The sequence below is a fragment of the Clostridium sp. 16K-1-R1 genome (assembly GCF_023921145.1).
GTDB classification, from domain to species: domain Bacteria; phylum Bacillota; class Clostridia; order Clostridiales; family Clostridiaceae; genus Sarcina; species Sarcina perfringens.
Genome location: NZ_CP046515.1, coordinates 3,075,856 through 3,191,198, shown reverse-complemented (window position 1 = coordinate 3,191,198; position 115,343 = coordinate 3,075,856). Strand labels below are relative to the sequence as shown.

At 29.1% G+C, this 115,343-nt stretch carries 101 protein-coding genes, 3 riboswitches and 2 other annotated features (2 of these 106 only partly in view); of the genes, 80 read left to right on the top strand and 21 right to left on the bottom strand.

The window, feature by feature from the left end; genetic code table 11:
• From GOM42_RS14395 to GOM42_RS14380, 4 genes are all read left to right on the top strand, one after another.
• On the top strand, positions 1 to 1,203 hold the 3' portion of the coding sequence (locus GOM42_RS14395) for a recombinase family protein (RefSeq protein ID WP_198614184.1). 495 nt of this gene lie to the left of the window's left edge; 1,203 of the gene's 1,698 nt are visible here — the last part of the coding sequence; its start codon lies beyond the left edge, outside the window; its stop codon occupies positions 1,201 to 1,203.
• A 79-nt stretch (positions 1,204 to 1,282) separates the two neighbouring features.
• Positions 1,283 to 2,197: a Kiwa anti-phage protein KwaB-like domain-containing protein gene (locus GOM42_RS14390; protein ID WP_198614183.1), complete on the top strand. Its 915-nt coding sequence runs from the start codon at positions 1,283 to 1,285 to the stop codon at positions 2,195 to 2,197.
• Positions 2,198 to 2,216: 19 nt separating this feature from the next.
• The gene (locus tag GOM42_RS14385; RefSeq protein ID WP_208337869.1) at positions 2,217 to 2,795 is read left to right on the top strand and encodes a hypothetical protein; all 579 of its coding nucleotides are present in this window, start codon (positions 2,217 to 2,219) and stop codon (positions 2,793 to 2,795) included.
• Positions 2,796 to 3,253: 458 nt separating this feature from the next.
• On the top strand, positions 3,254 to 3,406 hold the full coding sequence (locus GOM42_RS14380; RefSeq protein WP_003479385.1) for a zinc-ribbon domain-containing protein: 153 nt from the start codon (positions 3,254 to 3,256) through the stop codon (positions 3,404 to 3,406).
• Positions 3,407 to 3,562: 156 nt separating this feature from the next.
• Here the strand turns inward: GOM42_RS14380 and GOM42_RS14375 are convergent, their stop codons facing one another.
• Positions 3,563 to 4,453, bottom strand: a complete 891-nt coding sequence (locus tag GOM42_RS14375; RefSeq protein WP_003456901.1) for an SDR family oxidoreductase — start codon at positions 4,451 to 4,453, stop codon at positions 3,563 to 3,565.
• Positions 4,454 to 4,676: 223 nt separating this feature from the next.
• On the opposite strand from GOM42_RS14375, the gene GOM42_RS14370 reads away from it, so the two are divergent.
• Positions 4,677 to 4,823 carry a hypothetical protein gene (locus GOM42_RS14370; protein ID WP_164789186.1) on the top strand — a complete coding sequence of 49 codons (147 nt, stop codon included), beginning with the start codon at positions 4,677 to 4,679 and terminating at the stop codon, positions 4,821 to 4,823.
• A 243-nt stretch (positions 4,824 to 5,066) separates the two neighbouring features.
• Positions 5,067 to 6,551, top strand: a complete 1,485-nt coding sequence (locus tag GOM42_RS14365) for an LPXTG cell wall anchor domain-containing protein (RefSeq protein ID WP_110077477.1) — start codon at positions 5,067 to 5,069, stop codon at positions 6,549 to 6,551.
• An 83-nt stretch (positions 6,552 to 6,634) separates the two neighbouring features.
• On the opposite strand, the gene GOM42_RS14360 is transcribed toward GOM42_RS14365, so the two are convergent.
• Positions 6,635 to 7,033 carry a DUF2871 domain-containing protein gene (locus GOM42_RS14360; RefSeq protein WP_003456879.1) on the bottom strand — a complete coding sequence of 133 codons (399 nt, stop codon included), beginning with the start codon at positions 7,031 to 7,033 and terminating at the stop codon, positions 6,635 to 6,637.
• 533 nt (positions 7,034 to 7,566) lie between these two features.
• On the opposite strand from GOM42_RS14360, the gene GOM42_RS14355 reads away from it, so the two are divergent.
• The 8 genes from GOM42_RS14355 to GOM42_RS14320 all read left to right on the top strand — a co-directional run bounded on the left by GOM42_RS14355 (position 7,567) and on the right by GOM42_RS14320 (position 18,580).
• Complete coding sequence (locus GOM42_RS14355; protein ID WP_003456828.1) at positions 7,567 to 7,935, top strand: phage holin family protein; 369 nt, start codon at positions 7,567 to 7,569, stop codon at positions 7,933 to 7,935.
• A 252-nt stretch (positions 7,936 to 8,187) separates the two neighbouring features.
• The gene (locus GOM42_RS14350) at positions 8,188 to 9,621 is read left to right on the top strand and encodes a potassium/proton antiporter (protein ID WP_003475839.1); all 1,434 of its coding nucleotides are present in this window, start codon (positions 8,188 to 8,190) and stop codon (positions 9,619 to 9,621) included.
• 123 nt (positions 9,622 to 9,744) lie between these two features.
• Entirely contained in the window at positions 9,745 to 10,776 is a 1,032-nt protein-coding gene (locus tag GOM42_RS14345; protein WP_003472101.1) for a DNA methylase, read from the top strand.
• 136 nt (positions 10,777 to 10,912) lie between these two features.
• A complete protein-coding gene (locus GOM42_RS14340; protein WP_110077478.1) occupies positions 10,913 to 11,719 on the top strand; it encodes a hypothetical protein in 807 nt (268 codons plus the stop codon).
• 213 nt (positions 11,720 to 11,932) lie between these two features.
• Positions 11,933 to 12,271, top strand: coding sequence for a zinc ribbon domain-containing protein YjdM (locus GOM42_RS14335; RefSeq protein ID WP_003456718.1), 339 nt, complete (start codon positions 11,933 to 11,935; stop codon positions 12,269 to 12,271).
• Between the two features lie 351 nt (positions 12,272 to 12,622).
• A complete protein-coding gene (locus GOM42_RS14330; RefSeq protein ID WP_110077479.1) occupies positions 12,623 to 14,788 on the top strand; it encodes a YhgE/Pip domain-containing protein in 2,166 nt (721 codons plus the stop codon).
• 22 nt (positions 14,789 to 14,810) lie between these two features.
• Positions 14,811 to 16,967 (top strand): YhgE/Pip domain-containing protein, encoded by a 2,157-nt coding sequence (locus tag GOM42_RS14325; RefSeq protein ID WP_110029664.1) that lies wholly within the window; start codon positions 14,811 to 14,813, stop codon positions 16,965 to 16,967.
• A gap of 128 nt (positions 16,968 to 17,095) precedes the next feature.
• Positions 17,096 to 18,580, top strand: a complete 1,485-nt coding sequence (locus GOM42_RS14320) for an N-6 DNA methylase (protein WP_110077480.1) — start codon at positions 17,096 to 17,098, stop codon at positions 18,578 to 18,580.
• Between the two features lies 1 nt (position 18,581).
• Here GOM42_RS14320 and msrA read toward each other — a convergent pair whose 3' ends face one another.
• Together msrA and GOM42_RS14310 are read right to left on the bottom strand one after the other, a co-directional pair.
• Positions 18,582 to 19,055 (bottom strand): peptide-methionine (S)-S-oxide reductase MsrA, encoded by a 474-nt coding sequence (gene msrA / locus GOM42_RS14315; RefSeq protein ID WP_110077481.1) that lies wholly within the window; start codon positions 19,053 to 19,055, stop codon positions 18,582 to 18,584.
• A gap of 51 nt (positions 19,056 to 19,106) precedes the next feature.
• Complete coding sequence (locus GOM42_RS14310) at positions 19,107 to 19,694, bottom strand: sugar O-acetyltransferase (RefSeq protein ID WP_110077482.1); 588 nt, start codon at positions 19,692 to 19,694, stop codon at positions 19,107 to 19,109.
• A 132-nt stretch (positions 19,695 to 19,826) separates the two neighbouring features.
• Here GOM42_RS14310 and GOM42_RS14305 point away from each other — a divergent pair, with 132 nt between their 5' ends.
• Complete coding sequence (locus tag GOM42_RS14305) at positions 19,827 to 20,615, top strand: staygreen family protein (protein ID WP_110077483.1); 789 nt, start codon at positions 19,827 to 19,829, stop codon at positions 20,613 to 20,615.
• A 41-nt stretch (positions 20,616 to 20,656) separates the two neighbouring features.
• Here GOM42_RS14305 and GOM42_RS14300 read toward each other — a convergent pair whose 3' ends face one another.
• On the bottom strand, positions 20,657 to 22,006 hold the full coding sequence (locus tag GOM42_RS14300; RefSeq protein ID WP_003479363.1) for a YjiH family protein: 1,350 nt from the start codon (positions 22,004 to 22,006) through the stop codon (positions 20,657 to 20,659).
• A gap of 303 nt (positions 22,007 to 22,309) precedes the next feature.
• Between GOM42_RS14300 and hcp the strand changes: the two genes are divergently transcribed.
• Positions 22,310 to 23,959 (top strand): hydroxylamine reductase, encoded by a 1,650-nt coding sequence (gene hcp / locus GOM42_RS14295; protein WP_060671233.1) that lies wholly within the window; start codon positions 22,310 to 22,312, stop codon positions 23,957 to 23,959.
• 65 nt (positions 23,960 to 24,024) lie between these two features.
• On the opposite strand, the gene GOM42_RS14290 is transcribed toward hcp, so the two are convergent.
• Positions 24,025 to 24,252 (bottom strand): hypothetical protein, encoded by a 228-nt coding sequence (locus tag GOM42_RS14290; RefSeq protein ID WP_003450671.1) that lies wholly within the window; start codon positions 24,250 to 24,252, stop codon positions 24,025 to 24,027.
• 90 nt (positions 24,253 to 24,342) lie between these two features.
• Positions 24,343 to 25,635, bottom strand: a complete 1,293-nt coding sequence (locus GOM42_RS14285) for an NCS2 family permease (RefSeq protein WP_003450694.1) — start codon at positions 25,633 to 25,635, stop codon at positions 24,343 to 24,345.
• Positions 25,636 to 25,819: 184 nt separating this feature from the next.
• On the opposite strand from GOM42_RS14285, the gene GOM42_RS14280 reads away from it, so the two are divergent.
• The 7 genes from GOM42_RS14280 (at position 25,820) to GOM42_RS14250 (ending at position 32,553) form a co-directional block, all read left to right on the top strand.
• Positions 25,820 to 26,593 carry an SDR family oxidoreductase gene (locus tag GOM42_RS14280; protein WP_003456690.1) on the top strand — a complete coding sequence of 258 codons (774 nt, stop codon included), beginning with the start codon at positions 25,820 to 25,822 and terminating at the stop codon, positions 26,591 to 26,593.
• Positions 26,594 to 26,656: 63 nt separating this feature from the next.
• Positions 26,657 to 27,535: an SDR family oxidoreductase gene (locus tag GOM42_RS14275; RefSeq protein WP_003456759.1), complete on the top strand. Its 879-nt coding sequence runs from the start codon at positions 26,657 to 26,659 to the stop codon at positions 27,533 to 27,535.
• An 86-nt stretch (positions 27,536 to 27,621) separates the two neighbouring features.
• Positions 27,622 to 28,431 carry a glutamate 5-kinase gene (gene proB, locus GOM42_RS14270; RefSeq protein WP_003450599.1) on the top strand — a complete coding sequence of 270 codons (810 nt, stop codon included), beginning with the start codon at positions 27,622 to 27,624 and terminating at the stop codon, positions 28,429 to 28,431.
• 2 nt (positions 28,432 to 28,433) lie between these two features.
• Positions 28,434 to 29,681 carry a glutamate-5-semialdehyde dehydrogenase gene (locus tag GOM42_RS14265; protein ID WP_110077484.1) on the top strand — a complete coding sequence of 416 codons (1,248 nt, stop codon included), beginning with the start codon at positions 28,434 to 28,436 and terminating at the stop codon, positions 29,679 to 29,681.
• Between the two features lie 101 nt (positions 29,682 to 29,782).
• Positions 29,783 to 30,094 (top strand): PTS lactose/cellobiose transporter subunit IIA, encoded by a 312-nt coding sequence (locus GOM42_RS14260; protein ID WP_003456776.1) that lies wholly within the window; start codon positions 29,783 to 29,785, stop codon positions 30,092 to 30,094.
• Between the two features lie 300 nt (positions 30,095 to 30,394).
• Entirely contained in the window at positions 30,395 to 31,012 is a 618-nt protein-coding gene (locus tag GOM42_RS14255) for a DNA-3-methyladenine glycosylase (RefSeq protein ID WP_003456892.1), read from the top strand.
• Positions 31,013 to 31,080: 68 nt separating this feature from the next.
• Positions 31,081 to 32,553: a 4Fe-4S dicluster domain-containing protein gene (locus GOM42_RS14250; protein WP_003467917.1), complete on the top strand. Its 1,473-nt coding sequence runs from the start codon at positions 31,081 to 31,083 to the stop codon at positions 32,551 to 32,553.
• 254 nt (positions 32,554 to 32,807) lie between these two features.
• Here the strand turns inward: GOM42_RS14250 and GOM42_RS14245 are convergent, their stop codons facing one another.
• Positions 32,808 to 33,464 carry a hypothetical protein gene (locus tag GOM42_RS14245; RefSeq protein WP_003456724.1) on the bottom strand — a complete coding sequence of 219 codons (657 nt, stop codon included), beginning with the start codon at positions 33,462 to 33,464 and terminating at the stop codon, positions 32,808 to 32,810.
• A gap of 657 nt (positions 33,465 to 34,121) precedes the next feature.
• On the opposite strand from GOM42_RS14245, the gene GOM42_RS14240 reads away from it, so the two are divergent.
• The 4 genes from GOM42_RS14240 to GOM42_RS14225 all read left to right on the top strand — a co-directional run bounded on the left by GOM42_RS14240 (position 34,122) and on the right by GOM42_RS14225 (position 40,163).
• A complete protein-coding gene (locus GOM42_RS14240; protein WP_003450627.1) occupies positions 34,122 to 35,171 on the top strand; it encodes a carbamoyl phosphate synthase small subunit in 1,050 nt (349 codons plus the stop codon).
• A 12-nt stretch (positions 35,172 to 35,183) separates the two neighbouring features.
• On the top strand, positions 35,184 to 38,387 hold the full coding sequence (carB, locus tag GOM42_RS14235; protein WP_003456883.1) for a carbamoyl-phosphate synthase large subunit: 3,204 nt from the start codon (positions 35,184 to 35,186) through the stop codon (positions 38,385 to 38,387).
• Positions 38,388 to 38,997: 610 nt separating this feature from the next.
• Positions 38,998 to 39,639: a VanZ family protein gene (locus tag GOM42_RS14230; protein ID WP_003450676.1), complete on the top strand. Its 642-nt coding sequence runs from the start codon at positions 38,998 to 39,000 to the stop codon at positions 39,637 to 39,639.
• A gap of 239 nt (positions 39,640 to 39,878) precedes the next feature.
• Positions 39,879 to 40,163, top strand: a complete 285-nt coding sequence (locus GOM42_RS14225) for a hypothetical protein (RefSeq protein ID WP_003456707.1) — start codon at positions 39,879 to 39,881, stop codon at positions 40,161 to 40,163.
• Positions 40,164 to 40,252: 89 nt separating this feature from the next.
• On the opposite strand, the gene GOM42_RS14220 is transcribed toward GOM42_RS14225, so the two are convergent.
• Positions 40,253 to 42,154 (bottom strand): glutamine synthetase, encoded by a 1,902-nt coding sequence (locus tag GOM42_RS14220; protein WP_003456676.1) that lies wholly within the window; start codon positions 42,152 to 42,154, stop codon positions 40,253 to 40,255.
• A 305-nt stretch (positions 42,155 to 42,459) separates the two neighbouring features.
• Between GOM42_RS14220 and murI the strand changes: the two genes are divergently transcribed.
• From murI to GOM42_RS14175, 9 genes are all read left to right on the top strand, one after another.
• Positions 42,460 to 43,242 (top strand): glutamate racemase, encoded by a 783-nt coding sequence (gene murI, locus GOM42_RS14215; RefSeq protein ID WP_003456846.1) that lies wholly within the window; start codon positions 42,460 to 42,462, stop codon positions 43,240 to 43,242.
• Between the two features lie 234 nt (positions 43,243 to 43,476).
• A complete protein-coding gene (locus GOM42_RS14210; RefSeq protein ID WP_003450538.1) occupies positions 43,477 to 43,746 on the top strand; it encodes an STAS-like domain-containing protein in 270 nt (89 codons plus the stop codon).
• 240 nt (positions 43,747 to 43,986) lie between these two features.
• Positions 43,987 to 44,499, top strand: coding sequence for a peptidylprolyl isomerase (locus GOM42_RS14205; RefSeq protein WP_003467873.1), 513 nt, complete (start codon positions 43,987 to 43,989; stop codon positions 44,497 to 44,499).
• A 28-nt stretch (positions 44,500 to 44,527) separates the two neighbouring features.
• Positions 44,528 to 44,902, top strand: a complete 375-nt coding sequence (locus GOM42_RS14200) for a DUF3783 domain-containing protein (RefSeq protein ID WP_003450690.1) — start codon at positions 44,528 to 44,530, stop codon at positions 44,900 to 44,902.
• Between the two features lies 1 nt (position 44,903).
• On the top strand, positions 44,904 to 45,575 hold the full coding sequence (locus GOM42_RS14195) for an XRE family transcriptional regulator (protein ID WP_003450680.1): 672 nt from the start codon (positions 44,904 to 44,906) through the stop codon (positions 45,573 to 45,575).
• Between the two features lie 140 nt (positions 45,576 to 45,715).
• Positions 45,716 to 47,452, top strand: coding sequence for a S8 family peptidase (locus GOM42_RS14190; protein ID WP_252597673.1), 1,737 nt, complete (start codon positions 45,716 to 45,718; stop codon positions 47,450 to 47,452).
• Between the two features lie 15 nt (positions 47,453 to 47,467).
• Positions 47,468 to 49,165 (top strand): S8 family peptidase, encoded by a 1,698-nt coding sequence (locus GOM42_RS14185; RefSeq protein ID WP_025648437.1) that lies wholly within the window; start codon positions 47,468 to 47,470, stop codon positions 49,163 to 49,165.
• A gap of 2 nt (positions 49,166 to 49,167) precedes the next feature.
• On the top strand, positions 49,168 to 50,916 hold the full coding sequence (locus GOM42_RS14180; RefSeq protein WP_003456790.1) for a S8 family peptidase: 1,749 nt from the start codon (positions 49,168 to 49,170) through the stop codon (positions 50,914 to 50,916).
• Positions 50,917 to 51,038: 122 nt separating this feature from the next.
• Positions 51,039 to 52,355, top strand: coding sequence for a peptidoglycan-binding domain-containing protein (locus GOM42_RS14175; RefSeq protein WP_252597672.1), 1,317 nt, complete (start codon positions 51,039 to 51,041; stop codon positions 52,353 to 52,355).
• Positions 52,356 to 52,400: 45 nt separating this feature from the next.
• Here GOM42_RS14175 and GOM42_RS14170 read toward each other — a convergent pair whose 3' ends face one another.
• Positions 52,401 to 53,459: a GerAB/ArcD/ProY family transporter gene (locus tag GOM42_RS14170; RefSeq protein WP_003456735.1), complete on the bottom strand. Its 1,059-nt coding sequence runs from the start codon at positions 53,457 to 53,459 to the stop codon at positions 52,401 to 52,403.
• A gap of 159 nt (positions 53,460 to 53,618) precedes the next feature.
• Between GOM42_RS14170 and GOM42_RS14165 the strand changes: the two genes are divergently transcribed.
• From GOM42_RS14165 to GOM42_RS14120, 10 genes are all read left to right on the top strand, one after another.
• A complete protein-coding gene (locus GOM42_RS14165) occupies positions 53,619 to 54,704 on the top strand; it encodes a hypothetical protein (RefSeq protein WP_252597671.1) in 1,086 nt (361 codons plus the stop codon).
• A gap of 92 nt (positions 54,705 to 54,796) precedes the next feature.
• On the top strand, positions 54,797 to 55,732 hold the full coding sequence (locus tag GOM42_RS14160; RefSeq protein WP_003450751.1) for a TIGR01212 family radical SAM protein: 936 nt from the start codon (positions 54,797 to 54,799) through the stop codon (positions 55,730 to 55,732).
• Positions 55,733 to 55,758: 26 nt separating this feature from the next.
• Positions 55,759 to 56,502, top strand: coding sequence for a 2-phosphosulfolactate phosphatase family protein (locus tag GOM42_RS14155; RefSeq protein WP_110077486.1), 744 nt, complete (start codon positions 55,759 to 55,761; stop codon positions 56,500 to 56,502).
• Between the two features lie 260 nt (positions 56,503 to 56,762).
• A complete protein-coding gene (locus GOM42_RS14150) occupies positions 56,763 to 57,206 on the top strand; it encodes a hypothetical protein (RefSeq protein WP_003456875.1) in 444 nt (147 codons plus the stop codon).
• 266 nt (positions 57,207 to 57,472) lie between these two features.
• Positions 57,473 to 58,180, top strand: coding sequence for an MIP/aquaporin family protein (locus GOM42_RS14145; RefSeq protein ID WP_003456873.1), 708 nt, complete (start codon positions 57,473 to 57,475; stop codon positions 58,178 to 58,180).
• A 41-nt stretch (positions 58,181 to 58,221) separates the two neighbouring features.
• Positions 58,222 to 58,782, top strand: coding sequence for a glycerol-3-phosphate responsive antiterminator (locus GOM42_RS14140; RefSeq protein WP_003456768.1), 561 nt, complete (start codon positions 58,222 to 58,224; stop codon positions 58,780 to 58,782).
• Between the two features lie 19 nt (positions 58,783 to 58,801).
• A complete protein-coding gene (gene glpK, locus GOM42_RS14135) occupies positions 58,802 to 60,304 on the top strand; it encodes a glycerol kinase GlpK (protein WP_110077487.1) in 1,503 nt (500 codons plus the stop codon).
• A gap of 165 nt (positions 60,305 to 60,469) precedes the next feature.
• Positions 60,470 to 61,900 carry an NAD(P)/FAD-dependent oxidoreductase gene (locus GOM42_RS14130; RefSeq protein ID WP_003456867.1) on the top strand — a complete coding sequence of 477 codons (1,431 nt, stop codon included), beginning with the start codon at positions 60,470 to 60,472 and terminating at the stop codon, positions 61,898 to 61,900.
• Positions 61,901 to 61,912: 12 nt separating this feature from the next.
• Positions 61,913 to 63,166 carry an FAD-dependent oxidoreductase gene (locus GOM42_RS14125; protein ID WP_003450714.1) on the top strand — a complete coding sequence of 418 codons (1,254 nt, stop codon included), beginning with the start codon at positions 61,913 to 61,915 and terminating at the stop codon, positions 63,164 to 63,166.
• A 2-nt stretch (positions 63,167 to 63,168) separates the two neighbouring features.
• Positions 63,169 to 63,516 carry a DUF1667 domain-containing protein gene (locus GOM42_RS14120; RefSeq protein ID WP_003450634.1) on the top strand — a complete coding sequence of 116 codons (348 nt, stop codon included), beginning with the start codon at positions 63,169 to 63,171 and terminating at the stop codon, positions 63,514 to 63,516.
• A gap of 365 nt (positions 63,517 to 63,881) precedes the next feature.
• On the opposite strand, the gene GOM42_RS14115 is transcribed toward GOM42_RS14120, so the two are convergent.
• The gene (locus GOM42_RS14115; protein WP_110077488.1) at positions 63,882 to 65,057 is read right to left on the bottom strand and encodes a class I SAM-dependent rRNA methyltransferase; all 1,176 of its coding nucleotides are present in this window, start codon (positions 65,055 to 65,057) and stop codon (positions 63,882 to 63,884) included.
• A gap of 161 nt (positions 65,058 to 65,218) precedes the next feature.
• Here GOM42_RS14115 and GOM42_RS14110 point away from each other — a divergent pair, with 161 nt between their 5' ends.
• From GOM42_RS14110 to GOM42_RS14090, 5 genes are all read left to right on the top strand, one after another.
• Positions 65,219 to 65,533, top strand: a complete 315-nt coding sequence (locus GOM42_RS14110) for a hypothetical protein (protein ID WP_003456890.1) — start codon at positions 65,219 to 65,221, stop codon at positions 65,531 to 65,533.
• Positions 65,534 to 65,637: 104 nt separating this feature from the next.
• A riboswitch (TPP riboswitch) is annotated at positions 65,638 to 65,739 on the top strand.
• Between the two features lie 218 nt (positions 65,740 to 65,957).
• Positions 65,958 to 66,623 carry a thiaminase II gene (tenA, locus tag GOM42_RS14105; RefSeq protein ID WP_252597670.1) on the top strand — a complete coding sequence of 222 codons (666 nt, stop codon included), beginning with the start codon at positions 65,958 to 65,960 and terminating at the stop codon, positions 66,621 to 66,623.
• Entirely contained in the window at positions 66,623 to 67,228 is a 606-nt protein-coding gene (gene thiT / locus GOM42_RS14100) for an energy-coupled thiamine transporter ThiT (protein WP_003456871.1), read from the top strand. The genes tenA and thiT overlap by 1 nt, the downstream gene beginning before the upstream one ends.
• Positions 67,229 to 67,358: 130 nt before the next feature.
• Complete coding sequence (locus tag GOM42_RS14095; protein ID WP_003456784.1) at positions 67,359 to 69,287, top strand: ABC-F family ATP-binding cassette domain-containing protein; 1,929 nt, start codon at positions 67,359 to 67,361, stop codon at positions 69,285 to 69,287.
• 178 nt (positions 69,288 to 69,465) lie between these two features.
• On the top strand, positions 69,466 to 70,074 hold the full coding sequence (locus tag GOM42_RS14090) for a DUF1643 domain-containing protein (RefSeq protein ID WP_003450594.1): 609 nt from the start codon (positions 69,466 to 69,468) through the stop codon (positions 70,072 to 70,074).
• A 164-nt stretch (positions 70,075 to 70,238) separates the two neighbouring features.
• On the opposite strand, the gene GOM42_RS14085 is transcribed toward GOM42_RS14090, so the two are convergent.
• Entirely contained in the window at positions 70,239 to 70,454 is a 216-nt protein-coding gene (locus GOM42_RS14085) for a (2Fe-2S)-binding protein (RefSeq protein WP_003456903.1), read from the bottom strand.
• Between the two features lie 284 nt (positions 70,455 to 70,738).
• Positions 70,739 to 71,020, top strand: a binding site (T-box leader).
• Positions 71,021 to 71,120: 100 nt separating this feature from the next.
• Between GOM42_RS14085 and ileS the strand changes: the two genes are divergently transcribed.
• Positions 71,121 to 74,240 carry an isoleucine--tRNA ligase gene (gene ileS, locus GOM42_RS14080; RefSeq protein ID WP_003456766.1) on the top strand — a complete coding sequence of 1,040 codons (3,120 nt, stop codon included), beginning with the start codon at positions 71,121 to 71,123 and terminating at the stop codon, positions 74,238 to 74,240.
• A gap of 45 nt (positions 74,241 to 74,285) precedes the next feature.
• Here the strand turns inward: ileS and GOM42_RS14075 are convergent, their stop codons facing one another.
• On the bottom strand, positions 74,286 to 74,615 hold the full coding sequence (locus GOM42_RS14075) for a rhodanese-like domain-containing protein (protein WP_003462958.1): 330 nt from the start codon (positions 74,613 to 74,615) through the stop codon (positions 74,286 to 74,288).
• Positions 74,616 to 74,946: 331 nt separating this feature from the next.
• Here GOM42_RS14075 and GOM42_RS14070 point away from each other — a divergent pair, with 331 nt between their 5' ends.
• The 5 genes from GOM42_RS14070 (at position 74,947) to GOM42_RS14050 (ending at position 79,474) form a co-directional block, all read left to right on the top strand.
• The gene (locus GOM42_RS14070; protein WP_003450596.1) at positions 74,947 to 75,945 is read left to right on the top strand and encodes a LacI family DNA-binding transcriptional regulator; all 999 of its coding nucleotides are present in this window, start codon (positions 74,947 to 74,949) and stop codon (positions 75,943 to 75,945) included.
• A gap of 104 nt (positions 75,946 to 76,049) precedes the next feature.
• Positions 76,050 to 76,478: a thioredoxin family protein gene (locus GOM42_RS14065; protein WP_003456683.1), complete on the top strand. Its 429-nt coding sequence runs from the start codon at positions 76,050 to 76,052 to the stop codon at positions 76,476 to 76,478.
• A gap of 3 nt (positions 76,479 to 76,481) precedes the next feature.
• Positions 76,482 to 77,174, top strand: a complete 693-nt coding sequence (locus GOM42_RS14060) for a cytochrome c biogenesis CcdA family protein (RefSeq protein WP_003456899.1) — start codon at positions 76,482 to 76,484, stop codon at positions 77,172 to 77,174.
• Between the two features lie 112 nt (positions 77,175 to 77,286).
• On the top strand, positions 77,287 to 77,919 hold the full coding sequence (locus GOM42_RS14055) for a hypothetical protein (protein WP_003463058.1): 633 nt from the start codon (positions 77,287 to 77,289) through the stop codon (positions 77,917 to 77,919).
• Between the two features lie 187 nt (positions 77,920 to 78,106).
• Complete coding sequence (locus GOM42_RS14050) at positions 78,107 to 79,474, top strand: MATE family efflux transporter (RefSeq protein ID WP_003450630.1); 1,368 nt, start codon at positions 78,107 to 78,109, stop codon at positions 79,472 to 79,474.
• Between the two features lie 39 nt (positions 79,475 to 79,513).
• Here the strand turns inward: GOM42_RS14050 and GOM42_RS14045 are convergent, their stop codons facing one another.
• Positions 79,514 to 79,693, bottom strand: coding sequence for a hypothetical protein (locus GOM42_RS14045; protein WP_003450573.1), 180 nt, complete (start codon positions 79,691 to 79,693; stop codon positions 79,514 to 79,516).
• Positions 79,694 to 79,807: 114 nt separating this feature from the next.
• Here GOM42_RS14045 and GOM42_RS14040 point away from each other — a divergent pair, with 114 nt between their 5' ends.
• The 7 genes from GOM42_RS14040 (at position 79,808) to GOM42_RS14010 (ending at position 89,674) form a co-directional block, all read left to right on the top strand.
• The gene (locus GOM42_RS14040; protein WP_003456692.1) at positions 79,808 to 80,386 is read left to right on the top strand and encodes a nucleoside recognition domain-containing protein; all 579 of its coding nucleotides are present in this window, start codon (positions 79,808 to 79,810) and stop codon (positions 80,384 to 80,386) included.
• 11 nt (positions 80,387 to 80,397) lie between these two features.
• Positions 80,398 to 80,916 carry a nucleoside recognition domain-containing protein gene (locus tag GOM42_RS14035; protein WP_003479331.1) on the top strand — a complete coding sequence of 173 codons (519 nt, stop codon included), beginning with the start codon at positions 80,398 to 80,400 and terminating at the stop codon, positions 80,914 to 80,916.
• A gap of 428 nt (positions 80,917 to 81,344) precedes the next feature.
• Positions 81,345 to 83,942 (top strand): bifunctional acetaldehyde-CoA/alcohol dehydrogenase, encoded by a 2,598-nt coding sequence (gene adhE / locus GOM42_RS14030; protein ID WP_110077489.1) that lies wholly within the window; start codon positions 81,345 to 81,347, stop codon positions 83,940 to 83,942.
• Positions 83,943 to 84,089: 147 nt separating this feature from the next.
• Positions 84,090 to 85,334, top strand: coding sequence for an aminopeptidase P family protein (locus tag GOM42_RS14025; RefSeq protein WP_003456838.1), 1,245 nt, complete (start codon positions 84,090 to 84,092; stop codon positions 85,332 to 85,334).
• A 107-nt stretch (positions 85,335 to 85,441) separates the two neighbouring features.
• On the top strand, positions 85,442 to 85,780 hold the full coding sequence (locus GOM42_RS14020; protein ID WP_003456770.1) for a hypothetical protein: 339 nt from the start codon (positions 85,442 to 85,444) through the stop codon (positions 85,778 to 85,780).
• Positions 85,781 to 85,919: 139 nt separating this feature from the next.
• Positions 85,920 to 87,533 carry an AarF/ABC1/UbiB kinase family protein gene (locus GOM42_RS14015; RefSeq protein ID WP_003463008.1) on the top strand — a complete coding sequence of 538 codons (1,614 nt, stop codon included), beginning with the start codon at positions 85,920 to 85,922 and terminating at the stop codon, positions 87,531 to 87,533.
• Positions 87,534 to 87,624: 91 nt separating this feature from the next.
• A riboswitch (Lysine riboswitch) is annotated at positions 87,625 to 87,794 on the top strand.
• Between the two features lie 164 nt (positions 87,795 to 87,958).
• On the top strand, positions 87,959 to 89,674 hold the full coding sequence (locus tag GOM42_RS14010) for a Na+/H+ antiporter NhaC family protein (protein WP_003456822.1): 1,716 nt from the start codon (positions 87,959 to 87,961) through the stop codon (positions 89,672 to 89,674).
• A gap of 129 nt (positions 89,675 to 89,803) precedes the next feature.
• Here GOM42_RS14010 and GOM42_RS14005 read toward each other — a convergent pair whose 3' ends face one another.
• Together GOM42_RS14005 and GOM42_RS14000 are read right to left on the bottom strand one after the other, a co-directional pair.
• Positions 89,804 to 90,313 (bottom strand): aromatic acid exporter family protein, encoded by a 510-nt coding sequence (locus tag GOM42_RS14005; protein WP_003456858.1) that lies wholly within the window; start codon positions 90,311 to 90,313, stop codon positions 89,804 to 89,806.
• 34 nt (positions 90,314 to 90,347) lie between these two features.
• Positions 90,348 to 90,929 carry an aromatic acid exporter family protein gene (locus GOM42_RS14000; RefSeq protein WP_003450545.1) on the bottom strand — a complete coding sequence of 194 codons (582 nt, stop codon included), beginning with the start codon at positions 90,927 to 90,929 and terminating at the stop codon, positions 90,348 to 90,350.
• 157 nt (positions 90,930 to 91,086) lie between these two features.
• Positions 91,087 to 91,341: a binding site (T-box leader), on the top strand.
• Positions 91,342 to 91,418: 77 nt separating this feature from the next.
• Here GOM42_RS14000 and metG point away from each other — a divergent pair.
• Both metG and GOM42_RS13990 read left to right on the top strand, forming a co-directional pair.
• The gene (gene metG / locus GOM42_RS13995; RefSeq protein WP_003456810.1) at positions 91,419 to 93,356 is read left to right on the top strand and encodes a methionine--tRNA ligase; all 1,938 of its coding nucleotides are present in this window, start codon (positions 91,419 to 91,421) and stop codon (positions 93,354 to 93,356) included.
• A gap of 100 nt (positions 93,357 to 93,456) precedes the next feature.
• Positions 93,457 to 95,001, top strand: a complete 1,545-nt coding sequence (locus tag GOM42_RS13990; protein ID WP_003456732.1) for a class I tRNA ligase family protein — start codon at positions 93,457 to 93,459, stop codon at positions 94,999 to 95,001.
• Between the two features lie 263 nt (positions 95,002 to 95,264).
• Here GOM42_RS13990 and GOM42_RS13985 read toward each other — a convergent pair whose 3' ends face one another.
• Complete coding sequence (locus GOM42_RS13985) at positions 95,265 to 95,945, bottom strand: Crp/Fnr family transcriptional regulator (RefSeq protein ID WP_003456830.1); 681 nt, start codon at positions 95,943 to 95,945, stop codon at positions 95,265 to 95,267.
• A gap of 101 nt (positions 95,946 to 96,046) precedes the next feature.
• On the opposite strand from GOM42_RS13985, the gene GOM42_RS13980 reads away from it, so the two are divergent.
• From GOM42_RS13980 to GOM42_RS13930, 11 genes are all read left to right on the top strand, one after another.
• Positions 96,047 to 97,546 carry a DUF445 family protein gene (locus GOM42_RS13980; RefSeq protein ID WP_110077490.1) on the top strand — a complete coding sequence of 500 codons (1,500 nt, stop codon included), beginning with the start codon at positions 96,047 to 96,049 and terminating at the stop codon, positions 97,544 to 97,546.
• An 18-nt stretch (positions 97,547 to 97,564) separates the two neighbouring features.
• On the top strand, positions 97,565 to 98,335 hold the full coding sequence (locus GOM42_RS13975) for a TatD family hydrolase (protein WP_003456881.1): 771 nt from the start codon (positions 97,565 to 97,567) through the stop codon (positions 98,333 to 98,335).
• 243 nt (positions 98,336 to 98,578) lie between these two features.
• Entirely contained in the window at positions 98,579 to 99,601 is a 1,023-nt protein-coding gene (locus tag GOM42_RS13970) for a ubiquitin-like domain-containing protein (protein ID WP_110077491.1), read from the top strand.
• Between the two features lie 140 nt (positions 99,602 to 99,741).
• Complete coding sequence (gene rnmV, locus GOM42_RS13965) at positions 99,742 to 100,290, top strand: ribonuclease M5 (RefSeq protein WP_003467869.1); 549 nt, start codon at positions 99,742 to 99,744, stop codon at positions 100,288 to 100,290.
• A gap of 11 nt (positions 100,291 to 100,301) precedes the next feature.
• A complete protein-coding gene (rsmA, locus tag GOM42_RS13960; RefSeq protein ID WP_110077492.1) occupies positions 100,302 to 101,159 on the top strand; it encodes a 16S rRNA (adenine(1518)-N(6)/adenine(1519)-N(6))-dimethyltransferase RsmA in 858 nt (285 codons plus the stop codon).
• A 99-nt stretch (positions 101,160 to 101,258) separates the two neighbouring features.
• Positions 101,259 to 102,890, top strand: a complete 1,632-nt coding sequence (locus GOM42_RS13955; protein WP_110077493.1) for a hypothetical protein — start codon at positions 101,259 to 101,261, stop codon at positions 102,888 to 102,890.
• Positions 102,891 to 103,038: 148 nt separating this feature from the next.
• Positions 103,039 to 103,611 (top strand): hypothetical protein, encoded by a 573-nt coding sequence (locus tag GOM42_RS13950; RefSeq protein ID WP_003450740.1) that lies wholly within the window; start codon positions 103,039 to 103,041, stop codon positions 103,609 to 103,611.
• Positions 103,612 to 103,713: 102 nt separating this feature from the next.
• The gene (locus GOM42_RS13945) at positions 103,714 to 104,484 is read left to right on the top strand and encodes a prolipoprotein diacylglyceryl transferase (RefSeq protein WP_110077494.1); all 771 of its coding nucleotides are present in this window, start codon (positions 103,714 to 103,716) and stop codon (positions 104,482 to 104,484) included.
• Positions 104,474 to 105,313: a hypothetical protein gene (locus GOM42_RS13940; RefSeq protein WP_003472429.1), complete on the top strand. Its 840-nt coding sequence runs from the start codon at positions 104,474 to 104,476 to the stop codon at positions 105,311 to 105,313. Before GOM42_RS13945 ends, GOM42_RS13940 begins: the two co-directional genes overlap by 11 nt.
• Positions 105,314 to 105,333: 20 nt before the next feature.
• Complete coding sequence (locus tag GOM42_RS13935; protein WP_003450706.1) at positions 105,334 to 106,188, top strand: Mrp/NBP35 family ATP-binding protein; 855 nt, start codon at positions 105,334 to 105,336, stop codon at positions 106,186 to 106,188.
• A gap of 147 nt (positions 106,189 to 106,335) precedes the next feature.
• Entirely contained in the window at positions 106,336 to 106,524 is a 189-nt protein-coding gene (locus GOM42_RS13930) for a ferredoxin (protein WP_003450562.1), read from the top strand.
• Between the two features lie 51 nt (positions 106,525 to 106,575).
• Here the strand turns inward: GOM42_RS13930 and GOM42_RS13925 are convergent, their stop codons facing one another.
• The 3 genes from GOM42_RS13925 to GOM42_RS13915 form a co-directional block, all read right to left on the bottom strand.
• Positions 106,576 to 107,016, bottom strand: coding sequence for a PadR family transcriptional regulator (locus tag GOM42_RS13925; protein ID WP_003450702.1), 441 nt, complete (start codon positions 107,014 to 107,016; stop codon positions 106,576 to 106,578).
• A 2-nt stretch (positions 107,017 to 107,018) separates the two neighbouring features.
• Positions 107,019 to 107,864 carry a DegV family protein gene (locus tag GOM42_RS13920; protein WP_003467849.1) on the bottom strand — a complete coding sequence of 282 codons (846 nt, stop codon included), beginning with the start codon at positions 107,862 to 107,864 and terminating at the stop codon, positions 107,019 to 107,021.
• A 259-nt stretch (positions 107,865 to 108,123) separates the two neighbouring features.
• Positions 108,124 to 109,191 (bottom strand): DUF3048 domain-containing protein, encoded by a 1,068-nt coding sequence (locus tag GOM42_RS13915; protein WP_003450687.1) that lies wholly within the window; start codon positions 109,189 to 109,191, stop codon positions 108,124 to 108,126.
• Between the two features lie 259 nt (positions 109,192 to 109,450).
• Here GOM42_RS13915 and GOM42_RS13910 point away from each other — a divergent pair, with 259 nt between their 5' ends.
• The 3 genes from GOM42_RS13910 to GOM42_RS13900 all read left to right on the top strand — a co-directional run bounded on the left by GOM42_RS13910 (position 109,451) and on the right by GOM42_RS13900 (position 114,731).
• Positions 109,451 to 111,568: an anaerobic ribonucleoside triphosphate reductase gene (locus GOM42_RS13910; protein WP_110077495.1), complete on the top strand. Its 2,118-nt coding sequence runs from the start codon at positions 109,451 to 109,453 to the stop codon at positions 111,566 to 111,568.
• A 178-nt stretch (positions 111,569 to 111,746) separates the two neighbouring features.
• A riboswitch (purine riboswitch) is annotated at positions 111,747 to 111,846 on the top strand.
• Positions 111,847 to 111,958: 112 nt separating this feature from the next.
• A complete protein-coding gene (add, locus tag GOM42_RS13905) occupies positions 111,959 to 112,957 on the top strand; it encodes an adenosine deaminase (RefSeq protein ID WP_003456698.1) in 999 nt (332 codons plus the stop codon).
• A gap of 382 nt (positions 112,958 to 113,339) precedes the next feature.
• On the top strand, positions 113,340 to 114,731 hold the full coding sequence (locus GOM42_RS13900) for an MATE family efflux transporter (protein ID WP_003456778.1): 1,392 nt from the start codon (positions 113,340 to 113,342) through the stop codon (positions 114,729 to 114,731).
• 57 nt (positions 114,732 to 114,788) lie between these two features.
• On the opposite strand, the gene GOM42_RS13895 is transcribed toward GOM42_RS13900, so the two are convergent.
• A protein-coding gene (locus tag GOM42_RS13895; RefSeq protein ID WP_003456742.1) for an HD domain-containing protein crosses the window boundary here: on the bottom strand, positions 114,789 to 115,343 show its 3' portion. It continues 54 nt past the right edge of the window; only the last 555 of its 609 coding nucleotides appear in the window; its start codon lies beyond the right edge, outside the window; it ends in the stop codon at positions 114,789 to 114,791.

The window sequence follows — 115,343 nt, the reverse complement described above, 5'->3', positions numbered from 1 at the left end:
GGAAATTGGTGCGGTGGACGAGTCTTAGGATATGACTTAGTACCAAATAACTCACCAGAAGAAGAAAAAAAGGGGAAAAACAAACTAGAAATCAATGAAAAAGAAGCCGAAATAGTAAGGTTTATATTTAATGAATATAGTAAAGGAAAGGGATATAAAGCAATAACTAATAAAATGAATAAATTGGGATATAAAACTAAAAAGGGAAATAACTTTTCAGTAGGAAGTATAAGAGATATACTAACTAATCCAGTATACATAGGAGAAATAAGATATAATGTAAGACAAAATTGGAGTGAGAAAAGAAGAAGGAATATAAATCCTAATCCAATAAGAGTTAAAGGAAAGCATGAAGCTATTATAGATAGAGAGCTATGGGATAAAGTTCAATTAATTTTAGAAAGTAAGAAAGGAAAGCCTTCAAGAATATATGATGGAGAATATCCATTAACGGGAATACTAAGATGTCCTAAGTGTGGAGCTGGTATGGTGATTTCTAGGACAACCAATACATTAGCAGATGGTACTAAAAGGAGAATAGCTTATTACTGTTGTGGTAATTGGAAGAATAAAGGAACTTCAGTATGTAATAGTAATACAATAAGAGTAGATAAAGCTAATGAATATGTGTTTAAAAAGATTGAAGAATTAGTATCTAATGAAGCAATGATTAAAGCAGTTGTTAAAAACATTAATAAGGAAAGAAAAGATAAAGTTAAACCAGCTAAAAGATTGTTAGGTGACATAGATAAAGAGCTTGAAAAACTAGATAAAAGAAAACGAAAAATCTTTGAAGCATATGAGGATGACATCTTAACTAAAGAGGAGTTTCAAACTAGAAAGGATGAACTAAATGAGAAAATCAGAATTTTAGAAGAAGAAAAGAAGCCGTTACTAAACACAATTTCTGAGGAGGTAAGTGAAGAGATACCATATGAGTTCATTAAAGATATACTTATGAATTTCAGTAAAATATTAAATAGTAGTGTTAGTAGAGAGCAACAGAAAAAGTTACTACATATGATAATATCTGAAATAACAATGAATGAATCAAGAGAAATAGACTCAATAAAACTTAATATAAATGATAAGTTAGTTGAATATCTAGTAAAAGAAGGAGGAGTACCTATTAAGGGTATTCCTTCTTCTTTTATGTTAAGAAATATTGGAGTAAGAATATTGAATTTGAATATTACAATTTAAATGAAAAATAAGGAATTAAACATGATTATTTGGTATAATATAGGGAAAAGTTAAGTAAAATGGATTTAGGGAGGATATTATGCCATATAGAAGAAGTTTAGAAGAGCTACAAGAGGAATTGATAAACGAGGAAAATGGATTAACTATGTTTTTACAGACTAATAATAATGTATATTCTTTTAGAAGCGGATTAAATCAACAACAGCAACTAGAAATAATAAATCCTACGAGAGAAGCTATGATAGGAAAAGAGTATTCTAGATATGATGCGTTAGAAAGAAGACCAAATACAATTTATTATATTTCACAAGAGATGATGGAATATCAATCTGTAGATAGTATAATAGAAATTAATGCACAATTAGAAACTGGAGAAGTTGATAGGGCTAGAATTGCGACTATTGAAACTGATAAAATAAAGCTAATTATTTTTAAGAAAGGACGATTTATATTTTTATTTAAATATAATTCTGGAAAATTATTTAAACAAGGATGGAAAGCTAGATTTGATGTAGAGGAAGCTGTTGTTGAACAAGAAAATGACAATTTGTTATTACTTTCTAAATTAGTACCAGATATTATAATTGATGCTCAATGCAATATAGCATTTATAATAAATGTAGTACAAGCTGAATATATTTTAGATATAAATAGTCTATTTACAGGAACTTTAACAGAATTCTCAAATAATTTAAGAGAGTTTAATTTAATGAGAGAAGAAACTATTGAGACGTTTATTAATCAAATTAATGGTAAGAATAATTATATGAGAAAACTTCATAAGATTCAAACAACACAGTCATATCAATATTTTCATCAAAATATAGAAAAAATACCAGAAGTGTTAGCCCAATATGGATTAACAATTAATTTTGATATAGAAAATGGTCAAATAATATTTGATGATGAAACTGATGTGGGAGATGTATTACATTTATTTGCTGATGATTATATAAGAAGGCATATTAGTGAAAGAGATGATGTTATGAATTAGTAAAGAAGGAGGTGTAGATATGCTACCTAAATTGGCATTATCTATAACCAGTTTTATTCCTTTGTACTCACTGATGATATTTATGTATATATATCAATTTTTATATGGAACAATGGATAGCAATACAAAAAGATATGTAATAATAGCAGTTGCTATAATTGTAATTGTACAAGTATTTTTTAGTATGATAGCCAGTAGATATATAAAAGAAAAAGAGAGTAGTCAAAACACAGAGAATGAAATAGTATTCAAGAATATAAATGAAGATAAAAAGGCAGAAATAAATTATATGATGACTTATTTACTACCTTTATTAACTTTTGATTTAGATAAGATAAGTGGATTCTATATATTTTATACTAATATACTTATATTAGTATTTATCTTTATGAATGCAAGAGCTGAAAATTTTAGTTTTAATATTTTTCTGTGGATTAAAGGATATTATATATATAAAGGTAATAATATTAATGGTGATGAGAAAGTGCTTTTAATAAAGAAGAGAAAGTTTTCAAATATTAGAAGTAATAATGAAAAGTATAAGTTCGTATCATTTGGTGGAAGTAATGATATTTACTTATGTAAAAAATACAATTAATAAGTAATAGGAGCAATAAAATGCTCTTATTTTTTGTTATATAAAAAACCTCACTTAATACTGATACGGAGAACCTTATCACAAATAATGGATATTTTTACTTTAAATAGATTAAAATGAATTAAGAGAAATAGACTAAATAAAACTTAATATAAATGATAAACTAGTTGAATATCTAGTAAAATAAGGATGAGTACCTATTAAGGGTATTCCTTTTTCTTTTATGTTAATAAATATTCGATTAAAGGTGTTGAATTTAGATATAGTTATATAGAAAAAAATGTATTAATTTTAAATAATTAAAAAAAATAAATATAAAAGGTTGTAAATAGTTAAGTACTATGTTATACTAAAATGGTAGCAGAGTAGCTAACAAAAAAAGTTTCATTTAGATAAATAGTTCTCAAAATTAGAGATTATATATCCATTTAGAATCTTTAATTTTAGGAGGAATGTTTATGTCAGATAAAACATTAAAATGCAGAGATTGCGGAAGTGAATTCATATTTTCAGTAGGAGAGCAAGAATTCTACAAAGAAAAAGGATTTGAAAATGAGCCAACAAGATGTATATCTTGTAGAAGAGCTAAAAAAGAGCAAAATAGAAGATAATTTTAGATTATTATAGGTTGTGGTTTAAACTACAACCTTTTTTTATGTAAAAATATTATAAAAACCTCACTTAATACTGATACGGAGAAACGTACCATAAATAGAATTAAAAAAGCCTGTTTTAAATAAAAACAGGCTTTTTTTAATATAAAGTTTTTAACTATCTACCATAGTTCCACCATTTACATGAAGAACTTGTCCTGTTACGTAGGAGGAATCATCAGATGCTAAGTAGACATATGCTGGTGCGAGTTCAAAAGGTTGACCAGCACGTTTCATTGGGACATCAGATCCAAAACGAGCTACTTCTTCCTCTGAAAAACTTGATACTATAAGAGGAGTCCAAATAGGACCTGGAGCTACTGCATTAACTCTTATTCCATGTTTAGCAAGTGATTGTGAAAGTGATCTTGTAAATGTAACTACAGCACCTTTTGTTGAGGAGTAATCTATAAGATTTTCCTTACCTTGGTAAGCAGTAACAGATGTAGTATTTACTATTGTACTTCCTCTTTTCATGTATTTTAAAGCTTCTTGTGTAAGATAGAACATAGAAAAAATATTTATTTTAAATGTTAATTCAAGTTGCTCTTGCGAAATACAGTTTATATTATTTTGAGGGAATTGAACTCCAGCATTATTTATTAAAACATCTATCCCACCTAAAGTTTCCACTGTAAATCTAACTAATTTTTCACAGAAGTTTTTATTAGAAATATCACCAGGAACTAAGTAGCATTTTCCACCATATTTTTCTACATATTTCTTTGTGGTTTCAGCATCATCATTTTCGTAAAGATAAGAGATTACAATATTTGCTCCTTCTTTTGCAAATGCTATAGAAACTGCTCTACCAATTCCACTATCACCACCAGTAATAAGAACTGATTTTCCTTTTAATTTTTCACTGCCCTTATAATCAGGATTATCAAATATAGGACTAGGAACCATTATTGATTCTATTCCAGGTTGAACTGATTGATGTTGAGGTGGGAATTTCTTTGGTAACTTTTCAAAGTTTATACTATTATCACAATATGGATTCATTAGACACTCCTTAGGTATTTATAATACTAGTTATTTTATGAAGAGATAATTATATTTGTGATTTTAAAGAGAGAATTTCAACTTTTTCATAATTAAAATCAAGAAATTTATTATAAATATTATTATAATTTAAGTTCTTACAATTTAATTTAAGTTTTATTAGGAATATTATTTCATATAGTAGTCAACATATAAGTGCAAAGAAAGATATTAAGAGACTACTGTGATAAACATGATTTATATGAAGAATATAGATATTGATATATATGTAGAAAATTTAATAGTAGAGTCAATTGGAGTATATAATGCTTCAAGATGTGAATATGTATATTTAGGTATAAAAGGTACTTCAATAGAAGTAATTCAGTAGATTTGATTAGATATGCTCAAAATTAGGATTAATTATAGAAGGCGGTCTTTTTTAAAATACACTATATTTATTAAAATAATATTTTTATTATTTTGTAAATTTTTATAATTTTATATTTATATATTAATTAAAATTTTATAAATATTAAAAATAATTTAGGAATAATTAACATTAAAGTAATTGAATAGTAAACAATGGTGGTGATAAAATTAATAAAAAATAAGTAAATGGAGGGGTTTTTTTATGAAAAAAAAGCTTATAATGGCGCTGATAGTTGCATTATCAGCTCAGGGGATGGAAACTGTATATGCACAAGATATAGTTGATACAGTTGAAAATAGAATAGAAGTTCAAGAGGCAAACTATGCTTCATTAAAGGTTATAACTGAAGGAAAAGGAACAGTAGCAATAAATGGCCAAACTTTAACTGGTGGAGATGTATCAGTAAAAGCTGGTGAATCAGTAAGAGTAAATGTAAATCCATCAGAAGGATATGAATTAGATAAGGTAGAAGTTAATGGTGTAGTATTAACAAAAGACAATGCACCATCAGCAATGGAAAGCTTAGCTAATGGATATTTTGATTATACATTCTGGGGAGACCAAGCAAATTCAGTAAAAGTAACATTTGCTAAAGTTGAAACTAATCAAACAACATTAAAAGTAACAACAGAAGGAAAAGGGTCAGTAGAAATAAATGGTCAAACTTTAACTGGCGGAGATGTATCAGTAAAAACTGGTGAATCAGTAAGAGTAAAAGTAAATCCATCAGAAGGATATGAATTAGATAAGGTAGAAGTTAATGGTGTAGTATTAACAAAAGACAATGCACCATCAGCAATGGAAAGTTTAGCTAATGGATATTTTGACTATACATTCTGGGGAGACCAAGCAAACTCAGTAAAAGTAACATTTGCTAAGGTTGAAACTAATCAAACAATACTAAATGTAACAACAGAAGGAAATGGATCAGTAGAAATAAATGGACAAACTTTAACTGGCGGAGATGTATCAGTAAAAACTGGTGAATCAGTTAGAGTAAAAGTAAATCCAGCAGAAGGATATAAATTAGATAAAGTAGAAGTTAATGGAATTGTCTTAACAAAAGACAATGCAGCATCAGCAGTAGAAAGTTTAGCTAAGAATGGATACTTTGACTATACATTCTGGGGAGATCAAGCAAACTCAATAAAAGTAACATTTGCTAAGGTTGAAACTAATCAAACAATACTAAATGTAACAACAGAAGGAAATGGATCAGTAGAAATAAATGGTCAAACTCTAACTGGAGGAGACGTATTAGTAAAGACTGGAGAAGAAGTAAGAGTAACAGTTAACCCAGCAGAAGGATACAAAGTAGACAAAGTAGAAGTTAATGGAATTATCTTAACAAAAGACAATGCAGCATCAGCAGTAGAAAGCTTAGCTAAGAATGGATACTTTGACTATACATTCTGGGGAGACCAAGCAAACTCAATAAAAATAACATTTTCTAAGGTGGAAAACTCTGATAATCCTACAGAAGAGCAAAAGCCAGGTGAAGAACAAAAGCCAGGAGATGAGCAAAAACCAAGTGAAGAGCAAAAGCCAGGTGAAGAACAAAAACCAGGAGATGAGGGAATAAAAGAAGAACTACCTCAAACAGGTGCACCTGTTAATGCAGCTTCTATGGGCATGCTAGGACTAACATCTTTACTTGGAGGATTATTCCTAAAGAAAAAGAGATAATATAATTATTATTAAATTAATGTAAGGAAGAAGTTAATTTAGCTTCTTCCTTATTTTTATTTAAATATATTAGTAAGTGATTATCAATTTTTTATAGCTTTATTACATATAATTGTAAACCATATCAAAGCTATACTTAAAAGAACATGTGAAAGACCAGATATATGATTTAAACCTACAAAATCATGACCTAATACTTGAAATGTTCCCCTAATAGTAAATGTAACTACTAAGTATATTAATGAAATATTATAAAAAATACACCATTTTTTAAAATTTTTATTTTGGGATAACTTAAAGTTTTTCTCTAAAAGTAAAACTAAAATAAAAAATATAAATCCAAAAGTTAAGATATGAGTATGAATAATTGATAGTGATGTTTTTCCTTCAAATCCATTAATCTTTGTAAATTCCCTATAAAATACTCCCATAGCTAGTCCTAAAATTAAATAAAAAGTTGCTAAGTTAAAATATTTTTTCATTTATACACCTCCCATATTGATAAAAATTATTTGTTAATATTAATTACAAATAATGATATAACTTTTAAAAAGTTTTTTCAACAGAAATAAAAGGGGATTTATATTATTTAAAGTAATTTTAATAATAAGATTACAATTAATAAATTAAAAATAAAGAGTAGTATATAGTCTAATAAATCATAAAAAATATAATAGACAAAAGATAAATACTTTATTATAAAATTTTATATATTTAATGTGAATTTTCAAAAAAGTTGTGATAACACTAAGATAAATATAAAATTTATCTTTATAATATGTATCTTAATAAAATATATTAAATTCATACAGTTTATATGAATTTAAGTAGATCTTAAATTTGTTTAATCAACAATTAGTAAATATTAATATTATAATTTTAAAACTCTTAAATTAAAATCTTTAATAGGAATATTATTTCATATAGTGGTCAACATATAAGTGTAAAGAAAGTTATTAAGATTAAAAATGAGTAGCACTTTACAAAGGATCAATTTATAGAAGGAGGTAATCTTATGGGAAATGAAAGTTATAGAAAACAAAATAGTGATGGTAGCATATTAAAGTGGATAGGAAGATTTGTTTTAGTTGCCATAGTATTAGTAATAACATCATTTGTAACTCCAGGATTTTCAATACATGGACTATGGTCATTTTTATTAGCTGCTGTCGTAATATCAGTGCTAGATTATTTAGTAGAATTATTTATGGGTGTTGATGCATCACCATTTGGGAAAGGAATAAAAGGTTTTATAATAGCTGCAATAATAATATATTTAACTCAATTCTTAGTTCCAAACATGGGAGTTTCAATTATAGGAGCATTACTAGCTGCTGTAGTTATAGGAATAATAGATGCTGTAATTCCAAATAAAATTATGTAAAATTAAATTTAAATATTTTAATTAATAAAAACTGCTATTAATTTAATTAATAGCAGTTTTTATTATGATTTTTTGAATTACACCAATAAATTTTTGTAACTATAAAAAGTTTTAAAATATTTAATTGTTATATTTTAATAAAACACATAAAATCTTAAGATTTCTATATTAAGATAAACAGAGATTTAGAAATTAAGTTTATAATATAAATATGATTAGCTTGTGATTAAGAGCTTAAGGGGGTGATTTATTATGGTTAATCTAATGATACTAAGTGGTATAGTACTACTTACATGTATAATATCTAGTAAAATTTTCTATAAATGGGGTGTGCCTGTACTTTTAGTATTTATTATAATAGGAATGTTATTTGGATCTGATGGAATTGGTGGTATATATTTTGATAACTATAATATTACTTATTCTTTATCATCTATAGCGTTAGTATTTATAATGTTTTATGGTGGTTTTTGTACTGAATGGAAAAAAGCAAGGTCTGTAGCTATACCTTCAATTATGTTATCTACACTAGGTGTTATAATAACAGCAGGGCTTACAGGATTGTTTTGTCATTTTGTATTAAAAACAAGTATATTTGAGGGTTTATTATTAGGATGTATTGTTGCTTCTACAGATGCTGCTTCAGTTATATCTATTCTTCGTTCAAGGAATTTAAAATTAAAAAATAATATTGATACATTAGTAGAGTTTGAAAGTGGTAGTAATGATCCAACGGCATACATGCTGACAAGTGTTATGTTAATTTTTATTACTAGTAATGAATCAGTAGGTATTGGTCTTTTAGGAATGATTTTTAAACAAATAGTTTTTGGAGTGACAGTAGGATTATTTCTATCAAAACTTGCAGTTTTTATATTAAGAAAAGTGGAATTTGAAATTGAGGGTTTATATCCTATTTTTACTATAACTGTAGCTATTTTAGCTTATTCAATAAGTGAATTCTTAGGTGGAAATGGTTATTTAAGTGTATTTATTGCTGGTATAGTAATGGGAAATTCAAAAATACCTCATAAGAAGAGTTTGAATCATTTTTTTGATGGATTATCATGGATAATGCAAATAATTTTATTTTTCATGTTAGGACTTTTAGCCTTTCCATCACAATTACCAAGCATAGCATTTGAGGGAATAGCTATTTCAATATTTTTAATATTAGTAGGCAGACCTATAGCAGTCTTTACTATATTAAGTTGGTTTAAAGTTCCAATTAAAGAGCAGATGTTTATATCTTGGGTTGGACTTAGAGGGGCAGGTTCATTAGTTTTTGCAATATATGCAATTACTAAGACCTCAGCTATTGAAAATGATATTTTTCATATTATATTTTTTATAGCATTATTCTCAGTAGCAATTCAGGGAACGTTAATACCTTGGTTTGCAAAGAAGCTAGATTTAATATGTTATGAAGATGATAACCATGAAGATAATATGAAAAATAATATAAAAGATTACATTTTTGAAGTTAAAGTTGGAGAAAATAATAAGATTGTAAATAAAGCTATTATGGATTCAGAAATTCCAGATGAGATTTTAATTGTTATGATAAAAAGAGATAATAAAGTTGTTATTCCAAAAGGTTTTACAATAATTAAGCCTAATGATACTCTTGTTTTAACAAGTGAGAATAACGAAATTATGAATAGCTTTTTAGATGAAATAAGATAATAAAAAATAGGATACTTTTATTTAAAAGTATCCTATTTTTTTATTAATATTTAAAGTATGTGATGTTATAATATTATGGATAAAAAATAGAATTAAAAGATAAGAATAAGTGAGGATTTTTTTATGAGCAAATATGCGATACTTGCAAATCCAGGTCATAATCGTATTTATTTTGATACAGCGCTTAAGATTGCAGTTTCAGAATTACAAGCAATTGCAGATGCTTATGATATGGAGATAAAGGAGATTGGAGAAGGAAATTTAGGTCTTCCAGCATCAATATGCTTTAGTACTAATAGAGAGCTTAAGGAAGAAGACTTTAAAGCACTAAGTTTTTCATCAATTTATTATGCCTTATTTGAAATAGTAGAAGGAAATCTTTTAAGACCTATTAGTGTCCCAGATTTTCATACATTCCCTGAAAGTATGGTTCAAATATTAAAATATAATGGAAAGACAAATGAGCAATTTACTAGACTTATGGTAAATTTAGCTTTAAGTGCTTGTAAAACAGGAAGTAAAAAGATAACTTTATTAGATCCTATGTGTGGTAAAGGTACAACTTTATATGAAGGATTCATAAGAGGGTTTGATGTTAAAGGAATAGAGATAAATGAGCAATGGACTCAAGAAATTCAAACTTATGTTGTTAGATTTTTAAAAGAAGGAAAGTTTAAGCATAAAGTTGAAAAATCTAAGGTGTCAGATTCTAAAAAGAAGAAAATAGCTAATGTGTTTAATTTAACTGCCGCAGCAGAAAAGAATGCTTTTAATTCAGGAGATGTTCAATCATTCCAGTTATTTAATTCAGATACTAGAAAAGCAGATCTTCTTATTAAGAAAAAATCTTGTGATATTATAATATCTGATTTACCTTATGGGGTTCAGCATGGAAGTAAGAATGATAGAAATTCTCTTATGGAAAGAAGTCCACTAGGGCTTTTAAAAGAAGCAATTCCAGCATGGCATAATGCATTAAAAACTAAAGGAAGTTTAGTACTTTCATACAATGAATTTACTATGAAATATGATGAGGTAGCTATTGTTTTAGAGGAAAATGGATTTAAAGTTCTTGATGAAACACCTTATCATAATTATTTACATAGAGTAGATCAATCAATAAATAGAAATTTAATAGTAGCTGTAAAGGCTTAAAAATAGAGGATTACTAATTAAGTAATCCTTTATTTTTTACAAATTTAACTTAAATTTTTTATAGTTTTTTTATATTGCTAATAGTATAATTTAAGGTAATAATTTGTAATATAAATAAGTTGGTTTAGGGGGAAAAATGAGGAAAAAGCTAATAATTACAGCTATAATAGGTTTAATATTAATTGGAGGAACAACTACAGGAATAGTTTTAAATAATAACTATTTTAAGGAAAAACAAGAGAGTGTTGCTGAAAATGAAAAGCATATTAGTAGTGAAAAAGATCAAAATAATAAAGATGAAAAAGCAGAAAATAATACAGGCGATTTAGAAGGAAGCAAAGAAAATAATGAAAAAGATAGTTCTAATAAAGAAGATAGTAATAAAAAGCAAGAAGAACAAGAAGTAAATGATAAATATACAATATTCTATAAAGCTCGTGATGCTTATAATAGAGAAGATTTTGATGAAGCTATAAGATTATATGAAACCATAACAGATAAAGATGTTTTAGCCAAGGTTGAATATGAGAAAGATAGATTTTACTTTGCAAAAAAAATAAATGATGAGATAAATGAAGGACAAAAACTTTATGATTCAGGTAAATACTTTGAAGCAAAAGTATTTATGAGCAAGTTAATTAGAGGAAATTATATGTTACCTAATCAAGAAGCTAGAGCTAATAAAATATATGAAGAAGCTAGTTCAAAAGTTACAAAGGAAGAAGTGGAAAAGGTAAATGGAAAATTTACTTTTGAGAAGGCTGTTGAACTTGTAAAAAAAGAAATAGGAGATAATCCTAATAATACATATGAAAATTTTCAAGAATACACAGATATAAATGGGGCAAAGGTTTATCAAGTAATTGTTAAAAAGAATGGGGATAGTAATAACTCAGAACTTTTTGTAGTTAGCTCAGATGGAAGTGTTTTATCAGGATCTTAAAATAAGAATAAAAACTTTAAAATTTAGCAAATTATAATATATTCTATTATTAGTCAATATTTTAGAAGATTATAGCAATTTATCTTTAAAAAGCTTAAAATTTGTCATTATTATTAGACTATGATATTATATAGGCCTATAAGTAAATCCCTATATGTATAAATCAATATTTATACTAAGGAGAATTTAGTTAATGAACGGAGGATATGTATAATGGATAAATTACCAAATTGCCCTAAATGTAATTCAGAATACACTTATGAAGATGGAAGTCTTTTAGTTTGCCCAGAATGTGCTTATGAGTGGACTCCAGGAAGTGAAAATGCAGATGAGGATGTATTAGTAGTTAAAGACTCAAACGGAAATATACTTCAAGATGGAGATACTGTAACTATAATAAAAGACCTTAAAGTAAAAGGTGCTTCATCAGCTTTAAAAAAGGGTACAAAAGTTAAGAACATACGTCTAGTTGAAGGAGATCACAACATAGATTGTAAAATAGATGGATTTGGAGCTATGAGCTTAAAATCAGAATTCGTTAAAAAAATTTAATTAAACACCAATAAGGAACATATTAGTATGTTCCTTTTTATTTTGGAATTTAACTAATATAATTAGGTTTAATTCTATTTAAGATTAAATAATTAATATTTAAGAAAAGGAATCAATTAATTATATTGATATATAATAAGAACATAATGATTTAATAAATTAATTAATACAATGTAATTTGAAAACGATAAATTAAGAAAAATCTATAAAATACTATCAAAAAGGTTTATTTGTAAACTAATTTTTGATACTATAGTAATTAAGAGTTTTTAAGTCTTTTTAAATTTATAATTTTAAGATAGGACATAGGGGGATGTGTTTATTTTAGCTTTATTAAATGGAGGTGTTTAAATGAAGTGGAGTAACATTTTAAAAGTGTTTAAGAGAGATGTGAAAGCAATAATAAAAAATCCGATAGCACTTTTAATAATAGGTGGAATATGCTTTATACCATCACTTTACGCATGGGTAAATATAGCGGCATGTTGGGATCCTTATGAAAATACTAGCAGCGTTCCCATTGCTGTAGTAAATAATGATAAAGGGGCTTCATTCAATGGGAAAGAAATGAACATAGGTAATGAAGTGATTGATGAATTAAAGAATAATCATGCCATTGGGTGGAAATTTGTTGATACGAAACAAGCAGATAGGGGATTAATAGATGGTACCTATTATGCAATGATAGAAATTCCAGAAGATTTTTCTGAAGACTTAACTAGTGTTTTATCTGAAAATCCTACAAAGCCTGAAATAATATACAAGGTTAACACAAAAGCTAACCCTGTTGCAGGTAAAATAACAGGAGTTGCACAAAGTACTCTTGTAAATCAAATAACATCAAATTTTATAACTACTGTCAATGAGACAGCATTTTCTTCATTAAATGATTTAGGATATGATGTAGATAAAAATAAAGATAATATTATTAAGTTAAAAAATTCTATAATAGCTATAGATAAAAATATGAGTGCTATTAAAAATATGCTTAACAATATAAATAGTAACTCATCAAATTTAAGCACATATTTAGAAGAAGTTCAAAGTACTATGCCATCAATAACAAGTGGTTTAAATAATATATCTCAGAATGCTGAGAATACTGGTACTTTAATAAATACTTCTAAAGAATCTTTAAATAGTACCTTTGATAATATAAGGTTAAACTTAAGTGAATCACAAACATCATTAGATAAGGTACAAAGTAATTTAGATGATTTATCTTCAATGGCTAATGATGCAAGCTCTGCTAAGATTAATGCACTAATAAGTAAATCTATTAACGAAATAGATAAAGTTGATAATAGTGTTACAGCTGTAATTAACTTTTTAGATGCTATTAATAAAAAAATTGCTAATGAAAAGATCGCTAATATGATAACTTCATTAAAAAATGTTCAAAATTCCTTAGCAGAAGAGAAAACTAAGCTTAACGATTTACAAAGCAAAGTTAATAGTGGTCAAAATGTAGATAAAGGACTTCTTAGTTCAATAAGTGATTTAACTAAAAAAATAGAAGGGCAATTAGATAATTCTTTAAATAGATTTGATAATGATACAAGACCGGCTTTAAATACAATTGCTGATGGACTTGTTACTGCTACTAAAGGGGCATCAGATTTATTAGGAAAAGCAAATGGTTTAGTTGATCAAATAAATAATTTATTAAGTACAGCTAATCAAGGATCTCAGCTTGCAAATTCAACATCAGAAAAATTAAAAAATAGTTTAGAAGAATTTTCAGGTGTTATAAGTGAATTAAGTTCAAAACTTCAAGATGTTAGTGATGATGATCTTGGAAAAATAGTTGGAATACTACAAAGTAATCCAGAATTTATGGGAGATTTTATTGCAAATCCATTTAATATAGAGGTAGATGCAATATACAAAGTAGCTAACTATGGATCAGGAATGGCGCCAATATATTCAGTATTAGCCCTATGGGTTGGTTCATTAATATTAATATCATTATTAAAAACAGAGTCAGCTGAATTTGAAGGTAGTGAGAATATAAATTTAAGAGAAAGACATTTTGGAAAGATGTTAACTTTCGTAAGCTTAGGAATACTACAAGGGTTCATAGTAGCCTTTGGGGATAAGTTCCTTTTAGGAGTTCAAACAGTAAATACAGCATTATTAATTTTTGTATCAATGTTTGCTTCAGCTGTGTTCACTATAATTGTATTTACGCTTATGTCTGTCTTTGGAAACCTAGGTAAAGCCTTAGCTATTATACTTATGGTTTTACAATTAGCAGGTAGTGGTGGATCATATCCTATACAAGTAGATCCATTATTCTTTAGAATAATTCAACCAACTTTCCCATTTACTTATGCCATATCAGGATATAGGGAAGCTATAGCAGGACCTTTAGTAAGTACTGTGATTTTAGATTTTGCTATTTTAACCATAATGGGATTGGTATTTATACTTCTAGGATATTTATTAAAAGGACCTTTAAATCCTAGGGTTAGAAAATTTGAAGACATGTTTGAAGAATCTGGAATAGCAGAATAAGCTGTATTTTAAGAGGTGAATTATGAAGAAAATTTTTAAAGTCTTTCGAAGAGATTTAAGAAATATAAGGAAAAATCCAGCGGCTTTAGCAATAGTCATTGGTTTATGTATAATACCATCTCTTTATGCTTGGATTAACATTAAGGCATGTTGGGACCCTTATGTTAATACAGGGAATTTACCGGTTGCCGTTGTCAATAATGACAAGGGCGCTGAGGTAAATGGTAAAGAGATAAATGTAGGTAAGGAAGTAATTGATGAACTTAAAAAGAATGATGCTATAGGATGGCAATTTGTAGATGCATGGCAAGGAAATTATGGATTAAATGAAGGTAAGTATTATGCAATGATTGAAATACCTTCAGATTTCTCAGAGGGATTAACAAGTTTAATTACAGGAAGTCCTCAAAAGCCGGATATAATTTATAAAGTAAATGAAAAATCTAATGCTATAGCAAACAAAATAACAAATGTTGCAAAAAATAAAGTTACAGATGAAATAAAATCTAATTTTGTTGATACTGTAAATAAAGAAGCTTTTGATATTTTAAATCAATTAGGTGGAAAGTTAGAAACTAATAAGCCGGAAATATTAAAAGTGAGAGATACATTACAAAGTGCTAATAGTAGTTTAAAGGAAATTCAAGATTTTGTTCAAAAAGCTAATGGAGATTCAAAAAGTTTAAGTAGTTATCTTTCTAGTGTAAGAAATGATCTACCAAAGGTAACAGATCAAATAAATAATTTACAAACTACTGTTGAGGCAAGTAAAAGTTTAATAAATTCAACACAACAAACAGTTAATGCTGTATCAAATAGTTTTAGCAGTGATGTTGTAACAATGCAATCAACAAACCAGGAATTACAAAGTTTACTTTCAAAGCTTAAAGAATTAAATAATGCTATGGATACAACTAAGATGGTTGAAACTGTAGATAAGTTAGTAAAATTAACAGATTCATTAAATAAAAGTATAGATAATAATCTTAAAGCTTTAGAAAAAATAAATTCCGTAATACCAAATAATAAAATAGGCAATTTAATAAATAAGTTAAATACTGCAAAAGATTTAGTATCTAAAGAAAGAGAACAATTAGTTGCTTTAAAAACAGCATTATCAAACAATGAAAGTAAGGAAAATATAGCTAAGGCTATAGAGTCTGTTTCTACAATAAGTACTGAAACAAGCTCAGCTTTAATAAATGTTTCAAATACTTTTTATAATGATGGAGCACCAGCTTTAAATACTATTGGAAATTCATTAAAAGGTGGATTAGATACAGCAAACTCAGTATTAGAAACAACAAAGGTAGTTGTTCCACAGCTAAATGCTTTAACTACTTTTGGTATAGCTAGTAGTGATGTAGCTAGTCAACAAGCTGATCAAGTAACAAGTAAGCTTAGTGAGTTCCAAGACGCAATTAGTCAATTAATAGAAAAAACTTCAGGATTAACTGAGGAGAATTTAAATAACCTAATAGATTTAATGAGTAAGAATCCAGAAGAAATAGCATCATTTATATCCTCTCCTATAACAGTAAAAGAGGAACAGGTTTATGATGCAGGAATATTTGGAGTAGGACTTACACCATTTTATACAACTTTAGCAATTTGGGTTGGTTCATTATTACTTACATCATTATTAACAGCAGAGTGTGAGGATTTTGAAGATGGAACAAAATTAAATCTTATCCAAAAGCATTTTGGTAAAATGTTATTATTCTTGACTATATCATTAATTCAAACAGTAATAGTAGTTTTAGGGGATATATATATATTAGGAGTAAATCCTGCAAATATGCCATTGATGTTTGGATTCGCAATAGTTAGTTCTATTGTATTTACGGTAATGATATTTACCTTAGTATCATTATTTGGAAACATAGGTAAAGCAATAGCCATTGTTATAATGGTATTCCAAGTAGCAGGTGCTGGAGGAATTTATCCAATACAGACAAATCCAAAAATATTTGAGGTTCTACAACCTTTATGGCCATTTACTTATTCTATAGATGGATTTAGAGAAGCTATAGCTGGTCCAATATGGAATTCTGTATCTAAGGATATGAAAGCTTTAGGAATATTCTTATTAATATTCTTATTACTATGTATTCTTAAAAAGCCATTCCATAGACTTACTGAGTTTGTAGAGCATAAATTTAGAGAATCAGGATTATAAAATAAAGAAAAGAGTAAAGATTAATTCTTTACTCTTTTTGTTTTATAAGAGATTCTTAAAATTATAATTAATAGAAATATGTGGTAAAATATAATGTGAAAATATTTCTTGTTAATGTGAGGTGTTTTATGGGAAGAAAAGAGAAAAACTTATATAAAGCAGTTGATATAAAGCATAAGGAAATTATTGATGTTAGAGAGATAGGGTATTATTCTACACCTCCGTTTGTTGCAAGATATATAGGAAAAAGAATTATAGATATAAATGGTAAAGGGAAAACTTTATTTGATCCATGTTGTGGAAAAGAGGAGCTAACTGATTATTTTAGTGATTTAGGAATTAAAACCATAGGTATGGATTTAATAAAATATAAAAACAATTATAGATGTGAGTTTAAGAAAGGCAATTTTATAAATTATTATTGCTCTCAAAAAAATACAAAAACATGGGACTATGATTATTACATTGCTAATCCACCATATAATTGTCATGAGGTTAATTTTATAAAGGAGAATAAGGAGAGGCTTAAGAATTATTTCAATGAGGTTGGGTTGCATAATATGTACAGCATGTTCATGTCTGCCATAATAGATAAGGCAAAGAATGGGGCTGTTATTGGATTAATTACTAATGATTCATTTTTTACAGCGAAAAATCATAAGAGGCTTAGGAATAAAATTCTTAGGGAATGTTCTATACATGAAATAACCATGTGTCCTAGAGGGCTTTTTCATAATCAAGGAGCAGATGTTAGGACAAGCATACTTATTTTAAGAAAGGGAAAAGAGTATCAAGAAAAGATAGTTGTAAATAACAGGCCTAAATCCATAGAAGAATTTAAAGAGTTATTAAATGGGGTAAAAGATAATAGTAATGAAAGGCTTTATAGCTTACAAGAAATTGTATTGCAAAATAAAAAGGATAATTTAGAGTTTTTAATAGAATGTCCTGAAGATATACGGAGTTTATTTAATAATATTAGATTGGGAGAAAAATTTAAATGCGTAACAGGGATCTCAACAGGTAATGATAAAGAGTTTTTATCTAAGGAAAAAAGCAATGAATTTACTATTCCTTTTTACAAAAATCCAGGAAAAGATAAGTTTTATACAGATAGAGTAATTTATCTACATAAAGATTTTTTAGAAATAGAAAAGATTAATAGAAATTTTAATGTTAGAAATAAAGAAGTTCTTTATAAAAGTGGTATAACCTGTTCATCTATGGGGGTTTCCTTTAATGCATGTATATTGCCTAAAAACTCCACCTTTGGAGTAAATCCTAATATAATATGTGAATCAGAAGAGGTTTGGTGGTTACTAGCTTATTTAAATTCATCCCTAGTAACTTATCTTGTTAGGGGAGCGTTAATAAGAAGCAACATGATAACTTCAGGCTATGTATCTAGAATACCACTTTTAAGCTTTACTAAAGAGGAAAAAGCTAGACTTTCTCATTTAGCTAAAAGGTCTTATAAGTTAAGCAAACAAAATTCTAGTATAGAAAATGAGTTATGCCATATAGACAATATTGTTAATCATGTTGCTAAAATTTCAAATGATTCTAAAGATTTAATTTCTAATTTCAAAAAGTACTTAGTTGAAGTTACTTAGTTTAATCTAATTTTATGTGACAGTACCCATTAGGATTCTTTTTAAGATATTTTTGATGATATTCTTCAGCTTTATAATAGTTTTCTAAGGGCTTAACCTCTGTCACTATTTTTTTTGAATAAGATTTTTGAAGTTCTTCTTTACTATTTAAAATCTCTTGTAAATCTGAAGGATCTACATAGTAAATGCCAGTTCTATATTGGCTACCAACATCATTACCTTGTTTATTTAATGAGGTTGGATCTATTATTGTCCAAAACTTAGCTAATAATTCTTTAAGTGATATTATGTTTTCATCATAATTTACAAGACAAACTTCAGCAAAATAAGTATTTTTAGTGCATATATCTTCATAAGTAGGATTTTCAGTACGTCCATTAGCATATCCAACTTCAGTGCTTACTACACCATTGATTCTAGAAAGAAATTCTTCTACACCCCAAAAACAACCACCTGCTAATATAATTTTTTTCATAACGAACCCTCCTTATAAGTTTTAGCTTTCCTATTTATAAAATAATTATGATTATTTAGCACAAACTTTTTTTATTATTTTTGCTGGATTTCCACCTACCACTACATTGTCAGGAACATCCTTAGTTACAACGGCTCCAGAGGCTACCACTACATTATTTCCTATAGTTACACCTGGGTTTATCGTAGCATGTCCTCCAATCCAAACATTATTACCTATGGTTACAGGCTTACCAAATTCATAGTTTAGCCTTTCAATAGGATTAATTGGATGAGTAGCTGTATAAATGTGAACTCCAGGGGCAAAGAAACAATTTTCTCCTATGGTAATTTTACAAACATCAAGCATTACACAATCAAAATTTGCGTAAAAGTTATTACCTACTGATATATTATAACCATAATCACATTTGAAGTTAGGTTCCATATATATGCTTTTACCTGTTGAACCTAAAAGTTCTTTTAATATACTACTTCTTTCTTTAAAAGTTTTATCAGTTTCCTCTTCATTATCAGGTAAGTCTAATTTATTAAATTTCTGAAATAAAATTCTAGCTCTAATTCTACCTTTAGTTAATTCTGGGTCAGCAGGGTTATAAGGCAGACCTGCTATCATTTTTTCTTTTTCTGTCATAGCCATAAAAAATCCTCCAATATTTATTCTCACAATTATTTTATCAGTAACATATATATATTTCATCAGATTAGTTATAGAAATAGTTAAAATTTCATATAATGAATAGCTAATATTATATTTTTGAGGTGTTAAGTTATGTTTGATCCTAAAATGTTAAGCGTTGAATTTAGAAATGGAATTACAGATGAAAAACCAATAGAGGGAAGAAAGTACACATTAACTCATAATGATGATACTGGAGAGTTATTTCTTACAGTAGCTTTAGCATATGCTTATGACAAAATAAACTCATCAGCGAGAGATGAAGTTTTTGGAGTTTGGAAAAGAGGAAACAATAGATTTATCTTAAAAATATACTTATATGTTGATGGAAATCAAGGAAGAGAAGAGGCCATAAAGAGAGATAGAATATTTAGAAAAGAGTTACCTTTAGCACTAGCTGCTATAGCATATGGAGATAGAAAGTTTTTAGATGATAATGATGATTTATTAAATAGCAATATAATAGTGAGATTTATATCTGCTTATGAAGAGCTTAATAAGATTGAAAACTATGGAACACTTAAGGATTATATTAATAATCGCATGGAAAATACACCAAACAATAATAACAATATTTATATGGAAGAGAGTATTTTAAATGATAATGATCCTTTAGTAAATAATTTTATAATAACTTTATTAAATCCATATATTAAAGCTGAAATAACAAAGTTATATAACAATGATATGTATTATTGTTTAAAAGATGTGGAAGTATTAGAAGTATTTAAGGCTAAGGCAGATAATGAGTGTGAATTTAACTATAAGATTTATGTTGGAGTTAAGGTAGGAACTATGCAACCTGCATATAATAACCTTATAATTGAGTTTTTAGTAACTCCAAATGCAGTAAGCACTTTAAGTGTAAAAAATCCAAGGTAAATAAAAAAGAGATTGTTTTTAAGACAATCTCTTTTACTTATTTAGAACAATAAGTGTGCTACAAGTGCAATAACTGGTAGAGTAACTAGTGTTCTCATTAAGAAAATCATAAATAATTCTTTTAAGTTTAGTGGTATTTTTGATCCTAAAATAACACTTCCAACTTCTGATAAGTATATAAGTTGAGTTACTGATACACAAGCAACTACAAATTTAGTCATATCACTTAAAATAGTTTTTGATGCTATAACTGATGGTAAGAACATATCTGCAAATCCAACTATGACAGTTTGAGAAGCAGCAGAAGCTTCAGGAATTCCTAAAATCTTAAATAAAGGAATGAAAGGAACACCAAGCCATTGAAATACAGGAGTATATTCAGCTATCATAAGAGCTAATGTACCCATTGCCATAACTACAGGTAAAACTCCTATCCACATTTCAAGTACGTTTTTAATTCCATCAGCAAAGAATTTTTTTAAGCTACTTTCATTTTGGGCTTTTTCAACTGCTTTAAAAACTCCAAAAGTGAAAGGAGTAAATCCTTCAGGAACATCTTCTACATTTTTAGGTTCTGCATTGTTAAAATAAGCATCAGGTTTTTTGCTAAGAGGCCAAACTCTTGGAAGAATTATAGCGGCAACTATTCCAGCAAAAGTAACAGTTAAATAGAATGGAATAAACATATTCTCTAATCCAACCTGTGATAAAACAACAAAGCTAAAAGTTATTGAAACAACTGAGAACATTGTACTAACTATACAAGCTTCTCTCTCAGTATAAAATCCTTCTTCATATTGTTTTGAGGTAAGTAATACCCCAATAGTTCCATCACCTAACCAAGAAGTCATACAGTCTATTGATGAACGTCCAGGTAGTTTAAATAATGGTCTCATTATCTTAGTCAGTAAGGCACCACAGAATTCTAATAAACCAAAGTTTAAAAGAAGTGGTAAGAATAATCCTGCAAAGAAGAATACTACTATAAGTGTTGGTAGTAGATCATTTAATATAAACGCCCCAGTTAAATCAGACTTTATTATTTCAGGTCCAAATCCAGTAAATGCTGATATTATAAATAATCCACCTAAGATTCTTCCAATTGTCCAAATCCAATTAACATTTAATAATGAATTTAAAAAATTATTTTCTATTATAAATTTTGGCTTAAATGCTTTAGTTATTATTGTTAATGAAGCAGCTATTACAACAACTATCATTGATAAAGTAGGTAAATAATCACCTATTAAATCTTTAAGTCTAGTTGTGAAAAAGGCTACTGGTATTGTTATATTTCCACCATCATTTATAGGAACCATAAATAAAATTACTCCTAATAAAGATGGAATTATAAACTTTAATAAATCAGACGATTTATATTTAGTTTTCAATTTTAGTCCCCCTTTTTAATAAACAAATCAATTAGTACAAAGCCTATTATACACAATAAAATGTATAAAATCAATGCAAAATTGCATAAAAATAATGAATAATGTATAAATATTCAATAAATTAAGATTTATATACATAATTTTATAAAGTGAAATAATTTATTAAATAGGTAACTTTAGTTACCGAGTTACTTAAAAACCCTGTGTATAATCTTAGATGTAAGGTGACTAGGAAAGTTACTAATAAAAAAGAATCTTAAAAGAATTTTACATAAAGAAATAAAGAACATGGAGGAATTTAAAATGAGTATGTTTTGTTTTCAATGTCAAGAAACAGCAGGATGCAAAGGCTGTACTGTAAGAGGTGTTTGTGGAAAAACTGAAGATGTAGCAAAAATACAAGACCTTTTAATTTTTGTTACTAAAGGATTAGCTACAGTAGCTAATGAAGGAAGAAAAGTAGGAATAGTAGATAAAAAAATAAACAGAATGATAATAGATAACTTATTTATTACTATTACTAATGCAAACTTTGACTTTAAAGCAATAGAAAAAAGAGTTAAAGATACTTTAGTAGCAAGAGAAGAATTAAAAGAAAGAGTACAAGCTAAGGGTGGAAATCCAATTGGATCAGACTTCAAAGGATGTGCAACTTGGACAGCTACAACTAGTGAGGAAATGATGGAAAAAGCTTCACAAGTAGGAGTTTTAGCTACAGAAAATGAAGATATAAGAAGCTTAAGAGAACTTATTATGTATGGATTAAAAGGATTAGCAGCATACATGGAGCATGCTATGAATTTAGGACATGATAAAGAAGAAGTTCATGCATTTATGGCAGAAACTTTAGTTAAAATATTAGATGATTCATTAAGCGCAGATGAATTAACTGCTTTAGCATTAGAAACAGGTAAATTTGGTGTTGATGGAATGGCATTATTAGATGAAGCTAACACTTCAACTTACGGTCATCCAGAAATAACAAAAGTTAATATAGGAGTTAGAAATAACCCAGGAATATTAATATCAGGACATGATTTAAAAGACTTAGAAATGTTATTAGAACAAACAGAAGGAACTGGAGTAGATGTTTATACTCATGGTGAAATGTTACCAGGACACTACTATCCAAAATTCAAGAAATATGCTCACTTTGCAGGAAACTATGGTAATGCATGGTGGTTACAAAATAAAGAGTTCGCATCATTTAATGGACCAATATTAATGACAACAAACTGTATAACACCAGTTCAAGATTCATATAGAGGAAGAATATTTACAACAGGCGCTGTAGGATATGAAGGATGTATTCATATAACAGCAGATGAAAATGGACACAAAGATTTTTCACAAATAATAGAGTTAGCTAAGACTTGCCAAGCTCCAACAGAAATTGAAACAGGGGAGATCGTAGGTGGATTTGCTCATAACCAAGTACTTGCTTTAGCTGACCAAGTAGTTGATGCTGTTAAATCAGGTGCAATAAGAAGATTCTTCGTAATGGCTGGATGTGATGGAAGAGCTAAATCAAGAGATTACTATAGAGAATTTGCTGAAAAATTACCAAAGGACACTGTTATATTAACAGCTGGATGTGCTAAATATAAATATAATAAGTTACCACTTGGAGATATCAATGGAATTCCAAGAGTTTTAGATGCAGGACAATGTAATGATTCATATTCATTAGTTGTAATAGCTTTAAAACTTGCTGAAGTATTTGGAACAGATAGTGTAAATGAATTACCAATAAGCTACAACATAGCATGGTATGAACAAAAAGCTGTAATAGTATTATTATCATTATTACACTTAGGTGTTAAAAACATTCATTTAGGACCAACTTTACCAGCATTCTTATCACCAAATGTAGCTAAAGTTTTAGTTGAAAACTTTGGAATTGGTGGAATTACAAATGTAGAAGATGATATGAAAATGTTCTTAGGAGAATAATAGTAAATAATATATAGAATTTTGATATATTATTAATTATATAAATGAAGACTAACACAGCTGTGTTAGTCTTTATTTATATTGTTTGAATTATTAATTGAGTTATTTGATTGAGCTCTTAAATTATCAAAATAGGAAAAGCTAGCAGAGTATACAACTATGTTAGAACCTAAGGCAATAAGAAAATCACCTAAAACATTGAGTTCATCAGCATTATATCTAGTAGAGTAATCTTTTGCTATTAAAATACAAAGGAGATTAAGTTGATCAGGAGGTAAGTTAAATAGTTCCATAAAATTAACTCCTAATTTAATATATATAATCAGTATATAAAAAAACTCCCTTATTGATATTAATAAGGGAGTTTAATTTATAATTTAAAGCTATATTTGTGTAGCGTGAAGTACAAAATATACTAAAAAGATTGCTGATATAACGTACATAGGGATAGATACATCTTTATACTTCTTTGTTGCTAACTTACAAATAGGATAAGCTATAAATCCAAAAGCAATACCATCAACTATACTAAATGTTAAAGGTATTATAGTTAAAGTAAGGAATGCTGGGAATGATTCAGTGAAGTCTTCAAAGTTTATTGAAACTATATTTTGAATCATTAAGCCTCCAATTATTATTAAGACTGGAGCTATTGCTGAGTTTGGAATAAGTGATATAACTGGTATAAAGAAGATTGATATTAAAAATAAAAATCCTGTAAATATAGAAGTTAATCCTGTTTTACCACCAGCTGCTATTCCTGCACTACCTTCTACAGTTGAAACTGAAGGACTAGTACCACAGATACCACAAATTATAGTAGTAAAGGCAACCGCGTTAAGAGCTCTTTGTCTTTTACTTGGTTGTTTTAACATACCATCAATTTGTCCATGAAGTAAACCAATGTTTTCAAATACTAGGACTAAAGTTAGTGAGAAGGTTGCAATCCAAAATGAAATTGAAGTTATTCCACTAAAATTAGCTGATAAGAAAACTTGTTTATATTCACTGAAATTAGGTAATGAGAATTGAAAATTTGATAAATCAACAATTCCAAATAACATTGATATAATTGTTCCGGATAAAATTCCTATTAAGAATGAACCTGGTACATCTTTTATAAATAAAACTAGCATTAGTATCATAGTTATGAAGAATACTATAACTTCTTTAGATGAAATATCACCTAATTTAACAAGTGTTGAGGCATCTCCTACTATTAAGCCAGCCTTTTGTAATCCTAAGAAAGTAATAAAAATACCGATTCCAACTGTTATTGCTTCTTTTAATGAGGTTGGTATTGAGCTAGTTAACATATCTGCTAAAGGTGTAACCGCTACCACAATAAACAAAATACCAGCTACTATAACAGCTGCTAAAGCTTGTTGGAATGTAAGTCCCATAGTATTTACTATGGTATAAGTAAATAGTGCATTAATACCCATACCAGGCATTATAATAAGAGGAGCATTACTTAAAAGTGCAACTAGTACACATCCAATTAATGATGCTAATACTGTAGCTATTATAAGTGGTTCCATAGATACTCCACCATCACTAAGTATGCTAGCATTTACTACAATTATATAAACTGCAGCAAAAAATGAGGTAAGACCAGCAAGTAATTCTGTTCTTATATTTGTTTCGTGTTCTTTAAGTTTAAAAAAGTTATTCATCCTTTCTCCTTTTCAAAAATATCTCCCTCACCCTCCCACATCTATTGATGCAAATGTTATTATATCATATGTTAAACGTTTAATAAAGGTTTTTTAAATAAAGGTTTACAGAAAAAACTTGACATATTAGCAAAAAACATAATAAATGTTTTATTAAGGATTTATTTATAAGAAGGGAATTTTTATGAAGAAAACAGTTTTAATAACAGGGGCTACTAGTGGAATTGGATATGAATTTTCAAAAATATTTATGGAAAACAATTATGATGTAATATTAGTAGGAAGAAATTTAGAAAAATTAATGGAATTAGAAGATTTTTCGAAGAAAAAATGTGTAAGGGCTTACATATATAAATTTGATTTGAGTTTAAGTGAAAATATAGATTTTTTATATAAAAAAATTAAAACTGAAGTAGGAAAAGTAGATATATTAATAAATAATGCTGGTATAGGATTTAATGGAGAATTTAATGAAATAGATTGGCAAAAGCAATTAGATATAATAAATGTAAATATTATAAGTTTAACCAAATTAACTAAGCTTATTTTAAAAGATATGATAAATGAAAAGGAAGGGAAAATTTTAAATGTTTCCTCTACTGGGGCCTATCAACCGGGACCATTAATTTCAGTTTATTATGCTAGTAAAGCATATGTTTTATCGTTTTCTGAGGCTTTAAGAGAAGAGGTTAAAGATAAGGGAATTAATGTGGTTACTCTTTGCCCAGGAGCTACTAAGACGAATTTTTCTAAGAGAGCTGGAAAGGGAGATTTAGATGTGGCAATGAGTGCAGAAGAAGTAGCAGAGTGTGGCTATAAGGCTTTGATGAACAATAAGGCAATATGTATTCCTGGGATTATGAATAAGGTATTAGTATTTTTATCTAAAGTGTCTCCCACAACTTTAAATGCAAAGATAGTAAAGAAAATACAAAATAAGGCTATAAGTAAAAAATAATTGAGAATAATAAGCTTATAAATAATTAAATTTAAAATAAAGTTTTTAAGGAGGAAATTATTTATGAGCAATGAAAAATTATTCCCAACAACATTTCCAGTTCAAAATCAAAGTATTCATCCTGGAGTAGAGGATGAAATGAATCCACTACCAATATATGATTTACCACAGTATATAAATGATGGAAAAAGACTTAAGAATAAGGTAGCCATAATAACAGGTGGAGATAGTGGAATAGGAAGAGCTGTAGCCTTAGCTTATGCAAGAGAAGGGGCTAAAGTTTGTATAATATATCTATCAGATGAAGAGGATAAGGATGCTAATAAGACTAAGGAACTTATAGAAAGTGCTGGTTCTGAGGCTTTAGTTATAAAAGGAGATATTTCTAATATTGATTTCTGCACTTCAAGTGTAAAGAAGGTCATTGAAAAGTGGGGAAAACTTGATATATTAGTTAACAATGCGGCAGTTCAACATGATTCTAAAACTTTAGATGATATTGGACCAGAGCAAATAGAAAATACTTTTAAAATAAATGTTTTTGGAACTTTCTATATGACAAAGGCAGCAGTTAAATACATGGAATGTGGAAGCTCAATAATAAATACTACTTCTATTACAGCTTATAGAGGAAATGAGATACTTTTTGATTATTCATGTACTAAGGGTGCTTTAACTACAATGACAAGAACCTTAGCAACGATGCTAGTTAAGAATGGAATTAGAGTTAATGCTGTGGCACCAGGACCTATATGGACACCTCTTATACCATCTTCAATGAATAAAAAGAAAGTTTCTGAATTTGGAGTTAATTCACCTATGGGAAGAGCAGGGCAACCAGTAGAGCTTGCTGGGGCTTATGTTTTCTTAGCTTGTAATGAAGCATCATACATATCAGGTATAACAATACACGTAAATGGTGGAGAAATTATAAATGGGTAGTTTCATGATTTAACGTATTAGAATATAATATACTTATGATTTAATGGAAAAATAATTTTTATAAATAAAAAGGGGGAAACCTACAAATGAGAAAAGCATTAAAAGATAGTAAAAGAATAGTTGTTAAGGTTGGAACTTCTACATTAACTTATGAAAATGGAAGTGTAAACTTAATGAGAATAGAAAAATTATCTAGAGTAATTTCAGATATATGTAATATGGGAAAAGAAGTTGTTCTTGTTTCATCAGGAGCAATTGGAGTTGGAGTTGGAAAACTTAGACTTGAGAAAAAACCAGAGACTATAAGAGAAAAGCAAGCTGTAGCTGCCGTTGGACAGTGCGCTTTAATGCATATATATAATAAATTTTTCGGAGAATATAGCCATGTTGTGGCACAAGTTCTTTTAACTAGAGATGTACTAGAAAATGAAAGAATGAAAAATAACGTATGTAATACATTTGATACTTTATTAGAAAAAGGAATTATACCTATAGTTAATGAGAATGATGCTATATCAATAGATGAGATACAAAACATATTAAACTTTGGAGATAATGATAATCTTTCAGCTATAGTTTCTACTTTAGTAAATGCAGATACTTTAATAATATTATCTGATATAGATGGTTTCTACGATTCAGATCCAAGAACTAATGAGGATAGTAAGATGCTTAAAGAAGTTTATGAAATAACTCCTGAAATAGAAGAATGTGCAGGGGGGGCTGGAAGTAATAGAGGAACAGGCGGAATGGTAACTAAACTTTCAGCAGCTAAGGTAGCAACAAGTAATGGGATAGATATGATTTTAGCTAATGGAGAAAATCCAGAAATATTAATTGACATATTAAATGGTGAAGATATAGGAACTATGTTTGTAGCTAAGAAGGGGGAATAAAAATGAATAATGAACTTATTATAAAAGGTAAAAAAGCAAAAGAAGCTTCTTACACACTTTCATTTGCATCTACTAATGAAAAAAATAATGGGTTATTAAAAATAAGTGAATTCTTAATAAAAAGATGTGATGAGATATTAGAAGAAAATAAAAAGGATCTTGAAAAAGCAATTGAAAAGGGAACATCTAATGCAATGCTTGATAGATTAAAATTAGATGAGGAAAAAGTAAAATCTATAGCAAATGCCGTAGCAGATGTTGTTAAATTAGATGATCCAATAGGAGAAGTTACATCTATGTTTAAGAGACCTAATGGCCTTAGAATAGGTGTGCAAAGAGTTCCATTAGGAGTAGTTGGAATAATATATGAAGCAAGACCTAATGTAACTGCTGATGCTGCTGCTCTATGTTTAAAAACAGGAAACGCTGTTATTTTAAGAGGAGGTAGTGAGGCTATAAATTCTAACTTAAAAATAGTTGAGATTATTAGTGATGCCTTAAAGGAAGCAGGTCTTCCAGAGGGATCAGTTCAAATATTAGAGGATACTTCAAGAGAAACTGCTACAGATTTCATGAGATTAAATGATTATTTAGATGTTTTAATTCCAAGAGGTGGAGCAGGACTTATAAAAGCTGTAGTAAACAATGCTACAGTTCCAGTAATAGAGACTGGAGTTGGAAATTGTCATATATACATAGATGATGAAGCGGATATAAATATGGGAGTAGATATAATAGTAAATGCTAAAACATCAAGACCTGCTGTATGTAATGCTGCTGAAAAACTATTAGTTAATGAGAAAATAGCAGAGGAATTCTTACCAGTAGCAATAAAGGCTTTAAAAGAAAAAGGCGTTGAAATAAGAGGTTGTGAAAAAACTAAGGCAATTGTGAATGATATAAACTTAGCAACTGAAGAGGATTGGGGAAAAGAATATTTAGACTATATCCTTGGAGTTAAGGTTGTTAAAGATTTAGATGAGGCTATCTCTCATATAAATAAATATGGAACAAAACATTCAGAATCAATAGTTACTAAAAATTATTTTAATTCAGAGAAATTCCTTCAAAGAGTTGATGCAGCTGCTGTATATGTAAATGCTTCAACAAGATTTACTGATGGTGGAGAATTTGGATTTGGTGCTGAAATTGGAATAAGTACACAAAAGTTACATGCTAGAGGACCAATGGGACTTAAGGAATTAACAACAAATAAGTATATAATTTATGGAAATGGTCAAATTAGATAATTTATATAATCTTATAAAATTAAATTTCATATATTAAAGAAATATTTTAGGTGTTTAAGGGTAAAGAGATTTTAATTTATGAAAAAAGGAAGTATGGGAAAATGAAAGAAATAATCATGGATTTAATAATTCATAGTGGAGAAGCTAGAAGTTATGCTATGGAAGCTATTCAGCTTGCTAAAATAGGAGATGTAGAAGGGGCTAGAAGCTTAATAGAAAAAGCATCAATACAATTAGGTAAAGCTCATAAATCACAAACAGCTTTGATTCAAGATGAGGCTAGTGATAATAAAATAGAAATATCCATGCTATTAATTCATGCTCAAGATCAATTAATGACTACTATGACATTAAAAGATTTAGCAAATGAAATAATAGATTTGTATGAAAAATTAAATCAAAAAAATTTTTAGTAATGGTATAAAATTTTATATTTTATTATGTAAAATCAAATAAAAAGATATTATACAAGAAAAAGCACTTAAATTATTGTTAAGGTGCTTTTTATTTTTTGTTATTAAGAATTTTATAATAATTAGATGTTTTTTTAGATTTAATATTTAATTTATTTAGGAGTAAAAATATATATCTTATCATTAAATCTAAAGAATTTATGAAACTGAGAAGTTATTGTATAGAATTATAATTAGTAAGTAAAGATAAAATTGTATAACTAATAGTTTTATAAAAGAGAATTATAGAAGAGGTGCTTTATGAGATTAGGAAGAGATTTTTATAATAGAGATACATTAACTGTAGCTAAAGAGCTTTTAGGGAAAGTTTTAGTTAGAAAGATTAATGGAGTTACTTTAAAAGGAAAAATTGTTGAGACGGAAGCTTACATAGGCGCTATAGATAAAGCTTCTCATGCTTATGGTGGCAAAAGAACTAATAGAACAGAAACTCTTTATGCAGATCCTGGAACTGTATATGTTTATATAATTTATGGAATGTATCACTGCTTAAATCTAATAAGTGAAGAAAAAGATGTGGCAGGAGGAGTACTTATAAGAGGAATTGAGCCTTTAGAGGGAATAGAAGAAATGAGTAAATTAAGATACAAAAAGAGTTATGAAGAGTTATCAAGCTATGAAAAGAAAAATTTTTCTAATGGTCCATCAAAATTATGCATGGCTTTAGGAATAGATAAGGGGGAGAATGGCATAAATACTATTAGTAGCGAAGAGATTTATGTTGAAGATGACTCCTTAATTAAAAAGGATTTTTCTATTGTTGAAGCAAAGAGAATAGGTATAGATTATGCTGAGGAAGCTAGGGATTTTTTATGGAGATTTTATATTAAGGATAATAAATTTGTCTCTAAAAAATAATAAATAGTATTTTCTTTAAATCTTAATATAATATCTACGCTACAATAGTTATTTTGTGGGGGAGTTTTATGGCTATAAAGGATGCTAACAAGCAATATATAAAGTTTGATACTGCTGTCCAAGTTCTTAAATATGAGGTTTTAAAAAGGATAGCAGAGAAAGAATTTGATGGCACTTTAGACAAAGAAAAGCTTAATATAGCAAAAGAAATTGTAGATGATTTAAAACCTAATGTAAGATGTTGCATATATAAGGAAAGGGCTATAGTTGAAGAAAGAATGAAACTAGCTTTAGGTGGACATGAAAATAGAGAAAACATGATAGAAGTAATAGACATAGCTTGTGATGAATGTCCTGTTAATAGATTTATAGTTACTGATGCATGTAGAGGATGTCTAGCTAAGAAATGCAGAGATAGTTGCAATTTTGGAGCTATAAGTTTTGATAATAGAAAATGCAAAATTGATTATGAAAAGTGTAAGGAATGTGGAAAATGCAAAGAAGTTTGTCCTTATAATGCAATAGCTGAGGTTAAAAGACCTTGCATGAGAGCCTGTATTCCAAAAGCATTATCTTATGATGTTGATAGTAAAAAAGCTGTCATAGATGATTCAAAATGTATTCAATGTGGAGCCTGTGTAGTTGATTGTCCTTTTGGAGCTATAATGGACAAATCTTATTTAGTAGATGTTATAAGATTACTTAAAGATGAGAAGAAAGTTTATGCTATTGTGGCGCCAGCTATATCATCTCAATTTAATCATAGTAAGATTGGTAAAGTGATTACTGCTATAAAAAAATTAGGCTTTGAAGATGTGTTTGAAGCAGCTTTAGGAGCAGATTTAGTGGCTGTTCATGAATGTAATGAATTTAAAGAAAAAGGTGAATTAGACTTCATGACAACAAGTTGTTGCCCTGCCTTTGTTTCTTATATAGAAAAAAATTATCCAGAGCTTAAGGAGTGTATATCTAATACTGTATCTCCTATGGTAGCTATGGCAAGGTTAATAAAATCTCAAAATAAAGATGTTAAAACTGTATTCATAGGACCTTGTATTGCAAAGAAAACAGAAGCTAAGAGAAATGAGGTTAGTGGAGATGTTGATTACGTATTAACCTTTGAGGAGCTTTTAGCTTTACTTGACTCTAGGAATATTAAAATCGACGAATGTGAAGAAAGTGATACTAAGCATGGTTCATTTTATGGAAGACTTTTTGCTAGAAGTGGAGGAGTTACCGAATCAGTTAAACATCTTATAGATAGCGAAGGGATAAAAGTAGATTTTAGACCTATACTTGGAGATGGAATTAAGGATTGTGATATAAAACTTAGATTAGCAAAACTAAAAAGAGCACAGGGAAACTTTTTAGAAGGAATGGCTTGCAAAGGTGGATGTATAAATGGGCCAGGATCCTTAAATCATGATATTAAGAATAGCAAAGAAGTTGATAAATATGGTGAATTATCCTCTTCTGAGAAGATAAAAGATACTTTAGCTGATATTAAATTTGAGGATTTAAATTTATCTAAAAATGAGTAATGTAAAAAATTCTAATTTAAAATATAAAAGTTTAAAAATAGAATATGGAAGTTTAGTTATATAAAATTAGTATCATACTAAAAATAAAATTAAGCCTTTAACTAATTAACTTTAAAAATGTTATTATAGGGGGAGTAAGAACATTTAAATGATTAAAGTTAATTAGTAAAGGCTTTTAATTTAGAAAAATAATAAATTAAATAGATTTTAGTAGATTAAGGGATAAAAGTTTGAAATAAATAATATTTTATTATTTAGTAACAAATAAAGGAATCAATTCTTCTTAAATCAACTCCAAAGTAAACCCATCTAAAGCTAGCCCAACGCCATCCAGAAACTGATCTTCTATCAACTCTAGTTAAGTAAGCCCAATAGCTTCTTCCATTAGTTTGCCAAATATAAGTGAATCTATATAGACAAAATCTTATAGAGCCAGAACTAACATTTTTTGCATTTGGATTTCCACTTCCTTGACCAAAATTTTGAACACCTGCATCTTTTTTTGATGGTATATAAGATGGAGGTGGTCCCATTGGAGAAGGGGATTGAGGGCTTTGCCAATTAGTTGGTATAGGAAGCATATTTGACATATATCCAACAGGTGCGCTATGCATTAAATCATATCCCATATCCTTTATTGCATAAGGTAAGTCTTGTATAACAGCAGGTACATTTGCAATATTATCAGGAATATTTTTAATAACTGGTGGTATTACTGAGAATTTAGAATCGTTGTCAGAATTTCTATAATTCATAGGATAGTCATCATTAAATGTATCATCATTACCAGTGTAGTATCTTTCAAAGGAGTTTTCTGTATCCTCAGGTAAGACTTCAAACTCACCTACTTCATCTACTTCTTCATCTTCGTTGAAAAATCTAACAAAATCATTTGGATAAATTATTTCCATAAGTATCTCCTATAAAATTTTTATTTAGTATTAAACTATGCTTTTTATTATCTAAAGGTGAATTTTATAAAGGCTTTAATAAAATTTAATAATCATAAAAATTGTAGAGAATTGACGAAATAATTATAGAATTTCAATGAATTCCATTGACAAAATGCTCTATATGTATAATAATTATAATTGCTTCAATAGGACAATGAAGTAGGTATAGGTTTGAAATTAAGTTAAGGTGCTAGGTGTTTTACATCTAGCACCTTAACTTTTTGTGGGAAAAATAAATTTTACTGTTAAAACTTGCTAAATTTATAAAATGGACTTGACTATATAAATTTAATAAACTAAAATTGATAATAAGAATTTATCAATAAGATAAAAATACACTTTAAATTGGTCCCGTGAGGCCAGAAAGAGGTATAATTATGTTAAATAGAATTTTTTGTTGTACAAAAAAACAGATGAAATTAAAAAATGAAATAGCTTTGTATTTTAATACAATTCCATATAAAAGAGAAAAAGAGGTATTAGAGTGATTGATTTTTTACGCAATCGCTCTAGTACCTCTTTCTTTTAATTAAATAACATTTAGAATGATGGCAATGGAATTAAGACCTTTTAAAGTGTGTTTTTTAAATATGATTTTAAATAGGAGGTCTAGAAATGAAAGCAAAGCTTATATTAGAAAATGGCGTAGTATTTGAAGGTAAAGCCTTTGGATATTTAAAGGAGTGTGTTGGAGAGGTAGTTTTCAACACAGGAATGACAGGGTATCAAGAGGTTTTAACTGACCCTTCTTATTATGGACAAATAGTAACTATGACTTATCCCTTAATAGGTAACTATGGAATTAACTTAGAGGATTTAGAATCTAAGGAGCCTAAAGTAAGAGGATTCATAGTGAGAGAAAAATGTCAGTATCCAAATAATTTTAGATGTGAATTAGAGCTTGAAACTTACTTAGCTCAAAATAAGGTTTTAGGATTAGATGGTATAGACACAAGAGCCTTAACAAAAATCTTAAGAAATAATGGGACAATGAAGGGAATTATAGTTTTAGATAATTCAAACTTAGAAGATGTTAAAGATAAGTTAGAAGCTTTCTCAAATAGAGATGCTGTTTCAATAGTTTCAACTAATGAAAAATATGAAATCTCAGGGGAAGGAAAGAAAGTAGCTATAATCGACTTTGGAATAAAGCAAAACATTATTAGAAACTTTGTAAAAAGAGGATGTAATGTTACAGTATTCCCTTATGACTTTAAGGCAGAAGAAGTTTTAGAAATAAATCCAGACTTAGTATTTTTATCAAATGGACCTGGAGACCCAGAGGATATGGGAGAAGCAGTAAATGAGATAAAGAAAATAGTTGGGAAGAAACCAATAGTAGGAATTTGTTTAGGACATCAATTATTAGCTTTAACCTTAGGTGGAGAAACTAAGAAGCTTAAGTTTGGTCATAGAGGATGTAACCATCCAGTTAAAGATTTAATAAATAACAGAGTTCATATAACATCACAAAATCATGGATACTATGTTGCTACTTTACCAGAAAATATGGAAATAACTCATGTAAGTATGAATGATGGAACAGTTGAGGGAATGAAACATAAAGAATTACCAATATTTTCAGTTCAATTTCACCCAGAAGCATGTCCAGGACCAAAGGATAGCGAATACATTTTTGATGAGTTTATGAAGTATGCACTATAAGGAGGAAGTAATATGCCATTAAATAAAGATATAAAAAAAGTTTTAGTAATAGGTTCAGGTCCAATAATAATAGGACAAGCAGCGGAGTTTGATTACTCAGGTACTCAAGCTTGCCAAGCTCTTAAAGAAGAAGGGATTGAAGTTGTACTTGTAAACTCAAACCCAGCTACAATAATGACTGATAAGGAAATAGCAGATAAGGTTTATCTTGAGCCTTTAACAGTTGAATTCGTAGAAAAAGTAATAGAGAAAGAAAGACCAGATTCTCTTTTAGCAGGAATGGGTGGACAAACAGGGTTAAACCTTGCTGTTGAGCTTTATGAAAAGGGAATTTTAGATAAATATAATGTAAAAGTAATAGGTACTTCCATAGAATCTATTAAGGAAGGGGAAGATAGAGAACTATTCAGAGATATGATGAATAGAATTAATCAACCTGTTATTCAAAGTGAAATAATAACTGATTTAGACGCTGGTATTGCCTTTGCTAGAAAGATTGGATATCCAGTAATAGTTAGACCAGCATATACTCTTGGAGGAACTGGTGGAGGAATAGCTAATAATGAAGAAGAATTAATAGAAACATTAACATCAGGATTACAATTAAGTACAATTGGACAGGTTCTTTTAGAGAAGAGTGTTAAAGGATGGAAAGAAATTGAGTACGAAGTAATGAGAGACTCTTTTGGTAATTGTATCACAGTTTGTAACATGGAAAACATTGACCCTGTAGGAATACACACTGGGGATTCAATAGTTGTAGCTCCTAGCCAAACATTATCAGATAAAGAGTATCAAATGCTTAGAAGTGCATCAATAGATATAATAAATGCTGTAGGAATTGAAGGAGGATGTAATGTTCAGTTTGCTTTAAATCCACATTCCTTTGAATATGCAGTAATAGAAATCAATCCAAGGGTTTCAAGATCTTCAGCTTTAGCTTCAAAGGCAACTGGTTATCCAATAGCAAAGGTTGCAGCTAAAATAGCTTTAGGATATGGATTAGATGAAATAAAAAATGCAGTAACAGGAATGACATATGCTTGCTTTGAGCCTTCATTAGACTATGTAGTTGTAAAAATTCCTAAATGGCCTTTTGATAAATTCCAAGGAGCTGATAGAGCTTTAGGAACTAAAATGATGGCTACTGGAGAAATAATGGCCATAGGAAGTAATTTTGAGGCAGCATTTTTAAAGGGTATAAGATCATTAGAAATAGGTAAGTATTCATTAGAGCATAAAAAATTTAAAGATCTTTCAATGTATGAGTTAAGAGAAAGGGTAGTTTCTCCAGATGATGAGAGAATATTTGCTTTAGCTGAAATGCTAAGAAGAGGATACAGAATAGATATGGTTTCAAAAATAACTGGAATAGATATATTCTTCTTAGAAAAATTCAGATGGTTAGTTGAAGAAGAACAAAAGCTTAAGCAAAGCACAATAGATGATTTAAATAGAGAGTGGTTATTAAAATTAAAGAGAAGAGGTTTCTCAGATAAGGCAATAGCTGATATGCTAAAGGTTTCACCAGATGAAATCTACAGATTAAGAGATATATGGCATATAAAGCCTGCTTATAAAATGGTTGATACTTGTGGTGGAGAATTTGAAGCTTTATCACCATACTATTACTCAACATATGAACAATATGACGAAGTAGTTGTTTCTGATAATAAGAAAGTTGTAGTTATAGGATCAGGTCCTATAAGAATAGGACAAGGGATAGAGTTTGACTATGCTTCAGTTCACTGTGTAATGGCACTTAGAAAGCAGGAAATTGAAACAATAGTTATAAACAATAACCCAGAGACAGTAAGTACAGACTTCAGTATTTCAGATAAGCTTTATTTTGAGCCATTAACTGAAGAGGATGTTTTAAACATCATAGATAAAGAAAAGCCAGATGGAGTTATACTTCAATTTGGTGGTCAAACAGCTATTAAACTTGCTAAGTTCTTAAAAGAGAAGAACATTCCTACCTTAGGAACTACTTCAGATCAAATAGACCTAGCTGAGGATAGAGAACAATTTGATGATTTATTAGAAAGGCTTAATATAGCTAGACCAAAGGGAAAAGGAGTTTGGAGCTTAGAAGAAGGCTTAGAGGAAGCAAGAAGATTAGGATTCCCAATCTTAGTTAGACCTTCCTTCGTTTTAGGTGGTCAAGGTATGGAAATAACTCATGATGAAGAAGAGTTAACATACTATTTAACAAATGCTTTTGAGAAAGATTCCAAGAATCCAATACTTATAGACAAATACTTAATGGGTAGAGAAATAGAAGTTGATGCCATATCTGATGGTGAAGATGTTCTAGTTCCAGGAATTATGGAGCATTTAGAAAGAGCAGGAGTTCACTCAGGAGATAGTATTACTATGTACCCAGCTCAAAATATTTCAGATAAGATAAAGGAAGATGTTCTAGATTACACTAAGAAATTAGCCTTAAGCATAGGAATAAAGGGAATGATAAACATTCAGTTTATTGAGTTTGAAGGAAAGCTTTATGTAATAGAGGTTAATCCAAGAGCTTCAAGAACAGTGCCTTATATATCAAAGGTAAGTGGAGTTCCAATAGTAGATATAGCTACGAGAATAATGCTTGGAGAAAGATTAAAAGATTTAGGATATGGAACAGGAGTTTATAAGGAGCCAGATTTAGTATCAGTTAAGGTTCCAGTATTCTCAACTCAAAAACTTCCTAATGTTGAAGTAAGTTTAGGACCAGAAATGAGATCCACAGGAGAAGTTTTAGGAGTAGGAAGAAATGTTTTTGAAGCGTTATACAAAGGCTTTGTTGGGGCTTCTATGTACACTGGAGATAAGGGTAAAACTATCTTAGCTACTATTAAGAAACATGATAAAAAAGAATTTATGGAACTTGCTAAGGATTTAGATAAATTAGGATATAATTTCATAGCAACAACAGGAACAGCTAAGGAATTAAGAGAGGCTGGAATAGATGCTAAGGAAGTTAGAAGAATAGGAGAAGAATCTCCAAACATCATGGATTTAATAAAGAATAAAGAAATAGATTTAGTGGTAAATACTCCAACTAAAGCTAACGATTCTAAGAGAGATGGATTCCATATAAGAAGAGCGGCAATAGAAAGAAATATAGGAGTTATGACTTCATTAGATACTCTTAAAGCTCTAGTAGAATTACAAAAAGAAGGAGCACATAATAGAGAGTTAGAAGTATTTAACTTAATATAAAGTATTAATAATATAAAATAAGTTCTATTTAGTTTTGGTTAACTGAAGCTAAATAGGACTTTTATTTTTTTATACCTAAAGATTTAAAGTGAAAATTATATTTTTCATATAATAAACCTACTTTTTAGTTATGTGTTGTTTAAAATTTACCTTTTAGTTAGGGCTCAGTTAGTTTTTAAATTATGTTAAGAAAAAATAATTTCTTTGTGGATAAATTTTAATAAAAGTTATTGATTTATTCTAACTGAGCCCTTTGACGCTAAAAATTTCATAATTACCTTTTTAAAATAAGAAAATCTTATTAAAATCCAATATAAATTTAAATGGTAATATAATTGTAGTATTTTTGTGGATAAAGTGTATTAAAATTTGCTTTGAAAGAAAAATACTGTGAAGAAATATAAATTATTTATTTTGTGGATAAAAAATATTTTGAATTGCTGTGGATAATTTTTAAAAAATAATTCTGTGGATAAATTTTTGATTTTAGACATGTGATTAAATTAAAGTATAATAATATAAGAGGCTTGTTTTAAAAAGCACTTAGTTATTATACTATAAAAATATTAATATTCAATATAAAATTTATAAATTATTGGGGGTGATTTTTATGGAAACAGCTAAGAGGGTATTAAAGAATTTTTTTATAAAAAGTATTTTGCTTATAATTTCAGTACTTTTAGCAATGGCATTTTATAAGTTAATAGTAAAGGAATGCATAGATGTTTTTATAAAAATAGATTTGAGTGGTAAAAAAGGTTTTGTAATATATAACTTTTTTAAGTTAACAAGTGTAATGCTTATATATCAAGTTTTCTTAACAACAACTAGAATGAAAACTTCAAAACTATTTAAATTATTCTTATTTGGCTTATATGTAGGAACAATGTTTATACTATTATTTGCTAGACCTAAAATGGCCAGAGGATTCCAGTTAGATCCCTTTGCAGTTTTACATGGTCTACGAGGGGATAGAACAGGGCAGTTATATTTAATAGGTAATATAATATTCTTTATGCCTATAGGATATGTGCTAAGAAAATATAACTTTGTATTAGCCTTTATATTATCTGCCTCTATAGAGTTTAATATAGAACTTGCTCAATATGTATTTAAAAGAGGATTCTTTGATTTAGGGGATGTATTTATAAATTTAGTTGGTATATTTATTGCTTATTTTATTTGTAAAATAGCTTACTTTATTAAAGATAGACTTTATAAAAGAGATCATGAGATAGAAGAGGTTGCATAGATAAGAATTACTATAAGTAAAAAAATAGAGAAATATACATATAAATAAAGAATTTTATAGAAAAAAGGATGTAATATGAATGATTACATCCCTTTTTTTTCTTGACAAGCGAACATATGTTTTATAAAATTAAAAAAGATGAGGGAACATAAGTTCTTATTTTTTTTAGACAGCTTAGGAATATATAGGACATTAACATAATATAATAGCATATAACAAATTTTAGGGGGTTAATTTATATGACTAAGAGCAGCGGTATGTTTGTAAAAATAAATTATAAAATTAATGGAGATAACAGATTCCAAGGTGAGCATAAAGCCAAAATGTATAAAGATACAGCTGTAAGCAAGTATGTATTATGTGGTGGGTCATATTTCAGAAATAGAGGAACTATAATATTCCATGCTAATAATTTTAAAGAAGCAGAAGAAATTATAAATAATAATCCATTTGTTTTTTATGAGGATTATTCCTTTGAAATATTAAGCAAGAATTCAATAAGTTTAGGAAATACATATCATTAATATAAGAATATAAAATGACCTTTGAAATTAACAAAGGTCATTTCTTTAAAGTATGAGAAATCAATTTAAAGTATTGATTTCTTTTTTTATTATATATCTAATAAATTTTTCTTGTAAGTTGAGTAAAGGTCATTTAATTCACTCATATTTTTATCAAGTTTTATTTGTAAATCAGAAGCTTTTTCAAAATCAGATTCATTTATAGCATTCTTTATTTGAGTAAATAAGCTTCTTCTGTGATAAGAATCTTTCATTGTTATATGTCTTAATTCATTTATTGTCATCCAAGTTGATACGTCAAGATCTAAGGCTTTATCACAACAATGAAGTTGTTTAGCGGCTCTTATATCTTTTGTGTAAGAAGGAATTATTCTTGAAGTTATTTCTGTAGTCCATCTCTTAGTAGTAGCCATTTTGAAACTATTTATAAGCTTGTCTGTAAATACTGAATTTACTTTTAATACCTCTACCTTTTCAGGGTATTTATCAAAAGCACTTAAGTTTTCAAAAACAGTAGCAGGAGCTACACCAAAGTATTCATTTCTTTGTGAATCTGTGAAATCTTCAAACACATCTTCTTCACTTCTATATGCTCTAGATTTTTCTAGGTAATCTGCTTCTTCACCTGGTTTTTTAGATAATTCAGCTAAAAGATCATCCTCTGTTTTATTATTTTCTAAAGCATACTTAATACCATCTAACATAGCCATATAGCTTGATGCTATACAAAGATAAGTATTTGTAAATGGATTTGGTGATCTAAGCTCAAATCTAGTTGCTAAAGGATTATGAGGATCTCTTATTAAGCCTGCTAATATAGTTCTATTTCTAGATGGAACTTCAGGGCTTTGACCTAGAGATGTAACTATACAAACAGGAGCTTCAAATCCTGGTTTTAATCTTTTTAATGAGTCTGTTGTAGCTGAGATAAATGGGTTCATTACCTCGTAGTTCTTTAATATACCCATTATAGAACCATATCCTATTTTACTTAAGAAATGATTTTTAGTTGGATTAAATAGGTTTATAATTCTTCCATCTTTTAATTTTAAGCTTAAGCTTAAATGAGTGTGTTCTCCACTACCAGCAACTCCTGATATTGGTTTAGCAAGGAATGTTACTTCTAATCCGTTTCTTCTAAAGGTTTCTTTAACTAATGTTCTTATAAATAATTCATTATCTGCAGCTTGCATAGCATCTGAGAATTTCCAGTCTATTTCTAATTGTTCCATTATGTGATCAAATTGACCTGAAGAAGTAAGCTTAGCTTTAACTCCACCAACTTCTTTGTGTCCCATTTCAGGTTCAAATCCATACTCATCCATATATAATAAACTTTGTTCTAAGGCTGTTCTAACATTACCCTTAGTTCTTGTCCAATATTGTTCTTGTAAAACTTCAGAAGTTGAAAGTTCTTCAATTAAAGCTTTATCATTTGGTGTTTTTACCCAAAATTCTAATTCTGTTGCAGATGTTAATAAAAGGTCATCTATATCATCGAATTTTATATTTAAATCATTTAGTGTTTCAGGATATTTTTTTAATAATGAGAATATGTTTGATTTGAATGTGTCAATTGAATTTTTTAAGATATGTCTAGAGTCAACTGCTTTATCTTCGTGGATTAGGAAACAAGGAATTCTAAGTGTTCCTACTGGTCTATTAGTTAAAGGGTCTATGAAGTCGTAATTGTAATCTACAAACCACTTACAATCTAAATCGGCGATCATATCCACTTTTGCGTTATTTAAAGTTGCTATTCCTGGAAGGACAACTGAAGAACCGTCTGTTTGTACGGCAGTTCCATGAAGGAAAGAATCCATATCTTTTAAGAATAACTTGGAAGGAATTTTTTCGTCAGTATCATTACCTGCTAAGTCAACCCCAACTAAAGATACAAATTTTATTTCAGGGTGGTCCTCAAAAATAGAAATTAAACTTTCTTTATTATGATATTTCTTAGGAATTGTAAATAATAAATCTTTATTCATAATTATTTAGAAGTAATACAATTATAATAAATTAACATAATTGCAATAATCTCCTGTTCACATCCTTTCATTTTTATGACTAATAGTTATTTTATTTGTTTGTAAACGTACAATAATATGATTTTTATGCAAAAATATTCGTCATGTAAATATTCTTAAAAAGATTTTATTACAATAGAATATTACTGTCAATATATTTTATATTTTAGTATAAGTGTAAAATATGAATTTTAATAGATTTATTTAATAGAAAGTTATAAAATTATCTTAAGATTAAATAAAGTACTTAGAAGTGAGGGATAGCGATGCAAGATGATTTAAAGAATGCACCTATAGGTTTTTTTGATTCTGGCTTAGGAGGCTTAAGCGTTTTAAGAAAAGCCTTAGAAATGATGCCAAATGAAAATTATATATATTATGGGGATTCTAAGCATGCACCTTATGGAGAGAAGACTCCACAAGAGATAAGGTCACTTTCATTTAATGCTATTGAATTTTTAATAAAAAAGGGAGCTAAGGCAATTGTAATAGCATGTAATACTGCAACTTCAGCAGCAGCTCATGATCTTAGAGAGTATTATAAAGATATACCTATAATAGGCATAGAACCTGCTTTAAAGCCTGCTATAAAGTTACATGAAACTGGATCAGTAATAGTAATGGCAACAAAGGCAACTTTAAATCAAGAGAAATTCAAAAATCTTATGGATAAATATGGGGAGCATAGAGAAGTAATACCTCTTCCTTGTCCAGGGTTAGTTGAATTTATAGAGGCAGGAGATTTAGAGGGAGAAGATGTAAAAAACTTCTTGAGAGAAAAATTAAATCCTTATATGGATAGAGAAATTTCAAGTATAGTTTTAGGATGCACTCATTATCCTTTTGTAAAAGATGTAATACAAGATATTGTTGGAGAAAAAGTAGACATAATAGATGGAAGTTCAGGCACGGTAAGAGAGTTAAAAAGACGATTAGAAGAAAATAATATGGAATCAGAATCAAAGAAAAAAGGTAATTTAGATATATTTAATTCCTTAGAAGATAAGAAAATATTAGAGTTAAGTAAAAAGCTTATAGAAATTAAATAACTAATTAATGGTCTACAGTAATACGAAATAACATATAACTTTATTTGTGATAATTTAGTATATATTATTTTAGTATTTCTGTAGATTTTTTATTTTAAGAAATTTTTTTACAAAAAAGTTTGTTAAATTGTTGACAAATTAATGAGTGGTTGATATTATAATAAATGTAAAGAGAATTTTCAGAAAATTTGAACAAAGATTAATGGGAGTTACTTAAAGAGGGAGGATTTCACAATGAAAATAAATGTAAGAGAATTTTTAGGAGATAAGATACACGTTGAGGATGCTATAATCTTAAGAGATTATATTGAAGATAATTTAAATGAAAATGTAGAATTAGATTTTGGTGGTATAGGTAGAGTTTCAACAACTTTCTTAACTTGTTTATTTACTGATATGATAAATAAAGAGGGAAGAGAGAATATTATTTCAAAAATTAATGTTAAGAATTTATCAAACTATACTGATTATTCAAGAGTTGTAGCTGGAACTACTTTTGCTTAAAAATGAAAATATGAATTATATAAAAGCTATAAAATATTATATTAAGTTGAACTCTAAATGGGCAACATAATAGAATCTATGTTATTAGGATTCTTTATGTTGTCTTATTTTTATTTTTAAATATTTTCCCAATATTCCATTGTTAAAAGAAATAATATATAATTTTATACAAAGAAGGATTAACATTTTAGTTTAAGTAAATAATACTAAATAGTTAAATTTGAAAGGAGAATTACTAATATGAATCCAATAGTTACAATAGAAATGGCAACTGGAGAAAAAATCAAAATAGAATTATATCCAGAAATTGCTCCAAACACAGTTAGAAATTTCGTTAGTTTAGTTAAAAAAGGTTTTTATGATGGATTAACATTCCACAGAATTATACCAGGATTTATGATACAAGGAGGATGCCCAGAAGGTACAGGAATGGGTAACCCAGGATATAGAATAAAAGGTGAATTTACAAGAAACCAATTCCCAAATAACTTAAAGCACTCAAGAGGAGTTATATCAATGGCTAGAGCTATGAATTTTGATTCAGCAGGAAGCCAATTCTTCATAATGCACGAAAATTCACCACATTTAGATGGTCAATATGCTTCATTTGGTAAGGTTATAGAAGGTATGGACGTTGTTGATAAAATAGCAAATGTAAAAACTGATTACAATGATATGCCAGATGAGCCACAAGTTATGGCAAAAGTAACTGTAGAAAATGCAGAGGGTATAGAAGAACCAGAAATACTTTAATTTATGAATGTATGGGAGGAAGATTAGCATGAGTATGCTTAATAATAGCAAAGCTATTCTAACTTATGGTTTAAATGAAAAGGAAACAAAAGACTTTCAAGCAACAGGGCACAAGGTTATTAATATAAGTAATGAAATGGCTTCTATGAAAGTTAAAGATATATTAGAAGGCTTAAAATTTGAAGTTGTTTCAAAGAAAAACTTTGATGAAAAAGTTGTTATATTCAGTAATTTCCCTGATGAAGAATTACAAATGATGGTTTCAATAGCAAAAGTTATTACAGAAAATCCTATAATGGCTGTAGTTACAGAAACCTCTAAAGAATGGCAATTTAACTACCTTGTTGAACATTTAATTGAAGAAAGAGAATGGTATAGAAGTATGCAAGGAGGAAAAGCTTAAAATGAGTAGAGTTGGGGAAAGAATAAAAGAGGCTAGAGAAAAAAGTGGAATGACACAAAAAGCTTTAGCTAAAAAGCTAGGTGTAGCTGAGAAGTTTGTAAATGAAGTTGAAACAGGAAGAAAAATTATAAATGAATCACTTATATCAAAGGTATCAAAGGTTTTAAATACTGATTTAAATGATATAAATATGGTTGTTACTGATGAGGAACTTCAAAAAGAACTTAAAGCTGAAAAGCAAGTAAGACAAACAAAACCAGCAGAGGTTAATGAAGTTTGGAATCAAGCCTTTGGATCAGTTTTAAAAAATGTTCCAATATATGATTATTCATTAGCTCAGGTTAAGGGATATAAACAACTTGCCACTGCTTCAAATAAAATAGATGGTCATACAGCAAACAAAGTTTTTTATTTAAAAATAGAAAATAACGATATGACTGGCTATAGAATTCAAGAGAATGATTTAGCTTTATGCTATTCAATAAAAGAGATAGAAAATAATTCTATTTGTTTAGTTGAATTCAATGGAAAGAGAGTTATTAGACAAATTAAAAAGCTAGATAATGTTAAGGCTTTATTAATAAGCAATAATGGTAGCATGAGAACAGAGACAGCTAACATAAAAGAAGTTAAGTCAATTGCTAAGCTTTATAGAATAGAATTTGATTTATAAATTTAAATATAAAAAGGACAGTTCTAAATTAGAACTGTCCTTTTTATATTTAAATACTTCTTATGTTAGTTATCAAAAAGAATGAATTCTGAATAAAATAGCTATAAGAAAATAAAGTAAGTAAGAAGGAAGTGGATTTAGTGGAGTCAACTGAGAAAAAAAACTTCTATAATGATGAAGATTATATAAGTTTTGTTGTGGCTTATGATGGAAATATTAAAAAAGAAATTGATGATATAAATGATGCTAGTATCTTTTTTATTGATGATAATTTTGCAATCTTATCTATAAAATTACAAAACTATATGGAAACTATAAGAAGTATAAAAAGTATAATTTATATAGAGTTAAACGGAATATATACCCTAGGTGAAAGTCCTGTAGAAGATTCAAAGGCTCCAGTATTTCATAGGAATCCATCTTTAAATCTTAGAGGAAGTGGAGTTGTTGTTGCCATAGTTGATACTGGAATAGATTATTTAAATAATGAATTCATGAGAGAAGATGAAACTACTAGAATATTAAGGATTTGGGATCAAACAATAGATAGTGGGAAGACTCCTGATGGATTTATTAGTGGAAGCGAGTATACAGAAGAAGATATAAATAAAGCTATACAAGCTCAAAAACAAGGGCAGAATCCATATGATATTGTTCCTTCAAAAGATGATTATGGCCATGGAACTAAGATGGCAGGGATAGTTGGAGCTAGAGGGATTAATAGAGAAATAGTAGGAGTAGCTCCAGATTGTGAGTTTATAATTATAAAATTACAGGAAGCATCTAAAGAATATGTAGATTTTTATTATGCTAAAGGAGATAAGGCTAAATATAGAAATACAGATATAATAATGGCTCTTAAATATTTATATGAATTATCATTTACCTTAAATAAACCAATGATAATATACTTACCTTTAGGAAGCAACTTAGGAGATCATGCAGGTGCAAGCATATTAGAACGATATGTTGATACTAAAATCTCCGGAAGAAACTCCTTATTTGTAGTTACGTCTACAGGAAATCAAGGAAATACAGATACACATACTTCAGGGGAGATAAAGAGTAATGGTGATAGTCAGATAATAGAACTTAATTGTGGGAAAGAGCAACAAGGATTGGTTTTACAAATATATGCTCAAAGACCTAGTAAAATAAAGTTAGGCATATTATCTCCTTCAGGGAAGAGATTTGAAAATACTAATCCTAGGAAGACAAAGCATATATTGATAAATGACGCACCAACTTGGAAATTTATTTATGAAGGAACTACAGTACAAGTTACTTATGACTCCCCAGATGAATTTACTGGAGATGATAAGTTTGTAATAAAGATGGAGGGAATCACAGAGGGGGTTTGGAGGTTTATATTAACTGGTAACAATATAGTTGATGGTAAATATTATGCTTGGATTCTTCAAAGAGAATTATTAGCTGAGAATACAAGATTTTTGAATCCTTCTCCTTATACAACATTAACTATACCAGGAACTGCAAAGACTATTATTAATACTTCATACTACAATCAAAATAATGGGGCTATAGTATCAGAATCTGGAAGAGGATATACAATGAAAGATTATATACAGCCTATAATAACAGCTGGGGGCATAAATGCCATAACAACTAAACCTGGTGGAGGGACTATAACCATGTCTGGGGCAAGTGTTGCTGGGGCAATTTTAGCAGGGTGCTGTGCTTTAATAATCCAATGGGCCGTTGTAGATGGAAATGATCCTCAAATGTATGCAACTAAATTACAAGCTTATATTATTAGAGGAGCTAGGAAAAGAGAAGGAGATACTTATCCAAATAGACAGTGGGGATATGGAATTTTGGACATGCAAGAAATATTTAAGAGTTTAACGAATAAGTAAATAAGGAGTATAAGTATGGAGAATAAAGCTAAGGTTGGCATAGATTTTATAAATACAATACCCAAGCAAATACTAACTAGCTTAATAGAACAATATTCCCCTAATAATGGAGAGATAGAGTTAGTTGTTTTATATGGAGATAATTTTTTAAGATTTAAAAATTCAGTAGATGCCATAGGTGCTAAAGTTGAAGATTTAGGATATGGATTTGGAATACTCATAATAAAGGTTAGTGACTTAAATAGGATAATTGAGCTTGAAGGTCTCCAATATATAGAGCTACCAAAAATTCTATATACATCAGCTTATGATAGTAATAGAGCATCATGCATTCCATCAGTTTGGAATAATTATAATTTAACTGGAGAAGGAATATTAGTTGGTTTTTTAGATACTGGAATAGACTACACTCATAATGCTTTTAAAGATGATGAGGGCAATACCAGGATAGAGTATATATATGATCTTGAAAATGGAGTTGTATATGATAAAAATAAAATAAATGAAGCTTTAAAATCTGAAGATCCATTTAGCATTGTACCTGAAATTGATTTATCAGGTCATGGAACTCATGTTGCAGGAATTGCATGTGCCGGAGGAAATATAAACTTTGATAATTATGGAGTTGCATATAAAAGTAGCATAGCAATGGTAAAGATAACTGGTGAGAATAGTTTAAGGGCGGCCTTAAGTACACAGCTTATGAGAGGGTTAAAATTTTTAATGGATAAAAGTAATGAGATTAATAAACCTTTAGTTGTAAATATAAGTTTAAGTACAAATGATGGTTCTCATAATGGAAGTAGTTTACTAGAAAAGTATATTCAAACTTTTACTCAATTACAAAAGGCAGTTATTGTAGTAGCTGCTGGGAATGAAGGTAATAGTGCTCATCATGTAGGGGGCAAGATGAAAAAAGAAGAAGATTTAGACTTAAATATAGGAGATGGAGAAAAAGGTATTATATTAGATTTTTTCAAGCCTGTATTAGTTGATGTATCAGTTGAAGTAATTTCACCAACTGGAATAAGTACAGGACCAATGGGATTATCTGAGTCTTATAAAGAAAGATTTGTTGGAAGAGAAAAAATAGTTGTATATAGTACTGGTCCTAAGCCTTTTGATATACAAGGACAAACTACCATAAGTATTTTGCCCTTAGGAGATACAATAACTTCTGGTGGATGGAGAATTATAGTTAGAAAATTAAATAATTATGAGGGATATTTTGATGTTTGGTTACCTATAGCAGAAGGATTAAATGAAAGAACAAGATTTTTACAACCATCTGTTTATAATACATTAGGAATCCCTGCAACTGTAGAAGGGGTTATCTCCGTTGGAAGTTATAATTTTTTAAACAATAATTTATCAGCTTTTTCTGGACGAGGAGTTGTTAGACCAGAATGGTTAATAAAACCAGATTTAGTTGCTCCAGGTGAAAACATATTATCCACTGTTGAGGAGCAAGGATTTGATACTAAAAGTGGTACATCAATGGCTGCGCCACAAGTTTCTGGAATATGTGCTCTTCTTTTTGAATGGGGGATTATAAGAAATAATGATCCTTTTTTATATGGAGAAAGAATTAAATATTATTTGATTAAAGGAGCAAAGAGGACGATCTTTGGTGAGGCATATCCAAATCCAGACTTGGGATATGGATTTGTATGTTTAGATAGAACAATGGAATTATTAATTAATAGGAGATAGTTATGGAAACTGTATCTAATAAAGCGAATCTATTAGTTGACCCTGAAAGCATGAATTTTCTTGTTGAATATAGAGGGGATATAGAGAATGAAGTTAAGGATATTGAAAATGTTGAAGTCTATATAATTGATGGTACTTATGCTGTTTTATCCATGAAAAATGTTGACTATGATAGTGTTATTCAGATGATAAATTCCTTGGTTTTTATAGAGCTCGGAGGAATATATACTCTAAGTAGTACAAGTCCTATAGAGGCCTCTAAGGCAGAAAACTTTCATAATAGTCCATACTTAAAATTGACAGGGAAAGATGTGATTGTTGGAATTATTGATACTGGAATAGATTATTTAAATCCTGAATTTACTGATAGTAATGGAAAGACTAGAATATTAAAAATATGGGATCAATCATTAAAAACAGATAAGTATCCTAAAGATATGTTTTATGGAACTGAGTATAGTGAAGAAGAAATCAATCAAGCAATAGAACTTAATAATAGTGGCGGAGATCCATATACCATAGTTCAATCTAAAGATGATGTAGGACATGGAACAGAGATGGCTTGTATAATAGCAGGAAGTGGAAAGGATGAAAGTTTAACAGGGGTAGTTCCAGAATGTGACCTTGCAATAGTAAAGTTAGATAGAGCTTTTAAAAAATACACAGATTATTTCTTTGCAAAGGGTGACGCTGTTAAGTATAGAAATGTAGACATACTTTTAGCAATGAAATATTTATATAATTTATCATTTCAATATAATAAACCAATGGTTATATATATTCCTATGGGAACTAATTTTGGAGCCCATGATGGATCAAGTATTTTAGAAAGATATATAAATGATATTTCAAATAAAAGAGGAATTGCTGTAATTGCTTCATCTGGCAATCAAGGGAATACTAATACCCATGCTGATGGAATAATAACAGAGATGGGTGATAATAAAACCATAGAGCTTGATGTTGGAGAGGATCAAGATGGTATTATGATGATTATTTTAGGTTATAAACCTGATAAATTTAAGCTTTCAATAATTTCACCATCAGGAGAACTTATTGAAAATGCTAATCCCTTAACTAACTATGGTGGAAATAAAAATTTAGCTGTTGAAAATGGATATAAAATAAATTTTATATATGAAGGAACAACTATGGATGTTTTTTATGATTCGCCAGATGAACTTACTGGAGGGGAGAGAATTGTAATAAGAGCACAAAACTTAAAGCCTGGAATATGGAGATTTAGATTAACTGGACAGCATATAACCTTTGGAAATTTTGATGCCTATATATTGCAAAAAGAATTATTAGCAGAGGGAACAAAATTTTTAATATCATCACCATACACAACATTGACCATTCCAGGAGCCGCAGAGAAAATGATAACTGTAGCTTCATATAATCAAGAGAATAATACCATATTATCTTCATCAGGAAGAGGGTATGCAAGAAATGATATTATTCAACCTATTATTGCAGCAGGTGGAGTAAATGCTTTAACTATAAACAACAAAGGAGAAAAGGTATCAGTTAGTGGGGGAAGCGTCGCTGCGGCTATAGTAGCTGGGTGCTGTGCAATGTTATTTCAATGGGGAATTGTTTATAATAATGATCCAACACTATATGTAGCTAAACTTCAAACCTATCTAATAAGAGGTGTGAATACTAGGGAAGGTGACATGTACCCAAATCGAGAGTGGGGATATGGAACTATAGATATGATCAATGTTTTTAATAGTTTAAGAACCTAGAGTTTTAAATATTACAAAGTAAAAAATAATTTTGATTATATTTTAATTATAAATACTTATTAACAAAATAGATATTAATCTCATAAACTATAGGGTATTAATTTATTATTAGGAGAAAGTATATGGCATTAGGTGGATTAAAAGTTCAATGTTTTAGTGAACAAAGGAGATATATACCTATTGATAAATGTAAGGTTAAAATAACACCAACAGGAGAAGATGGTATGGCTGTAGGCGATACTATAGAATTATATACAGATGATACTGGAAGCACTGACACTATAGAATTAGATGCACCACCAATAGAAAATTCTAATCAACCAGGTACGATTCCTTATAGTTTCGCAGAGGTTATTGTTGAAAGAGAAGGATTTTTGCCTGTAGCAGTAAATGGAGTACAAATCTATCCTTCAAGAGTTGCTCTTCAAAATGTAAACTTACCTGAGACTAGAGGATATTATAGACAAGAGGAAGTTATTGATATACAACCTAATAGATTAGTTGGAAATTTCCCCCCAAAGATACCTGAAGCAGAGGAAAAGGAACTTCCACCACCAAAGGGAACAGTGGTTTTGCCAGAACCTGTAGTTCCAGAGTATATAGTTGTTCATAATGGTAGACCAAATGATAATTCAGTAGCCAATTATAAGGTTAATTATAAAGACTATATAAAAAATGTTGCATGTTGTGAAATTTTTTCAACATGGTCTGAAAATACTATAAGAGCTAATGTTTATGCCATAATATCATTTACTTTAAATAGAATATATACTGAATGGTATAGAGGAAAAGGTAAGAATTTTGATATAACTAATTCAACAGCTTTTGACCATGCTTTTAGTTATGGAAGAAACTTTTATGATAACATAAGTAGAATTGTAGATGAAATATTCTCAACATATATGAAAAGATTCAATTCTAAGCAGCCTCTTTTGGCACAATATTGTGATGGAATAAATGTACAATGTCCAGGTTGGATGACTCAATGGGGAAGTAAATACTTAGGAGACGAAGGAAAGGTTCCTTATGATATTTTAACATCTTTTTATGGAGATGATTTAGAATTAAAGTCTGCTAAAAAAGTTCAGGGAAGTCCAAGATCATTTCCAGGATATACTTTAGGTATTGGAGCTTCAGGTCAACCTGTAAGAGTTATACAAGAACAATTAAATGCTATTTCAAAGGCATATCCTTTAATACCTAAGGTGGCTGTAGACGGAAAATATGGTCAGAAAACTAGAGATTCTGTTAGAACTTTTCAAAAGGTATTTAACCTTCCTCAAACAGGAGAGGTGGATTATGCAACATGGTATAAAATATCAGATGTCTATGTTGCAGTAACAAAAATAGCAGAGCTTAGATCAAGTGTTGAGAAGAAGATATTTTATCCACCAACAATAATGGATAGATATGAAAATGTACCAAAGATAATTTATTAAATATTAAAGCTGAGCAAGTTATATAAATTGCTCAGCTTTTACTTTTTATCTTTGTTTTTTTAATTTAAAAAAGTAGAAGTAAATACATTGAACTATAAATACTAAGCTTAAAACTCCAAACATTGGGTATAATGTGGAGATTAAGTTTGAAAATCCTATTAATGAAATTGGAAGTGCTACTATTAAAACTGCAAATATAGCATGTTTATATTTTATTTTAAAGCTTTTAGTAAGGGTTTTACTTATGGAATATACATCAGAAACCTCTGTAGAAAACATTTCAGCTAATATTATTATTAAAAGCATTATTTGAATAGGCTTTCCAAATCTATCAGCAATATAAAGTAGAGGAATTTCGTATTGGAATATTTGTGGCTGATTAACCATAAGCATTGAATTTATAAAAATACATATTATAGTTAGAAGAACAGAACCTAATATAATTCCCCAGGTCATGATTTTCTTACTTTTAACTTCGTTACTTAAAGGAACAATAACCCCACAGCAGCAAAGAATATTATAGCCACAATAAAGTATTCCAGAAGTAAAAACTCCCTTAGAAAGTTTTGGGGTAGAAGAAACAAGAGAATCTATAGTAATTGGGTCATTAGCAAATGCAACATAAAGAATCATAAGTGTAGTTGTTACTATTATTAAGGATGGAACAATAATAGAATTTATCTCTACTAACCCATCAGTTTCTCTCATAAGAATCAGTGAAGCAATAATAGCCATAAATATTGAACCTATAATCTTAGGAATTCCAAAGTATTGATTCAACAAGGCTCCGCTACCAGCTAGTATTATGGACGCACTAGATATTAAGTAAAAGGTTGTTATGATTCCAGTGAGTTTTCCTAAAATATTAGGACTAACTGTATTTATGACTTCGCTATAGGAATTTAAACTATGTTTAATACTTATTCTTGAAATTATGTTACAAAGAAAAATATAAAATAAGCCAGTCATTATAATAGTAAAAAAGCTTTTATATCCATAAACTGTAAAGAAATTTGTTATTTCCTTTCCAGAGGCAAGTCCAGCTCCTACTATAGTTCCTATAAAAACAAAAGCTACTTGAAAAACTTTTATAATACTTTTCATTAAATCACCTCCCTAACTAAATATATAAGTTGTAAAGGAAGTTTATTCTTAAAATAAAAAAGTAAAAATTAAGTTTAGGATATTTATTATTTTATTAATACTTTTAAGCTATTTGGAAAACCTAAAATAGGACTTATTCTAAGGGAGGAATGATTATAAATGATTAAAAAGATTATGGCATCCTTAATTATTGGATCTTTATTTCTTTTCATGGGCTGTAATAGAATAAGTAATACGGTCAATGATAATAAGGAGCTAAAGGAAAGTGTTGAAAGTATATATTTTAATAATAAGATAGCAATATCAATTGCAGAGGAATATATGGAGGCTCTTAAAAGCAATGATTTAGAAAAGATAAAAAGGTTATCTGATAAAGAGGTTGATAAAAATATAATAATTAGTCCTAGTAAGGAGCTTGAAATAACAGGGATTAAGCAAGTTGGGTCAGCGCAATTAGGAAATAAAACTATGTTTAAATTCTATGTAACTAGAACTAAAGAAGGAGAGCCTAAGGCTGATTTAGAGCAATATTATTTAGAAGTTAGAAAAACAGAAGAGGGAGAATATAAGGTATCAGAACTTAAATCAACTGAGCTTTATAGTGTTTTTTTAGATAAGGATAAATTAAAGATTAGAAAATATGATGATGTTGAGATTAACACATTAATAGATTTAAAGAGCATACCAGATAAAATTTATCCAAAGGTTAATGTTATAGATGTAGCCAAGGTTGATGTACCTAAAGAAGCTTTTTCAGCCGTAGAAATTTCATTTTCAGGAGATAAAGTAGCAATTTCAACATATAAGGGTGAAGATTCTTATATAGGAGTGGTTGATGTTGAGGATGCACAGGAGACTGCAGCTAAAGAAGGGGAAGATGAAGGGGGAAAAGAAGATGAAAAGAATGATGATAAAACTTTAGGGAAAAAGATAACATCATTAGATGTATTAAAGGGATGTAAAATTTCTAGCTTAAATTTTTCAGATGATGATGGATATGTTGTTGTAAATTATGTTAAAGGAAATGGCACAAGATTTAAGGTTTATCAAAGTGGTGGAAGTATAGTTTCATTAGAATTAGATGATATATTTGCAGAAGAGGAATATAATCTTATTTATGAAAGAATACAGGATAACAATATAATTATGAATGTTACTCCAATAATAAAATCAAATAATACTGAAAGTGGCTTAATTGGAAGATATAAAATATCTCTAAAAGATTTTAAACTTGAAAAACTATAGTATAATATAAAATAAGTTAATCATAACCCTTAAATTTATGATTAACTTTTTTATTTTAAAGAAATTTTGATTTTAATGAAAAGGTGATATAAATGGAAAAAAGAAAAACATGGGGAGACAAGAGATATAATACTTTAAATAGATTTTTAAGAGAAAAGTTTGGAGAAAAAGTATTTAAAATAAGTTTAGATGGTGGTTTTACATGTCCTAATAGAGATGGTAAGGTTGCTAAGGGAGGATGTACTTTTTGTAGTTCAAAGGGGTCAGGAGATTATGCTGGACAAAGAACTTTAAGTATTGGTACTCAGTTTGATAATGTTAAAGAGATGATGAATAAGAAGTGGAAAGAGGGAAAATACATAGCTTATTTTCAAGCTTACACTAATACATATGCTCCTGTTGAAGAACTAAGAAGAAAATATGAGGAAGCAATTAATAAAGAAGGTGTGGTTGCTCTTGCTATAGGTACAAGACCAGATTGTATAAATGAAGAAGTTTTAGATTTATTAGAGGAAATGAATAAAAAGGTATATACTTGGGTTGAGTTAGGACTTCAAACAATTCATGATGATACTGCTAGAAGTTTTAATAGAGGATATGATTTAGAAGTATTTGATAAGGCTATGGAAGGATTAAAAAGCAGAGGAATAGATACTGTAGTTCACTGTATATTTGGACTTCCTGGAGAAAGTAAAGAGCAAATGTTAGAAACTGTTGATTATGTTTCTAGATGTGGAGCACAAGGAATAAAATTACACTTACTTCATCTAATGGAAGGAACAAGAATGGTTAAGGATTATGAGGAAGGTAGATTAAAATTCTTAACTCAAGAGGAATATGTTGATTTAATTTGTACGGCCATAAGTAGAATACCTCAAAATATGGTTATACATAGACTAACAGGAGATGCTCCTAGACAACTTCTTATAGGACCTATGTGGAGTTTAAAAAAATGGGAAGTTTTAAATGCTATTGATAAGGCTCTTGAAGATAATGATATTTATCAAGGAAAGAATTTTGAAGAATAATTTTAAAAATAAGGTGGGGAATTTTTATGAAAATTGATGTTATAATTTCTGCAGATTACATAGATAGTGAAGCACTTAAAGGAAAGATAGCTGTGGTTATAGATATGCTAAGGGCTACATCTGTAATTACTACAGCACTTTATAATGGTGCTAAAAAGGTTATACCAGTAGTTAGTGTTGAAGAGGCTTTTGAAAAAGCAAAAGAATTAAAATCTTTAGGTGAAGAAGTTTTACTTGGAGGAGAGAGAAAGGCTTTAAAAATAGATGGGTTTGATTTCTCTAATTCTCCATTAGAATACAAAAGAGAAATAGTAGAAGGAAAAAATGTAATAATGTCTACTACAAATGGAACTAGAGCTTTAAATTTATGTAGTAAGGCTGATAAAGTTATAGTTGCCTCTGTGTTAAATGGACAAGCGGTAGCTAAATATTTAGAAAATGAAGAAAAAGAAATAGTCTTTGTTAATTCTGGAACAAATGGTGAATTTTCAAGTGATGATTTTATGTGTGCAGGTTATATAATAAGTGAATTATGTAAAAATAAAGAGGCTGAACTTACTGATATAGCTAAAACAGCTAAATATGTTTATGAAAGCAGTGAAGGAATAGAAGAGTTTATAAAAGATGCAAAACACTATAATATTCTTAAAAATTTAGGACTAGAAGAGGATTTAAAGTATTGTTCTACAAAGAATTCAATAGATTTAGTTTTTGAATTTAAAAATGGTGAAATAAAAACTGTAGAATCAGGAGTTAAAGTAACAATATAATAAAGTTTTGTGAAGTATTTTTATAAAAGATGAATAAATTTTAAAATAAAATAATAGGAGTAAAAACTACTTTTAATGTAATGTTTTTAAAACAAAAAAGAAATATCTTGATAAAATACATTAAAACATTTATTAAATTTTCAATATTAATATTTTATGTTTAATTTCTTGGTAAATAGTTAAAAGAAGTAATTTGTTAATATGTATTTAGGAATATATGATGTTTATAGGACGAGATATTTTTAAAGGAGATGTTTTTTATGAAGAAAAAATTATTAGTAGTTATTATTTCTGCCATAATGGGATTACAATTAGTTGGATGCGGAAGCTCTAATGATTCATCAAATAAAACCGCTTCTGATAATAAGCCTGCTGCAACTACAGAGAATAAAAGTAAGGTTGTAGATGATGATAGCTTAGTTAATGAAGTAGCTGAGGTTTATCTTGATCTTAGAGAAGAATATTTAGAAGTACTTGAAAATAAACAAATGAATGAATGGAATGAGGAGAAAGCAGATGCTTTAAAAGATTTAAAAGAAATTAAAGCAATGACTCCAGAAAGTGATAAGAATATAAATCAAGCTATAGCAGATATAGAACAGTTAATAGATAAATATCAAAATAGCTTAGATGGTAAAGGTGCAGATCCAACAGGAATACAAAATTTAGAAGCACAAATTAAACAATTATTATTTGATAAATAATTAGAAAAAGAGGGGATTAAGGGCAATATCCCTCTTTTTTTATTTTATGGAAAGATTGTTAAATTTTTAATTTATTGAAAACAGTTTCAAGAGGTGTTAAAATAAATATTGTAAAAAAACAACAAAAATATATACGTATATATTCAACTTGTGTAAGAGTATTTGGAGTTAAACACGAGAAAAAAATTTAGTTTTTTTTGTTTAGCTCTTTTTTATTTTAAGCTTTTTTAAAATTAAATATATTAATTACTAGGTGGTGGATAGTCATGGTAAATCAATTCTTGGCTGAGCTTTTTGGAACTGCGCTTTTGATATTGTTAGGGGATGGAGTAGTTGCAAATATAGCTCTTAAAAAAACTAAGGGTAATGGCGCTGATCTTATTGTAGTCACTGTAGGATGGGCAATAGCTGTTGCTATTCCTGTTTATATCTTTTCTAGGGTGAGTGGAGCTGTATTTAATCCAGCGGTAACTATTGCATTAGGTATAACTGGAGGATTAACATGGAGTCAGGTTATAGTATTTTGTATAGCACAATTTATAGGAGCTTTCATAGGTGCTGTACTAGTTTATTTAACTTATTATACTCATTTTGAATCTACTGAAGATCATGATGCAAAGCTTGGTACATTTTGTACTATACCAGCTATTAGAAATTATAAATGGAATTTTTTTACTGAATTTATAGGTACTTTTGTTTTAATGTTTGGAATTCTAGGACTTGGTGATGCGAAAATGGCAGATGGAATTATGCCAATAGCCGTTGGATTATTAATTTTAGTTATAGGAGTATCTTTAGGCGGACCAACTGGATATGCAATTAATCCAGCTAGAGATTTCTCACCTAGACTTGCACATTTCTTGCTTCCTATGAAAAATAAGGGAGGCTCAGATTGGGCTTACGCTTGGATTCCAATTGTAGGACCAATACTTGGAGCTATAGCAGGAGCAATGGTATATACAAATATATTTTAAGGAGATATTAATTTTGGACAATTTTAAGGAGGCTATATAAAATGATTAATTTTAAAAGAATACTTGAGGACAACCCTATTGTGGCAGCTGTAAAGGATATGGACCAATTAAATAAGGCATTAGAAGCTGATGTTGATGTGATTTTTGTTCTATTTGGTAATATTTTAGATATTATAGAAATTTCACATAAAATATCAGAAAAAAATAAGATTGGAATATTGCACATAGATTTAGTTGATGGACTTACAAATAGAGAAATTGTTTTAGAATATTTGAAAGAGAAAACTAAGTTTGATGGAATAATAAGCACTAAGGCTCAAACAGTAAAAAGTGCAAAAAAATTAGGGTTAGTAGCTATTCAGAGAGTTTTCATTTTAGATAGTCTTTCTTTTCAAAGCACAAAAAATCACTTAGTGGATGAATGTGATGCTGTAGAAATGTTACCAGGATTATTATTTAAAGTTATTAAAGAATTATCAAAAACAATACATAAGCCATTAATAGTAGGTGGTTTAATTTCAGATAAAGAGGATGTCATGGAAGCTTTAAGATCAGGAGCAACATGTATATCAACAACAAAAGAGGATATATGGAAGATATAAAATTAAGAGGTGAGTTTTTATGAAAAAATATATAGTAGCATTAGATCAAGGAACAACAAGCTCTAGAGCAATAATTTTTGATAAAGAACAAAATATTATTGGGGTAAGCCAAAAGGAATTTAATCAAATTTATCCTAGAGAAGGATGGGTTGAGCATGCTCCAATGGAAATATGGGCAACTCAATATAGTGTACTTCAAGAAGTTATGGCTAAGTGTAATATAACTCAAGAAAATATAGCAGCTATTGGAATAACTAACCAAAGAGAAACTACAATAGTTTGGGACAAAAATACAGGGGTTCCAATATACAATGCAATTGTTTGGCAATGTAGAAGAACTGCTGATATATGTGATGAGTTAAAAGAAAGAGATGGACTTGTAGACTATATTAGAGAAAATACAGGACTTGTACTTGATGCATATTTTTCAGGAACAAAAATAAAATGGATATTAGATAATGTTGAAGGTGCAAGAGAAAAAGCTGAAAAGGGTGAGCTTTTATTTGGTACAGTAGACAGTTGGCTTGTTTGGAAGCTTACAAATGGAAAAGTTCATGTAACTGATTATACTAATGCATCTAGAACTATGATATTTAACATAAAGAACCTTGAATGGGATGAAAGAATGTTAAAGGAACTAGACATTCCTAGAAGTATGTTACCAGAAGTAAAAAATTCATCTGAAATTTACGGATATGCAAATCTTGGAGCAAAAGGTGGAATAAGAGTTCCTATAGCTGGAATAGCTGGGGACCAACAAGCTGCTTTATTTGGACAAGCTGCATTTAATAAAGGTGACGTAAAAAATACTTATGGAACAGGATGTTTCTTATTAATGAACACAGGAGAAGAACTTGTTAAAAGTAAATCAGGACTTTTAACAACAATAGCTATTGGATTACACGGAAAAGTTCAATATGCTTTAGAAGGATCAGTATTTGTTGGAGGAGCTGTTATCCAATGGCTTAGAGATGAATTAAGAATTATAAGTGATTCTAGTGATACTGAATACTTTGCTACAAAAGTAGAAGATAATGGTGGAGTATATGTTGTTCCTGCCTTCGTTGGATTAGGAGCTCCTTATTGGGATATGTATGCTCGTGGAACCATAGTAGGATTAACACGTGGAACTAATAGAAATCATATAATAAGAGCAGCACTTGAATCAATTGCATATCAAACAAGAGATGTGCTTGAAGCTATGATAAACGATGTTGGATATGATATAAATTGTATAAAGGTAGATGGAGGAGCAAGTAGAAATAATTTCTTAATGCAATTCCAATCAGATTTAGTTGGTAAAAAGGTAATTAAGCCTATAATTACAGAAACAACAGCTTTAGGAGCTGCTTACCTTGCAGGACTAGCAGTTGGATACTGGAGTGATAAAGAAGAAATAGCTAAGTTATGGTTTGCAAGTGAAGAATTTGAGCCAACTATTTCTGAAGAGAGAAGAAATAAATATCATAAGAAATGGAAAAAGGCTGTTGAAAGATCAAAGGGATGGGCACTTGAAGATTAAAAAAAGTCTGGAAACATTTACAGAAATATGATATAATTAAATAAAAGTTAATAAATAATTTTAATTTTGTGTGTAAGAGAGAAGAGAGCTAGACACAAAAAGGATATTCTTATGTCTTTTTTGAGTTTAGTTCTTTTTTATTTTTAAAAAAGGGAGCGATATTTAATGATTTATGATGTAGCAATTATAGGATCTGGAGTAATAGGTGGAGCAATATTTAGAGAATTAACAAAGTATAATTTAAAGGTTGTAGAATTAGAAAAAGAAAATGACGTTGCTATGGGAGCATCTAAGGCAAATTCAGCAATTGTCCATTCAGGATATGATCCTGAACCAGGAACATTAATGGCAAAATACAATGTTGAAGGAAATAAGATGTTTGATAAGCTTTGTAAAGACTTATCAGTTCCTTTTAAGAGAAATGGATCATTAATTATAGGTTTTGATGAAGATGACCAAAAAGAATTAGAGGTTTTATATAATAGAGGAATTAAAAATGGAGTAGAAGGAGTAAAACTTTTATCAGCAGAAGAAGTTTTAGAAATGGAACCAAACTTAAATAAAGATGTAAAGGGAGCTTTATTCTGCCCAACAGGAGGAATTGTTGGAGCATATGAATTTACTATAGCTCTTTCAGAAAATGCTATCGATAATGGAGGAGAATTAAGACTAAACTCTAAAGTTGTTGGTATTGAAAAAGATGAAAACTTTAAAATAAAACTTGAAAATGGTGATGTAGTAGAAGCTAGATTCGTAGTAAACTCAGCAGGTATTTATGCTGATAAGATTCACAATATGGTTTGTGAGGAAGACTTTAAAATAACTCCTAGAAAAGGTGAATACTATGTTTTAGATAAGAGCCAAGGAAGATTATTTGAAAAGACAATATTCCAATGTCCAACTAAACTTGGAAAAGGGGTTTTAGTTACTCCAACAGTTCATGGAAACTTATTAGTTGGTCCAGATGCTATTGATACTTGTGATAAAGATTCAGTTTCTACAGAGTATGATGGATTAGCTAAGGTTAGAGAAGTTTCTTTAAAAACAACTAACAAAGTTAATTTTAGAGAAAATATTAGAAACTTTGCAGGACTTCGTGCTATAGCTGATAAACCTGATTTCATAATCGGAGAAGCTAAAGATGTAAAAGGATTCTTTGATGTAGCAGGAATAAAATCACCAGGTTTAAGTTCAGCACCAGCTATTGCGGTGGATGTAGTTAAAATGCTTGGTGAAAGTGGACTAGCTTTAGAGAAAAAAGATAATTTCAATGAAAAAAGAGAACAAGTACACTTTATAGAACTTTCTCCAGAAGAAAAAGCAAATTTAATTAAAAAAGATAGTAGATATGGAAGAATAATTTGTAGATGTGAAAATATAACTGAGGGAGAGATTGTTGATAGTATAAATAGAACTTTAGGAGCTAGAACTATTGATGGAGTTAAGAGAAGATGTCGTCCTGGTTGTGGAAGATGTCAAGGTGGTTTCTGTGGACCTAGAGTTCAAGAAATAATATCTCGTGAAACTGGTATGAATATAGAAGAAGTGCTTTTAGATAAAAATGGTTCATATATAATAAGTGGAAAAACAAAGTAGGAGGATTTAGTTATGAAATATGATTTAGTAGTTGTAGGTGGAGGCCCAGCAGGATTAGCAGCAGCTTATGAAGCTCATGAAAATGGAGTAGAAAAAATATTAATTATAGAAAGAGATAAAGAACTAGGTGGAATCTTAAATCAATGTATTCATAACGGATTTGGTCTTCATACCTTTAAAGAAGAACTTACAGGACCTGAATATGCTGGAAGATTTATTGACATGGTAGAAGGAACTAACATAGAAGTTATGTTAGATACAATGGTTTTAGAAATAGAAGGAAAAATAATACATGCTATAAATACTGAAAAAGGATATTTAACAATAGAAGCAGAAGCTATAGTACTTGCTATGGGATGTCGTGAAAGAACAAGAGGAGCTATAAGTATTCCAGGAGATAGACCATCAGGAATATTCACTGCAGGGGCTGCTCAAAGATTTATTAATATGGAAGGCTACATGGTAGGTAAAAAAGTAGTTATCTTAGGATCAGGGGATATTGGGCTTATAATGGCTAGAAGAATGACTCTTGAAGGAGCTAAGGTAGAGGCTGTTGTTGAACTTATGCCTTATTCAAATGGATTAACTAGAAATATTGTTCAATGTTTAGAGGATTATGGAATTCCACTATACCTATCTCATACAGTTATTGATGTTAAAGGTGATGGAAGATTAGAAAAGGTTATTATAGCTAAGGTTGATGAAAATAGACAACCTATAAAAGGCACTGAAATAGAATTTGATGCTGATACATTATTATTATCAGTTGGATTAATACCAGAAAATGAACTTTCAAAAAATGCAGGAGTTGAATTAGACCTTAGAACTAATGGACTTGTAGTTTCTGAAAGTATGGAAACAAATAGAGAAGGTATATTTGCCTGTGGTAATGTTGTCCATGTTCATGACTTAGTTGACTTTGTAACTGAGGAAGCTAAAAATGCAGGAAAGAATGCTGCTAAATATATTAAAGGTAAAAAGAGATTAAATCATTTCACTGAAATAAAAAATGGAGAAAATATAAGTTATACAGTTCCTCAAAAATTTGAAATTGAATCTTTAGATGGAAATTTAAATGTGTTTATGAGAGTTAGAAATGTATTTAAAAATAAACAAATAGTAGTTAGAGATGAAGAAGGAAATGTTATTCAAAGCTTTAAGAAACCTCATGTTGTTCCTGCAGAAATGGAGAGAATTACAATTCTTAAAGATAAGCTAAAAAATGCTAAAGGAGCAATAACAATTTCATTAGAGGATGGTGAATAATAATGGTAAAAGAATTAATATGCATAGTATGTCCTAGAGGATGTCATTTAACAGTAGACACAGAGTTAGAAAAGGTTACAGGAAACACATGTAAAAGAGGAGAAATTTATGGATTAAACGAGGTTAAAAATCCAACTAGAATAGTAACTTCAACTGTTAAAATAGATGGTTGTGACAACATAGTTGTCCCAGTTAAAACAGAGGAACCTATTCCAAAGGGAATGATATTTGATGTAATGAAGGAAATTAACAAGGCTTCTGTTAAACTTCCAATTAAAGTTGGAGATGTAATTATAGAAGATGTTTTAGGAACAGGTGTTAGCATAGTTTCTGCAAAAACAGTTTCATAAATAAATTAAGAAAGGTATCTGAAAAAATCAGATACCTTTCTCTTTTAATACATCTAATATTATATGTACATTAATTAGGATAGAATAAACAGTCCTAACTAGTGAGTAGCTAAAAATAGATATTTAAATATTTAAATTAATTATGACCATTTAACGAGTGTATGCCATTTATGTAAAGCACCTCATAGTAATAATATATTTAACATTTAAATTAATGATTAACGCTTAAATACAAATTTTAGAGTGTATGCCGATTTTGTAAGGCACCCCTTTATTTACAATTTAAGATATTAACTTTATATCTTTTTTGCTACACTATTATATTAACCAATATATTTTTTAATATGCATTAAATTAAAAAAATTCTAGAATACTTGGAATATGAAGAATTTTAAATAATATGATTCATCAGAGTTCCAAATTATAGGATGGTCTGCACTTTGAGTTCTAACTTCTATTTGTCTTAAAGTTCTTCTAGCATCATGAGCAGCTTCGGCTACAGTTTTCTTTAATTGTTCTTCATCCATATAATGTGAACAAGAGCATGTAGCGAAGTAACCACCTTCTTTAACCATTTTTATTCCTCTAAGATTTATTTCTTTATATCCTCTTATTGCTTGCTTAACAGTATTTCTTGATTTTGTGAAAGCTGGTGGATCTAAAATAACAACATCAAATTGTTTTCCTTCTCTTGACCAATCTCCTAATACATCAAAAGCATTATGCTTTTCAAATTTAACCCTATCTTGAAGGTTATTAAGCTCAGCATTTCTAGTAGCACAGTCTACAGCATGTTGAGATACATCTATTCCTAAAACTGATTTAGCCCCTGCTATACCAGCATTTAAAGCAAAAGAGCCAGTATGAGTAAAGCAATCTAAAACATCCATATCTTTACATATTCTATGCATTGCAGCCCTGTTTTCTTTTTGATCTAAGAAGAAACCAGTTTTTTGACCATTTTCTAAGTCAACTATGTATTTAACTCCATTTTCAACTATTTGTATATCTGTATCAAATGGTTCAGTTAAGAAGCCTTTTCTTTGCTCTAAACCTTCTATTTCCCTAGTTTTTATATCACTTCTTTCATAGACACCTTTAGCACCGTATTCTTCAACTAGAATTTTAACTATTAGATCTCTATATTTATCCATTCCAAGAGTTGATATTTGAATTACATAATAATCTTCAAATTTATCAACTGTTAAACCAGGAAGGAAATCAGCCTCTCCAAAGATGAATCTACATGAAGATGTATCTATAACTTTCTTTCTATATTCCCATGCAGTTTTAAATCTTCTCTTGAAGAAATCCTCATCTATTTCTTCATCTATATCTTTAGTCATTATTCTTATAGTTATTTTACTTCTGTCATTTATATAGCCTTTTCCTAAGAAATAACCTTTATGATTGTAAACTTCAACTATATCTCCGTTTTCATAATCTCCATCATATTCGTTTATTTCATCAATATATATCCAAGGTCTGCCTTGTTCAGCTTTTTTGTTTTTACCTTTGTGTAAATAAAACTTACTCGCCATTTAAATAGCTCCTTCCAAAATAATTCTTATAAGATTATAACATATTCTAGGCTTTCCAATAGGTTTAAAATGCATTTAAGAAAAATAAATTGGTACTTTAGAATAATAAGATAATATTTAATATATATTTCTAATAAGAGTAATTTTAAGGATTGAAAAAAATGATAAAAGCTATAGTTATTCCTACACCTAAAAGATTAAAGAAATACATAAGAGATACTGACTTTAAAAAGAAGGCGAAATCTTTTGTTACTCCAGAGAGAGCTATTATATATGGAACAATAGGAACAGGTGTAACCATAATGTCTTTAAGTGATGTGCCAGCTAAACCCTTTGTTATAGGAAGTTTATTATATCATGGCATTGCCTATGAAATTTTAGAAAAGTGGTATGATGAGTATGGTAATGACGAAGAGCTTAGAGAAATGATGATGCAAAATAGAGATTATTGGAATAATTTTTATATGAGGTTTTAAACTATAAAAAATTTATGGGTAAAAATTAATACACATCTAAAATAGATACTTAATTTAAAATATAACTAGAATTTATTAGGAAAAATATATATAATAATTATAGACTTTATAGCTAGGGGTGCCTTTGGCTGAGAGATAACATTTCGTTATTAACCCTTAAACCTGATCTGGATAATACCAGCGTAGGAAAGCCTGTAGAAAGTTTTATAATAGTATTTTATATGTTTAGATTATTATGACTTTTTATAAATTAAGCTACATCCTACATGGATGTAGCTTTTATTTTTTTATTAGACATATTATAACAAACTATTATTATAAACTAAAAAGTGTATGAAGTTTTTAGTTAGAGTTTTATAAAACTTTGAGGTAATTCTTATTTGGGCTATTAGGTTTAATCATAAGATTAAAGGAGATATAGAATATGAGATTTACAGAAAAATTATTAAAAGAAGCAATGCCTATATGGGAGAAGTATTTAGATCACCCATTTATAAAGGAAATTGGAGAAGGAACTCTTGATAAGAATAAATTTAAAGAATATTTAGTTCAGGATTACCTTTATTTAAAAGAGTATGCTAAAGTTTTTTGTGCTGGAGTAGTTAAAGCTAAAACTATGGAAGAAATGAAATTCTTTTATAATTCAACAAAGGGAACTATGGAGGATGAAACAGCAGTACATATAGAATATTTAAAAGAATTTGGTATATCAGAATTATATGCAGAGAAAAGAGAATATAACAGTACTACTATAAGTTATACAAGCTATATGCAAGCAATAGCGTTAACCGGAGATTTAGATGAGATTGCTATTGCAACTTTACCATGTACATGGAGTTATAGCTATATAGGAAAATATATTTCAAAAAAATACTCTAACAAATTACAGGGGAATTTCTTTAAACCTTGGATTGATGAGTATGCTTCTGATGGATTTGATAAGTTTACAGATGAGTGGTTAGCTTACGTAGATAAAAAATGTTCAAACTTATCTGAAGAAAAACAAAAAAGATTAATAGATATATTTAAAAGAGCTAGTTTATACGAACTTGATTTTTGGAATATGGCGTATGATGAAGGTGAAAAATAATGAGTGTTTATTTAGTAGCTTTAATTGGAATTTTAATATTAGGTTTATACATATTAGATTTAAGAAAACATAAAATTACAACAAGAGAAATTATAATGATTGGACTAAGTGTAGCTATTTCTTATGTGCTTTATATGATACCTTTAGTTAGATATCCTCAAGGTGGTGGAATAACTTTCTTTTCTATGCTTCCAATAATGCTTTTATCATTAGTATATGGAAGAACTGTTGGAGTTACAGGAGGATTAATATTTGGGCTTTTAAAAATATTAAATGGAGCTTTTATAGTACACCCAGTACAATTTTTACTTGATTACATACTATCAAATATGGCTTTAGGACTAGTAGGATCATTTGGAATAGATGAGAAATATAAAATATTCCTTGGTTCACTTATGGCAGGTAGTATAAGTACTTTTGTAAGCATAATATCAGGAGTGATTTTCTTTGGTCAATATGCTCCTCCAGGAATGAATTTATGGATTTATTCAATAATTTATAATACAAGCAGTGCAGGAGTTGAAAGTTTATTAACAGCTATAGTAATAACAATAATGCCAATAAAAATGTTAGCTAAAAGAATGAAGCCTATAAATAATATATAGAAATTTTTAATAGGGAGTTGCATCATAATTAAATTAGATTATTTGATGCAGCTCTTATTTTAGTTTTGGAAGAAACTTGAGTTTATATTATAATGAAAATAAGATTTGTTTTGAAAAGGATGGATAATCGATGAATTTAATAACTCTTGAAAATATAAGTAAGAGCTATTCAGAAAAAATTTTAGCTAATAATGTATCTTTAGGAATAAATGAAGGAGAGAAGATTGGTCTTATAGGAGTTAACGGAACTGGAAAATCTTCTTTCTTAAAAATAGTTGCTGGAGTTGAAGAACCAGACGAAGGAACAGTAACAAAGGGAAATAGAGTAAGAATAGAGTATCTTGCTCAAACACCAGATTATGATGATAATGCTACTGTTTTAGAGCAAGTTTTTAAGGGTAACTCAGAGGAAATGAGAATCTTAAGAGAATACGAAGAGTTACTTGAAAAAATAGATAAGGGTGAAGTTAAAGAGAATGATTCTGAAAGATTAATAAAGCTTCAAGGAAAAATAGATGCTTTAAATCTTTGGGACATGGAAAGTGAAGCAAAGAATGTTTTAACTAAGCTTGGAATAACTAATTTTGAAGAAAAAGTAGGAAATCTTTCTGGAGGACAAAAGAAGAGAATAATGCTTGCAGCTGCCTTAATAACTCCTTGTGAATTATTAATACTAGATGAGCCTACTAACCATTTAGACAATGAAACTATAAGTTGGTTAGAAGAATACTTAAATAGTAGAAAAGGCGCTCTTTTAATGATTACTCATGATAGATACTTCCTAGATAGAGTAACAAATAGAATATTAGAATTAGATAGAGGTAGATTATTTAGCTATGATGGAAACTATTCTGTTTTCTTAGAAAAGAAGATGGAGAGAATAGCCATAGAAAAAGCCAGTGAGGAAAAAAGACAAAATCTTATGAGAAAAGAACTAGCTTGGGTAAGAAGAGGTGCAAAGGCTAGAACTACTAAGCAGAAAGCTAGACTTCAAAGATTTGATGAATTAGTAAATCAAGAAGGATTTATTGAAAATGAAAATATAGAAATCTCTGTTATGGGAACGAGATTAGGAAAGAAAATAATAGAGATAGAACACCTAAATAAAAGCTTTGGTGATAAAAAGATTGTTGATGATTTTAACTATATAGTACTAAGAAGTGATAGAATAGGTATTGTAGGACCTAATGGAATTGGTAAATCAACACTTATGGGAATGATTGAAGGAAAAGTAGCACCAGATAGTGGAGAAATAATAAAAGGTGAGACTGTAAAAATAGCTTGCTTCTCACAGGAAGATACACATATGCATCCAGAGATGAGAGCTATAGATTACATAAAAGAGGCAGGAGAGTACTTACAAACTGCCACAGGTGAAAGAATAACTGCATCACAAATGTGTGAGAAGTTTTTATTTGATGGAACACTTCAGTGGACAATGATAGGTATGTTATCTGGAGGAGAAAGAAGAAGACTTCACCTTTTAAGAGTTCTAATGGAAGCCCCTAATGTGCTTTTACTAGATGAGCCTACAAATGATTTAGATATTGAAACTTTAAATAGATTAGAAGATTATTTAGATGACTTTGGTGGAGTTGTCATAACTGTATCCCATGATAGATATTTCCTAGATAGAATTTGTAATAAGATATTTTCTTATGAGGGAAATGGAAAAATAGATATTTATACTGGAAACTATGGGGATTATCTTCTAAGCAAAGAAGAAGAGGCTATTAACAATAAAGAAAAAGAAGTGGCTGTGGATAAAAATAAAAAAGAGCCATCTGTGGATAAAAATAAAAACAAGGGCAAAGTATTAAAATTCTCATTTAAAGAACAAAGAGAATTTGAAACTATAGATGAAGAAATAATGACTCTTGAAGAAAAAATAGAAGAATTAGATTCTTTAATGGCAAAACATGCATCAGAGTATGGTAGACTTCAAGAGCTAATGGAAGAGAAGTCAAAAGTTGAAGAAGAATTAGCCTTTAAATATGAGAGATGGGAATATCTTAATGAGTTAGCAGCACAAATAGAAGAAAACAAAAAGAATAAATAAAATTTACTTTCTTAGATAAGATATTATTTAGGTGAATAAATTAAATTTATATAAATTTAATTTATATAAATTTGTAGAATTTCTAAAGATTCGATTATATACTAAACTAAAGTTAGAATATACTTAATACTAATATATTGAGTCTAAGGAACGAGAGTTGGTAAAAAGGGGAGCGCTTATGCAAAAGTATTGTAAAAATCAAAATAATATAAATATTTTATTAGATCATGAAAGTGGAAGAGGCTTTAAGGTTACTTTTACTATTAATGAAGAAGGAGAAAGTAATATATTAGTTATTACTAGAGCTCCAAAATCACATAATGCTGAAGATTTAAAAAAAGAATTAAATAAGGCTATAAAATATTTAACGAATAATGAGGATGAACTTGGAATAATAAAAGAAATAAGTTTTGTATTCCTATTTCCTGTTATTGAATATAGCAAGGATGTGCTAGAAGAAGTTTATAATACCAAAGGCGAGCTATTCCTATGTGGAAATGATGGATTTATTGAGAATGGAGAATACTTAAAAAATGACTTAATAATATTTGAAAGTCTAATAAATAGTTCTCACATAATATTTGCTTGGGGAGAGCCAACGTCTAAAGATATTAGAAAGGTGTATGAAAGCAGATTACATTACCTTTTAAAAGGGTTTAAAGTTGTTAAAAATAACTGCTTTGATTTAAAGAAGTTTTATTATGTAGGAACACTTACAAATCAAGGATATCCTAGAAACTATAGTAGTTGGTCTAAAAATTTACAATTAAATGAATTTGAAATTTAAATAAAAAGGGCATGTATCAAAATAATCTTAAGTTTGATACATGCTTTTTGTTTTATAAGCTTTAATACAAAATAAATATTATGTAAAAGTAAAAAAGAGTACCCGAGGGTACTCTTTTAGGGAGATACAAAATTAAAACAGTAAATAAGTTTTGCTTAAAAGAATTATTGGTTGTCTTCAATTAATTCTTCAATTTTGTCTCTACATCTGCAACCTTTGCAAGAACCTTTAGTTGCACCAGTTTTTTCAGCTACTGCTTCTACTGTGTGTGCACCATTTTTGATAGCTTCCTTTATCTTTGCTCTTGAGATTGCTCTGCAGATACAAACTTTAGTCATTTTATCAATTACTTGTTGATTTAAATTATTGTTATCATTCATACTATTTTCCTCCTAATTATATCAAAGTAAAACAGCACGATTAACAAAAGGGAATGGAATGTATTTGATGATTTAATTATAAGTTAACTGATAAGAAAAGTCAACATTAAATAATAAAAATTATTGATTAATTTTTATTATTTGATATATAAGTCTTAACTTATAATATTAGGTTGTACAAAAATAGAATTTTTATTATAAAAGCAAATTAAATAATTAATGAAAGCTTTCAAATATATGGATTTGTTTCGTTGACTTTTTAAAAGTGCTATTATATAATTTCTTTAAAGACTGTGAACAGGGCAAGTACTTATATAGAACCTTATTCAGAGAGTAGTTGGTTGGTGTGAAACTATAGGTATATTTAAGGAAAATCACCTGGGAGTTGGAGACTGAAAGGAATATATTCTTATTAAGTTATCCCGTATATCCACGTTACAGGATGCGAGCATTATAGGTGCTTTTAATTACCTATCATAAAAACGTAAAATTTTAATATTTATAATTGAATTATATAGATAGGTTTGAACTTTAGGTGGTATAGCGAATATAACTTCGTCCTTTTAGGATGGAGTTTTTTTTATTTTACTTAATTAAGTCTGGCTAAATAATCAATTATAAGTAAATAATTAAAATATTAAACAAGAGAAGGAAAGGAGTTTCAATATGTATAAAAAAGTTGAATTACCTAAAGGTTTTGTAGGCGTAGAAAAAGAAGTTGCAAACCTTTGGAAAGAAAGAAACATAATACAAAAGAACTTTGACATGAATCAAGATGGTGAATACTTTACTTTCTATGATGGACCTCCAACAGCTAATGGTAAACCACATGTAGGTCACGTATTAACAAGAGTTATGAAAGATATAATCCCAAGATACAAAGTTATGAAGGGATATAAAGTTATAAGAAAAGCTGGATGGGATACTCATGGACTTCCAGTTGAGCTTGAAATAGAGAAGAAGTTAGGAATTTCAGGTAAACCTCAAATAGAGGATTACGGTGTTGAAAAATTCGTAACTGAATGTAAAGATAGTGTATTCACATATGTTAGCATGTGGGAAAAAATGACTGAGCAAATAGGTTATTGGGTAGATATGGAGAATCCATATGTTACTTACCATAATCCATATATAGAATCAGTATGGTGGGCTTTAAAACAAATGTGGGATAAAAAACTTTTATACAAAGGTTATAAAACAATGCCTTACTGCCCAAGATGTGGAACAAGTTTATCATCACACGAAGTTTCACAAGGATACAAGGATGTTAAGGACTTAACTGCTGTAGCTAAGTTTAAAGTTAAAGGAGAAGATAATAAATACTTCTTAGCTTGGACAACAACTCCTTGGACTTTACCTTCAAACGTTGCTTTATGTATAAATAAAGCTTATGACTATGTAGAAGCTAAGCAAGCTGAAGGAGATGAAATCTTCATTTTAGCTAAAGAATTAGCACCTAAGGTTTTAGGAGAAGGTTTTGAAATAGTTAGAGAGTTCAAAGGTGAAGAGTTATTAGGTATGGAATATGAGCAATTATTACCATTTGTAACTCCAACTGAAGGAAAAGCTTTCGTAGTTGTTCATGGTGACTATGTAACTTTATCAGATGGTACTGGTATAGTTCATATAGCTCCTGCTTATGGTGAGGACGATAACTTAATAGGAAAGCAAAATGGATTAGCATTCTTAAACTTAGTTGATTTAAGTGGTAACTTTGTAGAAGAAGTAACTCCATGGGCTGGAAAATTCGTTAAGAAATGTGACCAACAAATAGTTGATTACTTAAAAGAACAAAATAAATTATTTAAAGCTGAAAAGCATACTCACTCATATCCACATTGTTGGAGATGTGACACACCACTTCTTTACTATCCAAAGGAAAGCTGGTTTGTTGCAATGACAACTTTAAGAGACAAACTTTTAGCTAACAATGAAAAAATAAATTGGTATCCAGATAACATCAAGAACGGTAGATTTGGTAAGTTCTTAGAGAATGTTATAGATTGGGGTATCTCAAGAGATAGATATTGGGGAACGCCACTTCCAATATGGGAATGTGAATGCGGACATAGAGAATGTATAGGAAGTATTGAAGAATTAAAAACTAAAGGAATAAATGTTCCAGAAGATATAGAACTTCATAAACCATACATTGATAAAGTTCATTTAAATTGTCCTCATTGTAATAAAGAGATGAAGAGAACAGCTGAGGTTATAGACTGTTGGTTTGATTCAGGATCAATGCCATTTGCTCAACATCACTATCCATTTGAGAACAAAGAATTATTTGAAGCTAACTACCCAGCTCAATTCATATCAGAAGCTGTTGACCAAACAAGAGGATGGTTCTATACATTATTAGCAATATCAACTGCTATATTTGATAGAAATCCATTTGAAAACTGTATAGTTTTAGGTCACGTTCTTGATAAGAAGGGCTTAAAGATGTCAAAATCTAAGGGTAACGTAGTTGATCCATTTGAAGTACTTGATTCACAAGGTGCTGATGCTACAAGATGGCATTTCTATACTGCAAGTGCTCCATGGTTACCAACTAGATTCTCAATAGAAGATGTTGCTGAAACTCAAAGAAAATTCTTAAGCACATTATGGAATGTTTACTCATTCTATGTTTTATATGCAGAGTTAGACAGCTTCAATCCATTAGACTACAAAGATTTCGTATCAGATAACGTAATGGATAAATGGATAATGTCAAAACTTAATACTTTAGTTAAGGATGTAGACGATCATTTAAATAATTATAGAATAACTCAAGCTGCTTTAGAAATAGAAGAGTTTACTGATGAGTTATCAAACTGGTATGTAAGAAGAAATAGAGCTAGATACTGGTCAGAAGAATTAACTGATGACAAGATAGGTGCATACACTACTTTATACAGAGTTTTAGTAACTTTATGTAAAGTTGCAGCTCCATTCGTACCATTTATAACAGAAGAAATCTATCAAAACTTAGTAGTTAACTTAGATGAAAATGCTTTAGAAAGTATTCACTTAGGAGCATGGCCAGAAGTTGATGAAAAGGCTATAGATAAAAAATTAGAAGAAAAAATGGATTTAGCTTATAAGATAGTTAAACTTGGAAGAAGTGCTAGAAATGGTGCTAACATCAAGAATAGACAGCCACTTTCAAAAATGCTTCTTTCAACTTCAGAGCTTCCAGATTATTATGGAGACATAATTAAAGATGAGTTAAACATCAAGGAAGTAGAATTAGGAGCTGACCTTTCTAAATATGTTAACTTCGAAATTAAGCCTAACCTACCTGTTTTAGGAAGAGCTTATGGTAAGTTAATACCAGCTATAAGAAAAGAAATAGCTTCAAGAAACCAAATGGAATTAGCTCAAAAAATCCAAAATGGTGGAGTAGAAGTTATCACTGTAGATGGAAATGAAATAGAATTAAATGCTGAAAACTTACTTGTAACAATGCAAGGATTAGAAGGATTCGCATTTGCTGGAGAAGGATCAGTTGGTGTTGTTTTAGATACTACTATAACTGATGAATTAAGAGAAGAAGGTCATGTAAGAGAAATCATATCAAAAATCCAAAACATGAGAAAAGAAAGTGGATTTGAGGTTGCTGATAAGATAACTCTTTACGTAGCTGAAAATGATATGCTTTTAGATGTAATCAAGAAATTTGAAGATGTTATAAAGAAAGAAACTTTAACAGAAGAAATTGTTTATAACGGAGATGCTGATTACTCAGAAGCTAAAGTAAATGGTGAAATATTAAAAATGGCTGTTTCAAAAAGAGCTTAATTAAAATAAAAGAGAGCAAGTTATTGCTCTCTTTTTTTATGTAATTTATTTATTCCAAAGTTCTTTTGGTCCTTCATTAACTAACTTTGAAAATCCGCCCATCATATTATAAAGTTCTGTAAAGCCATTATCCTCTAAAATTTCACAGGCTTGCATACTTCTAGAACCTCTTCTACAGTAAACAAGTATTGGTGAATCTTCATATCCATCAAGTTCATCTATAGAGAATAGTAATCTTCCTAAAGGAATAAGTTTAGCATTTTTAATATATCCATCTTCCTTATACTCTTCTTCAGTTCTTACATCTAAAATTAGTAAATCTTTATTTTCATCTATTAATTTTATAGATTCTGTTATATCTATATCTTTATACATTAAAGTTTCCTCCTAGAAATTCTCTTTTATTTATTATAAATTTTTAAAAGTATGGTTAATATATCAATAAGTAATAATATATTTGATTATACAACATAATTCAATTATTTTAGAAAAATTTATAATATATAATAATATTTGCATTGAATTAATATTTGAATTTTATTACAATTATTAATAAGAAAACGTTTTTTTGAAAAAAAATTAAAAGGAATTTGACCAAATTGCAGAAATATACATAAATTCCTTGTATAAATGTAAAGTTATCATTATAATATTGAAGTATTAAGAAATAGATAGGTAATAAGTTAGAGTATAGGAGTTGAGTTAGATGGCTGCTTCAATTAAAGACGTTGCTAGAGAAGCTGGAGTGTCAATAGCAACAGTTTCAAGAGTATTAAATGACATAGACGTTGTAAACGAAGAAACTAAGAAAAAAGTTTTAGAAGCTATAAAAAAACTAGGATATAGACCTAATATAGTGGCAAGAAGTTTAAAAACACATAGAACAAGAACTGTAGGTATATTAGTACCTGATATATCAAACCAAATATATCCTGAAATAGTTAGAGGTGCTGAGGACGTAGCTAACATATATAAATATAATGTAATGTTATGTAATTCAGACTTAGATTTAGAAAAAGAAAAGGAATACTTAAGAGTTCTTAAGGAAAAAATGGTTGATGGTGTTCTTTACATGAGTTCATCACTAGGAGAAGAAACTTTAAATTTAATAAATGAATTAGATTTAAAAACAGTTTTAGTTGAAAATGATGAGCAAAATGGTAAGTTCCCAAGTGTAACTATAGATAATGAAAAAGCTACATATGAAGCTACTAATCATTTAATTGATAAAGGTATGAAAAACATAGCTTTCATAGGTGTAGAAGGTGACCTAAATAATGCTTGGGGTAAAAGATACAAAGGATACCAAGCTGCATTAAAAGATGCTGGAATAGAAATGAAAGAAGAATTAACTTACTTTAAAAACTTAAAAGTTAAGACTGGATATGATGCTATTTTAGCAATGCTTGAAAATGGTCAAAAAATAGAAGGAATAATCTGTGCTTCAGATGAAATAGCTATGGGGGCTATAAACGCTTTAAGAGATAAAGGAATAAAGGTTCCTGAAGAAGTTAGCGTTATAGGATTTAACGATATAGATTTAGCACATGTATTTTATCCAAAATTAACTACTGTATCACAACCAATGTATGATATGGGATCAATAGCTATGAGAATGTTAATTAAAATAATAAATAATAAACCTTTAGATCAAGATCATTTTGTATTAGATCATGATTTAATAGAAAGAGATAGCTGTAAGTAATTAATGCATAAAAAATGCATAATCATTAGGTAACATAAGATTAAATTATGTTACCTTTTTTTATTTATGGAAAAATTTAAATTTTAGTAAGGGAGGAGTTGGAGGTGAAAAATAAGAGAAAATTAATAATATTAGGTTTAATTCTTTTCGCCCTAATAGGTATATATATTGGAAAAAACTATATTGAGGGAATAAAGCAAATAAATTTTCAGTCAATTAATGTGGTTGAAAATTTAGAAGAAGCAAAAGAGGGCATACCAACAATAATAATGTTTAAAACAGATACTTGTCCTTATTGTGTCGAAATGCAAAAAGAGTTAAGTTATGTTTCAAAAGAAAGAGAAGGAAAATTTAATATTTACTATGCTAGATTAGAAGAGGAGAAAAATATAGATTTAGCATATAAATATGATGCTAATATTGTTCCAACTACTGTGTTTTTAGATAAAGAAGGTAATAAATTCTATGTTCATCAAGGGCTTATGAGAAAGAATAATATAGAAACCATTTTAAATTCTTTGGGGGTTAAATAGAATATGGAATTTTTAGCTTATTTTAATAGTGTCATATCTAATAATATATTTTTAGCCATAATACTATCATTTTTTGCAGGAGTAGTAGCCTCTTTTAGTCCATGTACCCTTTCATCTATTCCATTATTAATAGGATATGTTCAAGGTAGTGAGGTTAAGGATAATAAGAAAGCATTTAAGTATTCACTGATATTTTCAATTGGACTTGGAATAACATTTACTGTAATAGGTTTACTTACAGCCTTAATAGGAAAAGCCTTTTTAGGTGCAGGAAAGTTTTGGTATATAATATTGGCTTTTATTATGATAGGATCAGGGCTACAAGTTCTTGATGTAATAAATTTATTTGGAGATAAAAAAGAGGCTTGTAAAATCACTAAAAGAAGAGAGGGAATTTTAGATGCCTTCTTTTTAGGAATATTAAGTGGAATATTAGCATCTCCTTGTGCAACACCTATAATGGCAGCAATAATAGCCTTTATAGCTGCTAGTGGTAACTTAGTAATAGGAATGATAATGCTTTTAATGTATTCATTAGGTCATAGTGTTTTAATAATTTTAGCTGGAACATCCTTTGGATTAGTTGAGAAAATAGCCTACTCTGAAAATGGCAAAAAGATAGGAAGAGTATTAAAAAATATATTAGGAACAATTATAATATTAGTTGGATTATACTTATTTTATCTTGGAGTATAGAAAATATGTAAACCAAATATACAGAAAGTGTTAAATTAAAATGAACTCAAGCAAAACTTATACTAATTTTGATATGATAATTATTAATATAAATTTTGATTGGAGGATTTTTATGGATCAAAATATCAATAAAAAATTATCAGTTGGACAATTTTTAAAATCTGTATTTAACATATTTATTAAAAATTTAGGAGATATAGCAATAATATCTGTGCTTTTTGCACTTCCTACTATTATAGGGAGAGGAAATGCTATATTTTCAGTAATTGGTATATTCAGCTTAGGATTTTCATCAATAGCTATAATAAAGTTAGCTAACAATTTTATTAGAGGTGAAAAGGTATCTTGGATTGAGACTATAAAATCAGCCTTTAAAAACCCTTTATTTCCTCTAGGAGTATTCCTTATACAAAACTTTGCTGTTTCTTTAGGCTCAAGCATATTTGCACCTTTAGGAATAGTAATATCAATCTTTTTTGTAATAGCTATGCAATGTTCTATATTTGAAAATATAAATGTAATAGAAAGCATAAGAAAAAGTTTTTTATTAGTAAAAAATAATTTTTTAGATATTCTTTTAAAGCAGTTTGCTTTAGTTTTTATAATTAACTTTTTTACAATGACCTTTGCAATGTTTTTAAATCAAAGTGTTTTATCAATAATAATATTTTCACTAGTTTTAAATATTATTACAGCTCTTACCTTAATAGGTGGAAATTTAATATATAAAGAAGTAACGGTTTGAGATTTTTAAAGACTATATAAGAGTCAAATTTATTTATCTATAGATAGTTAAATTTATGGAGAGAAAAAGTTTGATTTCCTATATAGTTTTTTATTTTAAAATTTCACTGACTAAAAAATTAAAATTCATGTATAATAGAAAAGTTAGTATATATTTAAGAAATATAGATTTAAAGGAGGAGAGGCTTATGAAGGATCAAAAATTATTAGGGGAAGAATCAGAATTAAAGCTTTTGATCAAGTATTCGGTGCCAGCTATTATAGGTATGCTTGTAAATGCACTTTATAATATTGTTGATAGAATATTTATTGGACACATTCCAGGCGTTGGGCCAATGGCCATTACTGGAGTTGGTATAACTATGCCAATTATGTCTATATTACTTGGTTTTGGAATGCTTATAGGGATTGGTGCTACTGCAAACATCTCTATAAAATTTGGGCAAAATAAAAGAAAAGATGCAGAGAAAATATTAGGAAACTCTGTGGTCTTAATAACTATAATATCTTTAGTTTTAACTATTGTTGGAATTGTATTTGCAAACAGTATTCTACACTTATTTGGAGCAAGTGAGGCTACAATTTTTTATGCAAAGGAATATATAAATGTAATACTTTTAGGAACTATATTTAATTTAATGTCATTCTCTTTATATAGTACAATTAGAGCAGATGGAAATCCAAAGATGTCAGCTGCGGTAATGGTACTTGGATGTATTATAAATGTAATATTAGATGCAGTATTTATATTTGTATTTAATTTAGGGATAAAAGGTGCGGCTTTAGCTACAGTAATTTCTCAAATAGTTACTACATTAATAATGCTTTATTATTATACATTAGGAGGATCAAACTTAAAATTAAAATTTGAAACTCTTAAATTAGATTGGAGATTAGTTAAGATAGTTTTAGCTATAGGTGTAGCTCCGTTTTCAATGCAGATGGCTGCAAGTGTAGTTCAAGTAATAGCTAACAATGCACTAAGAATGTATGGAGGAGACTTAGCTATAGGAGCTATGGCGGCAATTTCTTCAATAGCAATGATATTTTTAATGCCTATATTTGGTATAAACCAAGGTTCACAGCCTATAATTGGATATAACTATGGAGCTAAGAAGTATGAAAGAGCTCAAAAAACAGTTAAGTTAGCTATGATAGCAGCGACAACAATACTTGTTTTAGGAGGAATATTAATTCAAGCATTCCCAGCCTTAGTAATAAGTATGTTTAATTCAGATCCTAAACTTTTAGAAATAGGAGTTCCAGGATTAAGAATATATTTATTTATGATGCCTATAATAGGTATATCAATAATAGGATCTAACTATTTCCAATCAATAGGTAAAGCTAAGTTAGCAACTTTTTTAAGTTTATTAAGACAGGTTATACTTTTAATTCCTTTAACCTTAGTTTTACCTAAGATTGCAGGATTAGGTTTAACAGGAGTTTGGTTAGCAGGTACAGTTTCAGACTTCTTGTCTACAATAATAACTGGATTATTTATAATTAAAGAGTTTAAAAAAGAAGATAGTATAGAAGATGAAAAAGCGATTTAAAAAAAGCTGAGTTTAGAAATTTCTAAACTCAGCTTTCTTTTATATAATACCTTCGTCTTTTAATAAATCTTCAAGTTTTCTTACTTTCTCTGTTAGAGTAACGAATTTTTGCTTTAAATCATCTTTACTTAAATCATCTATTTGAACTTCAAGTTCTTCTACAGTTTTTAAAACTTCATCTATATCTTGTTGAGCTAATTTTAAATTTTTTTCGTTCATATAAAAAATTCTCCTTTTAAGTAAATTCGTTCTTTGTAGTTTTATGGTAACACTACTATTCTAACTATGCAAGGCATATATTATACAGAAATTACTTATGATTTAGGAGGAGAGATGATTAATTATATATGGTTTGCAATTATAGCCTTAGGATTGATTTTTAGCATAATGACAGGCCAGGGAGAGTTGATTACAACTGGCTTAACAGAATCTTCTGAAGGTGCTGTGAAATTTATAATTTCCTTAGTAGGAATTATGTGTTTTTGGTGTGGAGTAATGAAGATAGCAGAAAATAGTGGGTTAACATATAAGGTTGCAAAATTATTAAATCCTATATTAAAAAAGATCTTTAAGGAGAGTTCTCATAGTGACGAGGCTATGGGAGCCATAGTTATGAACTTAACTGCTAATATGTTTGGACTATCTAATGCAGCTACTCCCCTTGGAATTAAGGCTATGAGCGAATTAAACAAGATAAATAAAGAAAAGGATGGAAGGGCATCAAATGATATGGCATTATTTTTAGTTATAAATGCAGCTTGTATTCAGTTAATTCCATCTACAGTTATATCAATTAGGGCAGCTGCTGGCTCAAGTGAACCTGCAAGTATAATAATTCCTGCTATTATATGTACTTTTACTGCCTGCTGTGTAGGAATCATATGCTGTAAAATCTTGCAGAGATACTTTTAGGAGGGATACTTTTGATTGCAAATAACATAATTCCAATAATATTTCTTTTAATAATAGTCTATGGAATGTTTAAGGGAAGAAAAGTTTATGAATGGTTTTTAGAAGGGGCAAAAGAAGGACTAATGGTATGCGTTAAAATTTTTCCTGCTTTATTAGCTATGATGATTGCCATAAGAATATTTAAAGATGCTAATTTACTTAATTATTTAAATAATCTTTTAGAGCCAATAGTTTCTCTAATAGGATTACCAAAGGATATTGTTCCACTAGTACTAATTAAACCTCTATCTGGAAGTGGAGCCTTAGGAGTATATACAGAATTAATAAATACCTTAGGACCAGATACAAGGGAAGGATTAATTTCTTCTGTAATAATGGGAGGAACAGAAACAATATTTTACACCATAACTGTTTACTTTGGGGCTGTTGGAATAAAGAAAATAAGACATACATTTTGGGCGGCTTTAATGGCTGATATAACTGCTATTATAATGGCGGTATTAGTAGTAAGTATGTTTTTTGGACTTTAAATGAATAAAATAATAAAAAAATAGCAACATAATATTAAGGAAAAAAGAAGCACAAAAGATGATTTAATTTAAATATGAAAGTACCTCAGAAATAATCCAAAATATTACAGAAATCGTTTAACTAAAATGTAAATATTTAAAGTTGATAAAAAAATCACAAAATAGTTAAAAAAATAACGAATTTTTGTCGATAAAATGTAAGAAATGTAAAAAAAAGTCTGGATTTTGATTTTGAAAGATGGTATTATAATCTCGTAAGGTTGGTAAAAAACTTTACAGAGCAGTTAAATCGCTTAAAAACAAAAAAAGATATGAAAAAAAGTTCTTAAATGGAATTTTATTAAAGTTAAAAACTTAACTAAATGCTTTTAATTAATTTTTACATATATTATGAAAATAAGAAACTAATCTATAATGAGGTGGGTATCATGAAAGTAACAAATGTAGATGAATTAATGCTTAGATTAGAGAAAGTTAGAGCAGCTCAAAAAGAGTTCTCAAAATTCTCTCAAGAGCAAGTAGATGAAATATTTAGACAAGCAGCAGTAGCAGCTAATAATGAAAGAATCAGATTAGCAAAAATGGCTGTTGAAGAATCAGGAATGGGTATAGTTGAAGATAAAGTTATAAAAAACCATTTTGCTGCAGAATACATATACAATAAATATAAAGATGAAAAAACTTGTGGGGTTATAGAAAAAGATGAATCATTTGGTATCACTAAAATAGCTGAGCCAATAGGAGTTGTAGCAGCAATCGTTCCTACTACAAACCCAACATCAACAGCTATATTCAAAGCTTTAATATCATTAAAGACTAGAAACGCTGTATTCTTTTCACCACATCCAAGAGCTAAAAACTCAACAATAGAAGCAGCTAGAGTTGTTTTAGAAGCAGCTGTTAAAGCTGGAGCTCCAAAAGATATAATAGGATGGATAGATGAGCCATCAGTTGAAATGTCACAAGTATTAATGGCAGAAGCTGATATCATACTAGCTACTGGTGGTCCAGGAATGGTTAAAGCAGCTTACTCATCAGGAAAACCAGCTATCGGGGTTGGAGCAGGTAATACACCAGCAATCATAGATGAAACAGCTCACTTAAAAATGGCAGTAAACTCAATATTATTATCAAAAACTTTCGATAACGGGGTTATCTGTGCATCAGAGCAAACAGTATTAGTTGTTGATAAAGTTTATGATGAAGTAAGAAAAGAGTTCGCTGATAGAGGAGCTTACTTCTTAAAAGATAAAGAAATAGATAAAGTAAGAAAAACAATTTTAATAAATGGTAACTTAAATGCTAACATAGTTGGTCAATCAGCATGGAAAATAGCTGACATGGCAGGTGTTAAGGTTCCAAAGGATACTAAAGTTTTAATTGGTGAAGTTGAGTCAGTTGAATTAGAAGAACCATTCTCACATGAAAAATTATCACCAGTATTAGGAATGTACAGAGTAGCTAACTTCGAAGAAGCTTTAGTTAAAGCTGAAAGATTAGTTGAACTTGGTGGATTCGGACATACTTCAGTTTTATACACTGATACAATGAAATCACAAGATAGAGTTCAAAAATTCGGTGCAACTATGAAAACTGGTAGAACAATAATAAACATGCCATCAACTCAAGGAGCTATCGGAGACATATACAACTTCAAGCTAGCACCATCATTAACATTAGGTTGTGGATCATGGGGTGGAAACTCAGTTTCAGAAAACGTTGGTCCTAAACACTTAATGAATGTTAAGAGTGTAGCTGAGAGGAGAGAAAATATGCTTTGGTTCAGAGTTCCAGAAAAAGTTTACTTCAAATATGGTGCTTTAGGAGTTGCTCTTAGAGAATTAAAAGATTTAAACAAGAAAAAAGTATTTATAGTAACAGACAACGTATTAGCTAGTCTAGGATATGTTGATAAAATAACAAGTGTTTTAGAAGAAATAGGTGTAGATTTCAGAGTATTCTCAGAAGTTACTCCAGACCCAACTTTAGCATGTGCTAAAAAAGGTGCTGAAGCAATGAGAAGCTATCAACCAGATGCAATCATAGCTCTTGGTGGAGGTTCACCAATGGACGCAGCTAAGATTATGTGGGTAATGTATGAGCATCCAGAAGTTGCTTTTGAAGATTTAGCAATGAGATTCATGGATATAAGAAAGAGAGTTTACCCATTCCCAACTATGGGTCAAAAAGCTATGATGATTTCAGTTCCAACATCAGCTGGTACTGGTTCAGAAGTAACACCATTCGCAGTTATAACTGATGAAGAATCAGGAGTAAAATATCCATTAGCAGATTATGAATTAACTCCAGATATGGCTATCATAGATGCTGAGCTTATGATGAACATGCCAAAAGGATTAACAGCTGCATCAGGTATAGACGCATTAACTCATGCTTTAGAAGCTTACGTTTCAGTTTTAGCATCAGAGTACACTAATGGATTAGCTTTAGAAGCTATAAGATTAATATTTAAATACTTACCACAAGCTTACACTGAAGGTACTACAAACATAAAAGCAAGAGAAAAAATGGCTCATGCTTCAACAATGGCTGGTATGGCATTCGCTAACGCATTCTTAGGAGTATGTCACTCAATGGCACACAAATTAGGATCAGAACACCATATAGCACACGGAGTTGCTAACGGAATCTTAATAGACCATGTAATAAGATTCAACGCTGTTGACAACCCAAGAAAACAAGCTGCATTCCCACAATACAAATATCCAAATGCTAAATGGAGATATGCAGTAATCGCTGACTACTTAGGATTAGGTGGAAAGAACGAAGAAGAAAAAGTTAATAACTTAATCAAGGCTATAGATAACCTTAAGAAAACAGTTGGAATCCCTGCAACAATAGCTGATTGTGGAGTTTCAAAAGAATCATTCTACGCTACATTAGAAAAAATGAGTGAAGATGCATTCGATGACCAATGTACTGGTGCTAACCCAAGATACCCATTAATAAGTGAAATCAAGCAAATGTACATCAATGCTTTCGAAGGTAAAAAAGACAGAGTTTAATAGCTTTGAAATAAGATAATAATAAATACTCACTAGATAATCTAGTGAGTATTTTTTTCTATAAAAATATGTAAAGATGTACTATTTGTTAAGATTTTAAATCTTATATATGGTAAAATTTAATAAATAGGAATTGGAGGGATTAAGATGAAAAGTTTAGTTTTTACTAAAAACAGAGAGAATTTATTAAAGAAACTAGAAGACAATTCATTATTAGTTTTATTTGCAGGAGAGGCTAAAAGAAAAACAGCAGATGAATATTTTCCATTTACTCCAAACAGAAACTTTTATTATTTAACAGGAGTAGATGAAGAAAAGCATATACTAATGATAAAGAAAATAAATGGTGTGGTTGATGAAGTCCTTTATATACTAAAGCCAAATTTAGAGCAAGAAAGATGGACTGGAAAAACTATAAGAGATTATGAGGCTAAAGAAGTATCTGGCATAGAAAATATAAAATATTTAGAAGAATTTAAAAGTGATTTAAATATGATTTTTACTAATGGAATTGCAGAAAATCTTTATTTAGATTTAGAAAGAGTTTCATTTGATGAAGAAATGAGTAAAAGTCAAAGTTTTGCAAAGGAAATTAAGGAGAGATATCCTCAAGTAGTTATAAAAGATGTTTATTCTGATATAGCTTCTTTAAGACAAATTAAATGTAAAGAAGAAGTAGAAGAAATAAAGAAGGCTGCTCACATAACAGCTAAGGGTGTAGAACTTTTAATGAAAGAATGTAAGCCTGGAATGAAAGAATATGAATTAGAAGCATATTTTGACTTTTATTTAAAACAAAATGGAGTTAAAGATTATGCTTTTAAAACTATAGCAGCTGCTGGAGTAAATGCTGCTACTTTACACTATGTTGATAATAATAGTGAAATAAAAGATGGAGACTTAATTCTTTTTGATTTAGGTGCTCAAGTAAATTATTATAATGGAGATATTTCAAGAACATTCCCTGCTAATGGTAAGTTTACTAAGAGACAAAAAGAGGTTTATGAAGAAGTTTTAAAAGTAAATGAAGAGATAATAAACGCTATTAGACCAGGGGTTGGATTCTATGAAATAAATGACAAAGCAAATAATCTTTTAGCTGAAGCTTGTGTAAGATTAGGTCTTATAGAAGACAAAAAGGATTATAGAAAGTATTATTTCCACTCAATAGGACATAGTTTAGGTCTTGACACTCATGATGTTGGTAAGAGAGATATCATTCTTGAAGAAGGTATGGTTTATACTGTAGAGCCAGGATTATATATTGAAGAAGAAGCTATAGGAATAAGAATAGAGGATGATGTTTTAGTTACTAAAGATGGCTGTGAAGTTCTAACAAAAGAATGCATCAAGTCTGTAGAAGATATAGAAAAGTTCATGAGTAATAGATAATTTTATAATTAACATTATTTTAAGAATAATAAGCTTTAAATTTGAAGAAATTAAGAGTAAAATGTAATAAAAATTAAAGAGCAAACTATGGTTTAGGAGATGATTTTATGATAAATGAATTAAAAAAAGCTGTCTTAGCTGGAATTGGAACTGCAGCTACTGCTTATGAAAAAACAGATTCTTTTATACAAGATATGGTTGCTAAGGGGAAAATAACTGTTGAAGATGGTAAAGTTTTATCTGAAGAATTAAAAAGAGATATGCAAGAAAAAACTACTGAAGCAACTAGCGAAATAATAACTAAGTTAGACAACATGAATCCTTTAACAAAAGAAGATTTTAGAGTTATGTTTGAGGAAGCTAATAAATCTACTTTAGAAGAAATAAATAAATTAAAAGAAAGAATAGCCGTATTAGAAGCTAAATTAAATGAAGAAGAAATTTAGGCTATAAAATAATAGAACTCTACAAGGGAAATGAAGAGTAGAATTTATAGCTATGTAAATAGCTAGTATGATTAAGCTTTTCAGTGCCTTGTAGAGTTTTTATAGTTTATTATTTTATTATCTTATAGGAGGTGAATTTATGAGTAAGGGACAGAGTGCAAAAAGGTTGAAAGAAATAATTAGGGTATTTACTTATTATGGTTTTGACTTTTTAATTTCATCAAAGTTGCCTAATAGTAAAAAGGCTGAGCCAAGGCCTCAAGCACTTAGAGAGGCTTTAGAAGAATTAGGGGCAACCTTTGTTAAAATTGGACAAATATTGAGTACAAGACCAGATTTACTTCCTAAAGCTTATATTGAAGAGTTGGAAAAGTTACAGGATAATAATGAAATAACAGACTTTCATAAGGTAAAGGAAATATTTTATGAATCTTTTGGGACAGATATAAATACATATTTCTTAGAGTTTAGTGAAACTCCATTAGCGTCAGCATCAATTGCACAGGTTCATAGAGCTAAATTAATAGATGGAAGGGATGTAGTAGTTAAGGTTCAGCATTATAAAATAGATGAAAAAATGAAGCTTGATTTAAGCATATTAAGAAGACTTAGCAAATTAACATCTAATCATATAACGAATACCTTAGTTAATCCAGTTGAAGCTTTTAAGGAAATTGAAGATGCTACCTTAAAGGAACTTGATTTCGAAAAGGAAGCAAAGAATACTAAAAGGTTTAGAGAGCTTAATAAAAATGTAGCCTGTGTTGGTGCACCTATAATTATTGATAAGCTTACTTCTAAGAAAATCCTTACCATGGAATATATAGATGGTTATAAAGTAACAGATTTTAATATTTTAAAAGAAGAAGGATATGATTTTGAAGATATTGCAAACAAATTAGCAAACTCATTTTTTAAACAGGTATTAGAAGATGGATTTTTTCATGGTGATCCCCATCCAGGAAATTTATTTATAAGAGAAGGCAAAATATACTTTATAGATTTTGGCTTAGTTGGAACTTTAGAAGCCAATTTAAGAAATTGGCTTAATAAAGCCATGATTGCTATGGTTTTAGGGGATATTGATACCTTAGTTGATTTTGTAAATGCCATAGGCATAAAAAAAGGAAAAGTTGAATATTCAATATTATATGATGATTTAAAAAATATAGTCTCAAAATATATAAATGCATCTTTAAAGACAATAAAGATATCAGATTTATTTAAAGAAATCTTTGAGATTGCAGAACGAAATAATATTCAATTTCCAAGAGAATTAGTTGCTTTAGTAAGATCCATAGTTATATTAGAAGGGGTTATAGCTAAAATAGATCCAGATTTAGAAATTATGGAATGTATTTATCCTTATGTAAAGGAAAGAAATAAAGAGGAAATGTTAAAAAGTTTAAACAAGGATAAACTTATAACTGAAGCCTATAAGTTTGCCTCTAAGAGCATAGAAATTCCTACTAAATTTTCAGAGCTTGTGGATAGCTTAACTAAGGGAAGAGCTAAGTTGCAATTTGAAATGAAGGGCTTAGATAAGCCACTTACAGATTTAAATAGAATGGTAAATAGAGTAGCATTCTCTTTAATAGTTGGATGTATGATTATAGGTTCTTCATTAATAGTTAATGCTAAAACTGGACCTACTTTTCAAGGGGTTCCTATTTTAGGATTAATAGGGTTTATAGTATCAGGAATTTTTGGTTTGTGGTTATTGATTTCCATAATAAAATCAGGCTTTTTTTAATAAATGGTTAATAAAGTAATTAAATACTTGAAAGAAACATAGTTATATTGTATAAATGTATACAATATAATAATTAAAAGTGAATAATTTAAAAAGAGGTAGAGGCGCGAGAATCAAGATTACTAAAATGGAGTTAAGTAGCGTAGAAGTTTTAGGAAAGGGATTATCGCCGAAGTTTTTGGCTAATACTTTAAGGCTAAATGCTGGGGTTGTATAGAATATATACAACACTGTCACAAAATGTGGAGAGCTATCATCTTAGGGAATTAAATAAATAAAAGTTTATTTGCAAAAGTGATTTTATTAAGTATTAAGACCTTAGGTTGATCAAGCCTAAGGTCTTTTTTGCAGAAATTTTATAATAAGAGAAAATAAGGGAACACCTCTGTAAATTAATTCACTGCATATTTAAGGGGGAATTTATAATGGGAAATAAAACTAGATTTAAAGTTTTTCTAACGGTTTTTGCAATGACAATGTTATGCTCAACCTTAGTCTTTGCTGCTGAAGATGCTGCGGCGGTAAACTCAGCTAAGTTTGGAATGTGGACAGTGCTGCCACCATTAGTTTCAATTGTATTAGCTTTTTTAACTAAGAATGTTGTAGTTTCTTTATTCATAGGAACAATTACAGGATGTATAATGCTTCAATTAAATGGATTTAATATAATTACAGCTTTAACTCAAGGATTTATTGATTTTACTTATAGAGCTTTAAATTCCTTAGCTGATCCTTGGAATGCAGGGATAATTCTTCAGGTTTTAGTTATTGGAGGAGTGATTCATTTAGTAGCTAAAATGGGAGGAGCAAAGGCAATAGCTGAGGCTTTAGCAAGAAAGGCTAAGACTGTTAAGAGTGCACAACTTACAACTTGGCTTTTAGGGTTAGCAGTTTTCTTTGATGATTATGCTAATTCATTAATTGTAGGACCAATAATGAGACCAGTTACAGATAAATTAGGAGTTTCAAGGGAAAAATTAGCCTTTGTTATAGATGCAACGGCAGCTCCAATTGCAGGGTTAGCAATAATATCAACTTGGATAGGCTTAGAGGTTGGATTAATTGGAGATGCCTTAAAAAGTGTAGGAATACAAGCAGATGGTTTTGGAGTATTTTTAGAAACAATACCATATAGATTTTATAATATATTAATTTTAGCTTTTGTTGTTATATCAGCAATAACTTTAAGAGAATTTGGACCAATGCTTAAAGCTGAGAGAAGAGCTAGAAGAGGAGAAGTTTTATCTACTACAGAAATTTCATCTGATAGTGAAGATTTAGAACCTATAGAAGGAATTAAATTAAGTGTTTGGAATGCAATAATTCCAATTGGAGTTTTAATAGTATCATCTTTAATAGGATTTTATTATAGTGGATGGGTAACTATAATGGGTGGAGAAGATTTAGCAATAATAGAGCTTATGAACAATACACCTTTTAGTTTTGCTGGAATACAAGCAGCATTCTCAAATGCAGATGCTTCAGTAGTTTTATTCCAATCAGCTTTATTAGCAACTATAGTAGCTCTTATATTAGGAGTAGGTAGAAAAATATTTACTATTTCAGAAGGAATAGGAATTTGGATTGAAGGAATGAAAGGACTTTTAATAACAGGAGTAATTCTTATATTAGCTTGGTCTTTAAGTTCTGTAATTAAAGAATTAGGAACTGCTTCTTATTTAGTAGGAGTATTATCAGATGCAATACCAGCATTTTTATTACCAGCAATAATATTTATTTTAGGTTCAATAATAGCCTTTGCTACAGGTACAGCTTATGGAACAATGGGAATATTAATGCCACTTGCAATTCCATTAGCCTTTGCAATAAATCCAGAATGGAATTTTGTTATAGTAAGCACATCAGCAGTATTAACAGGTGCTATCTTTGGAGATCATTGTTCACCTATTTCTGATACCACAATACTTTCCTCAACAGGTGCAGGATGCGATCATATAGAACATGTTAGAACTCAAATATGGTATGCAGTATTTGTAGGAATAGTAACTGTATTATTTGGATATATTCCAGCTGGTTTAGGATTAAGTATTTTCATAGTACTACCTTTATCCTTAGTAGCTTTATTCATATTAACAATGATATTTGGTAAAAAAGTAGATGACAAAGTAGTTAGCAATTAAAAAGGACATGTACCAAAATAACTTTTTATAAAACTTACAAACAGTATGAAGAGGAAATTTAGTAATTCTCGGAATATGTTTGTAAGTTTTATTATTATATTTTGATACAGCCCCTTTTAGTTAAATATATTAATTTGTTTTCTCTTCAGTTTTCTTTTGGTAAGGGTAGACAAGTCTGTTAATTATAATAGCTATTATTACCCCAATAAATGTATCTAGGATTCTATTAAAAGCATAGTCATATGAGCCAACACCCTTTAAGTTTGTCATTATGGCAAAAACAACTATACATGCACTATTTATTGCTCCTTTACAATTAAATAAAATACATAAAAAAATGGCTATAGTTGTACCTATGGCTGTTAAAAGAGCATAAACAATAAAGTGTTGAATACTTAATACATTAAATATGGCTGTTAATAATAAACCAACAATAGCACCTAAAAAGGTACCAAGCATTCTGTTTTTTCCCATTTTATATGAATTTTCAACTGTATCTTGCATGCACATCATTGCTGCAATACAAGCAAAAAAGGCACTAGAACGGCCTAATAGTTCAAATACTATAATGCATATAAATACTGAAAGAGAAGTTTTAAGGTTTCTAGCACCTATAGTTTGCAGGTTAAATTTAAACAAATATTTCCCTCCTAAATCATATTAGTTTTTTACATTAGTTCTTTTTATTTTCTTCTAGATTTTTTATATCATCTTTAACTTCTTTTTCAAGTCTAGAGATTTTTTCTTCTATATTTTCTAAATCTTTTTTTACCTTATTTTCATATTTATATATGTAGTTATTTATTAATAGAGCAATTATTATACCTATAAAAGTATCTATAATTCTATCAACTGCATAGGCATATGGAGCTTTACCATGTAAGTTTGTCATAATTGCTATTAATACTATACATGCTATAGAAACAGACCCTTTTCTGTTAAAAACATTAAGTAGATAAATGGTTATAACTATTCCAATCCCTGTTATTATTCCTGAGAATCTTGTAAGGTTAAAGTTTAAAGCTATAAAAGTTAAAGCTAAGCCAACAAGTCCACCAGTTATTGTACCAATCATTCTGCTTTTTCCCATTTTATATGAGTTTTCAACAGTATCTTTCATACAGATTACAGCGGCTATACAAGCATAAAAAGGATATTGTCTATGTATTAGCTCGAAAAATCCTATGCATAAAGTTACAGCCAAAGCTGTCTTTAAGTTTCTTGCGCCTATTTTAGGTAGGGCTAAACCTTTCATTTAAATAATACCTCCCCAACAATTTATATATTATTATAGATAGTATATAACATTTTTATATTAATACAAATTATGACTTAACAAGAATTTTAAAGAATTCGAAAATAAAAACGATTGACATTAATATAAAACTAATCATATAATTAAAATTAAGTGAGAAAATGCAATGAAGAGAAGAGTAATAAAGAAGATTGTATAAAAGAGAGCTGGGGTGGGTGAAAGCCAGATACATGAGACTTTATGAAGATGGACTTGGAGCAGACTTTTTGAGAATTTTAATTTTAGAAAAGTACGGTGGCAACCGTTATATTGCAGAGTAATAAAATAAGTTAAACTTAGGAGTTACTTAGTGAGATATTTATGGTGACATAAATATGAAATAGAGTGGTATCGCGTAATTAACGCCTCTATGGGATTTCCCATAGGGGTTTTTTATATTTTTGAAATATTGGAAACAATAATAAGTGAGAATACAAGGAGGAAGAAATAATGTGTAAAAAACCATATTATATTACAACGCCTATTTATTACCCATCAACAAATCTACACATAGGTAATACTTATACAACTGTGGCTGCTGATGCTATAGCAAGATTCAAAAGACTTACAGGTCACGAAGTAATGTTCTTAACAGGAACAGATGAGCATGGTCAAAAAATAGAAAGAATAGCTAATGAAAAAGGAATTACTCCAAAGGAGCATGTTGACGAAATAGTTGCAGGAATTAAAGATCTTTGGAAAATGATGAACATAAGCTATGACAAATTTATAAGAACAACTGATGATTATCATGTTAAAGCTGTTCAAGAAATTTTCAAAAAGTTATATGATCAAGGAGATATATATAAAGATTCTTATGAAGGGCTTTACTGTACTCCATGTGAATCATTCTGGACAGAAACTCAATTAGTAAATGGAAACTGCCCTGATTGTGGAAGACCAGTTGAAAAAGCTAAGGAAGAAGCTTACTTCTTTAAAATGAGCAAATATGCTGATAGATTAATTCAGTATATAGAAGAACATCCAGATTTCATTCAACCAGAATCAAGAAAGAATGAAATGTTAAATAACTTCTTAAGACCAGGATTACAAGATCTTTGTGTTTCAAGAACAAGCTTTACTTGGGGAATACCTGTAAGCTTTGATGAAAAGCATGTTATCTATGTTTGGATAGATGCATTATCAAACTACATAACTGCTTTAGGATATGGTCAAGAAGACCAAGAGTTATACAAAAAGTTCTGGCCTGCTGATGTTCACTTAATAGGAAAAGATATTTTAAGATTCCACACAATTTACTGGCCAATAATGTTAATGGCTTTAGGATTAGAATTACCTAAGCAAGTATTTGGTCATGGATGGTTACTTGTTGATGGAGGAAAAATGTCAAAATCAAAAGGTAACGTTGTTGATCCAGTAGTTTTAGTTAACATGTTTGGAGCTGACGCTGTAAGATACTACTTATTAAGAGAAATACCATTTGGTTCAGACGGATTATTCAACAATGAAATATTTATAAAGAAAGTAAATACAGACTTAGCTAATGACTTAGGTAACTTATTATCAAGAACAATAGCTATGGTTTATAAATACTTTGATGGAGTTATTCAAGCACCAACATGCAAGGAAGCTATTGATGATGAATTAATAAACTTAGCTTTATCTACTCCAGGAAAAGTTGAAGCTAGCATAGATGCATTAAAGATTCCAGAAGCTTTAGAAAGTATATGGACTTTAATAAGCAGAGCTAACAAATATATAGATGAAACAACTCCTTGGATACTTGCTAAGGATGAAGAAAAGAAAGAAAGACTAGGAACAGTTTTATATAACTTATTAGAAACTTTAAGATTTGTTTCAGTAATGATTTCACCATTCTTAACAGAAACAAGTGTAAAAATAGATGCTCAATTAAACACTAAAGTTACTACTTGGGAAAGTTTAAAGGAGTTTAATGGAACAGTTGCAGGAGATAAAGTAGTTAAGGGTGATGTTATATTCCCAAGAATAGATGTTGAGGAAAAATTAGCAGAACTTGAAGCTTTAAAACCAGCTCCAGTTAAGCCAGCTAACGAAGAGTTAGTTAAAAATCCAATAAAAGAAGAAATAACTATAGATGACTTTGACAAGATAGATTTAAGAGTAGTTAAAGTATTAGAGTGTGAACCAGTTAAAAAAGCTAAAAAGTTATTAAAACTTAAAGTTGATTTAGGTGGAGAAGAAAGACAGGTTATTTCAGGAATAGCACAATACTATAAACCAGAAGAGTTAGTTGGAAAGTATGTAGTATTAGTTGCTAACTTAAAACCAGTTAAATTAAGAGGAGAATTATCTCAAGGTATGATACTTGCAGCAGCACCTTCAGATGATTCAGAACTTCTATTAGTTAACCCAGGAGAAATGTTAACTGGAAGCCAAGTAAGATAGTAAAATTAAAAAACTCTTATATTCATACTAGATTGTGGAATATAAGAGTTTTTTTGTATCATAATATTGTAGATAGAAGCATTTTAAGGGGGCTAATAAAATGAAAGTAATTATAGGTAATGCTTGGCCTTATGCCAACGGCTCACTTCATATAGGAAGAGTTTCATCTTGGATGGCAGGTGATATATTGGCAAGGTATCATAGGGCTAAGGGTGATGAAGTTATTTTTGTTTCAGGATCTGACTGTCATGGATCTCCAATTTTAAATAAAGCCAAGGAGATTAATAAGTCACCAGAAGAGCTTATAAATAAGTACCATAGGGAATTTGTTAGGTGCTTTAATAAATTAGGATTTTCCTTTGATATATTTACAAGAACAGATAGTGAGTATCATGAAGAGCAGGTGAAATATATAATAAAAAGCCTTTATAATAAGGGATTTATATATGAAAAAGAAACAGAAGAATTTTATTGTCCAAAATGCTGTGATACCTTAGATGAATTTGGGATTAAAGAAGGACTTTGTAATGAATGTAATAGTAAAGTTGAAGTTAGAAGTTCTAATAATCTTTTCTTTAAATTATCTTATTTTCAAGATTATATTCAAAATATATTAGATGAAGAAGAGAGTTGGAGAGAAAATGCCATTAAAATAACTAAGAGATATTTAGAGGGTGGGCTAAGAGATAAGATTCTAACAAGAGAAATTAATTGGGGAATAGAAGTTCCTATAGAAGGCTTTGAAGATAAAAGAGTTTATGTTTGGATTGATGCACTGTTAGCCTATGTTACTGCATCTAAGAAAGTTATAGAGGAAAAAGGACAATCTTTAGAAGAATATTGGAATAATGAAGAAAGTAGAATATACCTAGTTCATGGTAAGGAAAATATACCCTTTCACACAACAATGTTTCCAGCAATGCTCTCTGGCATTGGATTAGAGAAAAGTGAAATTAGAATATTCTCTTCTCAATATTTAACCTTAGAAGGAAAAACTTTTTCTACCAATAGAAATTGGGCCATATGGGTTCCTTACATTATGGAAAGATATAATATAGATTCTATTAGATATTATTTAATAAGTAGAGGTGCTGAAGAGAAAAATTCTGACTTTACTTGGAGAGATTTTATAAATGCAAATAATAATGAATTAGTAGGAGAAATAGGGAACTTTACAAATAGGGTTTTAACCTTTATAAAGAAAAACTTTAATGGGGAAATAAAGGGAGAAGAACTTCCTCTTCAATGGAAAAACATAATAAGAAGAACTTATGCTTCTGTAGGTAATAAATTTGAAGAGGGAGAATTTAAATCGGGAGTAAAAGAAATATTTAATCTTATAAAACAGGGAAATGATTTCTTTGATAAAAATAAACCTTGGATTTTAATAAATAATAACAAGAAAAAATGTGAAGAGGTACTGTATATTTGTTCTCAAATATTAGTAGCTTTAACTGATTTAATGAATCCTATAATTCCTTTTACTTGTGAGAAAATAAAAATGTTTTTAGGTATAAAGGATATAAAGTGGAGCTTTAAAGAGAGGAAGAATATAAGAGTTAATAGAGTTGAATTTTTATTTGATAAAATAGACAAGAAAGTTGCTATAGAAGAACTAAATAGATTAAAGAATAAAAAGATATAAATAAAATAAGCCTTGCTTCTATTAACATTAGAAACAAGGCTTATTCTACATCTTAAGGTTTAAGGTTAGGAATTATTATATAGAAATTTTTTAAATTAATTAAACTTAATAGCCCTTGACATTTGCGTAAGGGGGACAAACTATTCAAGGGCCATTTAAGGGGTAAAATTAAATTAGTGTTTTAGCTACGTTACAATTATTATATTAAGCTTCTTATGTGGCATTTATGTGTCAAAAAGTGTACAAAAATATTAACATTTGATTTAAAGTAAATAACCTTTTAACCCTTCTAAATCTTTTATTTCTATTATGTTTTTTGAAAAGTCTATAAGCCCTGCATCTCTCATTTTCATAAGTTCTCTAGACAATGAAGGACGTTGGACTCCAAGTTTGTCAGCCCAGTCCTTTCTTGAAAACTCTAACTTTATAGTTGTAGATTTTTCTTTGTTATATTTTTTTAATAAGTAATTGCAAATCATTTCTCTAATAGATTTCATTGTCACTTGTTTAAGTTTAGAACTTAGATTAAGAGCTTTATTTGAAAGAATTCTAAGTAACTCTCTTAAAAAAGCTTCATTTGAAGAGCATAGTTTATATATATAATCCTTTTTTATATGTAAAACTTGAGAATTTTCTTTAGCTACAACAGACATTGGGTAAAAGTTCCTATCTCCAAAAAGAAGATTTTCCCCAAAAACATTTCCTCTATTTAAGGTTGCAACCACTAATATGTTTCCGTTAGAATCTAATTTTTGAATTTCTATTTTCCCTTCTATAACTACACTTAAAAAATCGCAATACTCTCCTTCAGAAAACAGTAAGTCTTCCTTTGAATAGGATTTTACTGAAGCGAAACCAGAGCTTAATAATTCTTGAATATCTTGATCGCTGAAGTGGGAAAATAACCTACACTCTTTTATATTAGATAATTTTTTAAAATCCATTTTATTCACCACCCTTAAAAAATAAGTAGTATTATATTAATATAAATATATAATATTTTACACTATTTAAGTGAATTTTAAATTGATAGGAGTGAAAATAGATGAAAATTTATATTATAGGAGCCTTAATTGGAGCAGTAATAGGCTACATAACAAACTGGCTTGCTATAAAAATGTTATTTAGGCCAAGAGAAGCAAAGTATATCTTTGGCATGAAACTTCCTTTTACACCAGGGTTAATACCTAAGGAAAAAAGTAGAATAGCTAATAAGGTTGGAGAAACTGTAGGAACTCATTTACTAAATTCAGATAGCTTAAGCAAGGCTTTAAAGGATGATAAAATAAAAGCAAAATTTAATGAGGTTGCTAAAGAAAAAATTAATCAAATTATCAATAGCAATTCAACTTTAGAGAATTCATTAAAGAATACTTTAGGGGAAAATTACTATGCTCTAAAGGGAAATATGATAGACAATATAGCTAAGACTATTTTAGAATCAATTCAGGAAGAGGAGTTTAAAAATAAGGTTAAATTTTATATAGTAGATTCTATTAAAGAAAGACTAAATAAAGAGCCTGAAAAGATAATTGATTTTATAAATAGCAATAAATTTAGAGAAGTAATAATAAATACTTTAGAGGAAGAAAAAACAAGAGACATAATAGGAAAAGCTCTTCTTAAAGAAGTAAAAACTTTAGGAAAAGAAGATTTAACTATTGAGGAAGTAATTCCAGAAAATATTAAACCTTATATAGAAGAATATGTAAAATCTCAAAAAGATACCTTTGTGGATATAATAAAAAATCTTCTTAGAGATGATGAGGTTTCACATAAGATAAAAAGTGCAATAAATGATAATATACCATCTATAGTATCAATGTTTCTAAGTGGAGATGTAATATATGGAAAGTTAGTTTCATTAGTTGATAAATCTTTAAGTGAAGAAGAAAATAAAGAGTATATATGTGATGCGGCTTTAGCTTTTGTACATGAAAGTATGAAGAAAAAAGTAAGTGATGTAATAAATAATGTTGGAGAAGAAAAGCTAGAGGTAATATCAGATGCTTTAGGAGATAAGATTTCAAAAAAATTAAATACAGAAGAAAATATAGATTCTATAATAAGTAAACTAAATTGTAAAATTTTTTCTTTTAATAGTTATGAAGAAATTATAAAAGTGTTATTCAATGACTATGAAAATATTCTAATTGATAATATAGATTCAATGATTTCTCAAATTGTTAATAATAATCAATTATCTGGTGAAATAAGTAAAATGATTGAAAAGGTATTTGATAAATTTTTACAAAATTCCTTAAATGATATATGTTATAATAAACAAAACTTAGAAAATAGTATTATGAGTATTTTAGATAATTTATATAATGATTTTGTGGAAAATAAATCAGCTAAAGTACTAGAAATTGTGGATATTTCCTCAATAGTAGAAGAACAGATAAATGCTTTTGAAGTGGATTATGCAGAGGAAATCATAATTGGAATAGCTAATAAAGAACTTAAGGCAATAACTTGGTTAGGAGCTTTATTAGGAGGAATTCTAGGAATTCTATCACCACTTTTATCTACAATTTATATGTAAAATTCAAAGGAGAAAATTATGAAATATAAAATATTTGATACACATGCACATTATGACTCAGATAGTTTTGATGAAGATAGAGAAAATGTAATAAAAGAACTACAAGAAAATGGAGTTATTGGGGTTTTAAATTGTGGATCTGATCTTTATGGATTAAGAAAATCAGTTGAACTTGCAAAAGAGTTTGATATGTTTTATGCCGCAGTTGGTATACATCCAGAAAATGCAGATGAATTTAATGAGGATGTTGTAAAAGAAATAAAAGAATTTGTTAAGAATGAAAAGGTTAAAGCCATTGGAGAAATAGGACTAGATTATTATTGGGAAGAAAATCCTCCAAGAGAAGTTCAAAAAGAAGTTTTTAGAGCACAAATGAAATTGGCTGATGAATTAAATTTACCAGTTGTTATACATGATAGAGATGCTCATAAAGACACTTTAGAAATTATGAAGGAGTTTCCAAATGTAATTGGAGTAGTACATTGTTTTTCAGGTTCAGTTGAATTTGCAAAAGAGTGCATTAAATTAGGATATTACATTGGATTTACAGGAGTTTTAACATTTAAAAATGCTAAAAAATTAGTAGATGTTTGTAGAGAAATACCTGCTGAAAGAATGCTAGTTGAGACTGACTGTCCTTTTATGGCACCAGTTCCTTTTAGGGGCAAAAGAAACAAGTCAGATTATATTGAATATATCATAGATAAAATGAGTGAAATAAGAGGAATTTCAGGGGAAGAAATGAATGAAATCTTATTAAACAATAAAAAGAGATTATTCAAAATTTAATATAACCATAACTAAACTAAAGAAAAATAAATGTAATAACATGGAAAGTACACTAATATAATATAGTGTACTTTTTTAAATATAAATCAACCGTTATTTACCAAATCCCTGTATAAGCAGAGGTCAATTATTTATTATAATTTACAACTAAAAGTATAAATTTTAGGAGTCATCAGATTTGACATACTTGAAAAGGTAATATATAATGTCGAAATGACTCTTGCCTAAAAGGGGGAAGATTATATGAAAAAAATAATTAAGGCATTGAAAGAGAAGGTTGCCTCGAAAAATGGAAAAATTGTATTAGGAGTATTTAGTTTAGTTTTAGTAAGTTTTATAGCAGTTTTAGTTACAACACATAAGAATATAACCATAAACTTAGATGGTGAAAATTTAGAGGTTGCCACATTTAAAGGAAATGTACAAGCAGTTTTGAGTCAACAAGGAATTTACTTATCTGACAAGGATAAAATAGAACCAAGTTTAACAAGCGAGATTGCTGATAATGATGTAATAAGCATTAAGAAGGCAGTTCCAGTAGAAGTAATGGTTGATGGAAAAAATATAGAGATAGATTCTGCGGAAGATTCAGTAAAGAATATGCTGGTTAAAGAAGGAATTAATCTAAATGATTTAGACAAGGTAGAGCCTTCATTAGAAACAGAACTATCAAAGGATTTGAAAATAAAGATTACAAGAGTTGAAGAGAAGACCATAGTTGAAAAAGAGCCAATAGACTTTGAAACTGTAGTAAAGGAAGATGATAACTTAGAGAGTGGAGTTAAAAAGACTACTCAAGAGGGTTCTGCTGGAGAAAAGGAAATAACTATGAAGTTAGTTATGGAAGATGGAAAAGAAGTAGCTAGAGAAGTAGTGGAATCTAAAGTTGTTAAAGAACCAGTAGATGAAGTAGTGGTTAAAGGAACTATGGAGAAATTAGTTCTTTCAAGAGGAAACGATAATATAAATTATAAAAAAGCAATGGTGGTAGAAGCTACTGCCTATTCTGGAGATGGAATAACAGCTACAGGAACTGTACCTAAGAGAGATCCAAATGGATTAAGTACAATAGCTGTTGATCCTAGAGTAATACCTTTAGGAACTAAGGTTTATGTAGAAGGATATGGCTATGCAGTAGCAGAAGACACTGGTGGAGCTATAAAAAATAATATAATAGATTTATTCTTAAATTCAGCACCTGAATGTAAACAGTGGGGAAGAAGAAATGTTAATCTTTATATAATAGCTTATCCTGGTGAATGGTAATGCCAATACTAAGAGAGGGATTCTAAAAGAGTATTCTTTTAGACCCTCTATTTATTTTGTATTAAAGCATTTTATTGACAGTTAAATGAGATATAGGTAAATTAAATATAGTACATATAATAAGAAAGGGAGTTTTAACCTTGATTAAAGAAGTTATAGTAGTTGAAGGTAGAGACGATATAACAGCAGTTAAGAAAGCTATAGATGCTGAAATCATAGCTGTTGGTGGATTCGGAATAAATGCAAAGGTTATAGAAAGAATAAAAGAAGCTCAAAAAAGAAAGGGAGTTATTGTATTTACTGATCCAGACTTTGCTGGAGAAAAGATAAGAGCAATAATATCAAAGAGAGTTAAAGGCGTTAAGCATGCTTACATAGGAAGAGCAGAAGGAACTAGAGCTAAGGATGGAAACATAGGCGTAGAGAATGCGTCACCAGAGGCTATAATTAGAGCCTTAGAAAATGCAAAAATAACTTTAGAAGAAAAAAGAGAAGAATTTACAATACAAGATCTAATATACTTTGGATTATCAGCAGATCCAAAGGCTAAAGTGAGAAGAGAGTTACTTGGTAAAGAATTAAGAATCGGTTATGGAAATGCAAACCAAGTTCTTTCAAGATTAAATAACTATGGCATAACAAAAGAAGAATTTGTTAAAGCTATAGAAAAGATAGAAAAGATGATATAGGAGAGTAGTGAATGGATATAAACGAAATAAAAGATATAAAGACAAAGGAGCTTGTTCAGAAGTATAATTTTAGATTTTCAAAAAGCTTAGGACAAAACTTTTTAATTGATGATTCTGTTCCAAGAGATATAGTAAATGGAGCAGATGTTTGTGAAGATGATTTAGTAATAGAAATTGGACCTGGAGTTGGTACTCTTACTGTACAATTACTTAAAAGAGCAAAGAGAGTTGTTGCTATTGAATTAGATAGTTCGCTTATTCCAATATTAACAGCTGAGCTTGGAGATAATCCGAAGTTTCAATTAATACATAATGATGCCTTAAAAGTTGATTTTAATGAAATTATAGGAGATGAAAAAAGTGTTAAGCTAGTTGCAAACTTACCTTATTATGTAACTACTCCTATAATAGTAAATTTATTAAAAGGTGGATATAACTTTAAATCATTAACTATAATGATACAAAAAGAAGTAGCAGAAAGAATGAATGCAGAACCTAATTGTAAAGATTATGGTGCTTTATCAATTTTAGTTCAATACTACTGCAATACTAAAATAGTTAGAAAGGTACCACCTTCATGCTTCATACCAAGACCAAAGGTTGATTCTATAGTAATAAGATTAGAAAGATTAGAAGAGCCAAGTGTTAAAGTTAAAAATGAAAAATTATTCTTTGAAATTGTTAGACATGCATTTAACATGAGAAGAAAAACTTTATGGAATGCAACTAAAAATGTAAAACTTCATAAGGAATTAATGGAAAAGGCTTATGAAGAGGCGGGAATAGATCCTAAGAGAAGAGGAGAGACTTTAAGCTTAGCAGAGTTTGGTGCTCTTTCAGATGCAATAGATAAATATATGAATAACTAGAATATTTAGAGAGAATAAGAATTTTTAAATTTTTATTCTCTTTTTTTTTGTTCTCTCATATACTGTAGAGAATAAAATTATATTGGAGGGACCAGAGAATTGGCACATAATAAATCATATAGAACTTTTATAATATTACAAGAAGATGAAAAGGGGCATTCTATGGCTTCAGATAAGCCTTTAACTGGATATGCCAAGATAGAAACTAAGAATGATAAATGTAAAGTTTCTTTTTACGCTCAAAACTTAAAGAAAGAATACAAAGATTGTTATATGATGCTTATTTGTAACAAGAAAGATTTTAAGAAGAATATAAATCTTGGTCCAATGAACATAAATCAACAAGGAAAGGCAGAAATGAGTTTAGAATATGATTCTATCAACATAGGAGATTTAAATGTATCTTATGAGAATATAGTAGGAGCTGCTATAGGAAAAAATATTAATGGTAGAACAGTATTCTTTATGTGTGGATTTTTAAATAACCAAATGCCAAAGGATAATTGGAAAAATTATGAGATTAAGATGATATCAGGCAAAGAAAAGTCTCATTACGATAAAAATAATAAAGAAGACGAAATGAAAAAAGAATGTCCTATTAACATGAAAGAGCATAAGGAAAAATATAATGATGATAAAGATTATTATAAGGACAAGAAAGATAAAGAGGAAAAAGATAAGTATAAAGAGTATCTAAAAGAAAAGGACAAGGATTATTTAAAAGAAGAGAATAAAGAAAAGGAATGTAAAAAAGAATATTGTAAGGATAAAGAAGATAAAGAGGATAAAGATGATAAAGATGATTGCAAAGAGCATTTAAAAGAAGAATATAAAGAGAAAAAAGATGACTGTAGAGGAAAAGACAAAGAAGAGTGCAAGCACCATGATAAAGAAGAGAAGCATGAGGAAAAATGTGAAGAGGATAAAAAATATAAAGATGATAAAGAGAACAAATATAAGAAAGAAGATAAATATAAGGATAAATATGAAGTAGATGATGATTGTAAAGATAAACATGAAGAGCATAAAGAATATAAGGATAAAGATATGGATAAAGATAATCATGAAGAAAAGAAAATAGAAGGTTATAAAGACTGCTATAAGGAAAAATATCACCGCAATGATAATTGGGATTATAGATCAAAATTACAAGAGTGTGATAGATTTATAAGTAAAATAGATTTAGAAAGAGAATATGATCCTTATGATGGAGAACGTTATGAGCTAGGTAGAAGATTTGCAGAGTACGAAAATGAAATAGAGCAAATGAAACTTAGAGATTGTAAGGAGAAAGAAGAAAAAACTTATGAAGTTGACTTTGATTGTCCTATAGGTGAAGTTTTAATGGGAGCTTTAGAAGGATGTAAGAAGGTTCCTAAATTTGCAGAGGATATAAAAAGATGTGCATGGTATAAGGTTGATGTTAGAAACTTCGATGATATGTGTAATATGTCAAACTATAATAAATACACAATGATGTATTATCCTATGATTAATTACTATCCTTATATAAGCAAAGCAGGTCATTTCTTCTTTGGTGTAAAGTGTGATAAGGATGGAGATATAAAATATATTTTATATGCTATTCCAGGAACTAAGGATAGAAAAGATCAACCATACGGTGGTAGAACTGGTTTTGTTACATGGGACAGATATGGAGATAGAGAAAATGGCTATTGGATAATGTTCTATGATTTTGAAAACTCATCTGTAGTTATCCCTATGAAATAATCAAGAGAAAAACTGTTTATATAGATTTTATTTCTATATAAACAGTTTTTTATTTATGTAATATTAATACTCTATTTAGTAATTTTTACTTAGTTGCTGAATATATTTTAAATATAGACTTTCCTAAAAGATGAAAAGAGGTGATTTTTTGAATAAAAAACAATTTGGTATAACCCTAATATTAGTTTTGCTTATGATAATATTGGTAACTGGTGAAAATATGTTTACTGGAAATATAAAAAAAGTTGCATTAACAAATAATAATATTGAAGGGCTAAGTACATATACCGCCCTAGATGGTCTTTTAACCTATAAGTTACCTGATAGTTGGGACGTTGAAGAAAAAAAATACCCAGGAAATTATATTATTTATGATAATAGTTTTATAAGTGACACTATGGGCTTATGGGGATATGTGCAGATTTTAAATTCAAATGATGATTTAGAAAAGATGGTTGAGAAGGAAAAAGAGCTTATTAGTAAGAATGATATAAGTGACTATTTAGTATCTGATGAAAGTCTTAATGATGAATTAGTGAAGAAGGTAGTTTTCAAAGAAAAAAATCAAAAGGGAATAACCTACGTTAATACTGTTTATTATAAAAAGTTGGGAGAAAATAAAATAATAAAGGTATTATTTAGTGCAAGTGAAAGTAAGCAAAAAGAAGATTATTCAATAATATATAAAGCCATAATTGATAGTATAGAGCATGGGGAGTAGAAAATTTGATTTGCTTTAATAGAAGTATTATAATTAAATTTAAAAGAGAAGCATAATAATATGCTTCTCTTTTAAATTTACAAATAAATATTGGAGGAGTTTATGAGGATTGTTTTAGGGGAAATCTTTGGACTTAAGATTTATAGCTATGGATTTATGATAGGATTAGGTATAATCTGTGCAACATTATTATTCTTAAAGCGAGGAACTCAAAGAGGCTATAACGAAGATAAGCTTTTTAATGCTACTATCTTAACTGTTATTTCAGGGATTTTAGGAGGAAAAGTACTCTATATAATAACTGAGTGGAAAACAGTTATGCAAGATCCAAGTTTAATATTTAGAGATTTTGGAAATGGCTTTGTAATTTATGGAGCCATAATAGGAGGAGCCTTAGGAATTGCTCTATGCTCTTTAAAGAATAAGTGGAATGTATTAGAGCTTGCAGATTTAGTAGTGCCAGGTTTAGCCTTAGCTCAAGGATTTGGAAGAATAGGATGTTTACTTGCAGGATGTTGTTATGGGGCTGAAACTACAAGTTCTATAGGAATTATATTTCCAGCTGATTCATTAGCTCCAGCAGGGATACCATTATATCCAACACAAATCTTTTCGTCAATTTTTGATTTTGCCTTAGGTTTATTTTTACTATGGTATGGAAATAAAAACAAAGAAAAAGGAAAAACTATGAGCATGTATATGATAATATACAGTATAGGTAGATTCTTTGTAGAGTTTTTAAGAAATGATCCTAGAGGTAGCGTAGGATTATTATCAACATCTCAATTTATATCAATATTTATATTAATAGGGGGTATATTACTATATAATATAAATAAATTAAAAGGGAGAAAAGAAACAAGTGAAAAATAAGAAATTAATTCTAGTAATACTTTGCTTAGTTTTAGGATTAGGCATTGCTGGATGTTCAGCTAAAGATATAAGCTCAAAATTTGTTGGGAGTAATAATAATGACTTTGAATATATAAAAGAAAATAGAGTTGATAAAATAGTTATTCAAAGTACAAGAGATTCTGGTTTTAGGTTTTTAGTAAAAGAAAAGTCAGTAATAGACAATATATACAGTATGTTATCTAAGGCTGAGGTTGTTAGCAAAAAGACAGATTTACCTCCAGATTATATTTTTGAAATCCATGTTGGTGATGAAGAAAAGAAATTCTATTATGTAACAGGTGTAAAAAATAATGGAGAAGGTAATTTCTACGATGGAGATCACTTTTATAGAATATCTAAGAGATTAGACAATTATTTAATGCAAAATATGCAGGCAATAAGAAAACCTAGGGCTTTTGATGAAATATACTATAATTCAATACTTGAAGTAATGAAAAAAGAAAAAGATGAACTAAACAAAGATAATGCCAAAGTTGGTATTGATATACTTGGAGATAGAGATTGTACAAAATATATGTTATCATCAGATATTGAAGATTTTGAAAAAGATGTAAAAAAAGTAGTTCCAAATGCTTCAATAATGAACCATAATAGAGATGACTTTGATATAATAGTTACTGTAAGAAATTATGGTTATACATCTACTATGTTTAGAACTGTAATAACCATTGAAAACAGATTAACCCATTCAGAGAAAAAATTCTATGTAGATGGAGTTTATAAGAACTCTTGGGACATCAATGTTTATGATAGTTGGAAAGATGTTCAAAAGGAATGGGATAGATAACAGAATGGAGGATTTTTCTTATGGGAAGTTGTGCAAGTTGTGCAAATAAAGACAAATGTAGTTCAGCTAGTAAAGATGGAGGATGTAGTTCATCAGTACCAGCAAAATTAGGAACTAACTACGGAAATATTAAAAATGTTATAGGTGTTATAAGTGGTAAAGGTGGAGTTGGTAAATCAACTGTTACTGGAATATTAGCTACTCAACTAGCTAAAAAAGGATATAAAGTTGGAGTATTAGATGCTGATATAACAGGACCATCAATGCCAAGATTCTTTGGGATAAATGAAAAAAGAGCAGATATAGTTGCCATGGATAGTGAAGGTAAGCAAGTTAAATTTGTTCCAGTAAAAACTGAGCTAGGAATAAAAGTTATATCAATGAACTTACTTATGGAAGTTGAAGATGATCCTGTAATTTGGAGAGGACCAATGGTTACAGGAGTATTAAACCAAATGTTTAAAGATACTGATTGGGAAGAGTTAGACTACTTATTAATAGATATGCCACCAGGAACAAGTGACATAACATTAACAGTAATGCAAACATTCCCTATAAAGGAATTAGTAATAGTTTCAACACCTCAAGACATGGTATCAATGATAGTTAAAAAACTAGTTACTATGGCTCACAAAATGAATGTTTGTGTAAGAGGCGTAGTTGAAAATATGGCTTACATAGAGTGTGAGTGTGGTAAGAAGATGAGAGTATTTAGCAAGAAATCTTCAGAAGAGCATGCTGAATATTTAGGACTTCCTCTAATAGGAGAATTACCAATAAACTTAGACTTAACTGAAGCTTTAGAAAATGGAAAAGCTGAAGAATATGTGGCTGAAAATCCATTATATTCATTAATCTTTGAAGGATTATATTAGTATAAATAAAAGAATGGACCAAAATAGTTATATTATTTTGGTTCATTTTTTTTATTTTTTTTAATTAAGTTTATTTATAAAGTAATATAAATTAAAATTTAGGGAATAATGATATTGTTAATATAAAATTTTAAGGAGGCAATAATTATGAAAGCCAATGTAGATAAAGATACATGTATTGGATGTGGATTATGTCCAACAATAGCACCAGAAGTTTTTGATATGGATGATGATGGAAAAGCTCATACAATAGTTGAGGAAGTTCCTGAAAATAGTAAAGAAGCAGCAAAAGAAGCTGAGGGTAGTTGTCCAGTAGCAGCTATTTCAGTTGAATAATAATTAAAATTAAAAGATTCTAAAAGATTATATAATCTTTTAGAATCTTCTTTAGTTATAAAGATGTGAATATATTATTTTAAAGACTTCTAAGGCTTCTTTTATTTTAGGCTTTAATAAATGTTTTTTTTCTTCAAACTCTTTAAAACCTTCTGGGGTTAAAGAATATACTTTTTGTATTTTTCTTTTAGGATCATCCCAAGAGCCAGTTACAAAGCCTTGTTTTTCTAATTTCTTTAGTAAGGGATATATTCCACCTGTGCTAGGAAACCAAAGCCCATTAGTTTGTTCACCAATTTTCTGAGCTAAATCGTTTCCGTTAGTAGGTTGAATACTAAGAATATATAATGCGTATATAGGAAGAAGGCCCTTAGTGAAGACTTGTCCTACAGCATCTTTTTCTTTTTGTACTTTTTTTAAATTGGCTACCTGTTTTTTGTATTCATCATAAAGGCGTTTTTCTTCAGCTTTTATAAATTCATCATTATACATAGCTAAATTTCCTTTTGAATTGAAACACCCACCATACCAGGGCCAGCGTGAACACCCATAGCAGCTCCTATAGCTCTTACTTGAGATTTTAATAAGTTAGGATGAGAACTTATGGAATCAAGAACTTGATTAGCTTCCTCTTCCGCCATACCATTAAGGATAGCTACATTGCATTTACCTTCATCAAGATGTTCTAAAATTATGCTAGCAAGTTTTTTCAAGGATTGTTTTCTTCCTCTTGCCTTAGCAATTGTTGTATAAGCACCATGTTCATCAACTGATATTATTGGTTTAAGGTGAAGTAAATCTCCAACTGTTCCTGCAACCTTACCTATTCTTCCACCACGTCTTAAATATTCTAAGGTATTAAGAGTATAAAATCCAGTTGTAGCTTCTCTTATACTTGGAAGAGCTTCAATTATTTCTTCAAAGCTTTTTCCTTCCTTAACAAATTCAGCTGCTTTTATAACTATAGAACCTAAAGGATAACCTATTATTTTACTATCGAATAAGTAAGATTTAAAAGAACTACGTTCTTCAATAACTAATCTAGCAGCATTGAATGTACCTGATAATGAGCTAGATATAAATATACCTATTAAGTGAGTATATCCTTCAGCTTCTAATTTATCTAATACTGAATTTATATAGTCAGGACTACATAGAGAAGTTGTTGGCACTTCATTGTGTAAGTTTTCGTAAACATCAATTGGTTTTATATCAAAAATATCATTATATTCTCTGTCTTTATATATTATCTTTAAAGGTAATATATTTAAATTATAATCTTTTATTTCATCTATAGTTAAGTCACAAGAGCTGTCTGTTATTATAGCAATTTTTTGCATTTTATATGCCCCCAATCATTTTATACTTACTAAATAAAATAATAATTTATATTCTATTTAGTGAATTAAATAGCAAACCGAATAATTCAACATTTATAGAAATTAATGAGAATTAAGTTTAGCTTTAACTGAATTATATATCAATACTGATACCATTATCAATATTGATAATGGTACAAAGAGAGAATAATCTGTTAATAATATATTAAAACAGATTATTCTTTAAGAAAACGGTTTACTTATGAACTTAATTGAGGGTTTAATTAAAAGATAAAGAAGAATTTTTATCTACTATATTCCAAATTGTGTTACCTCTAGATAAGTAAATTGGAGTGCCATCTTCAGTTTTTAATGTGGTTTTACTATTAGAATCTTCTTTTTCCCAATGAATTTTTTCCATTCTTCCATTAGAGAAAACATAGCCCTCTCCAGTACCTGTTAAATCAATATCTAAATGAGTATTATCAGATTGAAGTGACATATCAGTTATTTGTACCACTATATTTTTAAATTTAAGAGGCGAGTTGGTATTTTTATCTATGGCAAGCTCTCCATCCATATACTTTTCATAAAATCCATCTACATATTTATAAGAAGTTTTATAATAGTCACTTAGATTAAGTTTTATTTCAGATATATAGTTAGAAGAATTTAATAGAGAATTATCTTTAAAACTTAATGTATTGTTTTTAGAATACTCATATCCATTATCAGAAATGAACTTTCTTATATTTTTAGCTGAAGTATAAAGATTGTGAGGGGCTTTTCTTGTGTTATCTCTCCAAAAAGCACTTCCATTTTTTATTTCGTTTATACTATTTAAGGATTTGTCACTAGATATTGTAGCTAGAGCTTCTGCACTTCCACCACAATGTGCAAAAGGTAGGTCGTGTTCCTTAGAAATATCTAAAAAATAAGGACGTACACTTCTTACAGGCCCAATAACCTCAGGAGAATTTTCATAAAATACAGCTAAGAATCTAGGAATTCCTGCCTCGGCCATGGTTTCATAAACTATATCTGCTTCTGAAAGTCCACTTTGAGGACGAGCTGCTCTAGAATTTTCAATTATACACATAAAAGGAATATTATCTATTGAATCTGATTCTAATATCTTTCCTGTGTATGGGCTAAGGGTTTCTAAAGATAACTCTTCCATATCAAAGTCATAGGGATTTTCTTCATTCATTGTTAAATCTATTGGCTTTAGTTCTTTTAAGGTATCTATTTTTTCTGATGTTTTTAAAGGCATAATTAAATTTCCAAATATGAATCCAACTAATAAACTTAATATTAATTGAAAAGCAATTAATGCTATTTTCTTCATTTAAACTCCTCCTATGAATTACTTTTCATATATTTATTATGTTACATTATATGGAATATTATTCATCTTATGGAGGAGATAAGAATAAGTTTTTGCCAATGTCAACTAAAGAAAAATTGAATATAGGCTAAGAAAAAGAAGGAAAGAGGGAGATAATAAGTCTTTTTTTTAGTATAAGGATTTTTTAAAATTAGCATAACTATTAATAGTAGAGTATAATGATTCGAGTACAAGATATAGTGGAGTGGAGGAATTGAAAATGCTACATGTTGTGAAAAGGGACGGTAGAGAATCTAGGTTTAATGCGGATAAAATAGCAAATGCAATAAAGAGAGCAGCCAATGAAGTTGGTATTGCAATAAGGGAAAGCCAAGTTTTAGATACTATACAAAAGGTAATTAATTATATTGAAATGTCAGGTAAGACAGATGTCACTGTTGAAGAAATTCAAGTTTTAGTAGAAAAGGCTTTAATGGATAATGGTTTTAACCAAGTAGCAACAGCATATAAGGCATATAGAACTGAAAGAACTAAAGTTAGAGAAATAAAATCAGACTTAATGAAAGCTATAAGTAAGATCGGAGTAGAGACTGATAGAGATAATGCCAATGTAGGAAATAACTTCTCATCAAAGCTTTTAAGAATAGCTTCAGAATCTAACAAATGGTATAACTTAGCTACAATGCCTAAAGAATTAGCAAAAGCTCATGAAAATGGAGATGTGTATTATCATGACTTAGATAGTTACAATTTAACTACTAACTGCTTACACATACCAACTGGTGAGTTATTACAAAGTGGATTTAACACTGGATACGGAACTATTAAGGCACCAAGAAGAATAGAGACAGCAGCGGAATTATCATGTATTTTATTACAATCAACTCAAAATGATATGTTTGGAGGACAATCACATCCAGACTTTGATAATGATATGAGTGTTTTTGTAGAACCTACAAGACAAGAGATAAGAGAAGAATACATAGGATTAGGCTTAGAAGGAGCTAAGTTAGATGAACTAGTAGAGAAAAAATTAAGAGAAAGAGTGCATCAAGCAATGCAAGGAGTTGTTTATAATTTAAACACTATGCATTCAAGAGCAGGATCTCAAGTTCCTTTTAGTTCATTAAACTTAGGAATTCCATACAATGAAGATGCTGCTTTAGTTTGTGAAATATTCTTATTAGAATACGAAAAAGGATTAGGAAGAGGAGAACAACCAATATTCCCTAACATAATCTTTAGAGTAAAAGAAGGTGTAAATAGAGAAGTAGAGGATCCATATTTTTATTTATATGAATTAGCTTGCAGAGTAGCAGCTAAGAGAATGAATCCAACCTTCATGAATATCGATGCGGACTTTAATAAGGAATACTATGATAAAGGATATATGCCAGCAACTATGGGATGTAGAACTTATCTTATGAAAAATGTTAATGGTGAGCCAGGATGTAAAGGAAGAGGAAATATAGCTCCTACAACTATAAACCTTCCTAGACTTGGAATATTAGCTAAAAAAGATATTAATAAATTCTTTGAGTTATTAGATGATAGATTAAGAATAGCTAAAGAATCTTTAATGCACAGATATGGAGTTCTTAAAAACTTAAAAGTTAAGGATTTACCTTTTGTTGCAGGACAAGGATTAATGAAAGGTGCTGAAAACTTAGGCCAAGATGATTCAATAGAACCAATTTTAAAGCAAGGTACTTGGGGAATTGGATTTATAGGAGTTGCAGAAACTTTAATAGCCTTAACTGGAAAGCATCATGGTGAAGATGAAACTTCAAGAGAATTAGGAATAAAAATAGTTGAGAGAATAAGAGAATATTGTGATAGATTAACTGAGGAAACTAGATTAAACTGGAGCTGTTATGCTACTCCAGCAGAAGGATTATCAGGTAAATTTATAAAGCAAGATAAAAAAGCCTTTGGAATAATTAAAGGAGTAACAGATAAGGATTACTATACAAATAGTTACCATGTTCCTGTTTACTGTCCAATATCAATAAAAAATAAGATAGATATTGAAGCACCATATCATAAATTATGTAATGGTGGACATATCAGTTATATAGAAGTTGATGATTGTCCAAATGCAGAAACTATAATGAAAATAGTTAACTATGCTTACAAAGAAACTAATATAAGTTATATGGGGATTAACTTCCATATAAGATATTGTAAAAATTGTGGAACATATCTTCATAACAATGAGTGCAAATGTACTAAATGTGGATGCCAAGATATTCAAGGAATATCAAGGGTTACTGGATACTTAAGTCTTGATGAAAGATTTGGTCCAGGAAAATATGAAGAGAGAGAAGATAGACGTTCTCACTTAGAAGGAAATAAAAAAGCTTATCACTGTGTTTAATATTTTCAATGAAATTATTTATATAAGTTTATAGAAAAATCTATGCAATGTATTTTATATATTATCTTAATTAGATAAAAATTTAATACATGTGCATAGATTTTTATTTTACTTTAAAAATCATTTCAAGTTTTGTTAATAATTTATTGTTGACTATAAATTTTTATATGGTAAAATAAATAAAAAATAAATTTTGCTTCGTATAACTCTAATGATATGGATTAGAGGTTTCTACCAAGAACCGAGAATTCTTGATTACGAAGAAAGCAAATAGGCTTTCTTCGTAATCAAGAATTTTTTTTTGAACCTTTTTTAGGATATATAAATTCTTTATTCAATACTAGAAATTTTAGTTTTAATATAAATATTTAATTCGGGGAGGAAATATAAATGAACTTATTAAATTTACCAAAGATAGAATTACATTGTCATCTAGATGGATCCTTAAGAGTGGAGACTGCTATTGAGTTAGCTAAAAAAGAGGGAGTTAAGCTAGATAGCTATGAATATGATAAGGTAAAAGAATTACTAGTTATTCCTAAAGAATGCAATTCATTAGAAGATTATTTAAATAGATTTGCTCTTCCAGTAAAACTGTTACAAAGAGCTGAGAATTTAGAAAGAGTTGCCTTTGAACTTATGGAAGATGCAAGCAAGGAAAATGTGAAGTACATAGAAATAAGATTTGCTCCATTATTGCATTTAGAAAAAGGGATGACTCAAAAAGAAGTAATAGGTAGTGTAATAAAGGGAATAAGAAAAGCTGAAGAGCTTTATGACATAAAAGGTAATTTAATATTATCTTGTTTAAGACATCATTCTATAGATAGTGTATATGAGGTAATTGAAGAGGGGAAAAACTTCATAGGAAAAGGTGTTGTTGCCATAGACTTAGCTGGTGGTGAATTAGAAGGTTTTGTTAAACCTTATAAAGAAGTAATGAAATTAGCAAGAGAATCAGGTTTTAGAGTTACAATACACGCTGGTGAAACTGGGTATGGTAAAAATGTTAGAGATGCCATAGAGCTTCTAGGTGCAGAGAGAATAGGTCATGGCTTATTTATATTTAATGATGAAGAGGCTTATAATTTAGTAAAAGAAAAAGGAGTAACATTAGAAATGTGCCCTAAGAGTAATATAGACACAAAGGGTGTGAATAAATATGAGGAGCATCCTATTTATAAATATCATAAAGATAATATAAGAGTTAATTTAAGTACAGATAACAGAACAGTTTCTAATATAAATCTTACTGAAGAATTTGAAAATGTACATAAGACATTTAATATAGATTTTGAAGATTATAAAAAGATTTATTTAAATAGTGTGGAAGCTTCCTTCTGTTCAGAAGAGTTAAAGGAAAAATTAAAATTATCCATAATTATATAAATTCAAAATAATCCACAGGCAAATAGAACTTAATTTACCTGTGGATTATTTTTTAATTCAACAACTGTGGATATTTTTCAAAAAATTATTCTGTGGATAAATTTTTGAACGTATTATTGTTAGTAATTTGGTGTACTTTCACTAAAAACTTTAGTGAGATGTATATTATACAATAAAATCTTAGTGAAATTCTAGTGAAAATCTGATAAATTTAAAATTTTTGAACCTAAATATTTTAAAGAAGTGTAAATAAGAGAAAGATTATATTGACTAAGAGGTAGATTTATTAGACAATTAATAGGATTTAAAAGTAGATGGGCGGCTAAAGACTACCCATTTGCTTTTATTTTTTTGTATTTTTTTAAAAGGGGGATTAAATTTCATGAAAGGTTTTAAGAACAAGGAATTTTTACCTACTATGATAATGATGGCTGTTCCTATAACAATTCAGAGTTTCATTACATCGTCATTAAATCTAGTAGATAATTTAATGGTAGGAAAGCTAGGAGAAGAGTCAATAGCCTCAGTTGGGTTAGCTAACCAATATATATTTATTTTTACCTTATGTATTCTTGGGATAAATGCTGGAGCTAGTGTTTTCATGTCTCAGTTTTGGGGCAAAAAAGATTTGAAAAATATTAAAAAAGTTTTGGGACTAGATATATCTATTGGACTTATAGTTTCAACTCTTTTTGCCTTAGGCTCTGGATTTTTTTCTTATGAAATTATGGAGATTCTTTCTAATGATTTAAATGTTATAGAATTAGGAGCTAAATATCTACAGATTGTTTCTGTAAGTTGTATATTTACTAATTTTACTCAAGCTTATTCTTCAGCTTTAAGAAGTACAGAGCAACCTAGTGTTCCTATGTATGCAAGTATAGTTGGAGTCTTGATAAATGCATTTTTAAACTGGGTATTTATATTTGGAAATTTAGGCTTTGAGCCTATGGGAGTTAATGGAGCAGCTTTAGCAACCACTATTGCAAGATTAGTAGAGATGATATTTATAGTTTCCTTTGTTTATTTTAGAAATAATAAGGTGGCATCAAGATTAAATGAGCTTATATCCTTTGATTTAAATTTTGTAAAAATATACTTTAGAACATCTTGGTCAGTTATAGTAAATGAAATAGTATGGTCTTTAGGTATGACTGCATATTCAATAGCCTATGCTAGAATAGGAACAAACGCTGTTGCTAGCATGCAGATTGCTACCACATTAAATAATATGTTTATGGTATTACTAATAGGTTTAGCTACAGCTTCTTCTATAATGATAGGGAATAAAATTGGCTCTAATGAGGAAGAAATAGCAAGAGAATACGCTAAGGATATAGCTGTAATAGCTGTTTTAGTAGGATTTATTTTAGGAATTTTAATATGGATAACAGCACCATTAGCATTAAAGCCTTTTAATGTAAGTGAAGGAACTTATTTAGATACAGTTAAAGTTTTAAGAATAATAGGATTGTTCTTTACAATAAGAGCTTTTAATATGGTTATGATTGTTGGTGTATTTAGAGGTGGTGGAGATACTACTTACTCTATGTTAGTACAATGTGGAACAATATGGCTTTATGCTGTACCAATGGCTTTCCTTGGAGCTACAGTATTTTCTTTACCTGTATATGGAGTATATTTCTTAATTTGTACAGAGGAATTCTTAAAGATAATCTTCGAAGCAGTAAGATTAAAATCGGGAAAATGGATAAAGAATGTTATAAGTGATATTGAAGAAGATGAATCTGATAATAATTTAATTACAGTATAAATAAAAAAGGTTATATTAATAGTTTCAAAATAAGATTCTATTAATATAACCTTTTATTTATACTATTATTTCTTTTAATGGTAAGCAGGTTTTACTAGACATGATTTTAAGAAATTTATTACTATCTAAAAGATTTTTCTCTAAGTCATTATTTTTAGAACTTAGGTTTCCCAGCCTATTACATAGTGATAATAAGGCAACATCATGAATATCTGCCGTGTTTATTAAATCTATTATGCTATAGGAGACTCTATTAATAATAAATATAGGTGCAGAATGATGCTTTACTAGAGATATAATTTTTTCGTTTAAGTAAGTATCATCACTATATTCTCTAAGGAATCTTCTTGTTATTTCTCCTCCAATTCTATCATGGATTGGGTTTAGAGTTCTTATTTTTCCAATATCATGGAATAAGGCTGCCCACATAAAAGCTTTTGAGTTATTAGATAAATCTTTGTATTTTGAAGCTAGGTCTACTACATTTAATGTATGGGTCCAAGGATTGGATTGGTGGATTTGATTTTCCTTATTAAGTTGGTTGAAAATATTAAAAGAAGAATTTTTAAATGATTCTTCCTCTTTAATTTTATTTAAGAATATGGATGGTTT

Bases quoted from the DNA above. Each gene is read 5' to 3' on its own strand.
- GOM42_RS14390 (WP_198614183.1), top strand. From the start codon at position 1,283: ATGCCATATAGAAGAAGTTTAGAAGAGCTACAAGAGGAATTGATAAAC.
- GOM42_RS14385 (WP_208337869.1), top strand. From the start codon at position 2,217: ATGCTACCTAAATTGGCATTATCTATAACCAGTTTTATTCCTTTGTAC.
- GOM42_RS14380 (WP_003479385.1), top strand. From the start codon at position 3,254: ATGTCAGATAAAACATTAAAATGCAGAGATTGCGGAAGTGAATTCATA.
- GOM42_RS14375 (WP_003456901.1), bottom strand. From the start codon at position 4,453: ATGAATCCATATTGTGATAATAGTATAAACTTTGAAAAGTTACCAAAG.
- GOM42_RS14365 (WP_110077477.1), top strand. From the start codon at position 5,067: ATGAAAAAAAAGCTTATAATGGCGCTGATAGTTGCATTATCAGCTCAG.
- GOM42_RS14360 (WP_003456879.1), bottom strand. From the start codon at position 7,033: ATGAAAAAATATTTTAACTTAGCAACTTTTTATTTAATTTTAGGACTA.
- GOM42_RS14355 (WP_003456828.1), top strand. From the start codon at position 7,567: ATGGGAAATGAAAGTTATAGAAAACAAAATAGTGATGGTAGCATATTA.
- GOM42_RS14350 (WP_003475839.1), top strand. From the start codon at position 8,188: ATGGTTAATCTAATGATACTAAGTGGTATAGTACTACTTACATGTATA.
- GOM42_RS14345 (WP_003472101.1), top strand. From the start codon at position 9,745: ATGAGCAAATATGCGATACTTGCAAATCCAGGTCATAATCGTATTTAT.
- GOM42_RS14340 (WP_110077478.1), top strand. From the start codon at position 10,913: ATGAGGAAAAAGCTAATAATTACAGCTATAATAGGTTTAATATTAATT.
- GOM42_RS14335 (WP_003456718.1), top strand. From the start codon at position 11,933: ATGGATAAATTACCAAATTGCCCTAAATGTAATTCAGAATACACTTAT.
- GOM42_RS14330 (WP_110077479.1), top strand. From the start codon at position 12,623: ATGAAGTGGAGTAACATTTTAAAAGTGTTTAAGAGAGATGTGAAAGCA.
- GOM42_RS14325 (WP_110029664.1), top strand. From the start codon at position 14,811: ATGAAGAAAATTTTTAAAGTCTTTCGAAGAGATTTAAGAAATATAAGG.
- GOM42_RS14320 (WP_110077480.1), top strand. From the start codon at position 17,096: ATGGGAAGAAAAGAGAAAAACTTATATAAAGCAGTTGATATAAAGCAT.
- msrA (WP_110077481.1), bottom strand. From the start codon at position 19,055: ATGAAAAAAATTATATTAGCAGGTGGTTGTTTTTGGGGTGTAGAAGAA.
- GOM42_RS14310 (WP_110077482.1), bottom strand. From the start codon at position 19,694: ATGGCTATGACAGAAAAAGAAAAAATGATAGCAGGTCTGCCTTATAAC.
- GOM42_RS14305 (WP_110077483.1), top strand. From the start codon at position 19,827: ATGTTTGATCCTAAAATGTTAAGCGTTGAATTTAGAAATGGAATTACA.
- hcp (WP_060671233.1), top strand. From the start codon at position 22,310: ATGAGTATGTTTTGTTTTCAATGTCAAGAAACAGCAGGATGCAAAGGC.
- GOM42_RS14290 (WP_003450671.1), bottom strand. From the start codon at position 24,252: ATGGAACTATTTAACTTACCTCCTGATCAACTTAATCTCCTTTGTATT.
- GOM42_RS14285 (WP_003450694.1), bottom strand. From the start codon at position 25,635: ATGAATAACTTTTTTAAACTTAAAGAACACGAAACAAATATAAGAACA.
- GOM42_RS14280 (WP_003456690.1), top strand. From the start codon at position 25,820: ATGAAGAAAACAGTTTTAATAACAGGGGCTACTAGTGGAATTGGATAT.
- GOM42_RS14275 (WP_003456759.1), top strand. From the start codon at position 26,657: ATGAGCAATGAAAAATTATTCCCAACAACATTTCCAGTTCAAAATCAA.
- proB (WP_003450599.1), top strand. From the start codon at position 27,622: ATGAGAAAAGCATTAAAAGATAGTAAAAGAATAGTTGTTAAGGTTGGA.
- GOM42_RS14265 (WP_110077484.1), top strand. From the start codon at position 28,434: ATGAATAATGAACTTATTATAAAAGGTAAAAAAGCAAAAGAAGCTTCT.
- GOM42_RS14260 (WP_003456776.1), top strand. From the start codon at position 29,783: ATGAAAGAAATAATCATGGATTTAATAATTCATAGTGGAGAAGCTAGA.
- GOM42_RS14255 (WP_003456892.1), top strand. From the start codon at position 30,395: ATGAGATTAGGAAGAGATTTTTATAATAGAGATACATTAACTGTAGCT.
- GOM42_RS14250 (WP_003467917.1), top strand. From the start codon at position 31,081: ATGGCTATAAAGGATGCTAACAAGCAATATATAAAGTTTGATACTGCT.
- GOM42_RS14245 (WP_003456724.1), bottom strand. From the start codon at position 33,464: ATGGAAATAATTTATCCAAATGATTTTGTTAGATTTTTCAACGAAGAT.
- GOM42_RS14240 (WP_003450627.1), top strand. From the start codon at position 34,122: ATGAAAGCAAAGCTTATATTAGAAAATGGCGTAGTATTTGAAGGTAAA.
- carB (WP_003456883.1), top strand. From the start codon at position 35,184: ATGCCATTAAATAAAGATATAAAAAAAGTTTTAGTAATAGGTTCAGGT.
- GOM42_RS14230 (WP_003450676.1), top strand. From the start codon at position 38,998: ATGGAAACAGCTAAGAGGGTATTAAAGAATTTTTTTATAAAAAGTATT.
- GOM42_RS14225 (WP_003456707.1), top strand. From the start codon at position 39,879: ATGACTAAGAGCAGCGGTATGTTTGTAAAAATAAATTATAAAATTAAT.
- GOM42_RS14220 (WP_003456676.1), bottom strand. From the start codon at position 42,154: ATGAATAAAGATTTATTATTTACAATTCCTAAGAAATATCATAATAAA.
- murI (WP_003456846.1), top strand. From the start codon at position 42,460: ATGCAAGATGATTTAAAGAATGCACCTATAGGTTTTTTTGATTCTGGC.
- GOM42_RS14210 (WP_003450538.1), top strand. From the start codon at position 43,477: ATGAAAATAAATGTAAGAGAATTTTTAGGAGATAAGATACACGTTGAG.
- GOM42_RS14205 (WP_003467873.1), top strand. From the start codon at position 43,987: ATGAATCCAATAGTTACAATAGAAATGGCAACTGGAGAAAAAATCAAA.
- GOM42_RS14200 (WP_003450690.1), top strand. From the start codon at position 44,528: ATGAGTATGCTTAATAATAGCAAAGCTATTCTAACTTATGGTTTAAAT.
- GOM42_RS14195 (WP_003450680.1), top strand. From the start codon at position 44,904: ATGAGTAGAGTTGGGGAAAGAATAAAAGAGGCTAGAGAAAAAAGTGGA.
- GOM42_RS14185 (WP_025648437.1), top strand. From the start codon at position 47,468: ATGGAGAATAAAGCTAAGGTTGGCATAGATTTTATAAATACAATACCC.
- GOM42_RS14180 (WP_003456790.1), top strand. From the start codon at position 49,168: ATGGAAACTGTATCTAATAAAGCGAATCTATTAGTTGACCCTGAAAGC.
- GOM42_RS14175 (WP_252597672.1), top strand. From the start codon at position 51,039: ATGGCATTAGGTGGATTAAAAGTTCAATGTTTTAGTGAACAAAGGAGA.
- GOM42_RS14170 (WP_003456735.1), bottom strand. From the start codon at position 53,459: ATGAAAAGTATTATAAAAGTTTTTCAAGTAGCTTTTGTTTTTATAGGA.
- GOM42_RS14165 (WP_252597671.1), top strand. From the start codon at position 53,619: ATGATTAAAAAGATTATGGCATCCTTAATTATTGGATCTTTATTTCTT.
- GOM42_RS14160 (WP_003450751.1), top strand. From the start codon at position 54,797: ATGGAAAAAAGAAAAACATGGGGAGACAAGAGATATAATACTTTAAAT.
- GOM42_RS14155 (WP_110077486.1), top strand. From the start codon at position 55,759: ATGAAAATTGATGTTATAATTTCTGCAGATTACATAGATAGTGAAGCA.
- GOM42_RS14150 (WP_003456875.1), top strand. From the start codon at position 56,763: ATGAAGAAAAAATTATTAGTAGTTATTATTTCTGCCATAATGGGATTA.
- GOM42_RS14145 (WP_003456873.1), top strand. From the start codon at position 57,473: ATGGTAAATCAATTCTTGGCTGAGCTTTTTGGAACTGCGCTTTTGATA.
- GOM42_RS14140 (WP_003456768.1), top strand. From the start codon at position 58,222: ATGATTAATTTTAAAAGAATACTTGAGGACAACCCTATTGTGGCAGCT.
- glpK (WP_110077487.1), top strand. From the start codon at position 58,802: ATGAAAAAATATATAGTAGCATTAGATCAAGGAACAACAAGCTCTAGA.
- GOM42_RS14130 (WP_003456867.1), top strand. From the start codon at position 60,470: ATGATTTATGATGTAGCAATTATAGGATCTGGAGTAATAGGTGGAGCA.
- GOM42_RS14125 (WP_003450714.1), top strand. From the start codon at position 61,913: ATGAAATATGATTTAGTAGTTGTAGGTGGAGGCCCAGCAGGATTAGCA.
- GOM42_RS14120 (WP_003450634.1), top strand. From the start codon at position 63,169: ATGGTAAAAGAATTAATATGCATAGTATGTCCTAGAGGATGTCATTTA.
- GOM42_RS14115 (WP_110077488.1), bottom strand. From the start codon at position 65,057: ATGGCGAGTAAGTTTTATTTACACAAAGGTAAAAACAAAAAAGCTGAA.
- GOM42_RS14110 (WP_003456890.1), top strand. From the start codon at position 65,219: ATGATAAAAGCTATAGTTATTCCTACACCTAAAAGATTAAAGAAATAC.
- tenA (WP_252597670.1), top strand. From the start codon at position 65,958: ATGAGATTTACAGAAAAATTATTAAAAGAAGCAATGCCTATATGGGAG.
- thiT (WP_003456871.1), top strand. From the start codon at position 66,623: ATGAGTGTTTATTTAGTAGCTTTAATTGGAATTTTAATATTAGGTTTA.
- GOM42_RS14095 (WP_003456784.1), top strand. From the start codon at position 67,359: ATGAATTTAATAACTCTTGAAAATATAAGTAAGAGCTATTCAGAAAAA.
- GOM42_RS14090 (WP_003450594.1), top strand. From the start codon at position 69,466: ATGCAAAAGTATTGTAAAAATCAAAATAATATAAATATTTTATTAGAT.
- GOM42_RS14085 (WP_003456903.1), bottom strand. From the start codon at position 70,454: ATGAATGATAACAATAATTTAAATCAACAAGTAATTGATAAAATGACT.
- ileS (WP_003456766.1), top strand. From the start codon at position 71,121: ATGTATAAAAAAGTTGAATTACCTAAAGGTTTTGTAGGCGTAGAAAAA.
- GOM42_RS14075 (WP_003462958.1), bottom strand. From the start codon at position 74,615: ATGTATAAAGATATAGATATAACAGAATCTATAAAATTAATAGATGAA.
- GOM42_RS14070 (WP_003450596.1), top strand. From the start codon at position 74,947: ATGGCTGCTTCAATTAAAGACGTTGCTAGAGAAGCTGGAGTGTCAATA.
- GOM42_RS14060 (WP_003456899.1), top strand. From the start codon at position 76,482: ATGGAATTTTTAGCTTATTTTAATAGTGTCATATCTAATAATATATTT.
- GOM42_RS14055 (WP_003463058.1), top strand. From the start codon at position 77,287: ATGGATCAAAATATCAATAAAAAATTATCAGTTGGACAATTTTTAAAA.
- GOM42_RS14050 (WP_003450630.1), top strand. From the start codon at position 78,107: ATGAAGGATCAAAAATTATTAGGGGAAGAATCAGAATTAAAGCTTTTG.
- GOM42_RS14045 (WP_003450573.1), bottom strand. From the start codon at position 79,693: ATGAACGAAAAAAATTTAAAATTAGCTCAACAAGATATAGATGAAGTT.
- GOM42_RS14040 (WP_003456692.1), top strand. From the start codon at position 79,808: ATGATTAATTATATATGGTTTGCAATTATAGCCTTAGGATTGATTTTT.
- adhE (WP_110077489.1), top strand. From the start codon at position 81,345: ATGAAAGTAACAAATGTAGATGAATTAATGCTTAGATTAGAGAAAGTT.
- GOM42_RS14025 (WP_003456838.1), top strand. From the start codon at position 84,090: ATGAAAAGTTTAGTTTTTACTAAAAACAGAGAGAATTTATTAAAGAAA.
- GOM42_RS14020 (WP_003456770.1), top strand. From the start codon at position 85,442: ATGATAAATGAATTAAAAAAAGCTGTCTTAGCTGGAATTGGAACTGCA.
- GOM42_RS14015 (WP_003463008.1), top strand. From the start codon at position 85,920: ATGAGTAAGGGACAGAGTGCAAAAAGGTTGAAAGAAATAATTAGGGTA.
- GOM42_RS14010 (WP_003456822.1), top strand. From the start codon at position 87,959: ATGGGAAATAAAACTAGATTTAAAGTTTTTCTAACGGTTTTTGCAATG.
- GOM42_RS14000 (WP_003450545.1), bottom strand. From the start codon at position 90,929: ATGAAAGGTTTAGCCCTACCTAAAATAGGCGCAAGAAACTTAAAGACA.
- metG (WP_003456810.1), top strand. From the start codon at position 91,419: ATGTGTAAAAAACCATATTATATTACAACGCCTATTTATTACCCATCA.
- GOM42_RS13990 (WP_003456732.1), top strand. From the start codon at position 93,457: ATGAAAGTAATTATAGGTAATGCTTGGCCTTATGCCAACGGCTCACTT.
- GOM42_RS13985 (WP_003456830.1), bottom strand. From the start codon at position 95,945: ATGGATTTTAAAAAATTATCTAATATAAAAGAGTGTAGGTTATTTTCC.
- GOM42_RS13980 (WP_110077490.1), top strand. From the start codon at position 96,047: ATGAAAATTTATATTATAGGAGCCTTAATTGGAGCAGTAATAGGCTAC.
- GOM42_RS13975 (WP_003456881.1), top strand. From the start codon at position 97,565: ATGAAATATAAAATATTTGATACACATGCACATTATGACTCAGATAGT.
- GOM42_RS13970 (WP_110077491.1), top strand. From the start codon at position 98,579: ATGAAAAAAATAATTAAGGCATTGAAAGAGAAGGTTGCCTCGAAAAAT.
- rsmA (WP_110077492.1), top strand. From the start codon at position 100,302: ATGGATATAAACGAAATAAAAGATATAAAGACAAAGGAGCTTGTTCAG.
- GOM42_RS13945 (WP_110077494.1), top strand. From the start codon at position 103,714: ATGAGGATTGTTTTAGGGGAAATCTTTGGACTTAAGATTTATAGCTAT.
- GOM42_RS13935 (WP_003450706.1), top strand. From the start codon at position 105,334: ATGGGAAGTTGTGCAAGTTGTGCAAATAAAGACAAATGTAGTTCAGCT.
- GOM42_RS13930 (WP_003450562.1), top strand. From the start codon at position 106,336: ATGAAAGCCAATGTAGATAAAGATACATGTATTGGATGTGGATTATGT.
- GOM42_RS13925 (WP_003450702.1), bottom strand. From the start codon at position 107,016: ATGTATAATGATGAATTTATAAAAGCTGAAGAAAAACGCCTTTATGAT.
- GOM42_RS13920 (WP_003467849.1), bottom strand. From the start codon at position 107,864: ATGCAAAAAATTGCTATAATAACAGACAGCTCTTGTGACTTAACTATA.
- GOM42_RS13915 (WP_003450687.1), bottom strand. From the start codon at position 109,191: ATGAAGAAAATAGCATTAATTGCTTTTCAATTAATATTAAGTTTATTA.
- GOM42_RS13910 (WP_110077495.1), top strand. From the start codon at position 109,451: ATGCTACATGTTGTGAAAAGGGACGGTAGAGAATCTAGGTTTAATGCG.
- add (WP_003456698.1), top strand. From the start codon at position 111,959: ATGAACTTATTAAATTTACCAAAGATAGAATTACATTGTCATCTAGAT.
- GOM42_RS13900 (WP_003456778.1), top strand. From the start codon at position 113,340: ATGAAAGGTTTTAAGAACAAGGAATTTTTACCTACTATGATAATGATG.